Annotated in this window: 93 protein-coding genes and 1 pseudogene (2 of these 94 only partly in view); 52 read left to right on the plus strand and 42 right to left on the minus strand. The window is 54.9% G+C overall.

Features of this window, described 5'->3' with window-relative positions; genetic code table 11:
• Window positions 1-3,113: the 3' portion of a tetratricopeptide repeat protein gene (locus FF011L_RS10710; RefSeq protein ID WP_145351669.1), read on the plus strand. 349 nt of this gene lie to the left of the window's left edge; only the last 3,113 of its 3,462 coding nucleotides appear in the window; the start codon falls outside the window, past its left edge; the stop codon is at window positions 3,111-3,113.
• 448 nt (window positions 3,114-3,561) lie between these two features.
• On the opposite strand, the gene ccoS is transcribed toward FF011L_RS10710, so the two are convergent.
• From ccoS to FF011L_RS10735, 5 genes are all read right to left on the minus strand, one after another.
• Window positions 3,562-3,735, minus strand: a complete 174-nt coding sequence (gene ccoS, locus FF011L_RS10715; RefSeq protein ID WP_145351670.1) for a cbb3-type cytochrome oxidase assembly protein CcoS — start codon at window positions 3,733-3,735, stop codon at window positions 3,562-3,564.
• A 6-nt stretch (window positions 3,736-3,741) separates the two neighbouring features.
• Window positions 3,742-6,297 carry a heavy metal translocating P-type ATPase gene (locus tag FF011L_RS10720; RefSeq protein ID WP_246109856.1) on the minus strand — a complete coding sequence of 852 codons (2,556 nt, stop codon included), beginning with the start codon at window positions 6,295-6,297 and terminating at the stop codon, window positions 3,742-3,744.
• The gene (locus tag FF011L_RS10725) at window positions 6,294-7,130 is read right to left on the minus strand and encodes a sulfite exporter TauE/SafE family protein (protein WP_145351671.1); all 837 of its coding nucleotides are present in this window, start codon (window positions 7,128-7,130) and stop codon (window positions 6,294-6,296) included. The genes FF011L_RS10720 and FF011L_RS10725 overlap by 4 nt, the downstream gene beginning before the upstream one ends.
• A gap of 33 nt (window positions 7,131-7,163) precedes the next feature.
• Window positions 7,164-7,712, minus strand: a complete 549-nt coding sequence (locus tag FF011L_RS10730; protein ID WP_145351672.1) for a FixH family protein — start codon at window positions 7,710-7,712, stop codon at window positions 7,164-7,166.
• 491 nt (window positions 7,713-8,203) lie between these two features.
• Window positions 8,204-9,544: a hypothetical protein gene (locus FF011L_RS10735; RefSeq protein WP_218933128.1), complete on the minus strand. Its 1,341-nt coding sequence runs from the start codon at window positions 9,542-9,544 to the stop codon at window positions 8,204-8,206.
• Window positions 9,545-9,808: 264 nt separating this feature from the next.
• Between FF011L_RS10735 and FF011L_RS10740 the strand changes: the two genes are divergently transcribed.
• From FF011L_RS10740 to FF011L_RS10750, 3 genes are read left to right on the plus strand one after another with little or no spacing between them, the layout of a single operon-like run.
• A complete protein-coding gene (locus tag FF011L_RS10740) occupies window positions 9,809-10,246 on the plus strand; it encodes an RrF2 family transcriptional regulator (protein WP_145351673.1) in 438 nt (145 codons plus the stop codon).
• A 51-nt stretch (window positions 10,247-10,297) separates the two neighbouring features.
• Complete coding sequence (locus FF011L_RS10745) at window positions 10,298-10,882, plus strand: hypothetical protein (RefSeq protein WP_145351674.1); 585 nt, start codon at window positions 10,298-10,300, stop codon at window positions 10,880-10,882.
• 39 nt (window positions 10,883-10,921) lie between these two features.
• On the plus strand, window positions 10,922-12,424 hold the full coding sequence (locus tag FF011L_RS10750; protein WP_145351675.1) for a hypothetical protein: 1,503 nt from the start codon (window positions 10,922-10,924) through the stop codon (window positions 12,422-12,424).
• A gap of 765 nt (window positions 12,425-13,189) precedes the next feature.
• Here FF011L_RS10750 and FF011L_RS10755 read toward each other — a convergent pair.
• A complete protein-coding gene (locus FF011L_RS10755; protein WP_246109857.1) occupies window positions 13,190-14,704 on the minus strand; it encodes a Gfo/Idh/MocA family protein in 1,515 nt (504 codons plus the stop codon).
• A gap of 139 nt (window positions 14,705-14,843) precedes the next feature.
• Between FF011L_RS10755 and acpS the strand changes: the two genes are divergently transcribed.
• Window positions 14,844-15,248 (plus strand): holo-ACP synthase, encoded by a 405-nt coding sequence (acpS, locus tag FF011L_RS10760; RefSeq protein WP_145351677.1) that lies wholly within the window; start codon window positions 14,844-14,846, stop codon window positions 15,246-15,248.
• 119 nt (window positions 15,249-15,367) lie between these two features.
• Entirely contained in the window at window positions 15,368-16,141 is a 774-nt protein-coding gene (locus tag FF011L_RS10765) for a DUF6690 family protein (protein ID WP_145351678.1), read from the plus strand.
• A 256-nt stretch (window positions 16,142-16,397) separates the two neighbouring features.
• Here the strand turns inward: FF011L_RS10765 and FF011L_RS10770 are convergent, their stop codons facing one another.
• Together FF011L_RS10770 and arfB are read right to left on the minus strand one after the other, a co-directional pair.
• Window positions 16,398-17,345, minus strand: a complete 948-nt coding sequence (locus tag FF011L_RS10770) for a protein-tyrosine phosphatase family protein (RefSeq protein WP_145351679.1) — start codon at window positions 17,343-17,345, stop codon at window positions 16,398-16,400.
• Window positions 17,346-17,374: 29 nt separating this feature from the next.
• Window positions 17,375-17,800, minus strand: coding sequence for an alternative ribosome rescue aminoacyl-tRNA hydrolase ArfB (gene arfB, locus FF011L_RS10775; protein WP_246109858.1), 426 nt, complete (start codon window positions 17,798-17,800; stop codon window positions 17,375-17,377).
• A gap of 22 nt (window positions 17,801-17,822) precedes the next feature.
• Here arfB and FF011L_RS10780 point away from each other — a divergent pair, with 22 nt between their 5' ends.
• A complete protein-coding gene (locus FF011L_RS10780) occupies window positions 17,823-19,211 on the plus strand; it encodes an outer membrane protein assembly factor BamB family protein (protein ID WP_246109859.1) in 1,389 nt (462 codons plus the stop codon).
• A 32-nt stretch (window positions 19,212-19,243) separates the two neighbouring features.
• Here the strand turns inward: FF011L_RS10780 and FF011L_RS10785 are convergent, their stop codons facing one another.
• The 3 genes from FF011L_RS10785 to FF011L_RS10795 form a co-directional block, all read right to left on the minus strand.
• Window positions 19,244-20,917, minus strand: coding sequence for a hypothetical protein (locus FF011L_RS10785; protein WP_145351682.1), 1,674 nt, complete (start codon window positions 20,915-20,917; stop codon window positions 19,244-19,246).
• Window positions 20,918-20,979: 62 nt separating this feature from the next.
• Window positions 20,980-21,855 (minus strand): HisA/HisF-related TIM barrel protein, encoded by an 876-nt coding sequence (locus FF011L_RS10790; RefSeq protein ID WP_145351683.1) that lies wholly within the window; start codon window positions 21,853-21,855, stop codon window positions 20,980-20,982.
• Window positions 21,762-22,304, minus strand: coding sequence for a DUF2617 family protein (locus tag FF011L_RS10795; protein ID WP_246109860.1), 543 nt, complete (start codon window positions 22,302-22,304; stop codon window positions 21,762-21,764). Before FF011L_RS10795 ends, FF011L_RS10790 begins: the two co-directional genes overlap by 94 nt.
• A 451-nt stretch (window positions 22,305-22,755) precedes the next feature.
• On the opposite strand from FF011L_RS10795, the gene FF011L_RS10800 reads away from it, so the two are divergent.
• Complete coding sequence (locus FF011L_RS10800) at window positions 22,756-23,301, plus strand: hypothetical protein (protein WP_145351684.1); 546 nt, start codon at window positions 22,756-22,758, stop codon at window positions 23,299-23,301.
• Here the strand turns inward: FF011L_RS10800 and FF011L_RS10805 are convergent.
• A complete protein-coding gene (locus FF011L_RS10805) occupies window positions 23,295-25,010 on the minus strand; it encodes an NADPH-dependent assimilatory sulfite reductase hemoprotein subunit (protein ID WP_145351685.1) in 1,716 nt (571 codons plus the stop codon). The two genes, FF011L_RS10800 and FF011L_RS10805, sit on opposite strands and share 7 nt — an antisense overlap.
• 402 nt (window positions 25,011-25,412) lie before the next feature.
• A complete protein-coding gene (locus FF011L_RS10810; protein WP_218933131.1) occupies window positions 25,413-25,991 on the minus strand; it encodes a hypothetical protein in 579 nt (192 codons plus the stop codon).
• Window positions 25,992-26,322: 331 nt separating this feature from the next.
• Between FF011L_RS10810 and FF011L_RS10815 the strand changes: the two genes are divergently transcribed.
• On the plus strand, window positions 26,323-27,681 hold the full coding sequence (locus tag FF011L_RS10815; protein ID WP_145351687.1) for a PQQ-binding-like beta-propeller repeat protein: 1,359 nt from the start codon (window positions 26,323-26,325) through the stop codon (window positions 27,679-27,681).
• On the opposite strand, the gene FF011L_RS10820 is transcribed toward FF011L_RS10815, so the two are convergent.
• The 4 genes from FF011L_RS10820 to FF011L_RS10835 form a co-directional block, all read right to left on the minus strand.
• Window positions 27,630-30,002 (minus strand): efflux RND transporter permease subunit, encoded by a 2,373-nt coding sequence (locus tag FF011L_RS10820; protein WP_145351688.1) that lies wholly within the window; start codon window positions 30,000-30,002, stop codon window positions 27,630-27,632. The genes FF011L_RS10815 and FF011L_RS10820 overlap by 52 nt on opposite strands.
• Window positions 29,999-32,095, minus strand: a complete 2,097-nt coding sequence (locus tag FF011L_RS10825; protein ID WP_218933132.1) for a redoxin domain-containing protein — start codon at window positions 32,093-32,095, stop codon at window positions 29,999-30,001. The genes FF011L_RS10820 and FF011L_RS10825 overlap by 4 nt, the downstream gene beginning before the upstream one ends.
• Before the next feature lie 13 nt (window positions 32,096-32,108).
• Window positions 32,109-32,657: a DUF4339 domain-containing protein gene (locus tag FF011L_RS26260; RefSeq protein ID WP_218933133.1), complete on the minus strand. Its 549-nt coding sequence runs from the start codon at window positions 32,655-32,657 to the stop codon at window positions 32,109-32,111.
• 447 nt (window positions 32,658-33,104) lie between these two features.
• A complete protein-coding gene (locus tag FF011L_RS10835) occupies window positions 33,105-34,142 on the minus strand; it encodes a cytochrome c (RefSeq protein WP_246109861.1) in 1,038 nt (345 codons plus the stop codon).
• A gap of 164 nt (window positions 34,143-34,306) precedes the next feature.
• Between FF011L_RS10835 and nagB the strand changes: the two genes are divergently transcribed.
• From nagB to FF011L_RS10860, 5 genes are all read left to right on the plus strand, one after another.
• A complete protein-coding gene (gene nagB / locus FF011L_RS10840) occupies window positions 34,307-35,086 on the plus strand; it encodes a glucosamine-6-phosphate deaminase (RefSeq protein WP_145351691.1) in 780 nt (259 codons plus the stop codon).
• Window positions 35,087-35,129: 43 nt separating this feature from the next.
• The gene (locus tag FF011L_RS10845) at window positions 35,130-36,113 is read left to right on the plus strand and encodes a rhomboid family intramembrane serine protease (protein ID WP_218933134.1); all 984 of its coding nucleotides are present in this window, start codon (window positions 35,130-35,132) and stop codon (window positions 36,111-36,113) included.
• Window positions 36,110-37,510 (plus strand): MATE family efflux transporter, encoded by a 1,401-nt coding sequence (locus FF011L_RS10850; protein WP_246109862.1) that lies wholly within the window; start codon window positions 36,110-36,112, stop codon window positions 37,508-37,510. The genes FF011L_RS10845 and FF011L_RS10850 overlap by 4 nt, the downstream gene beginning before the upstream one ends.
• Window positions 37,511-37,540: 30 nt before the next feature.
• The gene (locus FF011L_RS10855) at window positions 37,541-38,839 is read left to right on the plus strand and encodes an amidohydrolase family protein (RefSeq protein ID WP_145351693.1); all 1,299 of its coding nucleotides are present in this window, start codon (window positions 37,541-37,543) and stop codon (window positions 38,837-38,839) included.
• 205 nt (window positions 38,840-39,044) lie between these two features.
• Complete coding sequence (locus FF011L_RS10860; protein WP_218933135.1) at window positions 39,045-39,923, plus strand: carbohydrate kinase family protein; 879 nt, start codon at window positions 39,045-39,047, stop codon at window positions 39,921-39,923.
• Window positions 39,924-40,370: 447 nt separating this feature from the next.
• Here FF011L_RS10860 and FF011L_RS10865 read toward each other — a convergent pair whose 3' ends face one another.
• Together FF011L_RS10865 and FF011L_RS10870 are read right to left on the minus strand one after the other, a co-directional pair.
• Window positions 40,371-41,660, minus strand: a complete 1,290-nt coding sequence (locus tag FF011L_RS10865; protein ID WP_145351695.1) for a PQQ-binding-like beta-propeller repeat protein — start codon at window positions 41,658-41,660, stop codon at window positions 40,371-40,373.
• Between the two features lie 566 nt (window positions 41,661-42,226).
• Window positions 42,227-43,573, minus strand: a complete 1,347-nt coding sequence (locus FF011L_RS10870; protein WP_246109863.1) for an integron integrase — start codon at window positions 43,571-43,573, stop codon at window positions 42,227-42,229.
• A 427-nt stretch (window positions 43,574-44,000) separates the two neighbouring features.
• Between FF011L_RS10870 and FF011L_RS10875 the strand changes: the two genes are divergently transcribed.
• From FF011L_RS10875 to FF011L_RS10895, 5 genes are all read left to right on the plus strand, one after another.
• Window positions 44,001-45,233 carry an IS91 family transposase gene (locus FF011L_RS10875; protein WP_246109864.1) on the plus strand — a complete coding sequence of 411 codons (1,233 nt, stop codon included), beginning with the start codon at window positions 44,001-44,003 and terminating at the stop codon, window positions 45,231-45,233.
• Between the two features lie 322 nt (window positions 45,234-45,555).
• Complete coding sequence (locus tag FF011L_RS10880) at window positions 45,556-46,788, plus strand: IS91 family transposase (RefSeq protein ID WP_246109865.1); 1,233 nt, start codon at window positions 45,556-45,558, stop codon at window positions 46,786-46,788.
• A 663-nt stretch (window positions 46,789-47,451) separates the two neighbouring features.
• The gene (locus FF011L_RS10885) at window positions 47,452-47,883 is read left to right on the plus strand and encodes a hypothetical protein (protein WP_145351696.1); all 432 of its coding nucleotides are present in this window, start codon (window positions 47,452-47,454) and stop codon (window positions 47,881-47,883) included.
• Between the two features lie 100 nt (window positions 47,884-47,983).
• Complete coding sequence (locus FF011L_RS10890) at window positions 47,984-48,424, plus strand: hypothetical protein (protein ID WP_145351697.1); 441 nt, start codon at window positions 47,984-47,986, stop codon at window positions 48,422-48,424.
• 115 nt (window positions 48,425-48,539) lie between these two features.
• Window positions 48,540-49,007 carry a hypothetical protein gene (locus tag FF011L_RS10895; protein ID WP_145351698.1) on the plus strand — a complete coding sequence of 156 codons (468 nt, stop codon included), beginning with the start codon at window positions 48,540-48,542 and terminating at the stop codon, window positions 49,005-49,007.
• Window positions 49,008-49,068: 61 nt separating this feature from the next.
• Here the strand turns inward: FF011L_RS10895 and ltrA are convergent, their stop codons facing one another.
• The gene (gene ltrA, locus FF011L_RS10900; protein ID WP_218933136.1) at window positions 49,069-50,508 is read right to left on the minus strand and encodes a group II intron reverse transcriptase/maturase; all 1,440 of its coding nucleotides are present in this window, start codon (window positions 50,506-50,508) and stop codon (window positions 49,069-49,071) included.
• A 613-nt stretch (window positions 50,509-51,121) separates the two neighbouring features.
• Between ltrA and FF011L_RS10905 the strand changes: the two genes are divergently transcribed.
• From FF011L_RS10905 to FF011L_RS10940, 10 genes and pseudogenes are all read left to right on the plus strand, one after another.
• A complete protein-coding gene (locus FF011L_RS10905; RefSeq protein WP_145351699.1) occupies window positions 51,122-51,604 on the plus strand; it encodes a hypothetical protein in 483 nt (160 codons plus the stop codon).
• A 371-nt stretch (window positions 51,605-51,975) separates the two neighbouring features.
• Window positions 51,976-52,197 carry an addiction module protein gene (locus tag FF011L_RS10910; protein WP_145351700.1) on the plus strand — a complete coding sequence of 74 codons (222 nt, stop codon included), beginning with the start codon at window positions 51,976-51,978 and terminating at the stop codon, window positions 52,195-52,197.
• The gene (locus FF011L_RS10915) at window positions 52,197-52,493 is read left to right on the plus strand and encodes a type II toxin-antitoxin system RelE/ParE family toxin (protein WP_145351701.1); all 297 of its coding nucleotides are present in this window, start codon (window positions 52,197-52,199) and stop codon (window positions 52,491-52,493) included. Before FF011L_RS10910 ends, FF011L_RS10915 begins: the two co-directional genes overlap by 1 nt.
• Before the next feature lie 2,045 nt (window positions 52,494-54,538).
• Entirely contained in the window at window positions 54,539-55,090 is a 552-nt protein-coding gene (locus FF011L_RS10920) for a hypothetical protein (protein WP_145351702.1), read from the plus strand.
• A 153-nt stretch (window positions 55,091-55,243) separates the two neighbouring features.
• Entirely contained in the window at window positions 55,244-55,732 is a 489-nt protein-coding gene (locus FF011L_RS10925) for a four helix bundle protein (RefSeq protein ID WP_145351703.1), read from the plus strand.
• Window positions 55,733-55,852: 120 nt separating this feature from the next.
• Window positions 55,853-56,347, plus strand: coding sequence for a four helix bundle protein (locus FF011L_RS10930; protein ID WP_145351704.1), 495 nt, complete (start codon window positions 55,853-55,855; stop codon window positions 56,345-56,347).
• Between the two features lie 113 nt (window positions 56,348-56,460).
• Window positions 56,461-56,583, plus strand: a complete 123-nt coding sequence (locus FF011L_RS27010) for a hypothetical protein (RefSeq protein ID WP_261342562.1) — start codon at window positions 56,461-56,463, stop codon at window positions 56,581-56,583.
• A 3-nt stretch (window positions 56,584-56,586) separates the two neighbouring features.
• Window positions 56,587-56,649, plus strand: a pseudogene (locus tag FF011L_RS27325) (four helix bundle protein); the annotation flags it as partial.
• Window positions 56,650-56,805: 156 nt separating this feature from the next.
• Window positions 56,806-56,958, plus strand: a complete 153-nt coding sequence (locus FF011L_RS26825) for a hypothetical protein (RefSeq protein ID WP_246109969.1) — start codon at window positions 56,806-56,808, stop codon at window positions 56,956-56,958.
• A gap of 951 nt (window positions 56,959-57,909) precedes the next feature.
• On the plus strand, window positions 57,910-58,656 hold the full coding sequence (locus FF011L_RS10940) for an alpha/beta hydrolase family esterase (protein ID WP_145351705.1): 747 nt from the start codon (window positions 57,910-57,912) through the stop codon (window positions 58,654-58,656).
• Between the two features lie 517 nt (window positions 58,657-59,173).
• On the opposite strand, the gene FF011L_RS10945 is transcribed toward FF011L_RS10940, so the two are convergent.
• Complete coding sequence (locus FF011L_RS10945; RefSeq protein ID WP_145351706.1) at window positions 59,174-59,434, minus strand: hypothetical protein; 261 nt, start codon at window positions 59,432-59,434, stop codon at window positions 59,174-59,176.
• 1,025 nt (window positions 59,435-60,459) lie between these two features.
• On the opposite strand from FF011L_RS10945, the gene FF011L_RS10950 reads away from it, so the two are divergent.
• Both FF011L_RS10950 and FF011L_RS10955 read left to right on the plus strand, forming a co-directional pair.
• Complete coding sequence (locus FF011L_RS10950) at window positions 60,460-60,987, plus strand: hypothetical protein (protein WP_145351707.1); 528 nt, start codon at window positions 60,460-60,462, stop codon at window positions 60,985-60,987.
• A 135-nt stretch (window positions 60,988-61,122) separates the two neighbouring features.
• A complete protein-coding gene (locus FF011L_RS10955) occupies window positions 61,123-61,608 on the plus strand; it encodes a hypothetical protein (RefSeq protein ID WP_218933137.1) in 486 nt (161 codons plus the stop codon).
• A gap of 439 nt (window positions 61,609-62,047) precedes the next feature.
• Here FF011L_RS10955 and FF011L_RS10960 read toward each other — a convergent pair whose 3' ends face one another.
• The 5 genes from FF011L_RS10960 to FF011L_RS10980 form a co-directional block, all read right to left on the minus strand.
• Window positions 62,048-62,482, minus strand: coding sequence for a hypothetical protein (locus FF011L_RS10960; protein WP_145351709.1), 435 nt, complete (start codon window positions 62,480-62,482; stop codon window positions 62,048-62,050).
• Window positions 62,479-63,930 (minus strand): helix-turn-helix domain-containing protein, encoded by a 1,452-nt coding sequence (locus FF011L_RS10965; protein ID WP_145351710.1) that lies wholly within the window; start codon window positions 63,928-63,930, stop codon window positions 62,479-62,481. The genes FF011L_RS10960 and FF011L_RS10965 overlap by 4 nt, the downstream gene beginning before the upstream one ends.
• A 21-nt stretch (window positions 63,931-63,951) precedes the next feature.
• Window positions 63,952-64,257, minus strand: a complete 306-nt coding sequence (locus FF011L_RS10970) for a calmodulin-binding protein (protein WP_315851709.1) — start codon at window positions 64,255-64,257, stop codon at window positions 63,952-63,954.
• A 221-nt stretch (window positions 64,258-64,478) separates the two neighbouring features.
• Window positions 64,479-65,705, minus strand: coding sequence for a serine hydrolase domain-containing protein (locus tag FF011L_RS10975; protein WP_145351712.1), 1,227 nt, complete (start codon window positions 65,703-65,705; stop codon window positions 64,479-64,481).
• A gap of 130 nt (window positions 65,706-65,835) precedes the next feature.
• Window positions 65,836-67,032, minus strand: a complete 1,197-nt coding sequence (locus tag FF011L_RS10980) for a glycosyltransferase family 4 protein (protein WP_145351713.1) — start codon at window positions 67,030-67,032, stop codon at window positions 65,836-65,838.
• 105 nt (window positions 67,033-67,137) lie between these two features.
• On the opposite strand from FF011L_RS10980, the gene FF011L_RS10985 reads away from it, so the two are divergent.
• Window positions 67,138-67,590: a hypothetical protein gene (locus tag FF011L_RS10985; protein ID WP_145351714.1), complete on the plus strand. Its 453-nt coding sequence runs from the start codon at window positions 67,138-67,140 to the stop codon at window positions 67,588-67,590.
• Window positions 67,591-67,925: 335 nt separating this feature from the next.
• Here the strand turns inward: FF011L_RS10985 and FF011L_RS10995 are convergent, their stop codons facing one another.
• A complete protein-coding gene (locus FF011L_RS10995; protein ID WP_145351716.1) occupies window positions 67,926-69,599 on the minus strand; it encodes a pyridoxal phosphate-dependent decarboxylase family protein in 1,674 nt (557 codons plus the stop codon).
• A gap of 22 nt (window positions 69,600-69,621) precedes the next feature.
• Window positions 69,622-71,256 carry an L-aspartate oxidase gene (gene nadB, locus FF011L_RS11000; RefSeq protein ID WP_145351717.1) on the minus strand — a complete coding sequence of 545 codons (1,635 nt, stop codon included), beginning with the start codon at window positions 71,254-71,256 and terminating at the stop codon, window positions 69,622-69,624.
• 324 nt (window positions 71,257-71,580) lie between these two features.
• Between nadB and pssA the strand changes: the two genes are divergently transcribed.
• The 3 genes from pssA to FF011L_RS11015 all read left to right on the plus strand — a co-directional run bounded on the left by pssA (window position 71,581) and on the right by FF011L_RS11015 (window position 74,906).
• Entirely contained in the window at window positions 71,581-72,480 is a 900-nt protein-coding gene (pssA, locus tag FF011L_RS11005) for a CDP-diacylglycerol--serine O-phosphatidyltransferase (protein ID WP_246109866.1), read from the plus strand.
• A 193-nt stretch (window positions 72,481-72,673) separates the two neighbouring features.
• Window positions 72,674-73,366, plus strand: a complete 693-nt coding sequence (locus tag FF011L_RS11010) for a class I SAM-dependent methyltransferase (RefSeq protein WP_145351718.1) — start codon at window positions 72,674-72,676, stop codon at window positions 73,364-73,366.
• 127 nt (window positions 73,367-73,493) lie between these two features.
• Complete coding sequence (locus tag FF011L_RS11015) at window positions 73,494-74,906, plus strand: UTP--glucose-1-phosphate uridylyltransferase (RefSeq protein ID WP_145351719.1); 1,413 nt, start codon at window positions 73,494-73,496, stop codon at window positions 74,904-74,906.
• 34 nt (window positions 74,907-74,940) lie between these two features.
• Here FF011L_RS11015 and FF011L_RS11020 read toward each other — a convergent pair whose 3' ends face one another.
• The 6 genes from FF011L_RS11020 to eno all read right to left on the minus strand — a co-directional run bounded on the left by FF011L_RS11020 (window position 74,941) and on the right by eno (window position 80,827).
• Entirely contained in the window at window positions 74,941-75,135 is a 195-nt protein-coding gene (locus FF011L_RS11020; RefSeq protein WP_145351720.1) for a hypothetical protein, read from the minus strand.
• Between the two features lie 112 nt (window positions 75,136-75,247).
• Window positions 75,248-76,828: an IS1182 family transposase gene (locus tag FF011L_RS11025; protein ID WP_145351721.1), complete on the minus strand. Its 1,581-nt coding sequence runs from the start codon at window positions 76,826-76,828 to the stop codon at window positions 75,248-75,250.
• A 407-nt stretch (window positions 76,829-77,235) separates the two neighbouring features.
• Complete coding sequence (locus FF011L_RS11030) at window positions 77,236-78,246, minus strand: DNA polymerase III subunit (RefSeq protein WP_145351722.1); 1,011 nt, start codon at window positions 78,244-78,246, stop codon at window positions 77,236-77,238.
• Window positions 78,247-78,252: 6 nt separating this feature from the next.
• Entirely contained in the window at window positions 78,253-78,867 is a 615-nt protein-coding gene (gene tmk, locus FF011L_RS11035; RefSeq protein ID WP_145351723.1) for a dTMP kinase, read from the minus strand.
• Between the two features lie 11 nt (window positions 78,868-78,878).
• On the minus strand, window positions 78,879-79,466 hold the full coding sequence (locus FF011L_RS11040; protein ID WP_145351724.1) for a hypothetical protein: 588 nt from the start codon (window positions 79,464-79,466) through the stop codon (window positions 78,879-78,881).
• 83 nt (window positions 79,467-79,549) lie between these two features.
• On the minus strand, window positions 79,550-80,827 hold the full coding sequence (eno, locus tag FF011L_RS11045) for a phosphopyruvate hydratase (RefSeq protein WP_145351725.1): 1,278 nt from the start codon (window positions 80,825-80,827) through the stop codon (window positions 79,550-79,552).
• 279 nt (window positions 80,828-81,106) lie between these two features.
• Between eno and FF011L_RS11050 the strand changes: the two genes are divergently transcribed.
• The 4 genes from FF011L_RS11050 to polA all read left to right on the plus strand — a co-directional run bounded on the left by FF011L_RS11050 (window position 81,107) and on the right by polA (window position 88,273).
• Window positions 81,107-82,570 carry a GGDEF domain-containing protein gene (locus FF011L_RS11050; protein WP_145351726.1) on the plus strand — a complete coding sequence of 488 codons (1,464 nt, stop codon included), beginning with the start codon at window positions 81,107-81,109 and terminating at the stop codon, window positions 82,568-82,570.
• A gap of 586 nt (window positions 82,571-83,156) precedes the next feature.
• Complete coding sequence (locus tag FF011L_RS11055; RefSeq protein WP_145351727.1) at window positions 83,157-84,620, plus strand: Gfo/Idh/MocA family protein; 1,464 nt, start codon at window positions 83,157-83,159, stop codon at window positions 84,618-84,620.
• A 196-nt stretch (window positions 84,621-84,816) separates the two neighbouring features.
• Window positions 84,817-85,044, plus strand: coding sequence for a hypothetical protein (locus FF011L_RS11060; RefSeq protein WP_145351728.1), 228 nt, complete (start codon window positions 84,817-84,819; stop codon window positions 85,042-85,044).
• Between the two features lie 403 nt (window positions 85,045-85,447).
• Complete coding sequence (gene polA / locus FF011L_RS11065) at window positions 85,448-88,273, plus strand: DNA polymerase I (protein WP_145351729.1); 2,826 nt, start codon at window positions 85,448-85,450, stop codon at window positions 88,271-88,273.
• 667 nt (window positions 88,274-88,940) lie between these two features.
• On the opposite strand, the gene FF011L_RS11070 is transcribed toward polA, so the two are convergent.
• Window positions 88,941-89,636 (minus strand): spermidine synthase, encoded by a 696-nt coding sequence (locus tag FF011L_RS11070; RefSeq protein ID WP_145351730.1) that lies wholly within the window; start codon window positions 89,634-89,636, stop codon window positions 88,941-88,943.
• Between the two features lie 335 nt (window positions 89,637-89,971).
• Here FF011L_RS11070 and FF011L_RS11075 point away from each other — a divergent pair, with 335 nt between their 5' ends.
• The 6 genes from FF011L_RS11075 to FF011L_RS11100 all read left to right on the plus strand — a co-directional run bounded on the left by FF011L_RS11075 (window position 89,972) and on the right by FF011L_RS11100 (window position 96,217).
• The gene (locus tag FF011L_RS11075) at window positions 89,972-92,152 is read left to right on the plus strand and encodes a glycosyl hydrolase family 32 (protein WP_145351731.1); all 2,181 of its coding nucleotides are present in this window, start codon (window positions 89,972-89,974) and stop codon (window positions 92,150-92,152) included.
• A gap of 549 nt (window positions 92,153-92,701) precedes the next feature.
• Window positions 92,702-93,562, plus strand: coding sequence for a prenyltransferase/squalene oxidase repeat-containing protein (locus FF011L_RS11080; RefSeq protein WP_218933138.1), 861 nt, complete (start codon window positions 92,702-92,704; stop codon window positions 93,560-93,562).
• Between the two features lie 487 nt (window positions 93,563-94,049).
• A complete protein-coding gene (locus FF011L_RS11085; RefSeq protein ID WP_145351733.1) occupies window positions 94,050-94,505 on the plus strand; it encodes a hypothetical protein in 456 nt (151 codons plus the stop codon).
• A 128-nt stretch (window positions 94,506-94,633) separates the two neighbouring features.
• Window positions 94,634-95,080 (plus strand): hypothetical protein, encoded by a 447-nt coding sequence (locus tag FF011L_RS11090; RefSeq protein ID WP_145351734.1) that lies wholly within the window; start codon window positions 94,634-94,636, stop codon window positions 95,078-95,080.
• Between the two features lie 388 nt (window positions 95,081-95,468).
• A complete protein-coding gene (locus FF011L_RS11095) occupies window positions 95,469-95,828 on the plus strand; it encodes a hypothetical protein (RefSeq protein WP_145351735.1) in 360 nt (119 codons plus the stop codon).
• Between the two features lie 143 nt (window positions 95,829-95,971).
• Window positions 95,972-96,217 (plus strand): hypothetical protein, encoded by a 246-nt coding sequence (locus FF011L_RS11100; protein ID WP_145351736.1) that lies wholly within the window; start codon window positions 95,972-95,974, stop codon window positions 96,215-96,217.
• A 177-nt stretch (window positions 96,218-96,394) separates the two neighbouring features.
• On the opposite strand, the gene FF011L_RS11105 is transcribed toward FF011L_RS11100, so the two are convergent.
• Window positions 96,395-97,687 (minus strand): exo-beta-N-acetylmuramidase NamZ family protein, encoded by a 1,293-nt coding sequence (locus FF011L_RS11105; protein WP_246109867.1) that lies wholly within the window; start codon window positions 97,685-97,687, stop codon window positions 96,395-96,397.
• A 26-nt stretch (window positions 97,688-97,713) separates the two neighbouring features.
• Window positions 97,714-99,228 (minus strand): sodium:solute symporter, encoded by a 1,515-nt coding sequence (locus FF011L_RS11110; RefSeq protein WP_246109868.1) that lies wholly within the window; start codon window positions 99,226-99,228, stop codon window positions 97,714-97,716.
• Window positions 99,229-99,380: 152 nt separating this feature from the next.
• On the opposite strand from FF011L_RS11110, the gene murQ reads away from it, so the two are divergent.
• Window positions 99,381-100,313, plus strand: coding sequence for an N-acetylmuramic acid 6-phosphate etherase (gene murQ / locus FF011L_RS11115; protein ID WP_145351737.1), 933 nt, complete (start codon window positions 99,381-99,383; stop codon window positions 100,311-100,313).
• A complete protein-coding gene (locus FF011L_RS11120; protein ID WP_145351738.1) occupies window positions 100,310-101,287 on the plus strand; it encodes an N-acetylglucosamine kinase in 978 nt (325 codons plus the stop codon). The genes murQ and FF011L_RS11120 overlap by 4 nt, the downstream gene beginning before the upstream one ends.
• Window positions 101,288-101,410: 123 nt before the next feature.
• On the opposite strand, the gene FF011L_RS11125 is transcribed toward FF011L_RS11120, so the two are convergent.
• On the minus strand, window positions 101,411-101,791 hold the full coding sequence (locus FF011L_RS11125) for a translation initiation factor (protein ID WP_145351739.1): 381 nt from the start codon (window positions 101,789-101,791) through the stop codon (window positions 101,411-101,413).
• A gap of 214 nt (window positions 101,792-102,005) precedes the next feature.
• Here FF011L_RS11125 and FF011L_RS11130 point away from each other — a divergent pair, with 214 nt between their 5' ends.
• From FF011L_RS11130 to FF011L_RS11145, 4 genes are all read left to right on the plus strand, one after another.
• Window positions 102,006-104,954 (plus strand): PVC-type heme-binding CxxCH protein, encoded by a 2,949-nt coding sequence (locus FF011L_RS11130; protein ID WP_218933139.1) that lies wholly within the window; start codon window positions 102,006-102,008, stop codon window positions 104,952-104,954.
• 35 nt (window positions 104,955-104,989) lie between these two features.
• Window positions 104,990-106,333, plus strand: a complete 1,344-nt coding sequence (locus FF011L_RS11135) for a DUF3748 domain-containing protein (RefSeq protein ID WP_246109869.1) — start codon at window positions 104,990-104,992, stop codon at window positions 106,331-106,333.
• Between the two features lie 151 nt (window positions 106,334-106,484).
• Entirely contained in the window at window positions 106,485-107,438 is a 954-nt protein-coding gene (locus FF011L_RS11140; RefSeq protein WP_218933140.1) for a YybH family protein, read from the plus strand.
• 492 nt (window positions 107,439-107,930) lie between these two features.
• A complete protein-coding gene (locus FF011L_RS11145; RefSeq protein ID WP_145351743.1) occupies window positions 107,931-109,382 on the plus strand; it encodes a mu-protocadherin- cell-suface protein in 1,452 nt (483 codons plus the stop codon).
• Between the two features lie 151 nt (window positions 109,383-109,533).
• On the opposite strand, the gene FF011L_RS11150 is transcribed toward FF011L_RS11145, so the two are convergent.
• Complete coding sequence (locus FF011L_RS11150) at window positions 109,534-109,914, minus strand: hypothetical protein (RefSeq protein WP_145351744.1); 381 nt, start codon at window positions 109,912-109,914, stop codon at window positions 109,534-109,536.
• Window positions 109,915-110,800: 886 nt separating this feature from the next.
• Between FF011L_RS11150 and FF011L_RS11155 the strand changes: the two genes are divergently transcribed.
• Entirely contained in the window at window positions 110,801-112,282 is a 1,482-nt protein-coding gene (locus FF011L_RS11155) for a DUF1501 domain-containing protein (RefSeq protein WP_145351745.1), read from the plus strand.
• Window positions 112,283-112,290: 8 nt separating this feature from the next.
• Here FF011L_RS11155 and FF011L_RS11160 read toward each other — a convergent pair whose 3' ends face one another.
• The 3 genes in view from FF011L_RS11160 to FF011L_RS11170 are tightly spaced (each overlapping or abutting the next) and all read right to left on the minus strand, a layout consistent with a single transcriptional unit that may run on beyond the window.
• On the minus strand, window positions 112,291-113,910 hold the full coding sequence (locus FF011L_RS11160) for a hypothetical protein (protein ID WP_145351746.1): 1,620 nt from the start codon (window positions 113,908-113,910) through the stop codon (window positions 112,291-112,293).
• Entirely contained in the window at window positions 113,907-114,860 is a 954-nt protein-coding gene (locus tag FF011L_RS11165) for an ABC transporter ATP-binding protein (RefSeq protein ID WP_145351747.1), read from the minus strand. The genes FF011L_RS11160 and FF011L_RS11165 overlap by 4 nt, the downstream gene beginning before the upstream one ends.
• Window positions 114,857-115,343, minus strand: the 3' end of a protein-coding gene (locus FF011L_RS11170) for a hypothetical protein (protein WP_145351748.1). Its footprint extends 1,805 nt past the window's final position; the window shows 487 of its 2,292 coding nt (coding positions 1,806-2,292); the start codon falls outside the window, past its right edge; its stop codon occupies window positions 114,857-114,859. Before FF011L_RS11170 ends, FF011L_RS11165 begins: the two co-directional genes overlap by 4 nt.

Here is a 115,343-nt window from a genome sequence, read left to right on the forward strand (position 1 = left end):
TCAGCACAGACATGTTTTTGGAAGCGGTCCGCCAAAGCGAGCATAGCGGCGGCAACCTGTCGATGGCGAACCGGATTCAAATTAGGCATTGGCTGAACTTGTATCAGCCGCAACCGGATGTCGCACCGCTTTCACGCATCCTGCAATTTCATCTTTCCGAGGAGGGGAGATTGGCTTCGGTCGATCTGCTTTTTTACAGCGATGAAAATCAAGCGGAATCCCATCAGTGGTTCTTGGTGAAAGAATCCAATCAATGGCGTTTGTACGATTGGCAAAGACTTGAATACGGTCGCCGGTTGTCCGATGAGTACGCTTCGTATGCGCTGGGAACGGCCCCGGTTTCTGATGGATACGACGAGATGTTGATCAAATTGGTCGATCTGGAAGAGGAATCACGGCAAGGGGTGACTCCCCAGTTGATCGACAAGCTACGTCGCTTGGAAAGGAAGCCGATGTTGGCGGCCGATCGTTCGATTGGGATGCTGCGAATTGCCTATCAGTGGTTGGCTTGGGGCGAAAGCAAAGAAGCGATACGTCTGCTCAAATCGATTCCGGACCCTCAGCAACGATGGGGCGTTTACCCGGTTCTAGCGATGTCCTATTTGGGAGTCGACGAAATAGACAAAGCGCTTGCCACTGCGAAGTTGGCAGCGCAACAGGCTCCGCATCATCCGAATGTTTATTGGTTGTATTCGGAAATCTACGATCGCATGGATCGCCCTGATGAATCGGCCGAAGCCGCCATCAAAGCGTTGGATATTTGTCCGCAGGATGGAGGTTTGTTCCAGACCTTGTTAGCGCAGGATCGTGATCAAGATATCCCTCGCCTGTTGACGTTTGCGATCGATAATCCGTCCGAGGATTATTGGACTCAGCTGCTGAACCAAGCTTCCTACTCAAGGGAGTGGGGGCTGGCGCTTGTCGAGGCAATGTCCGCTCGGGATGACCTTCCCGTTGGGCTGGAGCACTTGGCGAAAGGTAATGTCGCTTGGGCCGATGAAGACTATCGATTGGCCGGAGACGAATTTTTTCAGGCAACGGAGACGGTTGTCTTACCGGAACTACTTGCGATCGCAAACAATGACCATCTGCTTGCTCGCGTCGAATCGGAAGACTACCAGCAGTTGTTCGCGGAATCGAAAGACCGGGGGGAAATGGCCAAGCGGCTGCTGGAATGGTGCCTTGATGGAGAATTTTACAGTGACTCGTTACCTCTGATCGCCGCGCTCCAGGGGATTCCGGAGACCCAGGATCCGTGGGTTCGGGGACTGAAGGGGTGGGCCTTTCATGCGGCTGGTCAGTTCGAACCGGCGGTCGCAGAACTGACCGCATTTGCCGACTGGGCCAACGCCGACGGCAGCCTGTCCGAAGAGGATGCATGGTATGCCGCAAGCAGCGATTATTACTTAGCGGATAGCTTTTTAAATTTGCAGCGTCCCCTTGAAGTTATCGAACGTTGGCCCAATGACAAGAATCGACACCAGCAGATCGGCGATCATTTAGTAAAGGTGTACGACCTCCGGCAACTACAGGATTTTGTCACTCAAGTTGACGAGGATAGTGTGACGTCTGTGCGACTGCAGGAAATTCGGATCGAAGCCGAAATTGCGATGCGAATGGCAGACCCCGAGGCCTGTCGCGTGGCACATGCTAAAGCACTGAACCTAGCGAGCATTGTCTTTGATGACGAAGACTCTTACGAACTTGCGTCGATGGTGCGTGGGCATGCTCGCGATTTGATTTGGTTGCAAGATTATTCGGACACCAGGATTCTGCAACGTTATCTGAAAACACCGTTTGTGAAGCCGTTTCTGAATCAGCTTGTCTGGCAGGGTGGCGACGTACTTGATTTGAAGGCGTTGATTTACGTTCCCCAGCTATCCAGACAGGTTCCTGTGGTTGAATGGAATGAAGTTCAAGGGGAAGTTGATTTCGAATTGGGAAAGTACTTTGACGCGATCGGTGATTACGACCAAGCGGCGAAGTTGTTTCAGGCAGGTTTGAAACACGTTGACGATAGTAGTGAGTGGCTGCGTGAACAGCGTTTGCTCGCTTTGTTAGGCGTGCAGATCCGCCGTCAGGATTACGATTCCATCGCCGTGATACTAGAAGAACTGAATCAAGATTTTGACTATTCCATCGAATCTGAATTGGTCGCCGCGATGTTGCAGGGAGAGGGCAAGAAAGTCCTCCAACAAATCGAACAAGCCGATGAGGATTCGCAGTTAGCGATTCTTGATTGGCTGTCGGATGATGAAGCGACGGCGGCAATGGCTCAAGCGATCGATCAACCATGGATGCTTGATTTGATCGGTAAATACCCGCTGCGTGTGATCCGGAAAAGTACCGATGCAAATCTACAATTGATTTGTGAAGAACGGGCCAAAATCGATCAGGAGTGGTTGGACAATCGGTTAGCCAAGGCCCTGGGGGAATCCTATGTGTTAAAAGAATTTCCCGCGGTCGATAACCGTGAAGATTCGAAGAGCTGGTTGCTGGAGACTCCATCGGGGAAGCGAATGGTTTTTCGCGTTCGTCCGGCAGAGTATCAATCCAGAAGCCTGCCTGACTCGCTGCAAATCGCTTTGTATGGACCGGTCCAAGTGTTGATGGTTTCGGTGATCGACGTACAACCCAACGCGGCACAGCGAGTGTTCGATGTTTGTTCGATTCTGGCGGAAGCGGAAAAAGATGTCTTCGTATGCAGGGATGTCGGTAGAAGCCTGATGTGGGCGGCTCCGAACCTGCCACAGCAACTAGCCTGGAAGGGACGGGTTCCTGTCGGTCCGATGGTGATGCAAAACCCGCTTTTAGAAGACGTGTCAGATGTGGATGTTGAAAGTGGAATCGATTGGATCGATGTCGATAAGTGGAAAGAAAAACTAAATCAATCCGGAGGCTCGCTGCCCGTGGTCCTGCAGGTCGGTAGGGGAGCCGGAGAAGAATTGGTGTCTGCCGATTTGATCGGAGTCGATCCGCGTGACGAGTCTTTGCTGGTCCGACCACGGCAGGCTAGTTTGTTGGTTCCCTGGATCCAGCCAGCAGGAACGTACCGAACCGGGGTTGGCTTTGTCGCAGTGCCGCCAGAGGAGGATGACGCCAAGGCCAATTGAATTCGCTATCGAAAGAGAAGCGGTCGCAGCCCTTCCTAGCGGAACGGCGCAAGCCGTCCGGCCACTGTCCTGGAATTCCGCGCGTCCTTGCCGGTCGGCTCGCGCCGATCCGCTAACAAAACGCCCACCGGTCGCAGTCCTTCCTAGCGGAACGGCGCAAGCCGTCCGGCCACTGTCCTGGAAACCGCGCGTCCTTGCCGGTCGGCTCGCGCCGATCCGCTAACAAAACGCCTACCGGTCGCAGTCCTTTCTAGCGGAACGGCGCAAGCCGTCCGGCCACTGTCCTGGAATCCCGCGCGTCCTTGCCGGTCGGCTCGCGCCGATCCGCTAACAATACGCCCACCGGTCGCAGTCCTTCTTAGCGGAACGGCGCAAGCCGTCCGGCCACTGTCCTGGAATTCCGCGCGTCCTTGCCGGTCGGCTCGCGCCGATCCGCTAACAATACGGCTTACTTGTCTTTTGTCTGCTTTTTTTCGACGCTTGGTTTGTCGTCGATTAGCATGCGCACGGCCGGTGTGTCCATGTCGTCATACTGCCCGCTGCGGATACAGCGAATGCATGCGACCATTCCGGCGGCACCTAGGAAGATGGCGATCGGCAACGCGATATATAAAACACTCATTGGAGCCTAAGGGGATCGGAAAGTCGGCCATGCGAGGGTCAACGAAAGGACGCTGATGGAACTGAGGGGCATCAACACGGCGGCCAGCAAGGGGCTGATCCAACCGGCCAACGCAAATCCAACTGCGAATAAATTATAGGAGAGCGAAACCGCAAAAGTGGTCCGGATCAGTTTTGAAGTCGCCGAGGATCCGCGGATCAATTCAACGATACTTGTCAAACGCCCCGACGCTATAAAGATCGGAGCCGCCTGCAGACTTACCTCCGCTCCACCCCGTACGGCGATCCCGACATCGGCCGCAGCTAACGCCGCGGCATCATTGGCTCCGTCACCGATCATCACGGTGATCATCGACTGCGGTTGGCGAACACGTTCCAATTTGTCCGCTGGCAACAGGCCGCCATGGGCAAGTTCCAGCGGGATTCCAATCTGTTGGGCTACCGCCGCGACGATCGCCGGATGGTCGCCAGAAAGGATCCCTACCTGCCATCCCCTTCGCTGTAAGGTCGCGACGGTTTCGGCCGCTTGCTGACGTAAAGGATCGGACAGTCCCAGCACCGTGGTGGCGACTCCGTCGACTGCGATCACGATCGGAGTTGCGGCGATTTGCAGTGAGGCGTCGACGGCGGCCAATATTTCGGCTGAGCAAACGATTCCTTTGGAGGTTAGGAAGGGAATATTTCCGACAACGATTTGCCTCCCTTCACAGACCCCTTGGACTCCGCCCGTTTCCACGACCAGCAATTCGGCGTCGTCCGGAGGCGTCAATCCCTGCAACAAACACTCTCGCTCGATCGCCGACGCAATCGGGTGGGAGCAATCGCGTTCGACGGCGGCCGCATCACTCAATGCCGTTTCAGGACCGTACAAAACTTGGGCTCGCGAACGCCCTTCGGTCAACGTGCCCGTTTTATCGAACCAGAGGATTCCTTTGGAAGCTAACAACTGCAGGGACGCGCCATCGCGGATCAATATTTTTCGCTTTGCGGCGCGACCTAAAGAAACGGCAATCGCCAGCGGCGTCGCCAAAGCGAGTGCACAGGGGCAGGCGACGATTAACAATGCCGTCGCATGACCTGCGGCCAATCCCCAGCCTTCACCTGACCAGATCACCAGCGCCGCGATCGCCAGCAGCGTGACGATGACCACAAACCAGCCTCCGATCGCGTCGGCCAACTGCACGATCGGCGTCCGTTCGGCCATCGCCGATTCGACCGATTGCATGACGCGGCCGATGCGACTTTCACTGCCGACCGCTCGTACCGTAACATCGATTGAGCGTGACAGATTCAGCGTGCCCGCCGAAACTTCGTCTCCGGTCTGGGCCGCAACGGGTTGGCTTTCGCCGGTTAGGAGAGAGCGGTCGAGGGTCGTGTTGCCGGCCGCGATGATTCCGTCCGCCGGCAGGCTTTCTCCCGCGGCGACTCGGATTTGGTCATCTGGCCGGAGCGTGTCGACAAGCACCCAGTCGGTCGTGTTGTCCGCAGCGATTCGATTAGCGTGAGCGGGAGTGATTCTTAGCAGTAAGTCAACGGCTTTTGCGGCTCGGTGCTGTTGGTGGAACTGGATCCATCGCCCGACCAGAAGAAAGAAGACGAGGACGGCAAGCGAATCAAAATAAACATCACCGCGCCCGCTGATTGCATTGACGGTTCCGGTGACCGTTCCCACGCTTAGGCCAAGCGCGACCGGCAAATCCATGTGCGGCGTCCAGGTTCGCAGTGCCGCGAAGGCTCCGCGAAAAAAGGTACGTCCGGGCACGGCTACCGCGATCAATCCCAGTCCCGTTCCCATCAAACGCAGCAATAAGCGGTGTTCTGCAGCGACGCCACTTGCGTCCCCCGCGTACAGGGCGACGGCGATCCACATCGCATTCGCTGCGCAGAACCCGGCGATCGCGATCTGAGTCAATAAACGTCGATTCTCTTTGCGGAAATGTGCGTCGGGTTGTTTGGTGATCGGAGCCAGTTCGTAACCCAAACGATGAAGCAGGCGGGCGATCCCACTGAGCGAACAGGTAGCGGGATCGAACATCACGCGAAGGGTGTGGTCACCTAAATGCACCCGAGCGGTGTTCCAGCCCTCGGTCTGTTGTGCAGCATTTTCGATCAGCCATGCACAGGCGGCACAGTGCAGGCCATGGACCGCCAATTGAGCCGACTGCAGGCCGTCGGACTGTTGCTTGGGGGTGGATAGGCCAAGGAATTCGGGATCATCGAAGGAGTCAAAGCGGCCTTTGTCGGTCGCTTCGGGCATCCGATTGCGTTCCCCATTTGCTTGATCGCGGAGGTCGTAATAACTGTCCAGTCCCCAGCCTTGAATCAATTCATAGGCCCCACGGCAACCGTTGCAGCAAAACAATGGATGCGGAGGGTTCTCGCCAACGTACGGAGTCGGCAAGTCGCAGTGGGTGCAGGGAGCTTCTCGGCTGACCTTCGACGGCGTGCGCGAATCACTTTTGGATTCCGGCGCACTTTTGTCCGGTGTTGCGGAATCAGGGACCATGTTTTGGGGCTGCTGCGGATTCGCGAGATCAGAAGAATCCCGGAGACGCTTATTCACGATGGCTCCGTTTCGATCGACAGGTCTTCGCAGCAGGGAAGGGGAGCATCACCCACGGTTCGCACACGCTGCAGTAAGGCAGCGGGATCGGACTCGCCATCCAATCGATCGGACTGCACCGTATTCTGAAACGCCGTCAATGACTGAAGGTTCGCAAACCCGCGTCCGCTGGTGGTGAAACAGCCGGTCAAGATCAACAACAAAGAAGCTGCGATAGGGACCAAGCGAGTAAAACGCCTAGCAAGTACCTGGGTTCCCGCGACCAATCCAACCAGTGCAGGAACGCTTCCTAGCCAGAATGCGGCCATCACTAAACCCCCGGTAACGGGACTGCCTGTTCCCGCTGCAAACAGGGCGAACATGTACAGCCATCCGCATGGCAGCAGTGTTGTCAACAAACCCGTCACGACGGCGCGGAGCGGAATTGGCAATTGAAAGATGTAGGGACGCAGACGAACCAGCAATCCGCCAATTTTGGAGGCGGGAGGGCTGTGGCCATCGGTCGGCATTGGAGGAGGGACCAGCAACGCACGCAATTTGAAGACTCCCAGCACAATCATCACGCCGCCGACTGTTCGAGCCGCGGCAATTTGAAAACCGACCGCGTCGCCCGTCCAATCGACGAAACTGCCGATCGCTCCGGCAGCGAACCCAACTAGCGTATAGGTCAAAAGCCGTCCGAAATGGTAGAGGCTTGTCGATGCGAAAACGGTCTTCCGTGGCTGGCGCTCTCCGGCTCCGCTCGCCCAAATCGCCAAGGGGCCGCACATGCCAACGCAGTGCATGCTCCCTAAGACGCTGGCGGTTAAGACGGCGGCGAGCAAAATCCACATCGGTAGTCGTCCACGGTTAAAGGAGAGGCGGGCTTATTGGACATTCATCGTGGAAGAGACCGCCATCGGTTCCGGGGCTCCGTCGATGGTCAATTCGAACTGCCAGATCCCGGTTTCTCGCATCGGTTCCAACGCAAGGTAATGTCCCTCGCCAACTCCCCGTAACTGAACCGGTAAGCGCCCGTTAGCGTCGCGGTGACGGAAAAAATGGCCTTCGATCTGGAGGTCATCAACCGGATTCTTCTGGGCATCATGAACCCACAATTCAAGGGCCCGCATCCCTTGGCCATCGGCGATTTCTGCGGGCTGCAGCTTCACCGTCCAGCCCAATCGCTCGGCCGCGGAACGTTCTTGTTGGGTTTCGTCCCAGTGGAGGGAGGCTTGATAGTAATCGGGAATTACCGAGATCAACGACCGAGTCTTCGATAGGTAAATAGCCGAACCGCCGGTGATGACGGGAATACACATCAGCATCACGATAAAACTGACCCAGAAACGCCTCGCTTTCCGTTCTTCAGCTGGGCTTGCTTTCTCGCGTGGTCCAGCCGAAGCCGGATCGGAAGAAGCCGATGAAGGAGGCATTTGGGATTCCCATGGTCACAAGGTGGATTGCCAAGTCATGCTTCCATTGTCGACTGGCAGACGACGGTTGCCAAGTCGCAGAACGGCAAAATCACTGCGGCATAATGCTGCGCTGCATCTACTTTCTTAGCGGAACGGCGCGAGCCGTCCGGCAATCGCATCGAAAGCAGAGTGAATTTGCCGGTCGGCTTGTGTTAATCCGCTGGGAGATTCGTCTGCAGATGGTATCTACTTTCTTAGCGGAACGGCGCGAGCCGTCCGGCAATCGCATTGAAAGCAGAAGGAATTTGCCGGTCGGCTTGTGTTAATCCGCTGGGAGATCCGTCTGCAGGTGGTATTGGACGCGAGCCGTTTCGCCCGATCGACGCCTTCTGTGTGAAGGGCGGGCAGCTTGCGCCGTTCCGCTAAGAAAGAAAAGGCCGGACGGCTTGCGCCGTTCCGCTAAGCTGGTGGGAGAAGGTGCGATGGCGCTTCCTGTCGCAGCGGCTTGGTTAGTTCCGTTCGGCGAAATCGGCGTGTGTGGCGACCAGTATTTCTAGAATCGCTTTCCGGTCGTCCGCCGATAGGTGTGCGAATGCTTCTTCGGGCTCGGTCGCGGTCAAGACTTCTTGAATCCGACTTACCGCCCGCTGATGGACCTCGGGAGGCAATTCCCGGAACGCGGGAGAGTAAATCAAGAAACTGCAGGGGTAGCGGAACAGCCTTGTCTTCAAATCCAAGTCACGCAGGCTGCGCCCACTTGGATCGGTTGGTCCTCGCTTGGCAAATTCGCTCGCGAAGGTGCTGGTTCCCGTGACCGGGGACTCCAGGCCAAATTCATCGCAAAGCAATAGTTGCTGCACAAGTTTTTCGACCGCTTTGGTCATTCGTCGCTGAGCGCTTTCACTGATATGGTCAGGATCGCGTTCCAGCAGAGCGTTCATGGTGTACGACTGATGAAGTGCTTCACGGGTTTCAAAGTTGGCAAACGTCAACGCATTGTGAACCTGCGTTTGATGTTCCAAGACCATCAGGGCTACGATATCGCTATGGGGGCTTGGGTAGGGATCGGTGTCGACCAAGCCTTCAAGGGTGGTCCGGTTCGCACCCGATTCGTAATCCATCGCTTCGTCATCCGACGTCGTGACGTTTCCCATGTGCCGCATCTGCCCGTGTTCGCCTGTCACATACCATCCGCCCCAGCGTTCGATAAACGGGCTGGCGTGATCGGTCGTAAAAGTTCCACGGCTGAAGATGGGATGACCACTGTTATCCGAATAGACGCTCCGGATCAAATAGCCAGGAACGCCTTGCGTTCGATTGGTTGCATGGCAAGTCAAACACTGTCCGCGGTCGCGAAGGAGGCGAGGTGTATCGCTTGAACGCTGCCGAATGGTGTAAAAGATCGCTCCCTGTTGCGGGTCCGTTACCGCTATCTCTAAGGCGTCGCCTCGGTGACAATAACCAACGTAGACGTTGTCGTTGAAGTAAATGGCTCGTGGGGTTCCCGGTGCAATTCGGTGCAACTGCAGGGAGGTTTTGGAGAAAACTAAGACCTGGGAATCAAGCGGAATGTCCAACGCCTTTAAAACCGCCGGTAGGTAGCCGAACTTGGGATCGTATTCCAGTTCAACCTCTCCAGCAGAAATTTGCTTTCCTAGTACGGAGACCTCATCGGAGACCGGGGCATTGATGTAATCGATTGGGGGCCGTTCGTAGGAGGCTGACTGGGCATGCAGGTCGTTGGAGGTCAAACCATGGGCCACCAAGCCACAGAACAGCCCGCCGATCGCGAAACAGGCCCTTAAGGACCACAGGAATCCTTCGTCGGTGTTTAAAATCATGCGAACCATGGGGACTCCTTGGAGAGTGGGACGGTTTTTCAATCGGAAACGCAAAATTCGACCTCGTACCCCGGTCGTTTTTAGATTCCGCATGTTAAACTCGGTGGGAGCGTCGTTGGACGTCTTGGTGAATTGTACACAATGATGTGCATAATAGAAATGGTTTGGTTGGTTTTAGGGAAAATCGCCCATCGAAGGGGTTCGCGGGGGGATGGGCAGCGGTTTGGCGGGGGGCATTTTGGGGAATTGAAACAAGTTTTATCGAGAGTGAGCATGCTATCGAAGACAGCTGAGTACGCGCTTCGTGCGGTCACGGTCTTGGCCACCGTTCAGGGGCGTCCGGTGTCGGCCGATAAAGTCGCCGAACAGACCAAGATTCCGCGACGATATCTTCATAAAGTATTACAGGATTTGACGGCGGCCGGATTGATGAGTTCCCGCCCGGGTCCGGGCGGAGGTTATGAGTTGGTCGGGAAACCGGAAACGCTAACGATCCTGGACGTGGTCAACGCGGTCGATCCGATTGCACGGATTACAAGCTGCCCGCTGGGGTTAACTTCACATACCTCACTTTGTCCGCTCCATCGCGAACTGGACAAGGCGTATGCCTCGGTGGAGAATGCTCTTCGGAAAGTCACCCTTGCTGACGTTGTTTTGTCGACGGATCCGATTGTTCCGTTGTGTGACATTCCGGCGATCCGTCCTAAGTAACCTTGCCGCAGCCCTGAATTTCTTGAATTCTGTCCTGAACTGGAGAATCCCATGTTACGAATGCCTGCCAGCCGTTTTGGCTTTGTTTTGACCGCTTTGCTCACGTTTGGTTTTGTTGGAGCAGGAATTCCAGCAGCTTTTTCCGCCGACGCAGTGGCTGACGAGAAAGGGACCGAAATCACGATCGCCTCGGGTGCCAAAATGATGGCTCCTGCGACTTGGAAAGTGGTTCGCCCCAAGATTTCGATCATTCAGAATGAATTCGCCGCACCCGGTGCCGAACCAGAGCAGACGGCTCGAGTCACGATGATGGCCGCATCTGGGTCGGTTCAAGCGAATGTGGATCGCTGGAAAGGCCAGTTTCAACTAGCTGCCAAAGACGGGTTCAAAGAAGAACAGAAGACGATCGAAGGACATACCCTGCACTTGGTCGATTTGCAGGGTACGTTTAACGAACGAATGGGAGGTCCATTTGCGGGCGGACGAGTGGTTCACCGCGAAAACTACGCGATGGCGGGAGCGATTTTGATCGATCCCAACGGCGGCAAGTTTTTTATCAAAATGACCGGTCCCGTCGAGGCTGTTAAAGCCAACCGCAAAGCGTTCGGTGAAATGCTGGACGGGCTGAAAAAGTAGTCGCTTTCGCCAACAGAACCCCCGGGAATCCCGTTACCTATGAATATTCAGAGCTTCCTTGAGCATCACGGCGTCTTGCGAAACCCTTTCGCCGAAGAAGACGCTCAGACCGATCCGGTGTTCAAGGAGCACTGCATTGTCAGTGCCTACCATCCTGTTTGGGATAAGGTTTACGGTGATCCTACCGAACCGGCTACGGCGATCGTATTTGGGCCCAAAGGTTCGGGCAAAACGGCCATGCGGTTGCAAATTGACCGCCACCTCGCGGCCTATAACGTGGAGCATCCGACGAAGCGAATCAACGTCATTCGCTACGATGACTTCAATCCCTTCCTGGATCATTTTCGCGAACGCCTAAGTCGGCGTTCGGCGAAAAAGCCCGAGCGGGTTTTGGAAGCTTGGCGGTTGTGGGACCACATGGACGCAATCCTTTGCATCGGGACCACCCAGTTGGTCGATCGGGCTTTGGAAAAAACGGGTGAAGAGGAAGAGGGCCCGCTGCCGGTGATCGCCAGCCGAGTCGACGATCGGGATTTGGCCAAACTGGACCGAACGACGGCGCGTGATCTGTTGCTGCTGGCCTGTTGTTACGACCAATCGACCAGTTCATCGTTCACCGGACGTTGGGAACAGTTCCGCCGCAAGCTTGGCTATTCCAATTGGGGCGTGCAATGGGATTTGTGGCTTGCGATCGGCTGGGCCGTTTTGATGTTGATGCTGACCGGTTATCTGTTTCGCACCGAAAAGATCGAATGGGATACGGCTGCCTGGATTTTTGCTGGGCTGTGTTGTTTGGGATGTTTTCCGTACGCACGTCGGTGGTTTCGTTGCCAACGATTGGCGATGGGAATCCATCGCCACATGCGCGTCGGCAAACGTGAAATTGGTTCGCTACGAAAAGTCCTCTTGCAATTCCCTGCGAAAGAGCTTGCCAGCCAACCGCTGCCAAGATTCAGTCGTACCGATGATCGTTTTGAATTGCTGACCAAGTTGCAGCTTGCCGGCAAGAAGCTTGGTTTCTCCGGAACGATCGTGATGTTAGACCGAGTCGATGAGCCTCACATGACCGGCGGAAAACCGGAATTGATGCGGCGTTTTGTCTGGCCATTGCTAGACAATAAATTGTTAAAACATCCCGGCCTGGGGTTAAAGCTGATGCTCCCTCAAGAATTGCATCGCGACATCGAGCGGGAGAGTACCGAATTCCACGAGCGGGCTCGACTGGATAAACAGAACGTGATCCCCGCCTTCGCATGGACCGGAGAATCGCTGTACGACTTGGCGAGAGCAAGGATGAGCGCCTGTGCAGCCGAGGGACGAACACCGGAACCGAAGGATCTGTTCTCCGAGCAGATTGGGTACACTCGACTGTTGGCCGTGTTCCAGTCCTTAAGAGTTCCTCGCCACCTCTTTCGCTTTCTGTATCGCGTGCTGGTGGAACACTGCAACAAGTACAGCGACGCCGAACCAAACTTTCAAATCGACTCACAAACCTTTGAATCGGTATTGGCCGTTTATCTTCGAGACCTAGAACCGAAGTAGTGAAATAACCCGCCGAGTATCTTCCGGCGGCTTGGGACGTGCGATTTAAAAATGAAGTAAGTCTGGCTCCCCTCGCCCCTAAGCGAGCTCTTTGTTGCGGAAGAAATCTCTGCTAGCTCATTGCGTGATCTCTGCCTCTTTCTTTGATTTAGTGGAGCTCGCTTGGGGGAGAGGGGGAGATTTCCAGGCGGCGATTTTGCAGCGAAGACGCATTGAACGCCTTGGATTTTGAGCGATTATGCCACGCCTTGTCCAACGCTGTCGGCCCCTCTCCCCCAGCCCCTCTCCCCCAAAACAAGCCTTTGAATCGACCTTAATTGATTTAGCTGGCGAACCGTTGATCCAGTATCAAACCTGTTTTAAGTGAGCTTGTTTTGAGGGCGAGGGGAGCCAGACTTACTTCATTTATAAATCGCACATCCCTTGCCGCTTGCTGTAGTAAAGTGAAGCCTCATATCTCTCGGTGGTTTGCCGCTTGGTGCTAAATCGATGCTGCGATGGAGGCGGTGCGGCGCCGGGTTGGTTGGATGGTGATTTGAGTGGCGTTGAAGCACCGCGCGGGGGATGTTGCTGCAGTCGATTACGAGCACCGCTTCGCTGAGTACGAGTACGAGTACGAGTACGATTGCGATTGCGACTGCCGCTTTGCTGGGCACGTGTATCGCTTCGCCGAAAGGGGCGAGTGGGGGGCGCAGCAAAAACGCCCGACGATTTGGGTCGTCGGGCGTTCTTGATTTTCAATCGATTCGCTGTGGTGCGAGTCGTTTAGACTTTGTCGCCGGTTGGGCAGACGAATCCTTCACGGTACTCACGAGTCAGCATCTTGTTTGCTTCGTCGTTGTTGGTGAAGCGTTCGGCTTCGGGGTCAAACTTCAGAAGTGGCCCAAGCGATAGAGGCGACCCGTTGGTGTCGACTCCGTTGTCTTTCAGGTGCTGCATGGTCCGAGCCAGCGTTGCCTGGTTGTCGTCCAAACTTGGGATTTTCGCAACCGCTTCGCTGATTTGATCTGCGGATGCCTTGTTCTTCTCTCCTAGGTAGTAGGAGATGTTCCCAAGATGGCTGACGCCTGCGGACAAATGTCCGGTCATTGCGTCGGCATTCAGGACGTCGGTATCGCGCCGGTTGCAGGCGTCGACAAAGTTGCCGAAGTGATCGCCTCCGCCTTTGAATTCCTTGATCACGTTCATGTCTTTGTCGTAAGCGATGCAGTGCGAATAAGTTTTTTGCACCACATAACCATCGGTCCCGTAAAACACGACTCCGATTTTATTTCCCTTGGTACTGCCGAACAATTTGTTCAGTTCTTCATCGGCCGAGTTGTCGACGCTTAAACCACGGGTTTCGAATACGAGGCATTTGTCGCCGTAATCGTAGATCGATACTTCGGTGTTGGCGGTGTCGCCCGCATCGATGTAAGTCGGGTCCTTGCGTTCGGCTCGGTACCCGAGACGTCCACCGTAGGAAATAATCTGTTCTGGATGGCGATCAACGCCTAGACCCCAGCGTGCGATATCGGTTTGGTGAGGTCCTTGGTTTCCGAGGTCACCGTTGCCGTAGTGGCGTTGCCAGTGCCAGTCATAGTGGAAACGCTGGCGAGTAACCTTCGGGTCGGTGATCGTCGCAGGACCGGTCCAAAGTGCGAAATCGATTCCTTCGGGAATTGGGTAATCGCCTAGGGGTCCGATTGATTTGCGGCGTTTGTAGCACAGACCGCGAGCTAGTTTGACTTCACCAATATTGCCTTCAGCAATGAACTTGACCGCTTCTTGAACCGCGGCACTACTGCGCGACTGGGTGCCGACTTGGCAGATTCGCTTGTATTTTTTGGCTGCTTCGACCAGGGCGCGGCCTTCGGCAATATTGTGGCAAATCGGTTTTTCGATGTAGCAGTCTTTGCCCGCTTGCATCGCCCATACGCCACAGAGTGCGTGCCAGTGGTTTGGAGTCGCGGTGCTGATCGCGTCGACCGAGGCGTCGTCAAAGACGCGTCGCATGTCGGTGACGATTTCAGGACGTTTGCCCTGTTCTTTTTCGATTTGGCCGGCACGTTGCGATGCCGCTTTGGGATCGATATCGACGACGTGGGTGATCCGGGTCTTGTCGTTTCCCAAGAAAGCCGAAACGTGACTTCCGCCTCGCCCACCAGCGCCAATGATCGCCACATTCATGGTTTCATTTGCTGATTGAGCCAACGAGGGGCGTACGGCGGCTGCGGAAGCGGCGGCAACGGTTGTTGCCGCCACGAAATGACGTCGGTTCAGTTTAGGGCGTTGAGGCATTGAGGCGGGCTCCATGATCAGATACTAGTAAAATACGGTACGTTATCGCGTTAGGTAGTTTAACACAGTCCGCACGCGATCGTGTACATTTACTCGGTTAATCTGCAAACTGCAACCTATTTTAGGAGCCATTTGAACGATGACGATCCATCGATTGGGGACGCACATCGTGGAGTGTGCTCGAATCGCAAACATGATTGCCCAGCACGGCGAATTATTCTTGGAACGTGTCTACTCGATTGGCGAAATTGAGTACTGCGGCCAACAGGGATCTCCGCACCATCTTTACGCTGCTCGCTGGGCAGCAAAAGAAGCCGTCCTGAAGGTTTTGATGACTCGAAAAACGGCCGGCATCCGCTGGACCGAATTGGAGGTCGTGGTCGATTCCGATGGGGAACCTCGTGTCGTCCTTTCGGGGCGAGCCAAAAAAATGGCCGAGGAAATCGGTATCGACGAAATTCTTCTGACGATCGCACATTGTCGGACCTACGCCACGGCAACCGCCATCTCGCTGCTAGAGGATCCGTCCAGCTACGCCGATTAGTCGGCTTTCGGCAGTCATAACGAGAGAAGGGGCAGCGGGATTTCTTGCAATCTGGAGGAGGTCAGGGTGTCGATGATGATCGATACCTCCCCTTTTCTTTTGAATACAAGGATGCTGTCATGGCTCGACGCCTGACTGCCGCGATGGTCGCGGCGGCCGCGATTGGTGGCCCTTATGTCGCCACGGAAACCGAGATCGGTAAGAACGTTTCAGGAAGTGTTAGTGCGATGGTGCGGACCGCATCGAGTACCAACGCGAACCGAACGGACAACTTTTCGGATACCTCCACGGCCGGACCCTACCACGCGCACTATCAAACGGAATCCTTATGGGACCAGCGGCTGGGGCCGCGGACCCGTGAGGCGATGTTGGGCAGCAATCCGCTCCAGCCTTCCCTTGTCGGAGGCCCGGTGCATGATCTTCGCGACGTGTTGCGATTTGATATTACGCCCAACTGGATCTCCGGTCACTTCGCTCGGGTGACAACCGTTTTAGCGGATTTGCAGTTAGACGGGCTGCGCGTGCCGCTGGTCACAGGGACCGATGCGACCGACCTCGCAGGGACGATCACCTACTATTTTGATCACTCCGGTCAAATGCAACGAGTGAATGTGCAGGGATTTGTCGGCGACCCTGCGGATATCACTCAATTGATGCAGCAGTACTATCATATGTCGCCCGAACCGACGTTGGATGCGGGAGTCTTTACAGTGCGTTGGAACGGTATGGCGACCGGCCTGCTAAAGCTGACGCGGGCTCCCGTTATGTACAGCGATGCGACCCATCAACGCTACACGGTATTCCTCGAATTGAACCAACCGAATTTGGCGTACGGTCTAAGCCCAGCGGCACAGCAGATTGTCCGTGCCGACCGTTACACCGGCCGTTGGTAGTGAACGCATGCTTTGGGTGGACTCTGTGTAAGCAGAGCCCAGCCGATTCGAGGACGCTGTACGGAGTGGCCGCTTCGGACGATCGGGCGTGATAACAAACGGGCGTGGTAACAAACGGGCGTAAACGATTCGGCGGCGTGCGAAGTGACGGCCGTCGCACGCCCGGGACACGAGTATCCCGGAAAACACTGGGCTGTTCATGTTTGAGCAGCTGCCAGGGTCCTGGCGGGATCGTCGCATCCGCCCATCCTGAACGTTACCGATGAACCTTGTGGCAGTCGACGCAAGCTTCTTGCAGCTGCAATATCAGCCGATCCGCCTTAACCGATTCATTTTTTCGTAGGGCGGTCATCAAGCTTTGCGAAAGTTCTTGTGACGTTTGCAATCCTTGCTTCAAACTGGTCGGGGCGTCGTTTGGTAACAGCCGCTGCGCTTCCGTAAAGCCTTCCCAAAGCTGCAGGGCTTCGTGCTTTGCAACAAGATCGGGGTTGTCCTTGGGGTGTTTCCAGTCAGCGTTCTGGCAGGCCTTTAGGTTGTCCCATGTGCGATCGATCTGAGCCATCCAAGCGGCGGTGCTTGTCACTTGGGCGATTTCAACCAGTTGTGGTAACTCTTGATCGGCTGCGGGGCGACGATAGTCACGAACCGCTTTCCAAAGACCTGTGTAGTTGGGACTGGTGCCGGCCGAACGGAGATTCGCTTCGGCTTGCGGACGATCGATCTTTCCGGCTCCCATGCAGAGGACGGCGGCGGCTGCGGGGCCTCGATGTTTGCCGTGATGGCAGTGCACGTAGACCGTTCCTTGGACCTCTTTGGCGATCCGAAAAAACGATAGGTTCGCATCCGGATCGATACCGTCGTATCCGATGGGGACATGGAGGTAACGCATGCCGTAATGCTTCGCCAGTTCGACATTGGGGCGTGCTCCATCGACACTGACAATCGTTCGGATTCCTCGGGCCTGGAGCGCAGCAAAGTCGTCGGCGGTGGTTGGCTGGGCGCCAGAGAAAACTTGTTCGGTCCACTGCAGCCAGTGGGGCAGGGGAGTCGCTTCGCGCGAAGAGGGCTGCGGCGTTGCGCTCGCCGCGGAGGAGGGCGATTCAGTAGAAGAGGTTGGGGGGTGGGCCACGATTGGAGACGTACCCAGTAAGAAGACAAGGCAGCCGGTGGCGAGCGTGCGGTGAATGATTTTCGTGAATGTCATGTTCAAAGTGATAGCCCTGTCGTTTGGGGTCAATCCATTCCTGGGCGTCCCCGCAAACGCTTTTTGTCGGATTGTCGTTTTTTGGAATCGAGTCGTCGTTTTTTGCTGCCCAGCGTCGGTTTGGTTTTTCGACGTGCTTTCTGTGGGACCGCAACCTGTAGAAGCATCTGCTGCAATTTATCGCAGCAATCCTGTAAATTACGAGGCGCATCACGATAACGATCGCTTTGCAGTACGATCTCGCCATGAATTGTGACACGTGTTCCGAACGCGGTCAAAAAACGATCGCGCCAGCCATCGGGAATCAGGGGTTGGTCGCGAACCTGCCAGCGAAGCGTTACCTTTGAATTTACCTTATTTACGTTCTGCCCCCCTGGCCCGCTACTACGCGCATACGAAACCTCTAACTGAGACGCAGGAATGGTTAAACGACGATTGATAACCAGGTTTTCCACGAATGGATCCTTTTCGCGAGCAATGCGGACGACAGCGAGCGTTCGCCTAGGGGGCTGCATCCTAATGGTTTGTCTGTTGGTTGACAGACCGGGGTGGGGCCAAGCGGGTTCGCAGCCAAATCGTGCGGAGCCACAAAATAAGGTCAGCGATTCCGATTGGCCGCAATTCTTAGGCCCTCATGGTAATGGTCATTCGGATGCGACCGGGATTCGTACCGATTGGTCCGACGGAAATCTAAAAACATTATGGCACCAGCCGCTGGGAACCGGATACGGGATCGGAAGCGAAGCGGACGGAAAGTATTACCAATTCGATCGTGAGGCCGATCAGGAGCGGTTGCGCTGTTTTGATGCGGCCAGCGGTAAATTGATTTGGAGCGAAAGTCAGCCGGTCGTCTACCGCGATATGTACGGCTACAACAACGGGCCACGCAGCAGTCCGGTCATCGCTGACGGATCGGTCTTTACGTTCGGGGTCGCTGGGCAGTTGACATGTCGCGACGAACAGTCCGGTGCGGTTTCCTGGACGGTCGATACCAATAAAAAGTACGGCGTCATTCAGAACTTTTTTGGAGTCAGTTGTTCGCCGATCGTCTTTGAGGACTCGGTGATTGTCATGGTGGGGGGCAGTCCGCCTGAAGATCAACAGATTGCGATGGGAGCGCTTGATCGCGTTTCACCAAACGGATCGGCGATCGTTGCCTTCGATGTCAAAACGGGGGAAGAAAAGTGGCGCGCGGGAAATTACCTGGCCAGCTACAGCACGCCGCTTGTTGTCGAACTGCAGGGAGAGCAAGTTCTGCTTGCGTTTGTCCGCGAAGGGTTGCTGGCGATCGATCCAAGCACTGGCAACAACCGTTGGTTCCACCCCTGGCGTTCGCCTCGTCTGGAAAGCGTCAATGCCGCCCTCCCCGTGGTCAAAGGGAATCAGATTTTGATTTCCGAATGTTATGACATCGGATCGGTTTTTCTAAACGCGACTACCGACGAAGCGGAAGTGGTATGGGCCGACAACCCTCGCAGCCGCGACAAGAATTTTCGTGCACACTGGTCCACGCCGGTCGTGATCGATGGGGCGCTGTATGGTTGCAGCGGAAGAAACGCGCCCGATAGCGATTTTCGCTGTATCGATTTCGAAACCGGAACGGTCCACTGGGTGGATCGTCGCCGGACTCGGAGCTCTGTTTTAGCGATCGACGGCCATCTGGTCGTATTAGACGAAGGGGGCCGAATGCAACTGGTGAAGGCCAATCGCGAAGCGTTAGAAGTGGTGACGGAGATCGATCTGGGGATCGGTGCCCCGGACCGCCCCGCCCTACAGCCACCCTGCTGGGCGGCTCCGATTTATGCCAACGGCAGGTTGTACGTCCGCGGCCGAGACAACGTGATCTGCCTGCAGTTGGGCAAATAAGCCCAATGTTCTATGGAGCGGGGCTCAATGTTTTACTGGCCTGGGAACTGACCAAAGCCAGAAGTGAATTCACCACCGGGAAACCCTGCAGGTCCTTTTACTTCGGGACCTTCATCCTCTTGGGGAGCAGGTGCGCCTAGGTGAGTTGCCAGTTTCGCGATCTCTTTGCTGCGGTATTCCAACATTGCAGCGAAAGTTTTGCGAGTGATTAACTGGCTGTCGTTTACATCTTCTAGTGCACTGGTCAGCATTTCGTTCAGTTGTTCAAGGGTCATATCGTTTTGGTTTGCCAAAACGGTCGACAGCCCTTGAGGGGTGCGACTGGGATCCATGGTCTTCGATCCGGAAACGCCGTAACGGACCGACTGGAGCGCGTGGATCAGGCGCCGGCGGGAAGCCAGGATCTCAGGCGGCTGAAGGTTTCTAGCGCCGCCGAATCCTCCCATCCCCATACCCATTTCCATGCCGCCCATTCCCATTCCCATTCCCATATCCATCTCTCCGGGCCCCTCCATTCGCATGTCCATTCCTCCGCCACCTTCCATTCCGCCCATTCCCATTTCCATGCCCATATCCATTCCGCCGGGCATCCCACCAGGCATTCCGCCGCGGGTTGCATTTGGCATGACGGGACGCGGCTGTTTGGCTGCGGGAGGCAACGGGTCCATTGCCAGTAGGCGATCGGCTTCGGATTGAAAGACCGAAGCGACGTTAGCGGTCCAAGCTTTTGCGACGTCCTGTGGAGCCTGTACTTTGTCCAGTGCCGCCAAGCGTGGCAACCGAGCGGTCGCGTAGAGCGAAATAATGTCGGGAGCGTCGGGCGATGTCGACAATTTGACAAAGGCTGCGGTGATTTGTTCACTTAATTCGGGTGTGTAGAGGGCACTCAAAATGTCGAGTGCATACCGCTGCAAGAACGCGTGACCTTCGGGAGTCCGGTTCGCGGGAACCGGTGCATTTGCCAATTCCAGCATCATATTGGCGATCCCCGTACGCGCTGGAGCAGAAAGTCCTGCCAATCCATAACGAGTCCATCGATGCAGCCCAATCAAAGCGGCTGCGCGAACTCCGTCGGGAACCTTTTCGGATCGGTAAAGCTGAACCAGTGGAGAAAGCGTTCCACCGGATGGTTTCGGGGGACGTGTTCCGGCAGCCGGTGTATCGCTCAGCGAACCGAGCAACAGGGTCGCGTTGATGCGAACGCCAGGATGATAATTTCCGTTGGCCAGAGCCAGCGCTTTGTTGGTGGACCAAGAAACGATCGCACGGGCAACATCGTTAGCACCGGACGATTGGGCGCGTCGGAGGTCCTTCAAAATGTCTTCGTTGTACGCAGGCAGATTGGCCAGTTCGCCCGGCTGAGTCATTTTGGCGAACAGGTACTGATTGTAGTAGGCACTAAAAACGTTCCACTGTGGCCAGGAACCCGGGCTGGCATCTCGTCGCCCAGGGGCTTCCTTTCTGGCTTGCTCCATCGCGCGGATGCTGGTCGGCGAGGTGAGTGCTTCAGGAATCTTATCAACAGTGAATCCTACCGCTTGTCCCCAAACCGATGCCGAAAAGAAAATCGCGGAGAGGAAAATCAATACGGCGAATCCTGCACCCCACAATCGGCGTTCCAGCGACTTGGCGCATAGATCGGCGACGGCGGATCGCGGGTTTTGATCAAAGGTAGGTTGATCAAAAGAGCGTCGGGGTTGAGGCATCAGTGCACACCGTGTGGAAAAGGAACAGAGAAGATCCAACCCCATTATCCCAGAGTTTCCCGCTACGTCAACTTTCTCTTGGAATCGCCAGTAACGATTAAGCGGGCCGATTCAGGGCGATGGAGGGCCGATCCGACCAGGACGGCGTCGCAGCCCGATCGAATTAGCTGGTTCAGGTCTTCTAGGGAACGGATTCCCCCGCCAGAATAGAGCCGAATCGAGGGAAAACGCTGCCGCATCTGCTGACAAAGGGATCCACACGCCGGTCCCGAACCGGTTCCCACCACGGCTATATCTAGCAGTAGAAAAGAGTCGAATCCGGTCGCGATCAGTTGTTCGACCCAAGGGAACAGGCTGGGTGGATCGGACTGCGAAACCGCGGTTCGTATCGATCCATCAAAAAAATCGATCCCAAACGTCATTTTTGTCTCGTTTAAGGCAGCTCGGATCCAGGGTGGTGGGGATAGATCGGAATGGCTGTCACGGAACGTTTCCGAGGCGACGATCCAGTCGACGACGTGATCCGGATCGTCCAGCTGCGGATGTTTTTTTTGCCAATCACGCTGGTCAACGATGCCCGCGTCCAACCATAAAGGGACGCCTAAATCCAGCAAAGGTTGCAGCGTTGTCGTCTGTAGAGGGCCCCCTTGAATCGCATCCAGGTCGGCTACATACAGCCCCTGGATGCCTTGTTGAATGTAGCGTTTCGCAAGCTCAAGCGGGGCAGGGTGGGTCACCAAATTATTGGGAAGGGGCCTGTATGAGGCCCGTTTGCCCGCTACCGCGTGGACGGCCTGTCCATGTTTGATGTCGAGGACGGCGAGAATTGGTGGGGTCGGAGAATTCAAGCGTCTGGTAGCGAAAAGACGCTTTCGATTTTTACGATCGCGTAATCGTCGGGGAACGTGTGGATCGCCTGGACCGACATCGAACGGCAACGGGTGTCGACATGGATATAGCTGAGTGCCCCCAACGCCATTCTTCCGCTTGAATCAAATCGGTGCAGCAAGCCTTCGGTCGGGCCATTGCCAAGCTGTTGTTGGAAGGACCAGAACATATCGGCGCCAACCGGTTCCAACTGGAAGCGAGTGCTGTAACGGACTCCGCCGTGACATTGAATCCGTTCGCTGTGCGTCCCTTTTAATTGTTTTCTAAAAAGCTGTCGCTTGGTCGGCAGCGGTTGATTCGCTGATGATGCGACTTCACAAATCGTCAAACCAGCGGCGCGCCACGTGATCACATGACCGCAATTGGTGATGTCGATCTTTGCCTCGTAGGCGGTCCGCTCGATTCGCCGAGTCTTATGCAGATGGTAGAGCTCTGGGTGCATCGTACGTCCGAAGACCTGGAAGGCTAATTCTGCAACTTTGGGGCGAACCGTTAACACGCGTCTGTCCTCGGAAAGAAATGTCGAATGACTGCCGAGCACCTGAGTGACTCAGGCGTCGTGCCTAGATTATACGCGTTGTCGGTTGCCGGAATGAAGAGCGGTTCCAACGGAATATAAATGATAATTTTATCCCCGATCCAACCTTGACTTTTGATCGGCAGTACTTACCGCTCCGCAGGCTGCTAAATTAAAGAGTACCAATGCCGGTTGTCGGAAAGGGACGTGCGGCTGGTAACTTCATTCGCTATCGATGCCGCGGCCACACACTTAAGTAAACGGATGATTCCGCCGATAACCGGGCGTCTCATGCGGATTCAATTGTGTGAATGGGCGCACCGTGACTTTATTTAATCGCTAGGTGAGTATGCAATTTCAATGCACGTCGTGTGGCCGGCAATTGGAGATCCCCGCCGAAGCTGCCAACCGTTCCATTCGCTGCCCAGCTTGCATGGCGGTGATAAGCGCCGGAGTTATCGATCCAGCGGGCGGCAATGATGCCGCTGGTCCCTTGTCGCCCGAGCATCCGCCAACAGTCGATCCACTGGCCGTGCCTGCGAACCCCTATACCGCGCCAATCCCTTCGCCTGATTTTGGCACCTATCAAACTCCGATCGGAGTCGGAGGGAATTACACAGGCGGGCGTACCGATCCGGTGTTGTATATCCTGCCCGGGGTTCTGATGATGTGCATGGCGGGGATAGCCCTACTGATGAATGGCCTTGGTTTGATAGGCACCATGCTGAACGCTCCACAGCTTGACGCAGGCGACCTGGTGGCGGCGCTAGTCTGGCTGGGGCCGGGAGCGGCTGTCAACGGTTTCATCCTGATCGGCGGGATCCAAATGATTCGCCGCCGATCGTTGGTTTTATGTCGGATCGCCAGCATCTTGGCGGTCATTCCCTACTTCGGAATTTGTTGTGTTGGCAACGTACCGTTTGGGATCTGGGCCTGTGTGATGGTCTTCTCCGACAACGCAACTCGCGATTTTCAGTAATCCGCGTCTGCAAGTCGTTCCAGTTCATCGCGTCCGACGCGATCACAAAAACCGCCCAACGTTTCGTTCTCTTGGCGATTGGCTTTGAACGCGGTAAAGATCTTTACCAGTTCGGTAGGCACATCGGCGGTCAGAACTTTTTCTTTGTATGCGAAGTTCAGTCGCGTTCCAAGCAACGCACCACCGACAAAGACCCGGTAGCGATCTTTGGTCTGGCCGACCAAAGCGATGTCCGAGTTGTAGGGACGTGCACACCCGTTGGGGCAACCGGTCATCCGGATCGTGAACTTTTCCTGGTCCAGGCCAAGCTTGGCTAGTGGGGCTTCGATTTTGTCCATGATTCCAGGAAGCGCTCGTTCGCTTTCGGTAACCGAAAGGCCACAGGTTGGCAGTCCAACGCAGGCCATCGACCAACGTCGAACGGTGCTGGTTTCTTCGGTCAAAGGAACGCCGTGATCTTTCAGAATCTGCAACAAGCGATCTCGCTGCGCTTCATTGATGTCGCAGAAGATGATGCTTTGGTGAGCCGTCAAGCGAATGGCCGGATCGAATTCGGCAATGATCGCCCGGAAGGCTGCTTTCAGTTGCGTGTTTTCGTTGTCGTACAAACGTCCGTTTTCGACGTTTAATCCATACGACCAAAGACCGTCCCCTTGTTCTTGCCAACCCATGTGATCGTCAAAACCATGGACTTCGTCTTCGGTGCAGTCCTCCAACGCTTCGCCGTAATACTCTTCGACCTTGGCTCGGAATTTTTCGATTCCCCAGTTGGCGATCAAGTATTTCATACGAGCAATTTTGCGGTCTTCGCGATTTCCAAAATCACGCTGAACCATCAGCACAGCCTTGGCAACATCGATGGCCTGTTCCGGACGGACAAACGCCATTCGTTTGGCCAAAGCCGGGAACGTTTTGGCAGCCGAAGGGGTGACTCCCATGCCTCCGCCAACGGTGACGTTGTAGCCGATGATCTTGCCTTCGCGGACAACCGCCAAGAATCCGAGGTCATTGGCATACAGGTCGATGCAGTTGTCTTCAGGAAGGGCGATTCCGACCTTGAATTTACGCGGTAGGTACCGCGTGCCGTAAAGAGGTTCCTCTTCAGCCGGCGTCACGGTTCCGCCTTCAAGCGTCGTTTCACCGGTTTCCAGATCGGTAATCCACAGTTCGTGATAACCCTTGGTGCGTGGCGCCAGGGCGACCATGATGTCGTGCGACAGCTGCTGGATTTCTTCGTGAACCGTGCCAACTCGTTTGCAAGGGCAGCACATCACGTTTCGGTTGACGTCGCCGCACGCAGCCAGCGTCGATAGGTTGATCTTATTGATTCGATTGATCGCTTCGCGCAAATCCTCTTTTAGGATCCCGTGCAATTGCAACGTTTGACGCGTCGTGATTTTGAGGGTTGAATTGCCCAGCGAGTCGCACAGGTCCAGTTGTGCGGCCAGTTGAGAAGCGGTCATCCGCCCACCCGCGATCCGGCAGCGGACCATGCAGGAGTAGGCCTTATCCAGACCCGCTTTTTTCCGTTCCGTTCGGAGGTCGCGGTCATCTTGCTGGTAGGTGCCGTGAAACTTCAGCAGCTGCAAGGTGTCTTTATGGAACGATGCTGTTGATTCTTGAAGCTCTTCTCCGATGGTCCCACGGAGGGCCCGGCTTTCTTCCTTAATCTTTTCAACGCCGGTTAATTTTTCGGTATCGTTGGCCATGAATGGTATTTCGTCTGGTTTGTAGGGACATTCGTGAGTGACAGATAATATCGCGCGGCGCCAGAACCGACCATGCCGGTTTGCACACTATCGCCTCGCGGGTTCCTGCAGCCCTCGCCGATCGAATGTCCGGCTCGGGGGAGGAACGTGGCTAATGGAGGGGGCGGCGATGCCGTGAATGCCCCATTGCCGGTTAGTGATTGTTGCCTTTCGCCCTGCGAAAGAACGCCCCATAAAGCTAGTTTTGCAGGGGAAATGCGGATCGATTCGTGGCGTTTTGCCGGTCTATCCAAGCTCTGGCAAGCGTGGCGACGTGATGGTCGTCGCTACCGTCGCCTGACGGCGTTCCGCGGAACGTGCAATTCGCTCGTTTTGCTTCCGGTAATTCGCAATAACCCAAGGTTAGGACGTCGAATTCGCCCAGGATCGGGTGCCCGTTTGCGAACGATCGACCGCTTTTGAGGGCAGTCGAGTTTCCCGGCCGGGGGTTTCTACGACCGATTTATTCGCAACGTCAACACATTGATTCATCGTGCCCGGTTCAAGTGGTTCAGCCGCAAGGGCCTCCGCAGCCGCCGATCTGTCCGCAAATAATTTACGTCGAGCCCCTTTGCGACGTTGGTGGTCGCGCCAGGCAAAAAAGACCAGTGCCACCAAGTAGACTCCGCAGAATGCGACAATTCCCCACAGCAGGACAATCGTGAATCGGTTCACCACGTCACCGTTTAAAAGGCGTGTCGACTGATAAACCAAACGCAGGCCGCCGGCGGTAAGGCCAATCGCAGCGACCAATCCTGCCACCAACATCCACGCTTTGCGGCGGTGCGGGTTTAAAGAGACGATTCCGCAAAAAACGAGAGGAATCCCCAGCATCATTGGGAAAAATGCGGTCGCCAGTTTCTCTGTCGTGCCGACCATGCCGTAAACGGTGAGGCTACAAAGCGCAAGTCCGAAGATAACCGAGAGCTGTGGCATACCCATTCGCATCCGTTTTGCAGCTATTTTGGCGGTAAGGTGAAAGGCGGGGCCGTTAAAACGACAAAAACATTGTGACACTCGAGACCAATTTGTGCGAGCCGAAATCGACTATTTTGATCGTTTGACGATATATCGGCTCCTTGATTTCCCTTGTCTTGCTGATTGTGCTGTTTAGGGGAGCGTTTCATCTTGCCTTGTCGCAAGGCAAATTGCTGGAAATCGTCGGAACATGCACCGGTAACGCGACTTCGGCTACCGTTGTTGTTTATCATACCTACAGCGAAATCACCTGGTACTCCTTCGTTTCCTTCCATTGTTCGCAAAGCCTGTCTCCATGCTTCCGATAATCCAGCGAGCCTTTCTACCTGGACTCGTTCAACGTGCCAGTTTGTCAGCGGCGGTTGCACTTCTGATGCTGACGATTGCCGGACGGGAATTCCCTGTCCAGGCGGTTCAAGCGACCGAGCCGGTTTTCACGCCGGATTCGCTTGACCACTCCGCCCGTTGGCCTCAGTTTCGTGGCGCGTGCGACAATATTGCCGACCCGGACGTAACGACTGAACTACCGCTTGAATGGTCCGAAACCAAAAACGTGCTGTGGAAACTGGAAACAAAAGAGAAGGGGTGGTCCTCACCGGTCGTCTGGGACGGGCGTGCTTGGTTCACCGAAGCGACTGCGGACGGGACCGAAATGTTTGCCATTTGTGTGGATCTGGATACAGGATCGGTCGTCTGGCGGCGGAAAATTTTTCAAAACGAAGCGGACGAAGTTCGCGAAATTCACCTGATGAACGGCTACGCGTCGCCGACGCCCGTGGTGGATGGCAACCGCGTTTGGGTGACCTTTGGTAGTTACGGGACCGCTTGTTTGGCGGCCGATTCTGGTGAGTCGATTTGGGAGCGACGCGATCTTCCCTGCAACCACTTCCGAGGCCCAGGCAGTTCGCCGTTGCTGAAAGATGGGCGTTTATATCTGCATTACGACGGCTTTGATTTTCAGTATGTCGTCGCGTTCGATGCGCTCACTGGCAAGACGCTTTGGAAAAGCGACCGCGATGTCGAATACGGCACGGACAATGGCGACCATATGAAAGCCTATTGCACGCCTCTGCTGATTCAGGTGGACGGCAAAGAACAATTGATCAGTCCAACCAGTAAAGCGGTTCTCGCCTACGACCCCATCACTGGTGAAGAAATTTGGCGAGTGCGGTTCAAAGAATTTTCGGCGACGGCGCAACCTCTGTTTGATGGGGAAACGCTCTATATCAACACGGGCTTCGGGAAGGCTCAGTTGATTGCGATCGATCCAACGGGCAAGGGGGACGTAACCAAAACCCATCAGGTTTGGGTCCAACCCAAAGGGGTCGGTTCCAAGCCAACGCCTTTGCTGTACGAAGGACGCATCTACAACATTCACGATTCGGGTATCGCCACCTGCATGGATGCAAAAGACGGCAGCGTGATTTGGACCGAGCGTCTAAGAGGCAAATTTTCAGCCTCACCGCTGCTGGCAGCCGGCCGCTTGTACTGGTTTGATCACGATGGAACGGGCTATGTCACGAAGCCAGGGGATAAGTTCGAACTGTTGGCTGAAAACAAATTGGACGACGGTTGCATGGCATCGCCCGTTCCCGTTGGTAACTATTTGCTCGTTCGCACACGATCGGCGTTGTATCTTTTGGGAGAGAAATAACTGAGGATTGCGGGCAGCAGGAGGACGTCGGCGAAGAGTGCGGCCAACAACGTCAGGCATCCCATCACACCAAATAACCGTGCATCACGAGCATCGCCGACGACTGCGGTCAGCATCCCTGCCACCAAAACCAACGTTGTCATTAGCAACGCGGAACCAACGCCGGTGAAGGCTCGTTCGATAACCGCTTGATGGTCGCCTCCGCGTCGCTGCTCAAGCTGGTAGCGCGTCAAGAAATGGATGCTGTCGTCGACAGCAATTCCCAAGCAAATGGTAAAGACACAGACCGTTACCAATTCAAGATGCTGGCCGAAAATGAAGAGGATCGCTCCGGTTGCAACCAGTGGAAACAGGTTCGGGATGATCGAAATCAGACCGATACGGATCGAGCGGTAAACAAGCGTCAAAACAAGCCAGATGACGATGCTGGCGGTCCCCAAACTGTTGGCCAAATCATTGACGATTTGATAGACGTTGCGCCATCGCCGTGGCGCGTTACCTGTCAGTTCAAACTGCAGCATTGGGTACTGTTGCTGCAGGCTGGCTAGAGTCGATTCGATGTTCGTGAAAGCACCGCTATAAGCGGCGATGCCTCTGTCTTGGACTCGGAAACTGGTCGCTGCAAATGCTTCATTAGGGCGATAGAACGCTCGTTTGATCGATGGCGGAAGCAGCGTCAACAACGTCATCCGTTCGGCCGCGGGCCCGTCTCCGGGGAGCGCGGCCAAAACCTGTGGCAGGCCCAGCGGATTCCCAAGCAATGGTTCGCTTTGAAGGACGGCATCGATTTCCTGCAACGCGGGCAATAGCTCGTCGGGCGTTTCCGGCCCTTGCCAGCGGACTTCGATGTTTCCAAATTCCAATCCGCCAAGGGAACGGTCTAGGTGTCGCATGCCTATCGCCGCTTCGCCCGAATCGCTCAGCCCGCTATAGCGTTTTTCATCCGGTTGAAGCTGCAAAGTTAACAGCCCCAGTCCTGCGGTCGCGAAAATCGCAAAAGCGGTAATCGCTCGGTCGTGGCGAAGAACATACCGCACCAATGGGCTTAAATAACGTATTTGGCCGTCGATTGGCCCGGCACCAATCCCGATGTGCAGTCTGCGTCCCAGCGGCGATCGACATCCCAGCGGAGTCATGGTTAGTACGCTGACCAACGTCAGGCCGACGCCAAGTACACAGCACCACCCAAATTCTCGCACGATTTCATGATGCGCCCAGCCAAGCGAAACAAAACCGATCGCGGTAGTCAAACTGGTCAGCACGCACGCCAACCCAACATGAGCCACCCCTTGTCGTGTCGCTTCGCTTGTCGTTCGACCTTGGGATTTGCGCGTGCGGATTTCCACCATCAGGTGGACTGCATCGGTTAACCCGACCAAGCTGATCAAAACGGGCACGATAATGTCGTTGAACGGATTGTTTTGCAAATCAAAGAAATGCAGGAACCCCATCGTCCAAAAAACGCCCATCGCTGGCGCTGTGGCGACGATGACGACCGCTGATAATCCTCGAAATAGAATTAGGGCGGCGATCAACATGATCGCGTACCCAATGATTTGGTACTGCTGGGCGTTCTTGACGTGGTTGGAAGCCATCATCAAGTGTAGGGGGACACGGCCGGTGACCAGGACGTTTGCCTGGACCGATTTGAATTCTGCAATCGCATGTTCTGCACATTCGCGTAGATCTGAAGTGACGGCTGCGTCGGTGCTAACGTGAAACCAGTCAATCCGTATCTGCATGACGATCGTGTTGCCGTCGGCGGAAATGAATTGTCCAACGGCCAGTGGATTGTCCAGGATCGCTTTGGCAGCGGTGGTCAGCCGTCGTTGCGATGCATGCGGACCCGGCAGCAAAGTTCCCGACAAACCAAAAAGGTTGAAATTGGGAACATTGTCCAGCCAGAGTACGCTTTCGACCTGCGGTAATTGTTCCAGGTCGTGGGCAACGCGCCGCAGTGCAGCAAGCCCTTCGGGCGTGAAGAAATCTTCGGTTTCGACGACCAGCAAACATTCTCCGCCGCCGAACTCAAAGGCCTCTGTGTTCGTGACATCAGGTTCCGTGCGATTTGAATTCACGGAAGGTTGGCGGTTGGAAACCAAACGAACGGAAGGCGCCCCGAAAGGACTGACCGATGCCGGGGTGGGGTGAAAGAGGTCGGTGACCAATGTTGGCTGGGTGTATCCCACGATGGCAAGGGCCGACAGCAACAGCATGACGGCCAGCTGCAAACCGGGGCGGTCGGCCCAGGCTAATAGCAAGCGTTCGCTGATAGGTGTTTTCGGTTCGCCTTGCTTCTCTTCCGGTTCGGCTTCACTCATCGCCGCGCCGCCGCGGCTTGTTCAATCTCGTTTTGGTCAAGGCGATCATCATCATTCAGGTCGAATTTTCGGAATCCGAAACGTTGAAAGGCCAGCGGCGTTTCTTCGGGGACGACGATACCGTCTCCGTTGCCATCAAATTTTTTCAGGAAATCGAACGTTGCTTGCTTCGTCTGTTTTTGCTGGAGTGCCTGTTGTTGCATCGCCTGAGCGTCGGGTGGAGGGTTTGATCGGCGCCGCGATGCACGGGGCGCGATCGGAGTGGCGATGTCCAGGTAGGCGAGCGACATTTCTTCCCATGTCTGGTCTCCCCAGGTGACGTATTCGTCGGGAGCGGGATTGTTCGGATTTCCGGCTGAATTATCGAACTGGACACTCATTTCCAAGCGTTCGATTTCGTCTAATTGGAGAGGGGAAACGAATTGGTAGGTATGTTGCCAATTGAAGTCGTATTCGGGAACCGATAACAGCGTCTGATTTTCGTTTGATTTTGTCTGCACATCCATGCGAAACGATCGACCGCGTAGGTGCATGTGAGGCGTCACCGACAGCAGTTCGCTGCCGGGCGAGAATCCGCTAAGTTGCATCGGTACTTCGAACGCAGGATTTCGAGGGGGAATTTCAAATTCATGATCGATGACCAATCGAGTCGAAACCTGATATTCAACCTCTTGGTCCGACGCATACCAGACTCCCATTTTCGATAGGTCCGTCGTCGCGGTTCCGTTGGGGGTATAGTGCATTTGGAACACTAGTTTGGAACCCGCTTGCACGCGACGTGCGTAGCCGGAAGGTAGTTTTCGGGTTCGTTGTCCAGGGACATATCCGCCCAACCAACCGACTCCTGACATCCCCGATCCATCCGGCGGCCGTACAAACACGATCGCATGGTGGACCACCGTCGAATCGCCTGGAATGACCTGAGCCGCGGTCACCCAGCGGTCGGTGGTCCAGCCCGGATCGACAACAAAATATTGGTATTCGATCACGCCATCGGCGGGAACCGAAAACGGGCGGGAACGCATTTCCCACTGTTCGTCAGGAAGCGATGTCAGGTGCCAAGGGGCAGCCGAAGCAGCTTGCTCGCGAATCGGCTGGTTGGATTGTTCGTTTTCAGAGGAATGGTTGGAAGCGTCTTGAGCGATATCGGCGTCGTTGCGAATTCCTTCCGGCATTCCCGCTTCGATCCAGTCAGCGATGATTTGCCGATCGGCATCGGGGACGCGGCGAGCCCCTACGAATTCGCCGAAGCGGGGATCCGCATGCCATGGGGGCATCCGTCCGTTTTCAATCACTTCTAGCGTCATATCGGCCCAGCCGGCTACCTCGTCATAATCGATCAACGCCATCGGACCGATCTCGCCCTCGCGGTGGCATTCGACGCAGTGCTTGTTTAGCAGCGGAGCAACGTCGGTCCAGTACGTCGGTCCCTTTCCGTCCGTTGATCGATGGCGGTCGCTGCGGTGGTACGTGATCAGGCAACCAACCCCTTCGGTTTCGGGAACGGCGATCGGCTGCCCCATGTCCAACGCGACCAATGCGTCGTGTAGTTCATGCTTGGTTGGTTTGGCACGCCGAAGGCCCGGTTCGTACTGATCATCGATTCGTCCTTGGTAAACGACGTTTAGGTCACCACTAAGGACAAACACTTGAGGCGTCCTGACCGCACCGAACAGTTTTGCCAAACGCTGATCGACATCCTTGATCAGTGGGAAGAGGATCTTGGTTTCTTGTTGGTAAGCTTGGATTTCTGCCGGGGAGTCCTGGCGATTGCTGTCGACGCCAAGAAACTGAAAACCGGAATCTTCAAATTGGTCTGCCAACCGTTGCAACCGTGGTGCGTAAAGTCTTGCGAGTGGGCATTCGGTTCCAAGAAAGCAAAGCACAATCGGTCGGTTCGGCTGCCATTCAATCGGATCGCCGTTGACGGTCCGCGCGGGAAACGATTCCAGAGTGACCGAAGGGCTGGCAGGATTGCTGACTGGGCCTAGGTCAGGCGGTGCAGCGACGACTGGCGATCGGCGATTGGGAACGGCCGATAGCGACAAAGCGATGACGACCAATGCGGTCCAAGATTTAGTCCAGCAGTTCATGAAATCCATTTGCCTATGACGAACTGTATATGGCGATGACCAATGCCCCGATCAGTAACAAACAGATTGCAAGCATCAGGCTGATCAGTTTGATTCGTTTCTGTTTGCGTTTACTTCGTATGACGCCCGGTTGGTTGTCTCCTTGGAACTCCGCCGTTGGTTCGTTCACAACGATACGCGTCGGCGGGACCGCAACCACCGGGGCCGCTGGGATGCCAGGAATGTTCGCGGGAGGGATCGGCGGAGTCGCGACGCTTAGTTCAGGCAACACCTCTTCCGCCGACCGCCACTGAGCCCAGCCATCGCGCCAGAGCAAGGAGCTGGAACCAACGCGGCCCTGTTCGATCCACTCGCACAGGAGGTCTCCTCCAGCGGGCCCATACTGACCACCGGAACTGGGGCGAACATACCAGATTGCGTCAGGAGCCGAATCCAATTGAGCAAATCGACGTGCGACGGACGTCGCTGTTTCTTGTGTCGGAGCGGGTACCGGATCGATGGTGTTTGAAGATTCGTCGGAGGCGGCGGCTGGTTCCGGAAAGGATGGGGCTTCAGCCGGCAAATCGGGTTGCTCGGGCGTTGGTGGCTCGGCAGGATCCGTACTCGGAGGCGCGTTCGTGCTCGGAGAAGTGCTTGTATTCGGAGACGTGCTCGTGCTCGTGCTCGTGCTCGGATTAGGATTAGGATTAGGATTAGGATTAGGATTAGGATTAGGATTAGGATTAGGATTAGGATTAGGATTAGGATTAGGATTAGGATTAGGATTAGGATTAGCTGCGACTTTGGCAGCCGCTGGTTGGTTGGCGGCCGGTTTGGTTTTGGGGGTCGCAGCTGCGCGGTTCTCCTCGGTTTCCAGAGGTAATGACCACTCGGAATCTTCCAAGGGGATTCGCATACGCACCCCGCACTTGGGGCACTTACCGCGCTTCCCAGCGAGTTCCGATTTGATATTCAGTCGCTTATGACAAGCGTGGCAGGCGAAACGAACTCCCATCGGTCTGATTTGGTCCTAGCGGTATTGGTCGTGGCATGCGGTGCAGGATTGGCTAACAGCCCCGACGGCTGCACGAACCGCCGCTGCATCGTTCTTTTCAAGCCCCGTGCGGATGCTTAGTGCGGATTTGACCATTTCTTGGGCTAGTTTTTGGTATTCCTCGTCTTCGGCGTCTGCCAAGCCTTCACGAGTCATCACGTTACCCACCATCGCGATCAATTCTGCATTCTTACGCAATTTGTCTTTGTTTTCGGTGACCGATTTTGCGTCATTCGAGTTCGGTTGCAGCTCATCATAAAGGGCTCGGTCAAGAAACTCCATAAGAGGCGTTCGGTCAACGATCATCGACCAATCATTTTCCGGTTCCGCTTCGCGGCTGTTCAGTCCGCTCCCGCCAACAAGGTCTTGGAGATCGGTTTTGCGGAGTTTTGCTTCGTTGTAGACCTGCACGGAACCTGCCTTGCAGTTAAACGCGGTGCGGGCCATTAAATCACGGGCTGCTGCGCTTTCGTCTTTCCAGCGGACCTCGCCGTCGTATTCGGCAATGACGGCGAAAAGCGTAGCCAGCATCGACAGATCATTTCGGGCGTCCTGATACCCTCCGCTCTTAAAAGGGCCTGGCGAGGTAATCACTGCATCGAAACGGAGCTTTGTTGATTTGATCTCGTCTTCTAACGAAACGGCACTAATTAGCTTTTCCCAGCCCTGCCCCGATTCGTCGTCTTGGCCCGCTGGTTTGTCCGCACTGTTGGCTGCGGCGGTCGCTTTGGCAATGGCCGCCCCCCGTAGTTCGGGCGCACTGGGCCGCGTTGGCTGGACGGCAGAAGAAAGATCCGAATAGAAAACGCTATCCAAGCGGGCGTTGTCAAAAGAGGGAGGCCTCGCCCGCTTTTCACCCGCTAACAACGGAATTCCGGCGAAAAGGACCAATAAGCACGTCGCTCCTTGCCAGATTCCTTTTGCTTGACCACCCGCCGATTTGGATTTCGGTCGCCTGGGAGATTGGATTTGCATACGCACCTGTCCTGCTGCGGTTACTTTTACTTTATACACCTGGAAATGTTCCTCCTTCTATTCTAACCGACCTGGATGCGAATATTAAGCTTGATTCTGCGAACGTAGGATCGTGATCGTCGGGCGTTCCAGCGACGTTAGGAATCGTTTACCCTAGACGCGTCGGTTTTGGACCTTTCACGGTAAAGAAGTGAGTATTAAGCGTGCGTGTTGTCATTCTGGAAGATTCGGTTGTTGCCAGTCGGTGGGCGGCAAATTTCATCGCTGAGCAGATTCGTCGTAAGCCGACTTCGGTTTTGGGGTTAGCTACCGGCGGAACCCCCGTTCGGTGCTACGATCAACTCATCCAGTTCCACAAGAACGATCAGTTGGATTTTTCGCAAATCCAAACGTTCAACTTGGATGAATACCTAGGTCTGCCCCCCGAGGACAGCAACAGTTACCGCCGGTTCATGCAAGAGAATTTTTTCGATCACGTCAACGTGGTCCCTGCTAGAACGCATGTGCCGGATGGGATGGCTAAAGACATCGATTCGCATTGCCAAGAATATGAACGTCGGATCAAAGAGAGTGGCGGGATCGATTTGCAGTTGCTGGGAATCGGTAGCGACGGACATATCGCGTTCAACGAACCGGGATCGTCATTGGCCAGTCGGACTCGTCTGAAATCTTTGGCCATGGAAACCGTGCAGGATAACGCCCGCTTCTTTGGCAGCGAGGAGAAAGTTCCCCGGTTGGCGATCACGATGGGTGTCGGCACGATCATGGAATCTCGCCAGTGTTTGCTGTTGGCAACCGGCGCGAACAAGGCGACCGCCGTCCGTGAAGCGATCGAAGGTCCGGTCACCGCAAAGGTCACCGCGTCGGCGTTGCAAATGCATCCCGCCACCATCGCGGTGTTGGATGAAGCGGCCGCTGCGGAATTGGAATATGCCGATTACTACCGCGAAGCCGAAGTGTTGCGATTAACACTCGCTTCTTAGGATTGTGCTTTAAACGAATTCAAAGCCACTGACGGATGGAATGATGCGGAAATTTGGGACCCTTGCTAATCAAGAATTGGCACAGAAGTTGACAGACTATTTGCTGATTCAGCAGATCGTTGTATCCGCAGAAGAATCGAGTCAGGGGACTTGGGATATGTGGGTGCGCGACGAAGACAAACTTCCTATCGCTCGCGGCGTGATGGATCGTTTTCTCAGCGACCCCAATGCGGCAGAATTTCAACAGGCAAGTCAACAAGCGAAACAGATTCGCAAACTGCAGGCGGCCGAAGCACAGCGAAGAGCGAAACTGGTGCGTAAAATGCCTCAGGGGGCGGGACCTGGTATGTTCCTCAGTCGTCCCATCCCGGTAACCATCGGCGTGATCGTGATCGCGATCATCGCGTCTTTGTTAACCAAGTTCGGGGAAATACGCGGTGGACTGGCCTATCGAATTGTCGATGGGAATGTGGTCGTCCAGGACGAACCTTTTGGGCTGAAACTGTATCGAGCGATGATGATGGTCGATCCGCTTGACTATCGGTACACCGATAACAAAGACCCGCTTGCTGAAATTCGCAAAGGACAGGTCTGGCGCCTGATCACTCCGATCTTCTTGCACGGCAGTATCATGCACTTGGCGTTTAATATGCTGGCCATGTATTCGTTGGGGGGGATTATCGAACGCTTGCATGGTTCGTGGGTGCTGCTGTTGCTGACGTTGGGGACCGGCGCGATAGCCTCGTTGGTGCAGGCGTTTACTCCGGCGGCCTTGGGTGGGTCTCCCATTGCATTGGGAGCGTCTGGAGCCATTTTTGGATTGTTCGGGTACCTTTGGGTGCGCCCGATGCTGGAACCGATGTTTCCGATCCGCATCCCGCAGTCGAGTGTCGTCATGATCATGGGCTGGATGTTTTTGTGCATGACTCCGATTATTCCAAACGTCGCCAATGCGGCTCACGTTGGCGGGTTACTTGCAGGGATCGCCGTGGTGCCACTGGCGATTAAATTCTGGCCCGTCCGGTGAATCGCATCCGTGCTTGGTTCCTCGGTCCCGCAGGTGTTTACCAGGTCCTTCGGCTCGCCCTGCCTTTGATTATCAGTACCGGGACCTTGTCCTTGGTCTTGTTTATTGATCGTACTTTGCTGCTGCGGTACGAGGGGGCGGCGATGAGTGCGGCGATGGCCGCAGGGAATCTGTACTGGACTCTGGTCTGTCTTCCTTTTGGATTGGTGTCGATGACCGGCGCCTTTGTTGCCCAGTACGTCGGCAGCAATCAACGGCACCAAGTTGGCAAGCTCCTTTGGCAGTCGATCTGGTTTGCGTTGGCAACCGTCCCGCTGTTCATCGCCCTTGCGATCTTTACCCCCTGGTTTTTTGAAGTCACGGGACAGCCGCCCGAACTGTTGCGTTTGGAAACGATCTACATGCGGATCCTTTTGATTGGAGCGGTGGGGTCGGTGATTGAAATGGCGCTCAGTGGTTTTTTCAGCGGCATCGAAAAAACTCAGACGGTCATGTGGGTCAGCATCCTTTCTGCAATCCTGAATATCGTTCTGGATGTGGTTCTAATCTTTGGTTGGGGGCCGGTTCCTGAAATGGGAATCGTCGGGGCGGGGATCGCCAGTGCCATCTCGTTTTGGTTTAAAGCGATCCTGTTTGCGGGGCTGATTTGGTTTCAGGCGGATGACAAAATCTACGCATTCCGCAGCGGTTGCGTGCTGGATCTGCCTCGGCTGGGACGTTTGCTCTATTACGGGCTACCCGCTGGATTGCAGTTTGTGGTCGAAGGGGGCGGGTTCACTCTGATCGTGCTGAAGATAGGAGCGCTGGGGGATATTTCGCTTCGAGCCACCACGATGGCGGTTAATTTCAACATGATCGCGTTCATTCCGCTGATCGGATTGTCGGTCGCTACCTCCGTCTTGGTCGGCAGACATTTGACCGAATCCGGGCCGGCGTTGGCTCAGCGAGCCGTCGCAAGTGCGCTGTCGATCGCGGTGCTTTATTCAGCGACGTGGGCCAGTTGTTACCTCCTGTTTCCCGATCAGTTGCTGCTGCTGTATCGCTTGCTGGAAATGGATTCCGATTCCGAAGCCGCAATAAAATTGGCGCGTGGACTGCTGGGCTTTGTTGCCATGTACGTCCTCTTTGATGCGATTCAGTTAATCCTTGCCGGTGCCTTGCGTGGCGCAGGTGACACCTGGTTCGTTTTGGTCGGCACCGGAATCTGTTCGCTTTCGGCGATCCTGTTGGGGTCCTATTTCCAGCCCGAAAGTGGGCTGCTGAATTGGTGGTGGTGGGTGATTACCGGCTGGGTTTGGATGTTGGCAATGGTCATGATCCTCCGCTTCTTGCAGGGACGTTGGCGGTCGATGGATATGGTCGGCAAAAACGATCCGATTCCGCCGGTGGAACTGTAATCCTCGTACGGCATAGCCTCTTTGAAGAAAGTGGATGTTGCAATTGTGAATGCGTTTGAATCCCTCACCGGTTGTTTCAGTGCTCGCTGGATTTTGCCGATGATGGCTCCGCTATTAAAAGAGGGCTGGATCCGCGTCGAAGCAGGCCGAATCGTGGAACGGGCATCTGGAAATCGACCTGACGATTGCCGGGATTTAGGGGACTGTGCACTGATTCCCGGTTTGGTCAATTGTCACACCCATCTTGAATTTTCCGATTTTGAAAAACCGCTGGGGCGCCCGGGAATCGAATTGGCTGACTGGATAGGCGAGGTTGTGCGGTCGCGGCAGCAAGCGAATGTGCAATCGGCGACGCCTGATTCATCCATGCCCGATTCACCCACGCCCGCTTCGCCCACGCCTGAATCACCCACCTCAATCGTGTTGCGGCGGCAGCAATCGATCGCTGCCGGGCTGCGGGAATCGTATGCGGGAGGAGTCCGTTTGGTGGGCGAAATTGTCACTTTTCCGTGGCTGACTGAATTGCCGGAAGAGCCGATTCCTGAGGTGATCGGGTTTGCGGAGACGTTGGGATTGTCGCCTGAAAGGTCGGCCGCCACTTTGCAGGCAGCCGTTGAATGGTTTGATTCGGAGGACCGTCCGATCGCTGAAGGGATCAGTCCGCATGCGCCTTATTCGACTCAGCTTAATCTGGTTACCACGGCTGCGATGTATTCGCTTTTTCGTCAGATCCCGCTTGCCATGCATCTTGCTGAAAGTCCCGCAGAACGCGAATTGCTTGAATCGGGGACCGGCCCCTTTCGCGAAGCCTTGGAAAGGTTGGGCGTCTGGCGGGAAGGGCTTTTTCCGCAACCAAAGGGGATTTTGGGGCTGCTGGAAATCATCGCCACCGCCTCCCGTTTTTTGTTGATTCACGGCAATGATTTGAACGCGAAAGAAATCGCGTTCCTCGCGGATCAAGATCATGGAAGCGTGGTCTATTGCCCTCGAACCCATGCCTATTTTCAGCATGCCGTGCACCCATTGCCAGCTTTGCTAGAGGCCGGCGTACGCGTCGGATTGGGGACCGATTCAAGAGCCAGTAATCCGGATCTGCGGCTATGGTCGGAAATTCAGTCGGTCCATAAAACCTTCCCGCAGGTGCCGCCCGAAACGATTTTGCGAATGGCTACACAGTGGGGGGCCGAAGCACTTGGGAGGCAGGATTGCGGGCGGCTGACGGACGGTGCAAAGCCAGGAATCTTGCGGGTGGACGTTTCTGCGGCGACGGAGCCGGAACTCTGGGGGAAACTGCTGGACGCACCGGAACCCCGTTGGCTTATTTCTTGACGGGGGCATTCTGGACCGTTCGCTTTGATACAATGGACGGATGAGCTCTGGCACGGAGATTGCTCCAACTTTGTGGTGAACAATCGTATTCGGTGGGATCGATCGACCAGGTCTTTCCTATTCTTGATTTCAGTTGCAACTGCAAGCCGTGGATGCCCGCGGTAAGAGCGACACCTACTTGCCTATTCTGTGGAAAATAACAGCCGTGAAATCTTTGCACACCTTTGTTGGTCTCGGGGAAGTTCTTTGGGACGTTTTTCCAACAGGTCCGCGATTTGGAGGGGCTCCCGCCAATTTTTGTTGCAGTGTGGCAAGCCTGCTGAATGATCAGGCGGAGGTTTGGATGGTCAGTGCCGTTGGCGACGATGACCTGGGCGAACGAGCCATCCGATCATTGCAAGAGAACGGCGTCGGCACGAAGTACATGCAGGTGGCACCTCAGGCGACCGGCAGAGTCGATATTGAGCTGGATGATTCGGGCATCGCCACCTACGAATTTGCCGAGGATTCTGCGTGGGATCACCTTCGCTGGAATCCAGATCTTCAGCGGCTGGCCAGTCGTACCGATGCGGTTTGTTTTGGCACATTGGGGCAGCGGAACGAAGCGACGAAACAAGTCATCCGTCGATTTCTTGCGGGGGTTCCTGAAACGGCATTAAAAGTCTTTGACATCAATTTGCGGCCTCCGTTTTTTAGTGACGAAGTCATCGAGCATTCGTTGCAGCTGTGCAACGTCCTTAAATTGAACGATTCGGAACTCCCGGTTTTACGGAAGCAGTACCAGCTTCCCGATTCTGCAGAGCAAGCGATTCGGACGTTGGCCGACCGATTTGATCTGAGCTGTGTCGTCTATACCTGCGGTGCTGACGGGGCCGCCTGCTTGCGAGACGATCGGTACACAACGGTTTCCAGTGAACCGGTAGAGGTTATCGATACGGTGGGGGCCGGAGACGCATTTACCGCCGCATTTGTCGCCGGGTTACTTGCAAACACAGGCACCGAAGCATTGCTCCGAAAAGCAAGTCGAGTCGCCGCCTATGTGTGCTCGCAACCAGGAGCCACCCCAAAGGGAATTCTACTGTAGCGAAACGATGGGACAATCATCAATTAAAAGTAGGCCGGATCAAAGAGCGACAGCGATACCGCTCCGACGCTCATTTTCGCAGTAAAAGTAGGCCGGATCAAAGAGCGACAGCGATACCGCTCCGGCGCTCACTAACCACCCCACGACAACGAGTCCCACTTCGCAGTAAAAGTAGGCCGGATCAAAGAGCGACAGCGATACCGCTCCGGCGCTCACTAACTTCGCCGTAAAAGTAGGCCGGATCAAAGAGCGACAGCGATGCCGCTCCGGCGCTCACTAACCAACCCACCGAAGCCCGAATCGTCCGCGATTGCTCTTCGGTCCAACTTGCTCGCGGCATGAACTTTTAAACACGCGGATTTGTCTCCGACGTCCTTCCTGCAGGCGGTCGACCGAACAGGCAGCCTGGAGGGGCTTTGAATGGTTTCATGCTGGCGGCGTTATGGCTTACAACTGGTAAGCCATGATCTTGTCATTTTCTCGCAGGTACAGCTTGCCATTAGAAATGACCGGATGCGCCCAGCTTTTGCCCTCTTGAAATTCAGGCATGAACGAATCGACGACGTCGTATTTCTCCGGATTGGCTTTGATCAAGATCACGTGTCCGCTTTCACGGCGAAGGACGAAATGCCCATCCGCATAAATCATGCTTGTTTCGCCTTTCCCTTCGGCTCGTTCTGGGCCCCAGGCGATTTCGCCGTCTCGGACATTCAAGCAGATCGGTAACCCGTTGCCATTGCCATGCCCGCAGTAAATGTAGCCATCGTGGTAAGTCATCCCACCATGCTTATTCTGGAATTCGCGGCCGTCCAACCAGTAGACTTCTTCGGTCTTAAACTGGTCTGCTCCATCTTTTCCATCTTTGAGCAATTTCAGCAACGCGGCTCCGGTGTTGTATCCGGTGCTGGTAAAGACGTAATCGCCTGCAACCAGCGGCGTTGGGATATTGGCCGTCGTGTTGGCGACTCGATCGTACTGCCACAGCAGTTTTCCCGTTTCCGCATGGATGCCGACTAGGCCGGGGCCGATCAGTTGGACGTATTGACGGATTCCGCCGGCGTTCGAAATCACTACCGATGAGTAGCCCGCACCATCGTTGGTTTTTTTAGCTGAGCTCTCTCGATCCAGTTCGCTTCCTTCACAGGCCCAGATCGACTCGCCCGTTTTCTTGTTCAGGGCGACGACCAGTCCTCCTGCGCCACCCGGAGTGCAGATCACTTTATCGCCATCGACCAGCGGTGATTCACTGAATCCCCAGCCGCTCATCATTTTGCCGTTCCAGTCAGAGAATGGGCGGCTCCAAACTTCCTTGCCATCGGCGGCTTGCAGGCAGACGATACGTCCATCGCTGGGGACGACATACAGTAAATCTCCGTCGACCGTTGGCGTGCTGCGGCTGCCGTCGTAACCATGTTTGGGAGGTTTGTCGGTGACCGAGGTTTTCCAAACGCGTTTACCACTTTCGGTGTCGAAGCAGGTTACAGCTTGCCCGTCATCGAAATTCCCGGTGGTGTAAAGGTGTTTGCCGACCACGCTAACTCCCGCGTAGCCACTACCGGCTCCGGATTCCATCCAGACCAGCGGAGGCCCTGCGTCGGTCCAGGTTTTAAAGAGTCCCGTTTCATTGGAACGATTGGATCGCTCAGGGCCTCGCCATTGCGACCAGTCTTCTGCGGTGGCAAGTCCTGAAAATGCGATACAACAGCAGGCAATGCCAAATGATCGAACAAAGGTCATGAGAAATCCTAAGAGGGCAATGGAGAGTTCTCGGGTACAGCACCCGCTCCGAAAATTATACCAATTCCGTTAGCCGATGCTGCGCAGGCCGTCGACTTAGTGATTGTCGCCTTTTGTTCCGAGAAAGAACGCTCCCTTAAAGCTATTTTCGCGGGGGCGTGAAACCAATAAGTGACGGTTTCGGAGCAGGTTGCTGATGTGCGGCAAGGCTTCAAAGATCCCTCGCTGACGCAGCGGGCTGGGATTCCGGGAGCTTAACGTCCCCTGTTTGTTTTCGCCGGGGGGGAGCCCAGAAACGGAACTGTTTCGGCAGCCTGCAGGTTCAAAGCGTCGGCGCAGGGGGGGGCCAGAGTGAGCGGGACGGAAGCGATCCGGTGCGATTCGGAGCCAGACTTTCGTCATGTATAAATTTCAGGTTTCGAGTGAAGGTCGTCAATCCTCCTCCGTTTCCGAATGCCGATGCGATCGGGGAGGGGCACAGCAGGCATGCGTTGTTTTGAAATAGGGACACGCTGACGCGATCTTTTTAGGATCGGGAAAAGCTGGTTTGATGTCGGCGAGCGTGCTTAGGCTCGCGCGATCACCCGGAGGTTTGCTCTCCTTTCGGTTGCCAATCGGTCCAGCGGGCTGACAATTTCCAGTCGCTTCGGATCGGGGACGTGCGTGTAGATCTCCGTTGTCTTGACATCGCTGTGCCCCAGTAGACGTTGGATTTTGCGAATGTCCGTTCCGCTATGCAGCAAGTGCGTGGCGAAACAATGGCGAAAAGTGTGGCTGGTCACATGTTTTAGGATCCCCGCGGATTCCACCGCGTGACGTAGGTGCCTCGGAAACGTGTCGGAGTGCAGATGGTGGCGGTGCATGTGACCTGTTCGAGGATCGCGTGCCATGCGCTGCGACACGAATAGATATTGCCAACGCAGTTGCCTGTGTGCGGACGGATACTTTGTTGCTAACGCATGCGGCAGCCATACCGACGCAACCCCTTCAGCTAGATCGTGTTCGTGCAGGACTCGTCTGGAATTGACCCAGCGCTTTAGCGGTTCCAGTAATTCCTGGGGCATCGGGACGATACGGCTTTTACCTCCCTTGGATTGATGGATTTCGATCAAGCGGTTTTCGAAATCCAGATCTTTCAAACGCAGACGCAAGACTTCGCTGATTCGCATCCCGCACCCATACAGCAATTGAGCGATGGCTAGGTGGACACCGGCAAGTCCCTCCAGCACGCGATCCACTTCTGGTGGGCTTAGAACGGTCGGTATTTGTTTTCCTTTATTCGCACGGATCGCTTCGATTTGCCCCATTTCTCGCTTCAGCACCAGGGTGAAGAATTTTAGCAAAGCGTGGAACGCTCCGTTCTGCGTGGACGGAGCGACATTGCCATCGACGGCAAGGTCCGTCAGATGGGCTTCAACATCGGCGGAGGTAATGCGTTTAAAGTCGGCCAAGCACGTCAGCCCGCGTTCGTGCATAAACGTCTTCAGCTTGGCGACATAGGAGCGTTCGGTATTCAGGGCCAGTCCGTCCTTGCGAACGGCTCGTCGAAATGCTTGGATCGCGTCGGGCTCATTGGGATTGATCTTCCCGACAGCCTCTTCGATCGAATCGTAGCCCCCATCGCGAGCCCGCTCGATCTGAATGATTTCTACCATTTTCGACTGCAATGGTTTGAGGTCATCCGCCGATTGTTGCTGGACTCGTCGGCGGTAGAAGATTAGGCCATCGATGATTCTCATCCTTTTCCAAGCCGGTACCGACGCATCCCGCTTTGTCCGCAAGAAAGAAATCACGTCATCCGCCGTAAAACTCCAGTTCGGTTGGTCCTGGCGACGATGGAAGCGAGCAAGCTGTTGGTACCAGGTACAAGCCCATTTCAGATCCGTTTTCTCCCTAGCCGACTTCGTAAACATCTCCACGACATCGCCCTCGCAGTAGCCGAATTTCGACAATCAGCGGAAGAGGCCCACGCCATTGCCGACGCTTGAACAAGAAAACCAGCAAGAAATCCATTCCGCTGCTCGTACGTTCAGCATAGAGGATAGGAACGTGTGTCCACCAGTCCTCCTGGTTTTTATGGATTGACCAGAAAAGGGGGGGCTAAAACTTGCTACGAGCGAGTCAAGCGGGCATAATCAGGCCTCGGCGGCAGTCACAAGCAGTGAGAACAAGTAAGCAACCGACGAGAATAAGTCACTTCAAGAAGACTTATTCTCACCGCCAAACCCAGAACAACACCCTAAAACCACATATTCTCACCCGGTACGTCCGGTAAGAAACATAGTTGCACTGGCCTAACGGGGTTTTTCTTCGGGCGTTTATTTGATTGACGGATTCGTGATGGCAGTCACACTTCAATCGATATTCCAGCAGCACTTCGACGCTTTTGCTGAGAGGCATCGTCTCTCACGCGACATGTTTCGTGCGGCTTGGGCGGTACGCCACTGCCGGACCCGTGAGCTCGGTGGCCACGTCAACAGCTGCCCTGACGGTCACTTCCACCAGATCGCGTACAACTCGTGCCGGCACCGCAGTTGTCCGCAGTGCGGTTGGCTGCCCAAAGAGCAATGGCTCGCCGGTTGGCGGACGCGGTTGCTTCCCTGTCCCCATCATCACATCATCTTCACCGTCCCTCATTCGCTGAACGATCTCTGGCGATTTAACAAGGCCGCATTCGCCGACACGTTGTTTGCCGCTGCCTCGCAGACGCTGAGCGAACTGCTCGGTGACGTTAAGTTCCTCGGCGGCCGTGTTGGCGTTCTGGCGGCCCTGCACACGTGGAACCAGGAGCTGAAATCGCACGTCCACTTGCACACGATCGTGACGGCCGGTGGTCTCGATGGCGACGGACAATGGCGGAAGCCCGTGAAAAAGTGCTTGTTGCCGCGGAAGGTGTTGATGATCAAGTTTCGGGGTAAGTTCAAGGCGATGCTCCGCGAGAAGCTTCGGCAGGGACGGATGAAGCTGCCGCCTGGCATGACTGGCGATGCTTTCGAACGTTTACTGAGGGAACTGACTGCGGTTCCCTGGAACGTTAAGGTCTTCGACGCCTATCGAAACGGTGTCAGTGTGGCGACGTATCTGGCTCGCTACATCAAAGGGGGACCGATCGGGAATTCACGCTTACTCTCGCTGAAGAACGGACGTGTTGTGTTCCGGTATCGCTTGCCGCATCGTCGCGGAGGGGATGGGAAGAGGCAGGCCAAGATGGACCTTCCGGTCGATACGTTTATCGGTCGCTGGCTGCAGCATGTGCCGCCGAGGCGTTTTCAGACGGTGCGTGGCTATGGGCTGTACTGCGGAAATCAGCACTCGCGTTGGGAGTGTGCCGCCGAAACGCTGGGTGTTCGTGTTGACGTTAACGCCGGAGACGATTTGTCGGTTGAGGAGATTCGCGATTGGCAGGATTGGTGCGAAGCGGCAGGGATGAGCGATGTGTGTCGTTGTCCGAAGTGCAATAAGCGGTTGGTCAGTCATCACGAATTCGCGTCGGGTCGCGGACCGCCGGTGGGAGCTTTGCCGTATCGCCAGAGCGTCAAGCAAGGCAATGTTGCAGGAGGCATGATTGCATGAGCGAGCAACGGATAGCGTATGTCACCGACGTCACCGAAGGTGCGGGATCGCCTCACCGGAAGGCTGTCGGAGGCAAGTGTCACGCTCCCCGAATTCACTGTACATCGCTGAAGCGGCCTGGTAAAATCCTAAGCTTACGATCTGCAGTGGCAAGCCATCGTCCATAGCAATGGCCCGGCCAGAGCAACCAAGACGTTGCACCAGACTTCGGCGTCAGGCGTTTTTGTAAGCCAATGTCCATCCGCCGAAGCAGGTGAACTTAAACGTTGCACTGGCCTAACGGGGTTTTTCTTCGGGCGTTTATTTGATTGACGGATTCGTGATGGCAGTCACACTTCAATCGATATTCCAGCAGCACTTCGACGCTTTTGCTGAGAGGCATCGTCTCTCACGCGACATGTTTCGTGCGGCTTGGGCGGTACGCCACTGCCGGACCCGTGAGCTCGGTGGCCACGTCAACAGCTGCCCTGACGGTCACTTCCACCAGATCGCGTACAACTCGTGCCGGCACCGCAGTTGTCCGCAGTGCGGTTGGCTGCCCAAAGAGCAATGGCTCGCCGGTTGGCGGACGCGGTTGCTTCCCTGTCCCCATCATCACATCATCTTCACCGTCCCTCATTCGCTGAACGATCTCTGGCGATTTAACAAGGCCGCATTCGCCGACACGTTGTTTGCCGCTGCCTCGCAGACGCTGAGCGAACTGCTCGGTGACGTTAAGTTCCTCGGCGGCCGTGTTGGCGTTCTGGCGGCCCTGCACACGTGGAACCAGGAGCTGAAATCGCACGTCCACTTGCACACGATCGTGACGGCCGGTGGTCTCGATGGCGACGGACAATGGCGGAAGCCCGTGAAAAAGTGCTTGTTGCCGCGGAAGGTGTTGATGATCAAGTTTCGGGGTAAGTTCAAGGCGATGCTCCGCGAGAAGCTTCGGCAGGGACGGATGAAGCTGCCGCCTGGCATGACTGGCGATGCTTTCGAACGTTTACTGAGGGAACTGACTGCGGTTCCCTGGAACGTTAAGGTCTTCGACGCCTATCGAAACGGTGTCAGTGTGGCGACGTATCTGGCTCGCTACATCAAAGGGGGACCGATCGGGAATTCACGCTTACTCTCGCTGAAGAACGGACGTGTTGTGTTCCGGTATCGCTTGCCGCATCGTCGCGGAGGGGATGGGAAGAGGCAGGCCAAGATGGACCTTCCGGTCGATACGTTTATCGGTCGCTGGCTGCAGCATGTGCCGCCGAGGCGTTTTCAGACGGTGCGTGGCTATGGGCTGTACTGCGGAAATCAGCACTCGCGTTGGGAGTGTGCCGCCGAAGCGCTGGGTGTTCGTGTTGACGTTAACGCCGGAGACGATTTGTCGGTTGAGGAGATTCGCGATTGGCAGGATTGGTGCGAAGCGGCAGGGATGAGCGATGTGTGTCGTTGTCCGAAGTGCAATAAGCGGTTGGTCAGTCATCACGAATTCGCGTCGGGTCGCGGACCGCCGGTGGGAGCTTTGCCGTATCGCCAGAGCGTCAAGCAAGGCAATGTTGCAGGAGGCATGATTGCATGAGCGAGCAACGGATAGCGTATGTCACCGACGTCACCGAAGGTGCGGGATCGCCTCACCGGAAGGCTGTCGGAGGCAAGTGTCACGCTCCCCGAATTCACTGTACATCGCTGAAGCGGCCTGGTAAAATCCTAAGCTTACGATCTGCAGTGGCAAGCCATCGTCCATAGCAATGGCCCGGCCAGAGCAACCAAGACGTTGCACCAGACTTCGGCGTCAGACGTTTTTGTAAGCCAATGTCCATCCGCCGAAGCAGGTGAACTTAAACGTTGAACTTAAACGTTCTGCTGTCGAACCGACCGCATCTGTTCGGTCAATGCCCATGCCCGGATGCTCGCAGTCAACGTTCCGGTACGTCGCCAATACTCGAACCCAACGCCCGGCGATTCTGTCGATGCGCTTTCGATGCCAATGCCCAAAGTGGCTGACGTTGCTCGGTCGATAGCCAATGCTGTCTCTGCCTGTCGATGCGCGACGATAGTTGCTCGGCCCTGCACTGGTCAGGTACAATCGGCTGGTGACTCGGCCGGGTTGGCAAATCCAAGGTTTGCACCCCAACCCGCGTCGCAGAACCAAACAATTCACACCGAGCGGCGAAGTCTGGTGTTTCGAAGTTGAAAATCTCTCGTCGCCGCCGGGTGATTGTCGCCGTTACCCGACTGTAGAATGCGCCACGCGAACGTGCAGCAACGCTTAACGCCAAATGACATCGGATGCCTGCTCACAGTGTTCGGCATTGCTGCGTCCGTCCCACTCGCGATCGTCGGACGCCATTTTCTGCAGACAGCAACCGAGAACACTGCGACAAACCTGATCGTGGGATGGACGCTCCTTTCGATCTACGCTTTCTTTGCGATCTTAAATTTCTACCTTTCCGCTATCCGTCCTTGGCTACATTCGCGTAGCGGTGCGACGGATTACAAGCATGTCTCCGGGACACCAATCGTTCACACCATTTTTCTGGCACTTGCCATCTTCGCTTTGCCACCGAGTCTTATGGCTGGTATCCTGATGCTTGTACTACTCGCTCTCGATACGGGTGCTGCTCATTGGGCCGCCCTGGCATTTGCACGCGAATTCTTGCCAAAACGCGGGTAACCAAACGATTCAACCGAGCGGCGAAGTCGGGCGTTTTGAAGTGGTTGGTCTTCCGTCGCCGCCGGCTGATCGTCAACGTTCTGCCATTTAGAGTCGGAGATTGAAACTGCAAGCTGCAACGAAACGAGATCTCTCAATCGCCGGCGCTGGGATTCTTGCAACGACATTTTTCGTCTCGTCGGATGGCGGCGGTCAAAATCCATTCTACGTGTTGCTCTGGATGTTGTTACTGGCGCTCGTTGCCGGCGTTGTCTCATTCATCATGGCGCGATTGATACCGACACTTCCACTGGCTGTCACCGCGACCGCGATCATCACGGATTTGCTTTTTCTCATCTATTTCATGTGCAGTGTCGCGTTTCGGGGCCATGCTGATCCGCATCTCGCAGAGGCATACTTGCTCATCCCAATTGTGTTTACGATTGTGACCGCACCACTCGTAGGACTCTCATCGTTAGGAATCGGTCGGATTGCAAACCGCTATTTCTACGCTCGGGCGGATGGTGACGATTCCGTAGACACGAGGACTCTAACGCAATGAAGGCAGAACAATCGGATGCACGACGAGTCGCCGAGTCGTGATTTTTGAAGTGGAGGATCGCTCGCGGCGACCGCGTGATCCGTGCCGTTATTCCCTCAAAGCCATGGAGTCGACAATGATCCGAACCAGCTACGCCTTGTTGCTCGCCATCACCATGTTGATCGGCGTTCCAATGTTGTCCGCGGAGGATGGCTCAAAGAAATCTACGTCTGGCATTGTGGCACTTGCAGATCTTGGGCTGGGCCACGATGGGAAAGAAGTCACGATGATATTCAAGATCACTGACACTCAACTCATCGCCGGTGAGCGTGAAGGTGCGTTCCCACACGTGAAGCTGCACTACGATGGCATGAAGAAGCCTCCGTATTTGGGCGTCTACGCGAAAGGTGAACTCGCAGATGCGCTCCACCGTTTTGCATGTGTCGCACCGGACGACAGATTCGTTGGCCGATCCATCAAGGCATCAGGGAAGATTAAGATATACAAGGACTTTCCGAAGGGCGAAGATAAGACTCCAGTTTACCTTCTCGACCTGCGAGACTGGAAGAAGTTCCAGATCCTGCCAGAGGCCGAAGGGGAATAAATCGGGTAAGGGGCACCGTTCCCGGTGCCCCTCCCCACACCACGTAGCGTGCGGGTCCGCACTACGCGGTTCGACGAAGCGGAGCAAGCTGGGCCCACAGAGTCTTCAAGCTGAGTAAGCCTTCCTCTTGGAGCCATTTGTTGGTCAGTCCAACGTTACTGGCGATGGTTTTAGCCATTCGCCAGTGACCCTTGCGGCTGCGTGCGTGACGGATCGCTTGACGGCGAGGAACTCCCAATCGAATCAACATTTCCCGTCGACGTTTCGGTCGTTTCCACTGTTTCCAGTAGCACATCCGAATGCGGCGACGGATCCACTGGTCGAGTTTATCGAACAGCTTCAGTTGCGACGCGATCCCGAAGTAACCCATCCAGCCGCGAACGTATCGTCGCAGCTCGCCCAGTCGGCGGTCCATCGAGATCCCGCGGCTTCTGCCGGTGATCTCGCGGACACGCTGTTTGAAGCGAAGGATGGACTTAACAGCCACGTTGATGTTCGCTCGCGAATTCGGGAACGAGAACCCTAGGAACTCGAACTCCGTGCAAGCCAACACGCGGCTCTTCTCCTCATTGACTACCAAGCGAAGTTTCTTCGCTACGTAACGTCCGACCGACCTCATGATCCGCTCGGCCGCCCGGGGCGACTTCGCGAAGACCGCAAAATCATCCGCATAGCGAACGAACGGGAGCCCGCGACGTTCCAGTTCTTTGTCCAGATCATCAAGCAGGATGTTGCTTAATATCGGGCTCAGTGGACCGCCTTGCGGGGTTCCTAGATCGGTCGGTTGCAGCACACCTTCGACCATCACACCGGCTCGCAAGTAGCGTCCGATCAATTGCAGTAGCCGCTTGTCGCGAACTCGACGAGCCACACGCGACATCAAGACATCGTGTTGGACTCGATCGAAAAACTTCGATAAATCGAAGTCTGCTACGAAGCGGTAGCCGCGCCGGACCGTCCGGCGTACTTGCTTGGCGGCTCCGTGAGCCGAGCGTTTAGGCCGAAACCCGTGGCTCGAATCGCTAAATTGCGGATCGAACACAGGCGTGAGAATCTGGACGATGGCCTGTTGAATCAAGCGGTCGACGATGTTTGGAATACCAAGCAAACGCTTGCCGCCATCGGGCTTGTCGATGGTCTTGCGTCGCACCGGGTCGGGGCGATACGTGCCATCGAGCAGCTGTTGCCGGATCGACTGCCAACGAGGACGAAACCAGTCCGGGAATTCCGCGATCGTAATCCCATCGGGGCCAGGGGCTCCGCGGTTTCGCTTCACGTTCTTCCAAGCGGCTTCGAAATTGGCGTCGGCGACCACGTGCTGCATCAGCGACTCTGGTGAGTTGCTCAAGGCTGGCTGCTCGACCCGCGTCGCAGCGGTATCTCCCGGTCGGGATGGTGAACCGGTGGTCTCGGTGCCGACGTTGTCTGGAAAATACAGATCAACTTGCACCAAGGGGTTCCCTCGCCGTGAGTGGGCCGATGGCTCCTCCTTGTTCTTCATCGTTCGGTCCTTCCTGTTTCCGTTGGGATCGGAAATTCAGTACTATGACCTCTGCTGAGTTCTGCACCGCCCACGGTGGCTTTCGCCGCCGCGTTCCGCGGTTTCGGGCAAGCCCTACTCGTCGGAGCGTCGCCTGGCCTCGACCAGACTGTGCAGAGTTCCCCGGATAAGAGCGTGATGTATCGCTGCACAAGCTCGCCATTTACCTGAACGGTCGATTGGGGACGGCTTCGCACGGATGGGCGTGCTCGCCTGACCGAACCGGCCTTGTATGACGTTTCTGTTCGTAGCCTCGCAGCTTTGACGAGACCGTGTCCGGGTGGCGACAAACAAACCCGGCGTTTACGCACACGGTCGCAGGCTTCCTCTCCACGGTCGGTCGCCCTTCCGCAGTTGCCCTCGTCTAGTACTTCCCTTTCGTGGTCGATCATTTGGTATACTGACACCTGAAAGTTTCCAATCTCGTACAGGGGACTTGCACCCCAAAACGATCACGCCCATGCCGGGCGTACCCATGCAATTCACCAGAGCGGCGGATCTGGCGTTTAGAAGTTGAGAATCACTCATCGCCGCCAGGTGATTGCCGACGTTACCCGCATGAGAGTCGCTAAACGTGGCCGAAGAAAACAAGACGCAGCTTGATGTCGCACGGGATGCTCTTGACGACCTTCACGACGGTGCGGACCGCGATACCATTCTTGCCGTCGTCCATCGGTCTCTCACAGTCGACCGAGACATTCGGTCAGCGGAGATGGTGGTCGACGCACGCTCATCTCAGGCTGCAACACATCGACAATCATGGTGGTCCGAGTGGATGGGGTGCTTGATTCCGTTGCTGTTGGTTCCGGCGCTCTTCATGGCAATGCCGTTGCTCTTCTCGCTCGGCGAGCGAATCGTTTCTCGCCCAGCACGGACTACTGCGACCGGAACAATCGAGCGCATGGAGTACACTGACGGCACTGCCGGAGATGATCTGGTAGGATTAGAATGTCGGGTTACCTCGTACCATCTTCTAATTGAACTTTCAGACGGCCATACGTTGGTAATTCCGAACGATGCCTATCGCACACTTGAGCTGAACGATCGGTCGAAATAGCGGGTAACCAAGCCGTGCACCTGAGGACGGCTTGCGCGGTTTCACGAATGGAAAATCAATCGTCCGTCCCAGGTGACGGCCAACGTTACCCGACTGAAATGACGCCTCTATGATCCGCCCTAGTTCCCCTAACCGCAGCGAGCCCGGCACCGCAGCAAGTGATAGCAAGCCACGGCGCTGCCCTGATTGCAACGGCACCGGCATTGGTCGTGATTTGCCTCATCGATACACAAACGGCGGGCATAACGGTCGCGATTTCCCGACATGCAAATGGCGAATGCTTCCTTCACATCAGCGAAACGCCGCCCAGACAAGATTGCAACCTCGACTCAGCATTCTCCCCTTGGTAGAATGGATGCGGAGGACAAACAATGAACGTTGATCAGACTATTTTAGACCTATCCACGCTTCCGATCAGTGATCGACTTCGCGTCGTACATGCAATCTGGGATTCGCTACCTGACGATGTGGACCTATCAGCGACCCCAGAGCAGCAGGCAGAACTTGATCGCCGACTGGCTGCCCATCGCTCCGACCCCAGTACGGCCATCTCACACGATGAACTGATGCGACGCGTCCAAAGTCGTCGCTAGTGTGGCACCTGTCTTATCGCCCGGAAGTCGAGGATGATGTTGCGGATGCCGTCATTTGGTACGACAACAAGCGCTCAGGGCTGGGCGATGAGTTGCTGTTCGAATATTTAGCGGCGATACAACGCATCCGTGACAATCCGCGTTCGTTCGCTATTGCGGCCAATGGACTTCGGCCATGCCGCCTTAAACGGTTTTCGTACATCATACACTTTGATGTGGATGGCGACGATATCTTGGTGGTTGCCTTGATGGGCGGTGGTCGTAATGATTCAGCATTCACTCTCCGAAACGGGTAACCATGTCGTGCAGCGGAGTACGGCATTAGGCGTCTAGAAGTTGAAAATCGATCGGCCGTACCTGCTGACGATCGTCGTTATCCGATGGAGCATCAGACTTGCCGCGACTGAGGCGACGCCCAAGAAGAGAATTCCGCTGAGCGGCATGGAACTCACATCCCTTGAAAAAAGCATCGTGCGATGGTTTCTTAGGAATTGCGAAGATACTGACATACAACGGCAGCTACCACACATAGTTCTCCGCAAACGAGATTACACAGGCGTTGGGTTCTTTCTTCATTTCTCGTTGCCATCCGACGTGGTGGAGGCTTCTGACTCCGCTGGTGACTCAACTCCAATCCCCGGACCAGAGATCGTAAGCCCACAGCTAGATTCAGGTGCCAGTACTGTCGTGTTCTTAACTGACGGGCGTATTGACTGCATAGAAATCTTTGCGTACGGAAACCACTTCCCCGAGAATCTTACTGACTACACACTAGTTTGAACCCAAAAATCGGATAACAAAAAAATGCAAGTGCGGACTGGCAAGGTCTGCTTGACTAGCGGGTGTGAACCCCGCCTGGGTAAACGCTAGCCACGTGCCCAGTATCGAGTGTTGCAGCGGCTGTATAAGACCTTTGGTCGAAGTCGCCGCTTCCGCGTGCACCTAAAGTTAGTGAGGATGGAGCGATCGTAGGTGGCCCTGCGACGTTGAATGGAATTAGCCCCGAAATTTGGTAACTGTTGGATCTTGCCCAAGGTTTGTTCACGTCTGAAGGCAATATCGTTTGCAGTATTAGTGGCAAGCTGCAAGGGAAGACCCGGGGTCGGCGGCCCATTCGCACTACACATTAAGTCAAGCAGGCAACCAGTGAGACCCTGATGTTCTTGGAAGATTCATGAAGCCCAATCATGATCGACCGAGTATGTCTTAGGAGTGGAATAAGCGACGAAGACAAATGACATTCAGGGAGTCGGATGACCGAATAGTACTGCAGAAGCTTGATTGCCAATCAAGTGGAATGAAGCTGGGTAATGCAGGTGAAGGGAAGGCGGTCAGGATTTCACGCGATGCCGTTTGGGCACCGACCGTACTCAGTGACGGACTCTCGGTGATACCCCGGTTGTATCGCAGTTTTGATTTTGAGATGGGAGTTCAGTAGCACACGACGTTGTTTCGTCCACGCGTAAGCCTCCGCGTGGCTTCGAGGCAATCGAATGTGACCTGCCTGTCTTCGAGAACGATACCAGGTGAAGTCTGGGAGCCGGATGCTAGAAAGTGGCACGTCCGGATCTGAGAGGGGCCGGAGGTCAGTGCGGCGAAGTTGGGGGTTTGGAACACCGCATCGAGAAATCGGTGGTAAACGGTGAACTAAAGCACTAACCTAAACCAAAGAGACCCCGGTCTACTCGCCCGGAGCACTCATTTACGCGCCAACTGAAATCAAAGTCTTACGTTCGTGCCCGGTTACGGCGGACGTTGTGCTATGAGCTTTGGCTTGTCGCCTGCTAGGGAACCCTAATTGGAGAGAATCATGTCCACTGTGCACCCTTCGATACAGTCCGCAAAACCACCGATCACTGGGCTAGGTTTTCGCAACCTCATCGCGTGCGTCTGTGTTACTGGTGCATATACTTTCGCGGTGTTGAGCGGCACTTTGTTTCTGTTGCCATCGGTATACGTCGTTCTTGCATTGCTTGCAGTTGCTGCGGTAGTTGCTGCAAGTGTTGCGAATGGACCACTTCTTCAAGTTTGTCGCCGAGAGTCTCGGAAACTGCTGCCAGTAATTGTCGTCGTTGTCTCGGCCTGCATTTCCATTGCCTCGTCTGTTTGCGTCGGTGCGGTATCCTACAATTTCGTGCACTAACGGCTTAGTGATGCACGTACCCGAGGGCATAACAACGACGGTGCACCCGAGTGGCCGAGTCTGGGTGTTTGAAATGGAGCGTCACTCGCGGCCACCGGGTGACCGCGGACGTTATCGCACATGAAAACAATGCGTTCCTACAGCCTTCGTGCTTTGCTTTGCTCTGTCACGGTTTTTGCATTGTTGTGTGCGCTAGCGGTGTCCATGTACAGGAATTACAGTGATCAAGCCGAGTTAGATGTTCTTCGTGCCGAAGTGGGGTCCCTGAACGTCGATGACCCACAAATGGTGCATGTCCGGTACGTTGCCACGAAGGACAAGTATTCGTGGAAATGGCGACTTTACGTCCCAAAAAACACGCACGTCGAAGCTGGCGTAGAACTGGACTCAAAGTACCGTGAAGACGGCGAGCCCAAAGGTGGCATCTCTAGGATTGTGTCGTCCGCCCCAAATGGGGTGGTGATTTCCGTTTCCGTATCACCGACAATTGACGACGTCTCCACCGTGACTCTCCGGCTAGGGGATGAAATCCTTGGCACCTACGGTACGAACCTTGATCCGATAGAGTGGCTTCCACTTGACGGCAACCGATATATTGCGGCAGAGGCTTCCACTCAACAATCCGTGCGCGGCGTCCCGATCCGGCTGCTCACCCGCAAAATACCTGGCAGCTGGAAGGGGGGAGGGCACCCAATGGCCGGGAAAGACATGGGGTTAGTTGTCTGGATTGTTCCGCGCAAAGAGCGATAACCATCATATCCCCCGAAGCACGCGATTGGGGTGTTTTGACAATGGCACATCAACTTCGCGTGCTCGGTGGTGTGTGTCGTTCTGGCACGCAGCGCGCATCGTGCTCGTGCTCAGTGAAACGGTGCTCGTGCTCGTAATCGAAATGGTGCTTTGATGAACGATCCAATCTTCGACCACGATCGGCTCGATGTTTATTGTCTCTCGATCGAATACGTTGCTGATGCATTTGACGTTTGCAAATCGCTCAGCGGATTGCATCGTCACGCCCGCGACCAATGGCTTTGCGCCGCCCAGTCGATTCCGCTGAATATCGCCGAGGGCAACGGCAAACGAAGCTTGAAGGATCGTGCTCGAATTTTCGACATAGCTCGCGGTTCGTCGTTTGAATGCGCGGCGATTCAAGATGTCTTGGTCGCGACTGGTGGGGTGAACGCCTCAACGAGTCGCGATTTGAAGTCCAAGCTCAAGCGAATCGTGGCAATGTTGACCCGGATGGCCATGAAGTTTGACGGCGTCAACGAACCTTCGGTAGACTATGCCGTGGCGATCGATTACGAGCACCGCGATGCTGAGCACGAGCACGAGCACGAAAGCGGGGCAGAACCAAGCCGTGCGCCCGAGGACGGCTTGCGCGGTTTCTGAAGTGGAAAGTATTCCGTCCGTGCTCCGTGATGTCCGCCGTTCTGGCACGAAGCGCGCATCGTGCATCGTGCTCGTGCTCAGTGAAACGGTGCTCGTGCTCGTAATCGAAATGGGGCTTTGATGAACGATCCAGTCTTCGACCACGATCGGCTCGATGTTTATCGTCTCTCGATCGAATACGTTGCTGATGCATTTGACGTTTGCAAATCGCTCAGCGGATTGCATCGTCATGCCCGCGACCAATGGCTTCGCGCCGCCCAGTCGATTCCGCTGAATATCGCCGAGGGCAACGGCAAACGAAGCTTGAAGGATCGTGCTCGATTTTTCGACATAGCTCGCGGTTCGTCGTTTGAATGCGCGGCGATTCAAGATGTATTGTTCGCGCCTGGTGGGGTGAACGACTCAACGAGTCGCGACTTAAAGTCCAAGCTCAAGCGAATCGTAGCAATGTTGATCCGGATGGCCATGAAGTTTGACGGCGTCCAAGAACGTTCGGTAGACTATGCCGTGGCGGTCGATTACGAGCACGAGCACCGCGATGCTGAGCACGAGCACGAGCACGAAAGCGGGGCAGAACCAAGCCGTGCGCCCGAGGACGGCTTGCGCGGTTTCTGAAGTGGAAAGTATTCCGTCCGTGCTCCGTGATGTCCGCCGTTCTGGCACGAAGCGCGCATCGTGCTCGTGCTCAGTGAAACGGTGCTCGTGCTCGTAATCGAAATGGTGCTTTGATGAACGATCCAAACTTCGACTACGATCGGCTCGATGTTTATCGTCTCTCGATCGAATACGTTGCTGATGCATTTGACGTTTGCAAATCGCTCAGCGGATTGCATCGTCACGCCCGCGACTAATGGCTTCGCGCCGCCCAGTCGATTCCGCTGAATATCGCCGAGGGCAACGGCAAACGAAGCTTGTAGGATCGTGCTCGATTTTTCGACATAGCTCGCGGTTCGTCGTTCGAATGCGCGACAATTCAAGATGTCTTGGTCGCGACTGGTGGGGTGAACGACTCAACGAGTCGCGACTTAAAGTCCAAGCTCAAGCGAATCGTGGCAATGTTGCCCCGGATGGCCATGAAATTTGACGGCGTCAAAGAACCTTCGGTAGACTATGCCGTGGCGATCGATTACGAGCACGAGCACCGCGATGCTGAGCACGAGCACGAGCACGAAAGCGGGACAGAACCATGCCGTGAACGTGCGGACTGGCAAGGTCTGCTTGACTAGCGGGTGTGAACCCCGCCTGGGTAAACGCTAGCCACGTGCCCAGTATCGAGAGTTGCAGCGGTTGTATAAGGCCTTCGGTCGAAGTCGCCGCTTCCGCGTACATCAAAAGGTAGTGAGGGTGAAGCGATCATCGGTGGCCCTGCGACGTTGAATGGATTTTGGATTTGCTCCGAAATTTGGTAACTGTGGGATTCTGCCCGAGGTTTGTGAATACCTGGAGGCAACATCTTTTGCAGCATTGATGGCAAGCTGTAAGAGAAGACCCGGGGGCAGCGGCCCATTCGCACTACACATTAAGTCAAGCAGGCAGCCAGTGAGCCCCTGATGCTCTTGGACGGCCCATGAAACCCAATCATGATCGACCGAGTATGTCTTAGGAGTGGAATAAGCGACGAAGACAAATGACATTCGGGGAGTCGGATGACCGAATAGTACCGCAGAAGCTTGATTGCCAATCAAGTGGAATGAAGCTGGGTAATACTGGTGAAGGGAAGGCGGTCAGGATTTCACGCGATGCCGTTTGGGCACCGACCGTACTCAGTGACGGACTCTCGGTGATCCCCCTGTTGCATTGCAGTTTCGCTTTTGGAATAGGAGTTCAGTAGTACACGACGTTGTTTCGTCCACGCGTAAGGCTCCGCGTGGCATCGAGGCAATCGAATGTGACCTGCCTGTCTCTGAGAGTGATGCCAGGTGAAGACTGGGAGCCGGATGCTAGAAAGTGGTACGTCCAGATCTTAGAGGGGCCGGAGGTCAATGCGGCGAAGTTGGAGTTTTGGAGCACGACGATCGAGAAATCGGTGGCAAACGGTGAGCTCAAACACTAACCTAAACCAAAGAGACCTCGGTCTACTCGCCCGGAGCGGCGGCAGCGCGTTTCGTAACGCTAAGCTTTACACTCGCCGTCCGGTGACGGCTGCCGTTCTGCCAATGAGGATGCTCTAGCGACTTGTGAAACGTTTTCTCATTGGGCTACTCTCCCTCGTTTCAATTGCCGTTTTAGCGTGGTGGCTTCTTCACAAGAGACCACTCAATGCTGACGTTCAAGTCCGTGAACTTACCGTGGACGGCAGCGTTCGCACCTATCGCATCGTGGTTCCGTACAACTTGGTTTCGCCTGCCCCGGTTTTATTTGCTTTTCATGGTATTGGCGATTCTACCGATTCGATGGCCCAATACTCCCAACTTGATCGTCTTGCGGCGGGCAACGGATTCATTCTCGTATATCCCGCTGCATTAAATTCGATGTGGTCAACCATCAACATCGATCCAGCCGACCTCGATGCTAACCCGGATGTTCGGTTCTTCGATGACTTGTATGCTCAGTTAGCTTCCGAACACAGCATCGCCTCCGATCGCATCTACCTTGCCGGAATGCCAAACGGTGGCTCGTTTGTTCATATCTTGGCCACTGCTAGGCCGAAAATGATTGCCGCGTTCGTCGCGCACTCGGGATTGCGACCGCGAGAACTTGGCGATTGTGACCATTCAATTCCGATGGTGCTATTGGCCGGTGCCAACGATTCGGTTGCACCGATCATGAATTTCAATGCTGATCGATATCGCTCCGCTGGATGCACCGTCGATTATATTGAGATCCCAAGACTGGCGCATGAATGGTCGGCACGGCATAATCGGGTGATATGGCGATTCCTTTCCGCCCACGACCGGGATAGCACGGAAGAGGCAGAACCATAATTTGCATAGGAGAACGGGAGTCGTGTTTAATGGTCTGCTTGCAAGTCTTTTCCCGTCCCCCGTGAATTCCAACGTTATGCCAGCAAGATGTTGCACCCACTAACACAGATTGGCAAATGGCTTGCGGTGCTTGTCATCGGCCTTGTTTGTATTTCTTCTCTGACGTTCAGTTCGGTAGGCTCCGGTACTGGCACTGGATTCTTTTCCCACTGGTTTGGCGCCTCTTTTCGCGTTTGGCCGGAATCTGTTGGTGACGCGTCCGGTACACTTCGTGTTGAGGGAAACGTCGAGCCAGTGTTTCTTCTGTGGGGACACGTTTGTCCCGCCTACAAAGCAGTGGAGCTTGAGTGGGAGATGTTTCATGTCGCTGAACATAAGGGGGGAGCCACTCTCGATCTCGAGCAAATGACAGTTGTGGCTGGTGACAAAACGACTGCCATCGATGAGGATTCCCTTTCAGCGTTACTTGGTTTTTCCACTGCAAATCCCCGTGATGCCGAGCATGTAGCAACGCTTCTCAAATTTCTACGTTCGGCGAATGACGGAACGCTTCCACCGCCAAGCCACCATGGACACGAATTGCCAGAGCCGCTTCCGGGACGCATGCAGCATTTCGCTTCTGGCGCAAGCATTCCTCCTCTTCAACTTCTTTGGATGATCGCTTGGCTAATGAGTGGGCTTTGGATTTTGTTTCGACGTCGACGTATTGTGCCGGCGGAACCAAGTCGGGCATAACAAAGCCGAGCACGCCGAACACGCGGTCCGGCGTATTTGACATGGAACATCTCTCGCGCGTACCCGCTGACGACCAACGTTCTTGCGGCCCAGCGTTCTCTTGCAACTTTCGTGATAGCCTAGGGCTCTTCCGTGATAGCGTAGGGCTGTTGCGCAGGCATTGATCATTTTCGGTTTAGAGCAACCTGGCGCATCCATTCGCGAAATTGGCGTTATTAGCGGGCAATGTTGCACGCATGTTTTTGCCCGCGAATAACGCTAATCTGCGCGAATGATAGGGATCGTGATTCGCTGTCGACCTTGATGCTTGTTGTCGCTACTGCACGACGCGGTGTCGATTCTTGTTGATCGGCTCCGTTTTGCCCAGTATGTTAAGGGCATGCCATATCAATGCGACTGGCGAATTGTTCGATGTGCATTAAGTCCATCGCGAGAACAACGTGGTGCACTTGAGGACTGGCAAGCTCGGCTTGGTTAGCGGGTGTGAATCCCGCCTGGGGAAATGCTAGCCTAAGCCAAACGGAACGCGGTCTGCTCGCCCGGAGCGGCGAGTCCGGCGGGAATTGAAATCAACGCGTTACGACACCATCCGGTTATGCCAAACGTTCTTCGCTCTCACTTAGGCTGTTCCCGAGAGTCATCTACTTTTGATCTTCCTGCCCCCATTTTCCTGCTATTTGCTCGGCAGGAGTTGGCAAGAAGATGGGGGCAAGAAAATTCCAATCGTGTTTGAATTGTGGAATGAGTGCTGCGCGGTCGATTGTTGCTCGGCCTCTCTTCCACCAGTATGTTAAGGTCTGCGGATCCAGGCCGACTGGCGAATGGTTCGATGTGCATTACGTCCATGATAAGAACCACGTGGTGGATGCGAGCGGCGGTAACGCTTTTTCGTGACCTCTGAATTCTCGGTCGCCGCCATGTGACGACCAACGTTACCCGGACATCAGGAAGCTCGGGTGCAATGCGAAGCGGTTTTCCTGTTCTTTGCGGCAATTGGCTGATCAGAACCTGTTAACGCTGCACCGAGAGTAGGACTACTGTTTCAATAATTCCAGAGAGGGATCGGAAATGCTGTTCCAAAAAAAACGTATCTTGATAGCGTGTGCCGTTGCCGTGATTTGGGGAGGCTGGGCGGTATGGGCTAATGTTCCTCACTTTTATGATATTCAAGTGGCGCGAGCCAAACTTGCCTCGGTTATGCCCAATGCAACGCTTGAACCTGCTAGCGCGGGATTTCCTTTTGCATACATGCGTTACGAATACTCTCAAAACGGAGCCCTTCTTCCGTACGATTTTGCGCCGTCAGCGGCGTTGCCAAATATTTTGTTTTGCCTAACCGGAATCACGGGCGCGTTGCTACTCGTGTTTCGGATTCGTCGGTTGTCGATCGGTCTTGTAGGGCTGTTTTGCGTGGTGGGTGCTCCTGCCGTTTTACTCTACGTTTTGTTAAACGGGCCTCATTCAGATGTTGTTAGTTATCTCTATCTGACACCGGTTGCTTTGCTGCTCGCTTGTCTGGCCACCGACGGGTGGCGTACGGAAGCTGGCAGGACCACGGAACCTACCGAAGTTCCGGTGGCTGGCCCCGTTTGTTAACTTGATCCGTCGCGTGAACACGGTCTCGAAGCACGCGCGAAACCATCGGATGCATTCGAGCATGCTGTTTGGTTATGGTAATGTTGTCTGCGCGTGCCTTCTGATTCGTAACGTTCGGTTGAATTGGAGACTGCAGTGATGTGCCAACCATTTGTGTTTATCGTCGCACTGTTTATTTGCGTAGCAGCATTTGCGGATGATACGTTTACCTCTCCCCAAACGATCGTAAGCGCGGAGATCACTCCGGTTCCCAATCGTGACGGCTTGATCTTTACGGGAGCACAGCTCTCTTTTAGCACGGTGCATTCCCCTTACCATGTCGAGTCTCAACGGGGGCGACCTGACTTGGCGAATCGGATCCAAGACGTCACGATCCTCGAGTCGAAGATTGTACGTTTCGGCGTAAATCAACTGAAATTTTGTTCTGTTGCTGGTACGGAACTTGAGATCGAGGAAGTCAAGACGCGTCTGAAGGAGAATCCGCTGGCCTTGTTGCTGCCATTCGGCGCTTCCATTCATCCGCAATTAGTTGCTGCGTTGGATCCCAAGACCATCGTTGTGATTCGTGCTGATCGTAAGGCCAATCCGCAACGCCTTGTACCTCGGCCCGGCAACGAATAAGCATGAATTGCATTGGGGGGTGGGGGCTCGTTTTTCCGGCGGTTCCGGACAACTGTCTGATGCTAGTGAGCTTGGGCGCTGTGGTAACGAAATGTTAGGCTTCGCTTTCATCGTGAAATTTTGGTTTCACCCGTCGCATTTTTTGCGATCGATTCGGCCTTTTGGGTACAGAATCATCCTTGTCTGTCGCCCGCTGGGCTTTTTATTTTTGCGATACCCGCTCCGGCGGCTTACGCCGCCGGCAAGTATTTGCCGCCCTCTGGGCTAGACAATAAGTCAACACAAGCCGCTTTGAAGCAGGCTAAATTACTGCTGATCCGGCCGGACGGCTCGCGCCGTTCCGCTAGGAAGACAGGCCGGACGGCTTGCGCCGTTCCGCTAAGAAGATAGGCCGGACGGCTTACGCCGCTGGAGAAGAACGGCGATCGGTGAGTATTTTTCACTTTCTGATTGCGGTGCCTTGCCAGAAACGTTGGATCCGCGGGACTTCCCGTGGCAGGGACTCAGGGCGATCGAGCAATAGAAGGCCCCATTCCGATAATTGGATTCGCGTCGAGTTCGGGAACCGCGGATCAATTGCCACTAGGTGCAGCAAATTTGCTGGGGGCGCGTTTTGGACGATTGATTGAAGGATTCTTAATTGGGATTGCAGATCGGCCGGCGATTCCAGAGACCAAAGGGTGACGGCTGGGGATTGGTGTCGCAGACGGGCGGCAACCTGAAATGCGGGTAGCGAGTAAATGATCAGTTCATCTTCGGGCTCTGCCAAGGTTGCTGCCGCGAACCGACGTACCTGGGTCAGCCAGCGGTTCGATGCGGACGGATGATGATCCGTGTCTTGTTCCGACTGTGCGACAAACCAATGGCACTTCATGATTCCGGAGCCTCTTCGAATTCTTGAAGACGCCGGAGCAAACGCCCGCGGCTGATTCCAAGATTTCTGGCGGCCTCGGCGCGATTCCCGTCGGCTTGATCGATCGCCTTGAGGATCAGTTGCCGCTCCATTTTCTGCAGGCTTTCGTCCAGGTGCAGAAGCCGTGATTGTGGGTTGGACGGATCGGGCGGGCGGTAGCTGCGGATCGCAAGCGGGAGGTGTTCTAGAAGGATCGCCGGACCTTGGCAGTTTCGAATCGCGTGCCGAACGGTTTCCTCAAGTTCTTGGAAGTTTCTGGGCCAGGGATAGATCAGGATCGCCTCCATCGCTTCCCGATTGAATCGTTCGGCTCGGCCTTCTCCTTGCGATCGCCTGCGCTGCAGGATGGCCGTTGCGATCAGTGGCAGGTCTGCAGCTCGGTCGGCTAGCGATTCGACTTCGATTTGAAAGACGCCCAGCTTTGCTGCCAAAGATGGGGTCAGCTGGTTTTCTGCTTGCAGCTGTGGAAAAGATTTCCGGCTAAGGGCCGCAATGAATAGTCGCTCGGCAAATAGATCGCATATCTGATCGAACCGCGACTGAGCCACCAAGGGCATTTGTTCTAGATCCCTCAGTACGACGGTAGCGACCGACGAGGGGGATTCTCTCAGGCGATCGGTCATCGGAGCGAGTGTCGCTTCTAGCAGCTCCGCATCCATCAACCCGCCGTCAACGACGATTAAGGGGCTGTCCAGGTCGGCGCGGCGTTGAACATCCGAATCTGGTTTGGAATGGTTGCCAAGCTTTTGCAGCCGATGTTGCCGGATCGCACGCACCATCGATTCGCTTCCGCATCCGGAAGGACCGACAAACAGCAGGTGTTCGTAAGATGCACTGGCCAGCAGCAGTTGTCGCTGCAGCCGTCCGGCACTGGGGGAAGTCCCGAGTGTGATCGGTAGCTGGGAGAATGGCGGCAATTTTTGTCGCCACGTTTTTAGTTCGTTTTCCAGCTGGATGGCAAGCTGTTGATCGGCTTGCTGAGAACCGGGGAGCGGGTGTCCGGCAATCGCCAGAACTTGGGTGGCATGTTCATCGAGCGCGATAAACAAGACGTCCTGAGCTGGTCGTTTTTGACCTTTGGAAATGGGGGTCACCCTGCTGTGAGCCTGACCATTTTCCAGTAACCCAAGCGGGGCCGCAAGCTGAGTCGCAAGGCCGCTGCGTTGGGTGGCAGAGAGTCCCGCTTCGGCAGTGGAAGGGGAAGGGGAAGGGGAAGGTATTTCGCCATCGTGCGACAGGGTTGTCGCACAGCCAAGCAGGTCTTCGGGATCGACGCCAAGCCAGGTTTGGCAGGCTGCCGAAAGATAAGCCAACCGGCCCTCCGCATCGATCAACCAAGTCGGTCGGTCGATACGGTCTAGCACCCGCGCCAGTGGGCGGATGCTTGTTCCTTTTTTTCGCTCAGACATAGGGATCCCGTAGAACGGACCCTAAAAGACGTCCGTGATAAAGTGCGATCCAAAGTGGTAACGTCGATTCGATGGGTACGCGTTGTGCCATTTTTTGTTGTAAACCGGAATCCGCATTTCTGCTGGATAGCGATGATACATGCTATCACTGCTCTGGTAGTATTCTTGGCCGTAGAAATTCTGTGGATAGTATACGTACGGGTAGTGATAGAAGCGATTCCAGTCGCGAGAGCTGGCATCGCCACCCCACGAGCGGCCGTAGGCACGTTGGTCAGCATCGGCTTCGGCGGATAATCCCGCACCCAAGCCCACCAATATGGCCAGCATCAATAGTGTTCGACGGAACATGAGCGGATCCCCCTGAATCTGCTGAAAGAATTGTTCGATTTGCGATCGGCGTCAACATGCTTGATAGACGATGACATGCCGGTCTGATCGGATCTATCGGCAAATCAATCACAATCGGTCCAGCAAATACCAGCGGAAAAACGGGAACCCCCGCGAACGGTCGCTTGAAGCGACTGCAGAAACGGGACTCAGATACCGTTTCAGGCGGCGAAACGGACTTCCGCTGGATTGGACTGGATGCACTCATAACACGCTTCGCGAACGGCTCGTTCACGCGGGTCATCGAACAAACAGAATCCCATTTTGTTTGTCAGGTAGGCGTATCCCAAATCGATTGCAGGGTCGGCCATTCCAAAAGAACCGCCGGCGCCTGGGCATCCAAAAGCAGCGGGGGATCGTCCAAACTGCAAGCCTTCGCTGGGACGCGAGAAACCCATCGTGTAACGGGTGTCAAGCTTGAGGATCATGTCCTGTGGTCCGCCGATTGGTGAGATGGCTGGCGCGACCAGTTCTTGGAACGTGGTGTTCTGAAGTCCTAGCTCGGTGCCACCGCCTGCCAAGACGGAGTAAATTTTGGCGACCGCCGCAGCGGTTCCGATCCCGTTGGCGGAAGGGATTTCAAGTTTTCGGAATTCAGGGTCTCCGAGAACCGCAGGGTTCTGAGCCTTCAGCACTCGGATCGATTTTGCCACCAACGACCATGGCCAGGCTCCGGACAGAACCATCCTAGCCGGCAGCGATCGCAGGTGAGCAAGCAGTTCGGTCCGATGGAAACCTTCGATGGTGCTAAGCCGGTTTGTGTCGACGTGCTCGGGGACGCCAATGTAGAATTCGACGCCCAGCGGAGTCGCGATTTCTTCTTCAAAGAATTGTCCTAGGCTACGTCCCTGTGGGTCGGTTCGCCGTAGCAATTCGTTCTGGTACCAGCCGAGAGTGAGTGTGTGGTAACCATGTCGTAATCCTGGCTGCCAGAGAGGGGCTTGCTTGGCGAGGATTTTTGCCAATCCGTCCAGGTCGGCGATTTGATCGGTTTCCAAACGACGGTTGGTCGCGACCAATCCGGCTTGATGTGACAGCAGCTGACGGACGGTGATCCCTCGCTTACCGGCTTGGGCAAATTCGGGCCAGTATTCCGCTACCGGGGCATCCAGTTCGAAATAGTTTCGGCTGTGGGCGATCGCCATCGCAGCGGCGGCCATTCCCTTGGTTACCGAAAACGATAGGGAAAGGGTGTCGTCGGTCCATGGGGTCTGTTGACGCTGGCAACGGTAGCCGCCTGTCAGGTCAATCACTTTTTCGCCACGGTGAAAAATCGTGCAGGCAGCGCCGACCTCACCACGTTCGATAAAGTTGCGTTCAAATTCCTCTTTCACCCGCTCGAAACCGGGGGCAACGTAACCAGCAACAAAGTTCGGCGACATGTCCATGCGAGACTGCCCAGAGATACTAGATTGCCGAGAGATGGAAGTGCGGTGGAAGAATACCTTGTGCACGGTGCCGGCCTTCTGGATTAGAGGTTTTTGGCGATGCTACGAAGAGGCCTTCAAAATCGCAAGTTCAATTTTTGCGGTCTCCATGCGACGCCGAGTAGAGGACTTCCTCATAGCGATCGACCATCGCTGGCCAGCCGTAGCGTTTTACAACGTTTCGAGCGGCATTCCCCAGTTCCTGACGTTTGTCGGGAGCCTTCATTAATTGTGCGAGACCTTCGGAAAATGTCTCGGCGTTGACCAGCATGCCATCCACTCCATCCTGGATGATTTCACGCGGTCCGGTGGGGCAATCGATAGCAATCGCGGGGAGCCCCGCGGACATCGCCTCTAGCAATGCCGACGGAAACCCTTCGTAGCGACTTGGCAATGCAAAAACGTCCGCTTGTTGGTAAAGCGGTTCGATGGGGCGTTGCCATCCAGGCATCCGGATGCGGTGGCGATGGGGGCTGTCTGAATAAAGGTTTTCTAGTTCGATTCGATCAGGCCCTTCTCCGGCGATGACCAAGTCCCATTCTGGATTCGATTCCGCATGTTGCAGAAAGGCTTTGATTAAACGGTCGAATCCTTTTTGATCGACCAAGCGTCCGACGCCAAGGATCGTTCGTCGCTTTGTCGATCCGGGGGGTGTGGAAGTTTCCCCAGGGCTGGATTCTTTACTGACGGCGGGGATAGCGTCGATCGCCGAAGGGATGACTTCGATAGGGTGCCGGTTCCAGGATTGCATGCTTTCGGCATTGCGTTCGGTTAGGGCGATTAGTCTTGCCGCCGAGCGATAGCTCCAGCGGCGCATGGTTTCCCAAACCGTCCCTAATTTTTGTTCTTTGGGATCGTTCCGTTCGGCGGCGACCACCGGGATCGATAGCGGTTTGGCGGCGATCAGCGTCAGGATGTTCATGCGATCGCAAAAACTGAGCACGACATCGGGTTGCTGTGCTGCGATTGCACTGCGGAGGGCCGTGATTCGTCGCCGTGTATTGCGGATGGCATCAAGGGGCGAGGTGCTGACCCGCATCAGCCGGAGGCAATTCCGTTCGACTCGGGGGTCGACAAGGTGCCGATCCGCAGACCCATCATCCAGAGTCAGTAGGCAAACTTGGTGGTTTCGGTCCGCCAGGTGGCCCGTTAAACCCGCCATAACCCGTTCTGCCCCCCCGCCAGCCAAGGAGTGGATCGTGCAACAGATCTTGAGAGGACCGTTATAATCGTTACGATCGGTATCAGAACCTACCGATTTGTGGTGCGGCAACGATTGAATGGGCATTGGAACGAGACTAGGGTAAAAATTGTCCGCGAAATTTTGACAATCGCGAAAACGTTAAAACGTCTATTGTAACTCCCCGCTCCCGCCTCCTGCGAGATCAACATCATGAAGTCGCTTTGCATGACCGCTCTATTTGCCTTGGCTGCCACCGCGGTGTGCGGTTCGTCCGCCGAAGCTGGTAGTCCCGCGCCGTATTCGTATGGCAACCTGGGTTTCTTTAACCCGTACACGTTCCCTTCCAATGGAAATGTTCGCACTCCGCCGTACTTTTCGGTACATCCGCCCGTTTATTATTCCACGCGGCATGCTCGTCCTTATGGGATGAGCCCTTTCGCTGCACCGCCAATGGTGATGCCAGCAGAAAATTATCGTGGTCGCCAGGATGCGCAGTTCACTCCGCGTTCCTTGCCAAACCCATTCTGCACCGTTTCGCCTGTCGTCGAGCCTGTCGAGGATTCGGAAGTGATTCCAGTGAACGCGGTCGATCATCCGGACTTCGTCATCGGCGACATTCAATCGAACCCGTTTGCCGGCACTCAACGCGTTGCAGGTCGGTAGGTTTTCACGGCTGTTTGGACGCTAGCTTGCGGTTGCCGGGAAGGGTTTTTGGGAACTGGAACTGGGGCTAGCTGTTTGGCTGGGGAGACAAGGAGACATGGAGACAAGGAGACAAGGAGACATGGAGACATGGAGACATGGAGACATGGAGACATGGAGACATGGAGACATGGAGACATGGAGACATGGAGACATGGAGACATGGAGACATGGAGACATGGAGACATGGAGACATGGAGAGGGTTTGCTCTTTGTGGTTTTTTTCCTTGTTGTTGACGCTGTTGGAACCTTGCTTCTTTGGAGTTGATCGTTGCGGATGGGATTTCTTGATTGATTTATGTGGCGATGGCTTGCCTTGCCTGGTCGATTGAGTTGACTAAAGTTTCGATCGATCGTGAATCCGAGAAGGGGCTCATGATGTAGGATTTTAGGGCGACGATCGGTTCTCCATTTTCCGACTCTCTGTAGCAGTCGGTCATGCTTAGAATCGTTCCTTCGCCTTGCAGTGCATTGCTTCGCAGCTGATGGAAAATTTGTCGGTTGTATTCATTGTGTTTGCGGAGCACTGCCGTGTGATTGCGGTTGTTCCGTTCCTGAATTTCCGTTTCTGTCTTTTCAATTCCATCCGGGTAGACGCGGAATAGAGTTACCGGTCCATGGTTCTGCCGGTTCACCACGACGATCGAGGGATGTGTTGAAAGCTGGTCACGGAGGTCGGCGGCGACCGTGACTAAGTGACCTAGTAAACATCTCAATCCTGTCTTGCCTAGCAAGCGAAGGCTGCCGATCGCGGACATCGGGCCACTTCCCGATCGCGAGGTTTCCAGCGTAAATCGGCCCGGGTTGTAATCGCCCGTCTGGAACAGATAGGGACTTAATGTTGCGTCGCGGGAAATTCGTTGTAGGTCTTTGCGTTCTTTGGTGAATATCGCACTGGAAACGTACGATGCGAATCCTGTCTTGTGGTAGTCGACGCCGATTGAATCGGCTTGTCCTAGGTGCCGCACGCGGTGGTTGGTCTGTGTCAGCGCGTCTAGAGTTTTTTCGGGAAAACCGAGAGGGTTCGTTTCAAAGTCGTAATCTGCAAACACCGACCACGCCCATCCGATTACGGCATCGGCATGTAAATGCGGGAGGTAAGGCAAATGGAACCGCTTCGCAACTTGATCACGAACCTTGCGAATTTCCTCGAGAGGATCGATTCCAAACGCGTCGGTGGTTCCCATCGTTGCAATGATGGCTGCGACCTTTTGACCTTTGCCCAGGACGTCGCAGAGCGTCTGTTGCAATGCGTCCAGTCGCATCGAATGTTCGCTGGTTGAAGGGATTGCAATCACTTGCTCCAGCCCTAGACCAAGCCAACTGGCGGCAGTTTTTGTCGCGTAGTGAGCTCGATCGGAACAGAGGACAACCGGACGATCGGTGATCCCGTGTTGTGCCGTCCCTGGGCACGATTTTTCAATCCCGATACGGATGGCATACAGCAGCGTTCCGGTCCCACCGAACGTGAACACGCCGTCAGATTGTTCGGGGTCATATCCCATCAAAGCGGCGGTCATGCTGATCACCTCCGCTTCTGCTAGGGCAACGCCTTGGCTCCCTTCTTCGCTGCACAGATTGGGATTATGGATTGTGGTCAGCAGCGTCCCAAGGATCGCGGGGATCGAGGGTGGGGGAATCACATTGGACTGAGTCTGGGGATGGCCCCAGAGGAACATCCCGGAAAGGTAGTTGACGAGGACTTCGAAAACTTCTGGGATTGTGCTGGAATCTTCAGGCATCCGGGCGGCGGAAGCATGCGAGAAATCACCTTGCGTACGGTCTCCTAAAGTCGGGCGATCCGACTTCATGGATTCGATTCGGGTGAGTGCACCGATGATCTCTGACGCAAGCCAACGATCGTGGGTTGGGCTGGCAATCGGTTGCGGAAACGACCGACGAAGATGGACTAGGTGGTCGTGGTACTTGGCGCTGTCGGGATTCAAATTCGTTTGCGTCGATTCGTCCATTGGGAGCGGCAACCGAGATCGCTCACGGGACTCGCGTTGAAATCTGGGGGTGCCCCCCGCCGCTATCGATCTGGATGGATAAGTGTCTTCGCCAGTTTTCATCATCCGGGGCGGGGAAGTCCATCCGGTAATGGACTCCACGCGATTCTTCGCGAGCAAGAGCGGCGGTTGCCATGATTCGCGAAGTTTGCAGCATGTTCTGCGTTTCCCAGCCCTCTTCCGTTTGGAATTGCTGAGGCATGACATAGGCGAAGAATGAATCGATCATGGTGATCGCTTCACGTAGGTCTTCTCCGGTCCGCTGGACTCCGACAAATCGTCCCATCAAGCTTTTTAGTGATGCCTGGATATCGCTTAAGTCCAAAGCCTGAGAGGGCTGGTTTCTCGGTGAGCTTTCAATCGGTAGGGCTTCCAGCGAATTTGGCATTTCTGCGGCAGCTCGAGCAGCCCCTTCGCCGGCATGAGCTCCGTAGACCAACGCTTCTAGTAGGCTGTTGCTTGCCAACCGGTTCGCGCCATGCAGTCCGCTGCTGGTGATCTCGCCAGCGGCCCACAATCCTGGCAGGCTGGTGCGACCGGCGCGATCGACGGTCACTCCGCCGACCATGTAGTGAGCTCCCGGACGGACTGGAATTCGATCGGTAGCGATGTCCAGGCCAAATTCAGCACAGGTTTTTGCGATTCCTGGAAATCGATTTTTTACCTGAGCGCCATCGAGGTGGGACATGTCCAGGTAGACACAGTTGTGTTTTGTTTTACCCATTTGGCGGAGGATCGATTGGCTGACGATATCGCGCGGCGCTAGTTCCTTGCGTTCGTCATATTCGGCCATGAACCGATGCCCATTAATATCAACCAGATGAGCTCCCTCACCTCGGATCGCTTCGGTGATCAGGGACCGTGAGGATCCGGCTAGGTAGAGTACCGTTGGATGGAATTGGATAAATTCCATATCCCGGAGCTCCACCCCGGCACGGTAGGCTAGGGAGAAACCGTCTCCCGTTGCGACAGGGGGATTCGTCGATTCGCGAAAGACCTGCCCAGCACCACCGGTGCAAAGGATTGTCTGCTTGGCCCATACCAGTGTTGGCGGCCCTTCGTTGCGGGAAATTACGGCACCGCGGCAACGGCCATCGTGTGTTAGTAGGTCAAGGGTAAAAGCTTGTTCCCAGATTTCGCTATGCGAGCTATCGCGTGTGTGCTGTTCCATCGCCCGCATCACTTCGCGGCCGGTCGCGTCGCCATGGGCATGGACAATTCTTTGATGGCTATGTCCGCCTTCGCGCCCGAGGGCAAGGCCGTTTAGGCCTTTGTCGAATTTGGTTCCCCAGGAAATCAATTCTTCGATTCTCCGTGGCCCTTCACGGATCACCATTTCGACGACATCCGCATCGCACAGATTGGCACCTGCGATCATCGTATCGGAGACATGGCTGGCGAAATCGTCTTCAGGCCCGAGAACTCCGGCAATCCCGCCCTGGGCGTAATTACTGTTGGATTCGCGAATTTTGTCTTTGGTTACTAGCAGGACGCGCTGGTGAGGGTTCGCCGCATTCGCCGCGCGCAATCCGGCTAATCCGCTCCCGATAACCAAAATGTCGACAAAGTGGTGAGGAACGTGCTTCGGGTGAAAGGGAACCAAATAGCGCGGCGTCATGGGCAGTTGATAATAGGAGATGCTGTTCAAATAAGCAGTTGGATCGAAGAAAAGTATAGCGACCCGGCCTTCGGCTAGGTTCTCCGCGGGCCAATTGAGCGGAATCTAGTGCGAATTCGGTTCAGTCTGTAACGAACAGGACTCCTTGTTTGACAAAAAACGTTTGGAGGATCTTGGCAAACCGGTGGCGTACCGGTCATTCTGGCGTAATATCCTTTGTACCCGCTCCCAGCGTATTCGACTCTTTGCCTATAATGATTGTTTTACTGGCGGAGTCCATGAAAGGGGATTGGCATCCAATGCGATCGACCCGAAAGAAACCACGTGAGTGAACTGAAACGACGAATTTGGCCCCGACGCCGCGGATTGGGCAGTCGGAGAAGATCCCCGCGACTGATGCTGGCGGTTCTGCCGACCATGTTGACGCTTGGTAATGGCGTTTGCGGGATGGCCTCCATCGCGGTGGCCGTCAGTGTGAATCTGCCATGGGAAATCGAGCAAAAGTTGTTTGTGGCGGGGATCCTGATTTTTGTCGGGATGATTTTCGATGCCTTGGATGGCTCGGCTGCCCGGATGACCAATCAATCCAGCCAGTTTGGTGCCGAACTGGATAGTTTGTGCGATGCGATCACCTTTGGTGCCGCACCGGCGGTGATTCTTTGGCGGTATAGCGCTTTGTTGCCAAACCGCTTGACCTGGGCGATTGGAGTCGTGTTCACGCTTTGTGTGCTGATGCGGCTGGCAAGATTTAATGTCGAAACCGAAGAAGACGATGCGCATGATGGTTTTGAAGGTTTGCCAAGTCCTGCGGCGGCCGGAACCATCGCAGCTTTCGTGATTTCCATTCCCCATTTGGCATCTCTGACTTCTCCCGAATATCCGGAACGAGTCCAATCTATTGCTTCGATCGCTTTGACGGTCTTTCAGTACCTGATTCCGTTGGTTGCGCTCGGATTGGCCTACCTGATGGTTTCTCGGTTCCATTACCCTCACCTCGTGCAACAATGGTTGCGGGGGCGTAAGGCACCGCACCAAATCGGCAAAGCCCTTTTTGCGATCGGGGGGATTTTCCTGTTTAATGAACTGGCGTTGCCGCTGGCACTTTGCTGGTACGCGTTTAGTTTCCCGCTGAAGCACCTGCTGGTAAAAGCCGGCTGGTTGAAGGCTTCGGAACTTTCGCATGCTCTGCAGGCCGAGGAACCGCCGGCAGCTTCGGGCAATTAGGCGCCCTCGATATCAAGGATTGGAGTCTCCAACGAATATCTGAGAACGGACAGCACGCACGACAATTGTCAGCGGTTCGCAAATGTTCTAAAAAGTTGGAGGCTTTTAACTGAGACAATGGTACCGCTAGGACCGGAATAGCGACGGTGGGGTTGCTTGGTTCTGAGGAATTTTGACACCTATGAAGACAACGATGGACGGAAGTCAAAATTCTGCGCAAGAATATTCGGTGCCGAATGGCCACCCGAAGGGGAAACTGGTCAGGAAGGCGAACCCTGAAAGAAGTCATTTCTACAGCAAGTTCACGCCCGCTTACGAGGCGGTCTGGCCGTTGCTTCTGCAGAAACGCATTCTGCGATCGATCGAGAAACTGCACATTCCCGCGAGGGCAAAGGTTCTAGAAGTTGGGATAGGGACAGGGATTTCGATGTCCGCGTATCCCCAGCACGCGGAAGTTGTCGGAATCGATCTTTCCAATGGGATGCTGGACCAGGCACGGCAAAAAATCGAACGAGAAGGCTGGAAGCATATCCATGTGGAAGCGATGAACGCGGAAGAATTGACTTTTCCCGATCAAACGTTCGATTTCATCACCACGTTTCATGTCCTGAGTGTCGTGGCGAACCCGTTAAAAATGATGTCCGAGGTGACTCGAGTTCTAAAGCCTGGCGGCAAGGTGCTGATCATCAATCATTTGCGGAGCGAAACGCCATGGTTGGCCAAAGTGATCGACCAGGCAGACCCTTTAACGCGGCATTTAGGTTGGAGAACCAAAGTAGGTGTAGAGGATGTCGTGGGGGACCTGCCGTTGGACATCCGAGTGCAGCGAAAATCTTCGCCTCTTTCCCTATTTACGATTTTGCAGGCGACGAAACGCCAAGGTTAGAAATCGTATCGCGACGCGTTCCACACTTCATCGGGAGGTGTTGAACGATGAGGGGGTTACGCTTTACCCTATTACACACCGATTTGTCTCTTGCTTCTTTTGTTTCCACTTAGGCCGTTTGTCGATCATGTCCGCATCGAGTACCGACGTTTTTCAGAGTCTACAGAATCGCCTGAAGCCCTATTCTCAGTCGCATCTGCTGCAGTTTTGGGAGCAGCTTTCGGCGTCCGAAAAGGAATCGCTGCAGGCTCAGATCGAGGCAATCGATTTCGCGGAGCTTTCGCAGTTGGTCGCCGATCAAACGGAGGGAATCGATTTCGGTGCGTTGGCGGCTCGAAGTGAAACGCCACCTGCTGTGAACGCGGATGGGACCGGCGCGTCGTGGTCAACCGAGCAGGCGATTAAGCTGGGCGAGCAGGCCATCGCCGCTGGCGAAGTGGCTGCGATCATCGTTGCGGGAGGGCAGGGGACGCGTCTGGGGTTTGACCTCCCCAAGGGAATGTACCCGCTGGGACCGCTTTCCAATCGGACCTTGTTTCAGATCTTTGCCGACCGTCTGTTGGCAATCGGAGACGCATACGGCGTTTCAATTCCGCTGTACCTGATGACCAGCCCCGCAACCCACGAAGCGACGGTGGAGTACTGGGAAACGAATCAGTGGTTGGGCCTCTCGCCAGATGATGTCCATGTCTTTTGCCAGGGAACGATGCCTGCGGTCGACGCACAGTCCGGGAATGTTCTGCTTGCTTCCCCAGGCGAAATTGCCCTCAGTCCTGATGGACATGGTGGGACGGTCGCCGCATTGAAAAAATCGGGTTGCTTAGAGGACGCGAAGCGTCGTGGTGTTCGGTACCTAAGTTATGGACAAGTCGATAATCCGCTTGTCGATTTGTGCGAACCAAAATTGATCGGCCATCACATCGCGGCCGAGAGCGAGTTAACGACTCAGGTTGTCCGGAAGCGATATCCACTTGAAAAAGTGGGGAACGTGGTTCTGGCAGATGGCCGAGTTCAAATCATCGAATACAGTGATCTGCCAGAATCGGCAGCCGTGCAAACCAATGACGCGGGCGAGTTGAAATTATGGGCGGGAAGTATCGCCGTCCATGTGTTTGATATTCCGTTTCTAGATCGAGTCAGTGATCAAGCGGACGCGCTCCCATTTCATCGGGCGAATAAGAAGGTTCCCCATCTTGATACTAGCGGCAATTTGATTGAACCGGGCGAGCCAAACGCAACGAAGTTTGAACGTTTCATTTTTGATCTGCTGCCGCAAGCCAAGAATGCGTTTGTCGTTGAAGGGTTACCTGAAGACATTTTTGCGCCAGTAAAGAATGCCGATGGAGCTCCCGCCGACACGCCGGACCTGGCCAAGCAAGCGATCTGCAGGCAAGCGATCCGCGATCTAGCGGCGGCTGGCATCGAAGTCGCAGAAGGGGTGCAGGTCGAGATCAACCCAAGGTTCGCAATGAACCCAAACTCGCTTCGCAATCAGTTGCCTGGAATCAAGACGGTTACAAGCGATACCTATTTCGCATAGTGGCAAAAGAATCGAGCCGTCCTCCGATGTCGGTTTAACAGGCACGCATACGAGAGCGATTTTGGGGCCGTCGTTTTGCGAGCTGTGGTTTTAGTGGTTGTCGCCTTTCGCTCGGGGGGGATTTATAGGTGACGATTTCAACCTTGCCCATCCGAGTCGAGTGCAGTGGTTTTAGCCCAGCGGGCGGCAGATACTTGCCGTTGGCGTAACGGGCTGTTGATTTATTCATGTCGAATGGAGTTTCTGACAGCCTTCCCCCTTTCCCCCACGTTCGCTGACTGCGCAGCGATTCTAGGGAGAGAGCGACGCGGGTTGGAAGAATGACGGACGGGAAAAATGGGCTACGATGCCGGACACGCCAGCGGCGGATCGGGGTTGCTTTGGATGAGTGCCATCAAGAGGTCTAGGTTCAACGCGGTGGTCAGCCAATGCCATTGCTGACGCACCTTGGAGCGACCTCGCACCGAGAATTGACGGATCCCGAGGTGTTGCTTGATCACTGCGAAAGGACGCTCACCCGGATGACGGCGGCGAGCATATTTTTCCTGTGATGACTCCTCGGCCATCTTTTCGGCATGCTCGATCCGATCGGCTTCGTGCTCTGTGTGACGAATCTTGCGGCGGCCAGTTTTTGCGTCGACGCATTGTTCCAACAACAGGCAACCGCTGCACGACGGGGCGTCGGATTGGTAGTGGTGCCGAATCACTTGGCGGCCGTTTTCGGTTTCCGTCGTCTGACCAGTACGAGATAAAACTTCGCCCTGCGGACAGCGATAGAGATCCTCTGCGGGCACGAACACGAACGCTTCTTTGTCTAACTTGACAACTTTCTTGCCCCCCACGCGAACCGTCCTAGTGGGCAATTTGTCGTGCTCTTCGTTCGGCACCGGTTGGCTCAAGTCCTCGCGAATTGCTGGGTTATCTTGAGCCTTGTTTAAGCTGATCGGTGAGAACAAGTTCACGCCTCGCTCTTTGCAGCCGACGATATTCTCTCCGCTGCTCATTAAGCCATCAGCAAGCACCTCATCGATCGGAGCTGGGAGACCGAACCTTTCCTGCACCGCGTCGATCGACTGAAGCATGTCACGGTCTTCATGGTGCCCGAAGACGACGTCGGCATCGACCACGATCCCGCTGTCAATATCGACCGTGGCGGTGGGCGTGTAATTGGGAGCAAAGCCGCCCTCTTTGTTCGGAGCGACTCGGCTTTGTGGATCGGTAATGGGCAGCCGGGCTGGCTCTTTAAGTCCTCGAGCTTTGATCTCATCGAGTTCAGCGACCGCCGCGTCGACCTTTGCCTTGCGGGCAGCGATGTCCCGAAGCGACTCAGGCAAACGACCTCGGCACCGCTCGCCATACATTTCTGTCTGCTGGGCGTCGGTTTGACGAGCCTGTTCTTCAGCCTTGTCATAGAGTTCAGCAAGTTCTTGCTGTTGCTGCCGCAGTCGTTCGGGGGTGCGAGTTCCAGTGCGTCGATTATTCGCTCGCATTCGGGTCCCATCAAAGCCTAGGGCAGCCAGCGGCAGGTGCCCCATTTGCCGAGCGATCAGGACGATCTGAGTGAAGAGATCTTTGAGCGGCTCTTGATTGTCAACGCGAAAGTTGCAGATCGTGGTGTGATCGAGATTGGTGCCGTGAGCGAGCCAACGAAAATCCAAGCGCACAGTGATCGCTTCTTCGAGGTCTCGGGAGGAATGAGTGCGACGGAGGATCCCGTAGAGAATGACCGAAGCGACGATTCGGGGATGGATCGGCGGCCGCCCTCTCTGCAGTTTGTAACGCCGGGTCCAGGGACTCCAATTGATTCGGCCGAGTAAGTCGTCGAGCAACCGTACGCTATGATCGCGCGGGATGGCTTCATCAAGACGCTCAGGAAAAAGGATCGCCTGCTGCCGGTCCAGTGGTCGTTTCGCAAAACCCATAGAATGCTCGAAAAGAGAAGCCAAAAGTCTATCGCAAAACGCCAAAATCACTAAGTGGAAAAGAGAATAAATCAACAGCCCGGTAAGCCAACGGAAACCTAGTTTGCTTGCGCATGAAAGCCCAGCGGGCGACAGACAAAGGTGGTTCTGTCGCCCGCTGGGCTTTCCTTTTCGCGATACCCACTCCGGCGGCTTGCGCCGCCGGCAAGTATCTGCCGCCCTCCGGGCTACGTGTTCACTCGGCCCTATGTAGACTCGTCAACTGCTGTAAACCCTTCATTCATAAATTTTACGTCCCCCGCGAAAGTAGCTTTGGGAGGCGTTCTTTTGCGGAGCGAAAGGCGACAATCGCTGTCTGGTTTGCAACCAACGTTTTGCTGTATCCGCTCGGTTGCCACCGCTTCCTACTACAAGGTTCCTGGAAGGTTGGTGCCTCTTTGGATATCGACGGCCCAGGTTTCGATGAGGGTGGCTTGGTTTGCGTTGCGTTCGATTTCGTTTAGGGCATCTAGCGAGCGATTTAGGCGGTACAGGATCCTATCGGTTGGCTGTTCGTTGGCGGCTCCTGCGCGTAGGGCCCGACGGAAAAACTGCACGGCAACTCCGAAGACTTCTCGCAGTCGCGTTCGTCGTGCGGGAGCGTCCTTGCCGGCTTCGTCGACGTAGGTCGAAACGCTCCGAGCTAGGCGGATGCCATCGATTGGGTGTCGCTCGAGCGACGTTTTCAGCCCCGACTGAAAGGTTCCTGAATCGGGTTGCAACAAAGCGACGGCTTGATGAATGTCGCCTCCGGCCAAAGCGATCGCATGTTCCGCTTCCGCGACGTTTTCTACCGTGACCCCGTGTATTTTCAGCAATTGCAATGCATCTTCGCCTCGGGGTGTTGCGAAGCGAATGGTCCGGCAACGCGAGCGAATGGTTGGCAATTGCCTTTGGGGGCTGGTTCCAATCAGAATTAGAACTGCCGCAGCTGGCGGTTCTTCCAGCGTCTTCAGCATGCTGTTTGCGGATTCGATGCTGAGAAAATCAGCGTCTTGAATGATCCCAACTCGGCGACGTCCGCGGAAAGGACGCAGGTAGATGTCATGGCAGAGTCCTGACTGCATCCGCGCATCGCGTGGGCCAATCAAAAGTTCCACCGGAATCATCGCTCGATCTGCCGGTTTGGCAACCTGCAATAAATCGGGGTGGGTTTCGGCTTCGACCTGTGCACACCCTTCGCAGACTCCGCACGGATTAAAGTCGGCAGCGGAGTGATTTTCACACAGCAGGGTCTTGGCCAGAAGTTTCGCAAACGTCCGCTTGCCGACACCTGCAGGGCCAACGAATAAGAAAGCGCCCCCCAGCCGTTTTTTAGCAATGGCTGTGATAAACCACTCACGTTGCTGTTGGTGTCCAAGTAGTTGGGTCCAGTCCATCCTGCCTTATTCCTTTGCCATAGTGCGTTTCAAGGATTGAACCGCTTCGATGATATCGTTGTGCATCGCCTGAATCGACTGGGTGGCATCCACGATGACGTGATGGGGCCCGCTGCGTGAGAGTTGGCTAAGGAAAGCTTGCCGAACCTTTTCCAGGTATTCCACGCCGCGAGATTCCATGCGGTCCGCCGGTCCCTTTAGTCGCGTGATCGCGAGTTCGGCAGGCAGGTCCAGCAGAATGGTCAAGTCGGGCTGTAGCCCATCGGTGGCAAGTTGTCCTAGGTCCCATAATCGCTCGACCGATTCATTCCCGCCGACGCTCTGGTAGACAACGTTTGCCAACAGGAATCGGTCACTTAATACGGTCGCTTGATTCTCGAGAGCGGGGCGAATGCGTTCTTCCACCAATTGGCTGCGGGCCGCCATATAGAGGAGCGCTTCGGTCCTTCGATGCATTTCTAGATCGGAATCGAGCAGTAATCCGCGGATCGCTTCGCCAGGGGCCGTGCTGCCAGGGTCGCGCACCGAGACGACCGGTCCGGACGGGAGAAGCCAATCCTTCAGTAAACCGATCTGAGTCGATTTGCCTCCGCCATCGATGCCATCCAGGGTGATAAACATACGAATGGTCCTTAGAAGTCGCGATAGGATTTGGTCAGATCGGTATGCGGTGAAAAACCATCCGGGCCACCGATGACAGGAAGGTGGGTGTAGTCGACCACAAGCCAGCGGTCGTCTCTTTTCTGAAACCGGAGAATCAAGCGGCGTGAGACCTCTTGTTCTCCGAAGGCGCCGCTGCGGGCGCGGACCGTCACGTTTGCCGTGATATCCACTTGAGCTTCGAGGGGGACTGCGTTTTGGTTAAATACCAGCGACCGAATCTGTCCGACTTGGGCGCGTTTGAATTCGTAGTTCGACATTTCGGATGTCGCCAGCCTCCGGATCTCTTCCAGTTCGGGAGCGATCACTGCGGCGACTTTGTCCGCATCATTTTGCTCCACCGCGAGGGCGGTCTCGTAGACCAGAGCCGTGATTCGCTCACGGTCGGTTTCCCAGTTAGCGGCGATCCAAAAGCCGAGCGGAATCAGAACAAAAAAAAGGGCTCCGGCCAGCAACGCTGCTCGTTTACCTGACTGCAGCCAACCGTACAGGCAACCAACCCCAAGCACTGCCAACACAATCGCTAACAAAACGGGCTGCTCTGCTAACAATTTGGTCATGGCGGATCCTGAGGTTGGTATTGTGCCATCGCCGGCAGGAAGTGGTTGTCAAAACCTGCGGGCGGTCTGGTTTCGGGTACCGGCTACTTGGTTGGGAAGAGTGGCCCAGCGTAGCGTGCACCGTTCCCCAGTTCTTCTTCGATGCGAAGCAACTGGTTGTACTTTGCCATCCGGTCGCTGCGGCTTGCTGAACCGGTTTTGATCTGACCGGTCGAAAGTGCCACGGCTAGGTCGGCGATCGTCGAATCTTCCGTTTCACCGCTTCGGTGGCTGCTGATGCTGGTGTAGTTATTGCGTCCAGCCAATTGAATCGCGTCGATCGTTTCGGAAAGGGTTCCGATTTGATTGACCTTGATCAGGATGCTGTTGGCAATTCCTTCATCGATGCCTCGTTGCAGGCGTTCGACGTTGGTGACAAACAGGTCGTCCCCAACAAGTTGGACTTTATCACCCAGTTTCTGAGTCAGTTTCTTCCAGCTGTCCCAGTCGTCTTCTGCACATCCATCTTCGATGCTGCAGATGGGGTATTTCGCACACCAGTCAGCGAGGAAATCGACCATTTCATCGCCTGACAGGTCTTTGCCATCGATTTTGTAGGTCCCTTTTTCGCTGTTGTAGAATTCGGTCGAGGCCACGTCCAACGCGATCGAGACTTGTTCGCCGGGCTTGTAGCCAGCGTTTTCGATTGCGGTCAGGATCAGGTCCAACGCTTCCTGGTTGCTACCAAGGTCGGGTGCGAACCCACCTTCGTCGCCGACAGCGGTGTTCAAGCCTTTGTCCGACAGAACCTTTTTCAGGTTGTGGAAGATTTCCGTTCCGGCACGCAAAGCATCGCTAAAGCGTTCGAAACCGAGAGGCATTACCATGAATTCTTGGACATCGACCGAATTGTCGGCGTGTTCACCACCGTTGACGATGTTCATCATCGGGGCGGGCAGCAGATGGGCACCGACGCCACCCATGTAGCGGTAGAGCGGTTGTTGGGTGTAGTTGGCGGCGGCGCGTGCGGTTGCCAGCGAGACACCTAGGATGGCATTTGCCCCCAGTTTCTTTTTGTTTGGCGTTCCATCTAGTTCTATCATCGCCAGGTCAACACCCCGTTGGTCAAGGGCGTCATACCCTTGCAGGGCGTTGGCAATCACGTCATTGACGTTACCGATTGCCGTCAGGACTCCCTTGCCCATGTAGACGCTTTTGTCTCCGTCGCGAAGTTCCCATGCTTCGTGGGCTCCGGTGCTCGCACCGCTAGGGACTGCGGCTCGTCCAAAGCTGCCGTCGATTAGGGCGACTTCGCATTCAATGGTCGGGTTGCCGCGGCTATCAAGGATTTGGCGGGCGTGGATCGATTCAATAAGGCTCATGGCTTTTCCGTTGGTTTCACACTCAATAGACACAATAGGGCCCCGCTGCGGGACCGGCTGCTGGAGTATTTTGACGGAAGGGGCAGGGCATGGCTAGGGCATCCGAAGCCGTCTTAGCGTTCCTCAGCCCTAGAATCGCTAAAACGCTAATCTTCGCTGGTTGCCGAACAGCCGATTTTCTCAAAACTTCATTGACTCCGGAATCCACCGGCCTACATACACACAGGAAAAAGCTCCGTAGTCCAGTAAGTTTTTAAGTTAGCGAATCAAGGATTTCCTGTGTTTGAATTTTTCGTCGCCCTCAGTTGTGGATTTGGTGGCCTGCTTGCAGGCTGCTACTTGCGAGGAATCACTCACCATTCGGCCGCGGATACGGTCGAAGCGGAGCCAGGGGCCGAACTGGACGGCGCGGCGAAAATTGCTCAGGACCAAAGCAAACTGAAGCGGGTCGCTGAACAATTACGCCAGGTTTCGATGCGGGTCGCCGCGGATGTCGATGAACATCAGTCAAAAGTCCAGCATGCAAGTCGGGTTCTGTCGGGAAATCAAAACCTGCTCGACTCCGATACGATCCTGGAGGCGGTCAACCAGCTGGTTCGTGCCAATGAAGAAATGCAAATTCGGTTGAACATGGCCCAGGAGCGGATTCAGAAACAAGCTTCGCAAATTCAATCGGCCGAAGCCAAGGCCGCGACCGACGCGCTGACTAAGCTCCACAACCGCCGCGCCTTTGATGCCTACATCGAAAAATGTCAGAGCAACGGTTCGATCGAGAATTGTGTGTTGATGATCCTGGATGTCGATAAATTTAAATCCTTCAATGACAACCATGGCCATCTTGCCGGTGACGAAGTGCTGCGACGCGTTTCCACAATCTTGAGTGTTCGGCTTTCGGACGTTGCCTTTGTGGCCCGCTACGGTGGCGAAGAATTCGCCGCGGTCTTCACCGGAAAGAGTTACGAGGAATGCCAGAAGATCGCAGAGGAGACGCGATGTCTGATCGGTACGCGGTCCATTCACTTTGAGGGACAGGACTTGGCCGTGCGAGCGTCGATGGGGCTAGCTAAGTGGAATCCTGGCGAAGAAAGAAATGGCTGGATCAAACGGGCCGATTCGGCGTTGTACCATTCCAAGCAGACCGGTCGCGATCGAGGGCACTGGATGGATGGCAATAAACCTCGCCCCATCGGTCAATTGAAAACCGAGCCCGCTAGCGAAAATTCACAGCGGTTGTCGGTTTCACTGAAAACAAAAGAGCAAGCCATTGTCAGTACGGAAGGGGCTCCAAATGCGGTTACCAGAATCCCTGCAGAACCGAAAATGCGGGAAATGTTCAGTGAACTAAAGGCTCGACTGCAGCACGTCAGCGTGGACCTTTTTGTGATCCTTATCAGTTGCGATCAAGAGCCCACCAAGGCTGCCAATCATCCTCATATCCTTCGTGTGACAAGAGCGACTGTGCGTTCTTTGGACCATGTTGGGAAATCGGCAAACGGAGACTTGATGGTCTATATGCCAAGTGCAGATGTGCGGGGCGCTATCGATCGTGCAGATCGAATCTGCCAAGGTATCTTTAGCGCGACTCAGTCCAGTTCAGGATCCCCGATCACTGTAAGCATTGGGATCACTTGGGTTCCCGACAATGAGTCGTTTGATGAAATCCGCAGTCAAGCTGAGAAGGCGGTTACCAAGGCGAGACAGGCTGGTGGGAATCAAGTGGTTGTTCAAGGTTGCCCAGCTTAACGGCGGAGGTTTTTGGGGGTCGTAACGCCAAAAAAACTTTCGTCCGTCAGGTACCCGGATTACTGGGAATGCGGCCTGCTCTTTCCAAAAAAACGGAATATCTTGCAAAGCCGTCTTGACCTGAAATTCAATGTCCGCGTATGTTCCCCTCATCGCCGGTGAGGCAAGCCCAAGCGGCTTAACTCTGCTGGCGATGTGCTTATGGTAAGCGGTCTCGCATGGGTGCTTTGGCGCTGCGGACACGATTAACAATGGCAACGCACACGGACGTGTTGTTGGCATCAATCGGCGACACTTATAAGCATTCCGCTCGACGACGGAGGGTTGCAAGGATGCAACTTGATATCGTCGAAACGAAAAACCACCGGCTCCCGGATTTTCAGCACGTCGTCCTCCGCCCCCCTGGGACACGTACTATCCGGGGGCTTTTTTTATGCGCTGACAGTTTCGGCTATAATCTTGCCAACAGGCTCGCAGTAGCGGTCGCTTGTCCAGCCATATTCTATCTGAAGGAAGGATTCCGGCTGCCGTTTCCCTTCTGCCTTCAGTAAAACTTGCCTTTGACTTTTTTACCGGAGCTTTCCCGATGTCCACCGTCCGTTCTGATCGCCGTAACTTTATTCGTACCACTGCCGCGGGGATGGCCGTTGTCGGCGCGTTGCCCGCGACTCGTGCCATTGCTGCCAATGAGGAACTTCGTGTCGCAGTGGTCGGTGCAGGAGGGCGTGGGACCGGCGTTGCTGCCGCGTTTGCCGCGACCCCCGGTGTCCGTCTGGTGATGGTCGCCGATCCCGATTCCGGGCGGGCTAATAAATTGGCTGCGAAGCATGACGCGGTCCCTGTTGCCGACATGCGGAAAGTATTTGATTCCGACGATGTCGATGCGGTCGTGATCACCACCTGTAATCATTGGCACTGCTTGGCAGCTATCTGGGCCTTGCAGGCTGGCAAGCATGTCTACGTTGAAAAACCTCTTTCCCATACTCAGTGGGAAGGGCGTCAGCTTGTCGAGGCGGCTCGCAAGTCTGGGTTGGTGTGCACGATCGGAACGCAACAGCGAAGCGATCCGATGCAAGCCGAAGCGAAGCAGTTTTTACATCAGGACAAAGGGTTGGGGAAAATCGAGTACGTCCAGGCGAATCGACTTGGCCGGCGCGAAGCGATTGGCCGCCGTGCGACCCCGCTGACACCCCCCGCAGAAGTCGACTACAACCTCTGGCTTGGACCGGCTGCAGAACAGGCGATGTACCGAGATAATCTCCATTACGATTGGCACTGGGATTTTAATACGGGAAGTGGCGAAATGGGCAATTGGGGTGTCCACATCCTGGATGATATCCGCAACGTCGCCTATCAAGATTCTGTCAGTACCCCCAGCCGAATCGTGGCGGCTGGCGGACGCGTCGCCTGGAACGACGGTGGGAATACCCCGAACGTCCATTACGCCGTGTTAGAAACCGATTCATTCCCGACCCTGATGGCACTTAGTAATCTTGCCGATCAGCCCGACGGAAAGGGGAGCTGGAATTGCCCCATCCATCCGCGAGTCAAAAACCCTGGAAGCGGCTATGTCGTCGTGTGTGAAGGAGGCTATTACTGTGGTCAGCGGCAGGCCGGCAAAGCCTACGACAAGGATGGGAAAGTGATTCGGACGTTCAAGGGAGGGAACATCGTCCCTCTGCATGTTAAGAACTTTGTTGAATCGGTCTTGGCGAGGGATCCCTCGAACCTAAACGTGTCGATTGAAGAGGGGCACAACAGTACCGGGTGGTGCAACCTAGCGAATGTCGCTTTCCAGGTAGGGCGTTCGTACGATTCCGGAGCTTTGGCAAATGCGAGCGACGTCGCTGGCTGGTCTCGCTTAGTCGAGCAGATGGAATCCCAGCTGAAACCGTTTGGTGTGAACGCCGATAGCCTGTCGGCGTCGGCAGTGCTGACGCATGATCCGAAGACCGAGCGTTTTGTTGGCAACGGTTCCGAAGCTGCAAATGCAATGCTGAAAAGAACTTATCGCAAAGGATTTGAAGTCCCTGAAATCGTTTCGGCATAATCGGAATATTTCTCCAATTCGGCTTAAGGCGGACCATCGACACATCCGATAGGTTCGTAGACGGGATCCTCCTGCACGTGTGTAGGAGTGGGGTCGCATGGATGCGATGCTTGATTTTATCCCTTGGCAACGAGTCGTTAAAAGCGTATTTGCTTTGTTGCCCCACGACTCACAGCACAGATGGATGAGCAATAACATGAGTTCAAGTCGTCTCAAGGTTTTTAAACCAGGAAATGAAAAATCCCGCCGTACTGAACCCGAGATTAATCTGACGGTTGCCCAAATCGTTCCGCTGTTGGTGGATGCCTACCAAACCGATCGAGTTTGGCTAAACGATTTCGGTGACGAGCCCGTACGCGTGACGTCGGATTTGTACGAAATTTTGCTGGCTTATCAGCAGATGCGACGCAGCGACGCCGCCTAGTTGCCGTGGTCGTTACTGGGGCATTACGGGCTATGATCGTTTGCGTTCCTAAGCCCTTCCGCGGCGATCGGTCCAGCCTTTGCGACGGCTGGGCCCTCTAAGTCGTTCGCAAAAGGTCCTGGCATTTCGGGTCAAAGAACCGATTTTATCCGACGCGAGTGCCGCTTGGCTTTCCTGGGGCTTTTGCGTCTGGGCCTTTCGCGTCTGGAGCTCCGCATTCTTTTTCACAGCCAAGCGTGCAGTCTGCGGACGCGTGCCTTTCTTGAAACTGCCTGCGCAGTTTATCCATTTTGCGTTCTTGCCGAATTCAGCGTTCCTTATCGGGTCGGTCGCTGAATCGCATTCGCTTGCTTACAATGCTCGTCTTTGCCAGTTTGTGCGACTCCAGCATTGTTAGTGACGGATGACTGAAGATTTACTGGGGTTTCCCCGCAACGAACCCGATTTGCTTGATTCGCAGCCACGCTTGTTTTTGCTTGACGGCATGGCGTTGGTCTACCGAGCCCACTTCGCACTCATTCGCAGCCCGCGAAGAAATTCTGCAGGGCTTTGCACGTCCGCCGTTTTTGGGATGACCAACACGGTTATGGACATCCTGAAAAAGGAGCGACCGACGCACATCGCCGTAGCCTTTGATACGAGCGAACCGACCGAGCGTCACCGTATGTTCCCTGCCTATAAGGCACAACGTGATGCCATGCCGGAGGAGATTGCACTCCAGTTGCCGATCATCGATCGACTGTTCTCTGCGTTGAAAATCGAATCGCTGCGCAACCCGGGTTACGAAGCGGACGACATTATTGGCACGCTGGCAACCGAAGCGGCCAAGCAACAAGTTGAAACCTGGATGGTGACCCCCGACAAGGATTACGACCAGTTGGTGGGGGAACATGTTTCGATCTTTAGGCCCGGAAGAAAGGGATCGGATTTTGAACGAATCGGAGTCCCTGAAGTTCTTCAAAAATGGGGAATTGAACGGGTCGATCAAGTGATTGATGTGCTTGGGTTGATGGGGGATGCGAGCGATAACATTCCCGGCGTTCCCGGCATCGGTCCGAAAACCGCTCAGAAGTTGATTCAGCAATTTGGATCGATCGAATCCCTGTTGGACAATGCAGACCAACTGAAAGGGAAGCAGCGTGAACGAGTCGAAGAAAATCGCGAACTTGCGTTGCAGTCGAAACAGTTGGTGACGATTCAGTTGGACGTTCCACAAGACGTCAGTATCGAATCGCTTCGTTGGGACGGCCCGGACGAAGCCGCCTTGCAGTCGCTGTTCATGGAATTGGAATTCGACACGCTGGGGAAGAAATATTTCGGAGCGAAATTCTCTTCGGCGGCCAACCGTTCGGCAAACTTGCGAACGCAACGCGTCAAGGAAATCCAAACATCGCTGTTCGATGAACCGGTAACCGAGAAAACGATCGTTGATGTTCCCCACAATTATCAAATCGTTGAATCGTTCGAAGACCAAGATGCATTGATTGAAAAGTTGCAGGCGCAGCCGGCGTTTGCATTTGATACGGAAACAACCGGTTTGGATCCCCGCACCGCGGACCCGCTGGGGTTGGCTTTTTCTTTTGCCAGCCATGAAGCGTATTACGTCGTCTGCCCCGATGACCCGCAAGCTGCAAAAGATGTTTTGAAACGATTTGAAGTGGTTCTAAACGATCCAAAAATCAAGAAGATCGGGCACAACCTGAAGTACGATCTCTCGTTGCTGAAGTGGCAAGGGATTTCGTATTGCGGCCCGCTCTTCGACACCATGCTTGCCCATACGGTCAAGGAACCGGAAATGCGGCATGGCTTGGATGAATTGGCGAGGATTTACTTGGGGTATCAACCGATTCCCACCAGCGACCTGCTTGGCCCGAAAGGGAAAGAGCAGCGGACGATGCGTGATGTGCCGCAGGAAAAGGTCGTTGAATATGCCTGTGAAGATGCCGACGTCACCTGGCAGGTGGCTCAGATTCTAGAAAAAGAGCTGGATGGGGCGGAACTGACGCGGCTGTGTGAAGACGTTGAATTCCCGTTGGTGTCGGTGCTGATCGACATGGAGTTTGAAGGGATTCGATTGGATACGGATGCCCTGGCAGCGTACTCGGATGAATTGAGTATCGAAATCGAACAACTGCGGAGCGAAATTTTTGCTGCAGCAGGTCATGAATTCAATATTGATTCCCCTAAGCAAATGGGAGTCGTACTGTTTGACGAAATGCAGCTAGAAGCCAACCCAAAAAAGACGGCTACCGGGCAGTACTCGACAAGAGAATCGGAGCTTGAGCGGTTGTCGGCTAGACATCCGATCATCGCGAATATTTTGGAGTATCGCAACGCTGTCAAACTGAAATCCGTTTACGTCGATCAACTGCCCACCCATGTCGATCCACGCACCAAACGGATTCATACGCACTATTCGCAGTCGTGGACGGCGACCGGACGAATGCAATCCAATGACCCCAACCTGCAGACCATCCCCATTCGCAAGGCGCGCGGCCGGGGGATTCGAGCAGCCTTTATCGCAAGAGATGATTCGCATCGATTGCTCTCAGCGGATTACTCGCAAATTGAACTTCGAGTCATGGCAGAGCTGAGCCAAGATGAAGCGATGCTTGAGGCTTTTCGGGAACAGATCGACATCCATACCGCAACGGCCGCCAAGGTCTATAAAGTCGACTTGGAAGACGTGACGCGTGAAATGCGCGACAAAGCGAAAACGGTCAACTTTGGCATCATCTATGGGATTTCAGCGTTTGGGTTGCAGCAACGATTGAACATCCCTCGAGACGAAGCGAAGCAGTTGATCGACAACTACTTTGAAAAGTATCCGGGCGTACAACGGTACATCGATGAGACGATTGCGTTTGCCAAAGAGCACGGGTACGTCCAGACGCTGACTGGCCGGCGACGTTATTTGCGAGACATCGATTCCCGCAATCGAGGGTTGGCGTCGGCAGCAGAACGCTTGGCAATGAACAGTCCAATTCAGGGTACCGCTGCGGACATGTTGAAACTGGCGCTTATCAAAGTTCATCAAGAACTACAGGATCGCAAGCTGGAAACCAAGATGTTGTTATCGGTCCATGACGAAATCGTGTTCGATATGCCGCTAGAGGAAGAGGCGACCGTGATCCCCGTCATCGAAGAAGCGATGCGAAACGCGCTTCCCATGTCGGTCCCAATCGTCGTCGAAGTCGGAATGGGAACCAACTGGCTGGAAGCGCACTAAAGGCGATTCGAACACACGCTCAATCTGACCGGAAGTTGCCAGTTTAATTTTCCCGAGGCAAGCTGACGTATCGATTCCCGTTATTGGCGGGCAAATAGGCGCATGGTATTTTTGCCCGCGAATCACGCTAATCTACGCGAATGAAGGTATCCGTGATGGGCGTTCGATTCCAACACGATCCCAATCAAGCCATTCATTTTTCGCTCAGGTAACCTGGCGCATCGATTCGCGAAATTCGCGTTATTAGCGGGCAAATTTGTGCATGGTGTTGTTGCCCGCGAATGACGCTAATCTACGCGAATAAAAGGACTGGTGATGCGCGGTCGATGCCAACACGATCCCAAGCAAGCCATTCGGTTTGTCCGAGGCAACCTGGCGCAACTATTCGCGAAATTCGCGTTATTAGCGGGCAAATATGCGCATGGTATTTTGCCCGCGAATCACGCTAATCTACGCGAATGAAAGTACCCGTGATGCGCGTTCGATTCCAAGACGATCCCAATCAAGCCATTCATTTTTCGCTCAGGTAACCTGGCGCATCGATTCGCGTTATTCGCGGGCAAATTTGTGCATGGTGTTTTTGCCCGCGAATGACGCTAATCTACGCGAATGAAAGGTCCCGTGATGCGGGGGCGATTTGCACATGAGGGAAATTTTAATCCGTTTTTTATTTGACGCCGAAGAATAGCCAATCGGTTTGTTCGTGATTGACCAGGGCGTTGAATGTTCGGATTGGTTCTACGTAAACGGAGTCGAACGATTGCTTTAATGCTTCGGAGAAAGGGCTGCTTTCATCGTAGGACCAGACGGCCAGGACGCCGCCGTCGGTTAAGTGTGCTTTGGCTTTGGCTAGGCCCTTCGCTGTATAAAATTCATGTTCGTCTTCGTCCAGTTGATCGCTTGGAGAATGATCGACGTCGATAACGATTAAATCGAATTCTTCCTTGGGATCGCTCTGCAGTCGTTGATAGATGTCGCCGGGGGTAAGTCGCAGGTGTGGGACGGCGTTCAATTCCTTTGATAAGGGAATCAGCCCTTCACGCAGCCAGTCAAGGACCTGCGGCAAATATTCGACAACCTCGACCGATGCAACGTTCGCATGTTGCAACAGTTCCCAGGCGGTGTATCCAAGACCGAAGCCGCCGACCAACGCTTTTAGGTTGCTGCCGCCGTGGATCTCGATGGAGCGATTCGAAATCGCTCGTTCCGAATCGGTGTTGTAACTGCTCATCAGGAATTCGTGGTTTAGGGTCACTTCCGTGACCACGGTCCCTGGGTCTGACAACAGTTCGCGGCGACGAAGACATAGCGGCCCCAGCTTTGTTTCTTCGTATGCCAAGATTTCCAAGTTAGGTCGGCTCATAAGATCGATTCCTTGACATCTGGATAGAAGCTGACAATGGATTCAGCAATACCGTCAACAGACGTATCGATGGCGGGCAGAATTCGCGTTCAGCCTAGCAGAATCGTTCAGTGAGAACTTGATTCTTTATGGTCTTGGCGGAACTGGATTGGGGTTGTTCCGATTCGTTCATGAAATAAGGTGGCGAGGTACTGTGCGACGGATTTGTCCGGAGCGACGGCGATACAATCTACACGCACAGCGTTCTTCGCAGGTCTGTCGACCGCGGGGGACGTTTCGGGTTGAGTAGACTGTTTTCTGGTTAAATCTCCTTGTTTCATGCCGCCGATAATTCAATGCGACAAAATTTTAATTGTGTGGTTCATCTGATGTCGATCGTTCGCTGTGCGATGTTTTTCCTAATCGGTAGTGGGTGCTTGATACTTGCTGTGCCGCCCGCTGCCTATGCGAATGATGCGGCGTTGGAAGAATCGCCCGCGTTGGCTTTCTTTTCCGCGGTTGAAACCGATTCGTTTCGTCCCGGTAAAAGAATCTTTACGGATCGACCCTACACCTGTCCCGATATTCCCGAGGAACTGAAAGAGCTGATTTTCATCCGAACGGAGATTAATGGCTATCAGTTTGAATGTCTACGCGCAGGTGTTGTTTACGCGCTCACTCCAGCGGCCAGCCGCGAAAAGGCTGCTAGTCAAGAAGGCTATTTGTTAGAGCATGGATTTGAGCAGATTGACGACAACGAATTTCAGCTGTTTGGAAAGAATGCTATCGACAGGGTGACTGTGTATCGCAAGTCGTTGGCAGTGGGAGACCAGCTGGCGGTTGGTAAATGGGCAGTCTTGTTAGTTCCTCGCGGAAGTAAAATCACCCAGTGGAAGCCGCGTCCTTGGCAGGAAAATGATGGGGAGTTGTTGTACAACGGCATCCGCCTGCCTCGCGTCTGGCCGCCAGCAAATCTGGGTGGGCAAGGGGACGATCCCCTGCCGGTTCCCTATCTGGATTACCCGCCGGCCGAATTACCGATTGATATTGGCCGTCAGTTGTTCGTCGATGATTTTCTGATCGATAGCACGACATTGCAGCGGACCTGGCACAAGGCCGTCAAATATGAGGGCAATCCCGTATTAAAACCTGAGACCGAACTTGAATTGGGAACGAATAGCGGTCACGCTCCCATGGCGGCTCCGTTTAGTGGCGGCGTTTGGTATGACCCGACCGATCAGCTTTATAAAATGTGGTACTGTGCTGGCTGGTTTGACGGGACTGCCTATGCGGTCAGCGACGATGGGATTTCTTGGCGGCGACCCGTGTTGGATGTTCAGCCAGGGACCAATCGTGTTATCCCACCGAGCGGACAACGTGACTCGGCGGCGGTGGTTCTTGATCCTTTTGCGAAGGGACAAGAACCACGTTTTAAGATGCTTGTCTGGGGGCGACCGCAGGGAGGCAAATTGTTCACATCCGCCGACGGGATCGGATGGAGCGATCCTGTGGCGACCGGTCCAATGGGCGACCGGAGCACCATTTTCTTTAACCCGTTTAGAAAGAAGTGGGTTTATAGCATCCGCTCTTCATGGCAAGCCCGGAGTCGCAACTACAGTGAGCATGAGGACTTTCTAGAAGGTGCTGCGGTTTCGAAACAAGTGAAATGGATGCGAGCAGATAACCTTGATCTTCCCGATACCCATTGGTTTTATGCTTTTCCGGATCGCGACCAGAAACCGCTCGACCCTCAATTGTACAACCTGGATGCGGTTGCCTATGAGTCTCTGATGCTTGGTGCATTTGAAATTTACCAAGGGCCTCCAAATTCGGACTGCGCGAAAGAAGGGGTACCGAAACTGACGGAGATTCACCTTGGTTTCAGCCGTGATGGATTTCATTGGCACCGGCCGACAGATCGTACGCCCTTTATCCCCGCCAGTCGGAAAGAAGGCAGTTGGGATCGTGGGTATTTGCAATCGAACGCCGCTGTTTGCGTGGTCGTGGGCGACGAATTGTGGTTTTACTATACAGGGTTTGCTGGAGATTCAGCACGTAAGGGACGTGAAGCCCGGGACAACGGGATGTATGCAAATGCCTCGACGGGGATCGCCAAGTTGCGGCGAGACGGGTTCGCCAGTATGGATGCAGGGACCGACGGCGGAACACTGACCACAAAACAGGTTACGTTCAGCGGGAACCGGTTGTTTGTCAACGTTGATTGTCCTGAGGGGCGTCTTCGTGTCGATGTGCTGGATAAAAATGGCAAACCGATAGAAGGATTCTCCGCAGCGAATTGCCGTCCTCTGTCTGTCGACAGCACCTTGTCGGAAGTGACTTGGGAAGGAACCAAGGATCTATCCCGTTTGGCTGGCAGACCGGTCCGCTTCCGCTTTCATCTTCAGGACGGGCAGCTGTATTCCTTTTGGGTTTCCTCTGACGAAGATGGAGCCAGCAACGGATACGTCGCCGGTGGAGGACCAGGATTTGAGGGAGGTGTCAACGCCGGTGCAGATAGAAATGTGAGTGAACGTTGATTACCGCATCAGATGGTTGTGGGGATTTTGACTATCCCGAGGATCCTATTTCGGATGGGTATGTCCGTTAACCCGCACGGCTCTTAACCATCGTGACTTTGCGCGAATTGCCCACCAACCATAGCTGGGGAATAAGGAGATCTTATTGCCGTTTTGTGCAGGATCTTGGTCCGTTCGATGCGTTCCGTTTGATCTTCGAAACGCTTTGTTTTCGGAGTAATGTTGGGGGCAATCGTCAGGCGATTCGATTTGCTGGTGGCCGATGGGCTTGGTATGATTTGTCAACGTTGATCGAATAGGTCGGCGAGCACGCGTTTCGAATGCGGCGAACCTTCGGCTATGAGGCTGTCCTACGACGACGGTCGATCGATCCACGAGGATTTCATGAGGTCAGCTCTTTTCATATTGGTCTTTGTCGGCACTGTGCAGACTAGTTTTGCTGTGGATGCCGAGACGGCAGTACGTCGCGGGCTCAACCGCGTGCAACTTGCTGCGGTTAACTGGCATTCGAACGAAGACTGCTTTTCCTGTCATCATCACACGCTTCCTATGTTGGTGTCTGTGGAAGCTGACGCCGTTGGGCTGGCGTTGGATAGGGACTGGATGGAGGAACAGGCGGACGCGACTCATGCTTATTTCGAACCACGCATCGACGACATGAATGTTGGGGCACACGTTCCCGGTGGTGCTGCCACGGTTGGTTACGGACTTTGGGCGTTGAGCTTGGACAAACGTCCCCCCGACGCGACAACTATGGCGATGGTCAGCTATCTGCTGCAGATTCAAGGCGTTGCACGACTGAAAGACCGTCAAGGCGAAGAAAACAGAAAAGTGAGCCACGGACGTTGGATTGCATCGTGCCGCCGAGCGCCCATGCAAGCCTCGGTGGTCGCCGACACGGTGTTGGCGCTGATGGGGATCGAGCGTTACGCTTCGCAGGAACAGCGGGCCCGTGCGGCAAAAGCTCGTGCCGACGCCGACAGATGGTTAGATAGTGTTCCCCTTACGAGTCAGCAAGATCGCCTTTGGCGGCTATGGGGACTGCATCACCTTGGCGGGGAAGAAACGTCGAAAGCACGGGTTCTAAAAGCGGTTTTGGCGGCGCAAAACAAAGATGGTGGTTGGGGCGAGACAAGTGAACTTCTGAGCGACACCTTTTCTACAGGGCAAACGATTTTCATGTTGTGCGACACTGGCACGGCGCTCGACGATCCAGCAATCACCAGCGGGCGGGACTTTTTGCTGCGGACTCAACAGACTGACGGATCATGGAAATTTGTGAGTCACGCAATACCCGCGCAGCAATTCTTCGACAATGGTGACCCGCACGGTAAAAATCAGTTTATCTCTGTTGCCGCCACTGCATGGGCGACCTCTGCTCTTATCCAGTTGATGCCACAGCCCGAATGACAAGCGCTGGAAACAGATGCCAAGGGAACCAGAGTATTGAATGGAGGATCGATTCAGTGGAGGACGCTCGCTCCTGGCTTAGATGCGGCTCTCCCAGGTGCTGAGAAATGGATGTTGCATCCTGTAGATCTGTGGCTATTCAGGAAAGCCAACTCTTTCCCAAAAAATAGTGAGTGAGAGGCCATGCTTTTCCATCTTATTGGCCGGCGCGTCGGGGAGGCCGGCTGATCCTGGCGGGATTGCGGATTCGCCGATCGTTGCTCGGCCCCCAACAGACCGGTATGTTGGTTGTGGGCAAGATCGAATCGCTTGACGCGTCTTTTGTCACTTCAAGGAGCCTTTGTGAGAACAATGGCTTGGGCTGGAGATTGGGCGTGAAGCAGATCGACCGTTTGCAAATCCTTCTCTCAATCGATAGAAATTTTGCTGTGTTGCGACTCGTTCAACCTCTTCTGGTACTCTTCGCTATCTGCACTGGAACCCTGGCATGAATGCTCAAACCGACGTCATACAGAAACAAAAACGAAGCTGGATATCTGCGATTTTGATTTCGGTTGTTCACTTACTAGCCTTCGGGATGCTCTACCTTGTACTTGTCCAGATAAATCAGTCGTTTCAGGAATACTACCGTTCTGCGGAAATCAACCTGACTCCCGAGTTTGGCAAGATCGCGATCATGTCGGATACCATTGCCGCATTCACGCTGCTCGTTTTGTTTGCGATAGCTGTGGATATCTTTGTCGTTTTTAATCTCGCCTCAAAGCGTAGCAGGTGGACTTCGGGCTATTCGCATGCTGTATTGATTTGCATGGGCTTCGCTGGATTTTACTGGACTGCAAATAGTATTGGGCCAATGATTTCTAGCTTACCCGTAGTCGGCGACGTACCTGCCGCGGTTGCCGTGGACCCAGCTATCGACCAGGTTCTGAGCGATGAATCATGACATGGAGCGGAATACGATCCACTTCTGCGCCAGTGCCCTTCCTGACCTCGCACGCTTGTTGAAATTGATCCGTAGAAAGGAAACTTTGTTCCATGCGATCTGAGAATGGCTCTTCTGAGTCTTTGAACGTGGCTATAACCAAACAGCATCACCTTCGTTTTGGCGTGGCGTTTTATATTACCGCGGCCGTCGTTGCGATCGGCTCACTGGTTCTTTGTGCTCAGGCAGACCCTTTCTACGCGGGGCTTTCTTTCTTGCCGTTTTCGTTTGGACCGCTTGTGATCACCGCAGCGCTCTGCGTTGCCCTCCGTACGTTTTACGCGCAGCTCGTTCTGGCGATGAGTTCATTGGTGTATGCTGTCTGGTTCAGCTACGTCTTCGCACACACGTTTTATATTAATCCTGATCCGCAGTCGCCCATCGCTTTTGTTTTTTTGGGCATCTATGCTTCGCCGGTTCTAGCTGCTTTTTGGTTGGGCGCGATCCTCGTCTATTGCCTGACGAAAACGAAATCCGTGGACGAAAGATCGACCGACGAATCGATCCTTGAGATCCGCGAAATCAAACCTTCCTGAAATAGAGGCGTTGCTTGCCATATCTGGCAAGCTCCGGTTGCACTGCATTGGTTATCGTCTGTAGACCGGCGGAAATTTGGAAACTAGGAAATTTTGGAAGCTAGGCAGAAACGGATTGCGAAGTTTGTTTCTATTCGAATCGATGGGACTCTCTGCCAGATTCTCTGCTGTTGAACACGCTGCGCTGACGGTGGATGTGCTTTCAGGTAAAAAGGATTTCGGATTTCAGCTTTCGACAAAATCATTTGAATACTTGGTCGCAGAATTGATTAGATCGGTTCCGACCTAGCGTGTCGTACCAAGCGTCGACGGCGACATCCAAACAGGCATAGGGTCGCACTTTGCCTGCTGTCAAAGAGGAATCACCAACGAATCGCAGGCTAGAACTTTGATAAATCCCTATCGCCCAACAGATGGAATTGCGACAGCCCGTGGTCGATCGTTGGGGGGTTTTCGCCGAGTGTTGGCCGGATTACTGCTGCTGTGTGGAGCGATGATTGGATTGAGTGCGCTCGTGCGGTTCAGCCAATACGGTGGCTTCGCCACTTTGGGAACGATGTCGGCGAGAGAATGTGCGATCGCCGGGCTTTGGCTGGCCACCCATCTCGTTGCTATTTTAAGCACGCTAATTGTCGCCTCTGGTATTTTGGTCCGAAGCAAACGATTGGTCTTGTTTGGCTTTTTTGCGTTCGGAGCCGTCTGTCTGTTTGCATGGAGTTGGCCGATGGATTTTCTTTGGTTCGGCTGACTCAGAAATGGTCTGCGTTGAACTCTAACGCCTGCAACGATCTTCGGAATATTTTCAATGACTTCAATGATTTCAAGGCTTCACGATGGGGGACATCTCTTGCGCCATGCTTGGCATCGCATTCGAGGTACAAGGCAATGCTGATGGTGGCCATTTTGTACTTGGGAATTATGTTTGTGTATGTCCCTTGGAACGAACGTCAGCGGCGACGCCGCCTGGAGAAACGGCGTGAGCGGTACGAGCGTTTGATGGCGTTGGGCGATGAAGAGGATCCCCTAGCGACGGTTCCTTCGGCTTCAAGTCCGCTCAGGTCGTCGACGCCAAAGGCTCGGCCCAAACCAGCGGATTCAGGGAATCCTTACCAGCCGCCCGATGATCAGGCGGAGTAACCGGGGCGATAGGGGGTGTGGTTTTTATCGGAAGCGGAGCGAAAGGCGGCAATTGCTAAATCGACTGCCCGGACGGCGATGGGGATTGTCCAACCAATCGATTTTTTGGGGAAATAGATTTCGATCGCTGTGGTCCAAATAAGCACGGGGCTTTTTAAAGCACGTGCGGGTGCGATGTTATCCTTCTTGGGGATAGATCAAAAATGCTTTTCGTCGTTGGATGAATTTTTCTAGGCCGTCCCAGTATCCGGCTTGTAGATCGTCGACACTTTTCCCCGCGATAATTCCGTCGTAGGTTGCTTTGTGATTTAGCAATCGGTTTAGCGATTTCGTTTCCCATTCTGTGGGGTAGTGGCGACGGAGATGGACGGCAACGGTCAGCCCGGTGCGTAAAGAATCGAATTGACTTTGATCGGTCACGATGATGCGTACGCCGCCGCAAATCTGAGCGGCATACTTGCTGGACTGGGGAGTAAACTGAAGGGGGACGAATCGCACTCCTGGTAATCCTTCCAGGTTCAATCCTGCTGCAAAGGTCAATGGTTGAAGCCAAGGGGCTCCGATGATTTCAAACGGCGTGTCCGTGCCGCGTCCGACCGAAACGTTGGTTGTTTCGATCAGTCCGATTCCCGGGTAGAGGAGGGCCTGTGTCAAGTTCCGCATGTTCGGAGAAGGATTGATCCACAGAAGACCTGTGCTGTCATACATTTCGTCTCGCTGCCAGCTTTCAACGGGGACGACGGTTAAGTCCAGGTCCAGATTCAAATCTTGTTTCAACATTTGGGCTAATTCGCCGACGGTCATCCCATGGCGGACCGGGATCGGATGGAAGCCGACAAAGGATTCGCTCCCCGCGTCCAGGATCGGACCTTGGACGCTGATTCCGTTGATTGGATTCGGGCGATCCAAGACGACAAATCGGATCTCCTGTTCGGCGGCCGCTTGCATCGCCAAACCCATCGTGGAGACATAGGTATAGAACCGGGCTCCGATGTCTTGGATATCAAAAACCAACGTATCGACATTTTGAAGGCTGTCAGGTGTTGGCTTGCGGGTTTTTCCGTACAAGCTGAAAATTGGTAACCCGGTTGTCGAATCCTGTTGATCATCGATCCGAGCTTGATCGAGGATTCCAGCAAATCCATGTTCGGGGCTGAAGAGGGCGGTCAGATCGACTTCGGGGGCATCCTGCAAGATTTTTACCAAACTTTCACCGCGACGATTTACGCCCGTGTGATTGGTGATCAATCCGACACGTTGTCCCTTTAGTTGGACAAAACGGTCGCGTTGCAAAATATCCAGTCCCGTTAGGAGGGTGGAGGTAGGTGTTTCCAAGGGAGGGACTTGAGCGGACGCGGGTTCAGCCGGTTTGACTGTTTCTTGGCAAGTGGCGACCGTCGTTCCCATCCATAGCAGTAACACCGACACGGCGGTGCGTCCAGCCATTCGCGAGAAGCAGGAGGATTGCATTTCTATAATGGGAGAGTGCCAAAAAGTCATGTGGATCGACTTTCAGCCGCCGTTTGAGGCGGCTTTGCGGAAGGGGAGAAAAACAGGTTGCTTGACCAGCCAATGAAATAAGTGAAAAGGGCGCCCAGGGGAGCAAACCAAGTCCATGCCAAGGTGGTTCCAAATTTCGCGTAAACCAATATGACAAATCCACCCAGCATGCCGAGAAAAGCCGCACGCCGATCGATTCCGTTTCCCCACACGCCAAGTAAAAAGACGCCGACCAAGATTCCGGCGGCAAATCCGGCAATCGCTAACGCATCTCCGATGACACTTTTGGAGAGTGCACTGGCGCCCAAGCCAATCGCAATCTGAAGCACTCCGAAGGCGATCGTGAAAGCTCGGCTGGCTGTCACCATTTTTTCCGGCCGGACGGTGGTACCTTTGTAGGTATGCCATGGTGCATAGAGATCGTTCACTGCGGCACTTGCAGAGGAGTTTAATGAACTGGAAAGCGTTGACATTGCCGCAGCAAAGACGGCGGCCAAAGTCAAACCGATAAGTCCCGTGGGGAGGTATTCGACAATGTAAGAAGCAAGGACTTCGTCGGCATGTTCGAAGGTTCGCGGGTCGACTTGGGTGTAAAAGCAGGCAAGGGCGACGCCCAGCAGGAGGAACAATGCGAACTGCCCAAATGCGGCGAATCCGCTGAGGATCAATGCGCGCCGAGCGGCACGTTCGTTCCTCGCGCAGAGAAATCGTTGAACCATCATTTGGTCTGTGCCATGGGTTCCAAAACTAAGGACGGCTCCACCCAATAAACCTGCGATCAGAGTGTAGGGTTCGCTCCAGAACGAGAAGTTGTCGGTCGATCGTATCCGCAGGTCGAACAAGTGCCAGCGTCCTGTTTCGTGTCCGAACTCCCAAAGTCCGGCCCAGCCTGTTGGGAGTGCTTGGACCAGCAAGTACAGGGCGATCAGCCCGCCGGAGACATAGACAACCAACTGAATACAATCGCTCCAGACAACCGCTTTCATGCCTCCGAAAAAGGTATAGAGGATTGTCAGTAAACCGATCAGAACGATGCACCAATGCAATTCGATCCCGATTGCTTTTTCCAACGCGATCCCTGCCAGGAACAGTCTTAGCCCATCCCCAAGATTTCGTGTTACCAAAAACAAAAGCGAGGCGAATGTTTTGACGCCCCCCCCGAACTGTTTGTGGAGGACTTCATAGGCGGTATATAGATGCCCTTGGAAATATTGAGGCAACAAGATTACGGCGACCAACATTCTGCCCAGCACGAATCCAAACGCCAGCTGAAGAAATCGCATATCGCCGCCAGCGGCATATGCAATTCCAGGAACGCTTAGGAAAGTGGCGGTGCTGGTTTCGGTGGCAACAATCGAACCCAAAATGGCCCACCAAGGTAGGTCTCTGCCACCTAAGAGGTAGCCATCAAGGTCTTTTTTCCCCCGGCCGATCCACATGCCAAATAGGACAACCGCGATCAAGTAGACACATACGATCCCGGTATCGACTGGTTGGATTGCAAAATTCACGTGGGGCTGCAGTTCGAGAAGTCGAGGTTACTATAAAGAGCTGTGAACAACGAACCGTTCACAACAGTGAAGCGGGCTGAATCACCCAACCGTCCTGCCGTCAAAAAACTGTGCCCATCATTGCTTTGCGGCTTCTGCATTGTGCTTGAAAGATGAATGACCAACAACTGCCTAGTGGAAAACCGCTCACGACCGAATCGCGAAATCCGGCTTCCGCAAAAATTGATCAGTGTGGCGCAGCTGAAATTGTGCAGTTGATGAACCGGGAAGATGCGAAGATCGCCGGAGCCATCGAGAAAGAAGGAGAGGCGATCGCGGCAGCAATGGAAGCGATCGCGAAACGCTTTGGGCGTGGCGGCCGTTTGATCTACATGGGCGCCGGAACGTCGGGACGACTGGGAGTCCTTGATGCGAGTGAGTGCCCGCCAACTTTTAATACGCCTCCGGAAATGGTCGTCGGATTGATCGCTGGCGGACCGACCGCTTTAACCAAGGCGATCGAAGGCGCGGAAGACCATCCCGAACAGGGGAGGGCGGATTTGGAATCGATTGGGCTGACTGCCGACGATGCCGTCGTTGGGATTGCAACCAGCGGTTCCACGCCGTACGTGGTGGGTGGGCTTCAGTATGCAGTAGAAGTGGGCGCCCTGCCGATTGGATTCGCCTGTAACGAAAACAATGCGTTATCCCAGCATGCTCAGTTGATGATCACGCCAATTGTTGGCCCGGAGGTGATTAGTGGCTCGACACGTTTAAAGGCGGGGACCGCCACCAAGCTGGTGCTGAACATGTTGACCACAGGCGCCATGGTGTTGCTGGGAAAAACTTACGGAAACTTAATGGTCGATTTGCGTGCAAGTAATGTAAAACTACTTGCCCGGTCTAAAAGAATCGTGGCCGATCTGACCGATCTCTCTTTGGAGGCTGCGAGCGAACTGTTGGAAGCTTGCAATGGTGAAGTCAAAACGGCGATTGTTGCCCATGTGCGGCAACTGAACGCCGACGATGCTCGTAGTCGTCTGGCCTCTGTGAAGGGGCACCTGCGGGCTGCATTAAATGAAGAGAACGTGGAGCCGCTGCGGTGAATGAGTCCCAACAATACGTGCTTGGTGTCGATGGTGGTGGATCTAAAACCGTTGCCTGGTTGGTCGAGCGATCGATGATTCCACCGTTCCCCGATTCGCAAAGCCCGGATTCGCAGGGAGCCGATCCCTTGGTCCCGTTGGGGATAGGGCGTGCGGCCGGATCGAATGTGCGAACGGTTGGGATGGAAGCGGCCACTCAGCACCTGCGGCAGGCGGTCGAAGCAGCGTTTGCCGATGCTGGAATCGAACCAAGGACGGTCGCCGCCGCTTGTTTTGGGTTGGCCGGAGCGGAGCATGCGGACGCCCAAATCCCTTTCCAGGACTGGGCCGAACAGGAACAGATTGCATATAAGACGATCATCACCAATGATGCCGAACCCATTTTGCATGCCGAGGTCGAAGACGGATATGGGATCGCGTTGATTGCCGGGACCGGATCGTTTTCGCTGGGAGAAAACGCTTACGACCGTGTACGTAATGGCGGATGGGGGCCGCTGTTTGGGGACGAGGGGAGTGGCTATGCAATCGCACTGGATGGACTGCGTGCGGCAACGCGGTTCGCGGATGGGCGAGGCCCAAAAACAAAATTGCTGGCGGCATTCTTAGAGCGACTGGAGCTTGACGAAGTTTCCGATTTGGTCGGCGCGATGTACCGTTCGTCGATGGATCGCCGGCAAATCGCGGAACTCGGAGAAGTCGTCTTCATGATGGCTCCTGAAGATCGAGTCGCCGAAGGCATTCTACAGAGGGCGGCCGTTGAATTGGCTTTGTTGGTGCACAAGGTTGCCAATCAATTGGAAGACACCGAACATGAATTACCCGTCTTGCTAACCGGAGGGGTTTTAATCAATCACCCAGCGTTTCAAGAGCGTCTTGTCCAGACACTGAAGCAGACCGGCTGGCAAGGTAGTCGCGTCTACCCGGTTCCCAATCCGGTCGCGGGCGCCGTACGTATTGCGGCGAAAAATTGTTGATTTCGTCGAAGCTAAAAAATGCCAGGTTTCGGCAAACGTCAATGCGCTACGGCGGCGTCAGCCAACGTTCGATCGGTAGCAAATCGCAGTCTTTGCATGTAGCTCCCACGCAGGAAACGGAGGCTACTTTACGCGGTAGCCTAGCCCACGCAGGGCCTGCCGGACGTTTTCCATGTGGTCGCCTTGAAGTTCCACAAGATCTTCGTTGGCCTTGACCGTCCCACCAGTACCACAGGTTGCCTGCAATTTGGAAAGCAACTCAGAAAGATCGTTCGCTTTCGCGGTCAATCCCGAAACGACGGTCACCCGGCGTTTGCCTTTACGGACTTCCGTGCGCACTTGAGCCGTCTGCTCGGATGGGGCAAGACGGTTGGCTGCGATTTGTCGCTTCTTTTCGAAAGCCGCTTTGGTTTCCGGCGTACACTGACATTCCGACTCCTTTTGACCGCAAATCTCGCATTCGGGAGGGATGTCGAACGGGGTGCCGGCGAATAGTCGAGTCATGGTGGGGGGAGGTTCCGAAAAAGGGCTGCCGTGCGGTTTGGCTGAGAATGCTCGTCCCGGGGCGGGGGCCCTGCGATGAGAGACAAAACGGGCTTCAAGGCAATGATTTGTCCCGTGCCCAGGGCGATGGCTTGACGTATAATGTTAACCCTTCCCTTGGGCGTCTCCTAGGGCAAGTCCACCCTACTGATGTCCCGACGGTATGAGAATTTTGATGAATCGAAAAGCGTTTAGGGTCGTCTTCGCCGTTTGTGTCACGCTGATGTCTAGTGGTTGGGGAGACGATTTTCCTAAGGTCTACGACAGTCCATCGGAAGCCGGATTGTCACCGCTGGATGCTGCGACCGCCGCGGATTCAATGGAGTTGCCCCCCGGTTTTTCAGCGACGGTGTTTGCCGCCGAACCGGAGGTGCGGAACCCTATCGCGATGGCATGGGATCAAGCAGGGCGGATGTGGGTTGCAGAGAATTACACGTACTCCGATCGCACGCAGCGGTTCGATCTAAACCTTCGCGACCGCGTCGTGGTGTTTCGCGATACCGATCAGGATGGCCATGCCGATGAGCGGCACGTGTTTCTTGATACCGTCCAAAGGTTAACCAGTGTGGAAGTTGGCCGGGGCGGGGTTTGGCTGCTCGCCCCACCCCAGTTGCTGTTTGTTCCCGATGCCGATGGGGATGCAAAGCCGGACGGCCCAGCGGTCGTCAAACTGGACGGTTTTACGGTGGCGAAATCCAATTATCATAACTTCGCAAATGGACTTCGCTGGGGTCCGGATGGTTGGCTGTATGGACGCAGCGGGCATTCATGCCCCGGTGAACTTGGGATCCCCGGGACTCCCGATTCCGAGCGTGTTCCGATCAAAGGAGGGATCTGGCGATTCCACCCTGAACGAAACGTGGTTGAAGTGCTTTGCCATGGGACTGTGAATCCTTGGGGCCATGACTGGGATCGTGATGGTGAATTGTTTTTTATCAACACCGTCATTGGCCACCTGTGGCACATGATGCCAGGGGCTCACTTTAAAGAGTCATTTGGTGAGAGCAGTAATCCAATGGTCTATGAAAGATTGGACATGATCGCTGACCACTACCATTTCGATACCAACGGAAGTTGGACGGCAAGTCGCGATGGAAAGGCGAATGATCTAGGAGGAGGTCATGCTCATATCGGGATGATGATTTATCAGGGGACGCAGTGGCCGGTCAAATATCACAACAAATTATTCACGGTGAACATGCACGGTTTGCGAGTGAACGTTGAACGCTTAGAACGTCAGGGGGCAGGGTATGTCGGACGACACGAACCGGATTTCTTGATTTCTAAGGACCCCTTCTTCAGAGGCCTCGATATTCGGACCGGGCCTGACGGGCATGCCTATGTCATCGATTGGAGTGATACAGGAGAGTGCCATGATTCCACCGGCGTTCACCGAACCAGTGGGCGGATTTTTCGACTGGCATACAGCTCGCCGCTGAATTCTTCGCAGGCCACGGCAGTCCGCAAGACGACCTTGCCATTTGCAAAACCGACATGCATGGCTGGCCCCGGCGAACTTCCCAAGTTATGGAAGAGTTTTCAGGCTGGGAATACGACGGCGCTGACGCTTCGACAGAAACTGCACGATCCCGATGAACATGTCCGGGCTTGGGCGATTCGCTTGCTAACGGATGCGTGGCCATTGGATACGCTGGACGGACCGATGCCGTCTGCCGTCTACCCAGCAGCCCCCGAAACGTCACGGGATTTGATTGCGGTTAGTAAAGAGGATTCTTCGGGGCTGGTGTTGTTAACCCTGGCATCGACTTTACAGCGAATCCCCGTTCAGCAGCGGCCCGCGTTGGCGGAAGGGTTAATCGTTCGAGAAGACTACCGTGACGATCGCGATCTACCTTCGATGGTTTGGTTTGGGTTGTCGCCGGTGGTTCAATCAAATCCGGGGTCGTTAATCCCTTTGGTCCAGCGGAGTCGGTGGCCTTCATTGACCGGTTGGATCGCCAGAGCGATCGCTGACCAGCACGCAGCGGACGCCGACCAGTCCGTGTTAAATGAGTTGTTGGTGGCTGGCCAATCCGTTTCGCGGGATCACCAGTTGGCAATCCTGGCAGGAATGCAGAAGGCATTTGAAGGGGAACGAAAGATAACGGCACCTGCGGACTGGAATGCTTTTGCTGGTTCGATTCCCACCGGTTTCGGTGAGGAAACGATTCGTCAGATGGGTAGTCTGTTTGGCGATGGAAGGGCGATGGAACAGATTCGCCAGGTCGTGCTAGATAAGAAGCGATCGATCGCCGTGCGTCAGAGGGCTCTCCAGCATTTAATTGAGGCTCGCCCGAATGACCTTCGCGAAATCTGCGAATCCTTGTTGGATGTTCGCGTTTTGAACAAGACGGCGCTGCGTGGTTTGGCTCTGTACAACGATCCGAAAGTCGGAGCGTTGTTGATTCGTAAGTATCAACGGTTCCAGCCCGAGGATCGCCAATCGGTTTTAGAAGTGTTGGTGTCGCGGCCAGCATTTGCAGAATCGCTTCTTAAAGCTTTGGGAAAAGATAAATCCTCGATCTCGGCAGCGGACATTCGACCGCAGTACGCCCGGCAAATTAAAAGCTTGAACATTCCAGCGTTGACGTCCGAATTGTCCAAGGTCTGGGGGGACGTCCGTGAAACGTCGGCCGAACGGCAGCAGCAGATGCTCTCTTTAAAAAAAGACGTAACGCCAACGGAGCTTCAGCAAGCCGATCTTTCGGCAGGTCGAGCCCTTTTTAAGGCGACCTGTACCCAGTGCCATCGGCTGTATGGCGAGGGCGAGTCGATTGGTCCGGACCTGACCGGTGCACAACGGACGAATTTGGACTATCTGCTTGAGCATATTGTCGACCCAAGTGCCGTCGTTGGAAAAGAGTTTCGGATGTCGGTTGTTCTAACGGTCGATGGACGGGTTCTGAATGGATTGATTGTTTCGGAAGACAAACAGTCGCTGGTGCTTCAGACTCCGAATCAACGCATGGTTCTTCCTCAGTCTGAAATCGAATCGGTTAGTCAGACTTCGAAATCCTCGATGCCCGATGGCTTGTTGGACCGAATGTCCAAGACGGAGGTGCGCGATTTGTTTGCGTACTTGATGCACTCGGGGCAGGTTGCACTGCCCGCAACCCAAAATTAAGTCTCCGTCACACCGGCCGCATGGGTTTGAATTTTATGGATATCCGTTCTGGACCAATGTCTGTTCGCCAGTTGACTACGGCTGGTCAGAATCATCTTCTGACCAACACCGGCGTTTGGTCCAAAGATGGGGAATGGATCTTTTATGATGTGCGAAGCGATGCGGCGGGCAGCCAATTTGATAGTGCAAGAATTGAACGCGTCCATGTGAAATCGGAAATTACAGAGACCGTCTATCAGTCCCAGCACGGGGCGTTTGTGGGAGTCGTTAGTTGTTCCCCGGTAGAGGACCGAGTGGTTTTTATCCATGGTCCGGAATTTCCAACGGCCGACTGGAGTTACGCGGCTTGGCATCGTCGAGGCGTTCTGCTGGATCTGGCGAAGGTCGGATGCGTGACCAATTTGGACGGGCGTGATCTTGTTCCGCCATTCACGCAAGGGGCTCTTCGCGGCGGGACGCATCTGCATGCTTTTAGTGGGGATGGTCAGTGGGTCAGTTTCACCTATGAAGATCATTTATTGGCGACGGCTAACGATCGTAAAAGTGAGCCCAACCGGCGGAATGTCGGGGTGACCATTCTTGGGATGCCTGTTTCAGTTCCCGGTCGCCATGAACGGAATCACAGTGGAAGCGGCTTCAGTGTCTTGGTCAGCAAAACGGTGGCAAGTCCAGATCCGGGGAGCGACCAAATTGGACGAGCCTATAGTGACGCGTGGATCGGACGAGACGGCTATGTGAGGCACGATGGTGTCCGCCAATCAAAAGCGATCGCGATGTTAGGCGACGTTTGCTCGGAAAATGGAAATCCGGTTGCTGAGCTGTTTGTGCTGGATATCCCCGATTCTCTTGTCAGCTTGGCAGAGCAGACTCCGATGGCCGGGGCAGGAGAGATGCCGTTCACCCCACAAGGTATCGCGCAGCGTCGGTTGACCTTCACGACCAACCGGCCGTTCCCCGGATTGGGGCCCGTTAGGCATTGGCCAAGGAGCAATCCTGAGGGAGGTCAGATCGCATTCTTGATGCGCGACGATCAGGGCATTGCTCAATTGTGGCTGATCGCTCCGACCGGGGCGGGGTTGCGACAGTTGACGCACAACCCATTCCCGGTGCAGTCGGCATTCTCATTTCGCAGCGACGGGCGAGCGATTGCCTGCATCGCGGGTGGTAGCCTGTGTGAAGTGGATGTTCAGAGCGGACAGACGACGCGTTTGACCAAGGTTGCCGAAGGAAAAACAGCCCTGCGAGGCGAGGCGGTGGTTTACAGCCCCGATGGGAAACAGATCGCATTTGTCCAGCCGGTCAGCGATCCGATGCACGGGGGCAACGAGGGGCCGTTTTTTAACCAAATCTTCCTTTCTCCCTCGGTTTTTGCAGGTTGACGTGGGCCATTATTAATTGGCTCTTCGGCGTGGTAATGCTATAGTTACCAGCGGGTGGGTAGGTCTATTGGCTTGGCCTGTGACGTTCGCTGCCAACCCGGGGCGCTTGCGGGGAAGGGCACTTTTCCGCTTCTTTTCTTCTAATACGACCGTGGAGTCTCCAACTGTGAAAACCGTTTTCTATTTACTGCTACCGCTCCTAAGCGTTTGTATTGTGACGCAGCGGGCCGCGGCGGACGAAGGAGATGTCCGGCAAGCGATTCAAGCTTATGTCGATGCGTTCAATCAAAAGGATCTTGCCGCGGTTTCCAATGCTTGGACGGAGGATGCAGTCCATGTGGACAGCAGTACCGGCGAAACGACGGAGGGACGTTCTGCGATTGTCAGCGACATTGCGGAGGTTTTTAAGAATCAACCTGAAACAAGACTATCGGGTAGTATTGATTCGGTCGAAATGTTGACCGCTGAAGTCGCCGAAGTCGAAGGCGAAACACGCGTAGGACCACCGGGCGAAGCTCCGTACGTGTTTGCGTTTTCGGCGGTTCTGATCGAAAAAGATGGCCTGTGGCAAATCAAAACGGTCGAGGAATCGATCCCCGAGCAGGTTGGTTCCGCGGGTGAAGCCTTGCAGGAACTGGAATGGTTGGTCGGCAGCTGGGTAGACCAAGGAGAACAAGAGCGTGTTGCAACCACCGTGCGATGGACCGAAAACGGTAACTTTTTAACCCGTTCATTTGTGGTCAGTGATGATCAAGAAACCATCATGAAAGGGACTCAAGTCATCGGTTGGGATGCGCGATCTGGAGAGATTCGGTCTTGGACTTTTAATTCCGATGGATCTTTTGGAACGGGAGTCTGGAAAAAGAAGGGGGCCGATTGGTATGTCCAGTCGTCTCAAAATTTGGCAAATGGGCAGGCCGCCATCGGGACTTTTGTTATTTCGCAAGAGGACCCGAATTCAATGTCACTGCAGTTGATCGGGCACGAAATCGACGGGGCTCCGCAACCGACGGGGCAGGCCGTCATCGCGGTGCGAATCGAGAATAGCGATCCCGTCCTGGACGCCAGCAGCGGGAACGTTCCGCCAGCGGTGGTTGAGCCGTAGCGTTCCTTGTCAGATGCCCGTTTCCTGACGATGGAAATGGGGCTCCCCCTCCATTTTATTCCGCAATGTCGAGCCAATACGATGACTCAAAGTTTCAAAATATTATTTCTAACGCTGCTCTGTGCAGCCCTTCCTGCCTCCGATGCATTTGCACGTGGTGGTTTTAAGGGGGGAGGTGGAGGCGGAGCACGCGGTGGTGGGCATTCGATGCCCTCAAGACCCGCAGCTCGGCCGGCAGCTCGGCCGACACCTCGACCGGCAGTCCGTCCCAGTGCACCGTCGCTCGGAGGAGGCCGTCCAAATGTCAGCCGGCCGCCGGTCAGCCGGCCACCCGTAAGCCGCCCGCCGGTGAGCCGTCCACCGGTTAGTAGACCTGATGTGAGCAGACCTCCAGCAAGTCAATTGCCCGGTAGCCGTCCGGGCGGAAATTTGTCCCCTTCCACTCGTCCAAGTCAGCCAAGCCTAGGGAACGGGAACCGTCCGGGAAATACGTTGCCCAGTCGCCCAAGTGTTGGTGATCGTCCGAACGCGGGCAATCGTCCGAACGCGGGCAATCGTCCGAACGTTGGTGATCGTCCGAACGTTGGTGATCGTCCGAACGTTGGTAATCGGCCGGGGGCGAACTTGCCCAATCGTCCTGGAAGCAACTTGCCTGCTGCTGGGACTCGTCCAACTCCGGGAGGTGTCAGTGACTTTCTTGGGATGGATAAACCTTTGCGTCCATCGACCTTGCCAAGCAATACTCGTCCAGGCGCTGGAGACCGTCCGGGACCTGGAGACCGTCCAGGAACCGGAGACCGTCCAGGAAGCGGAGACCGTCCGGGACCTGGAGACCGTCCAGGAGCCGGAGATCGACCAGGACCTGGAGACCGTCCGAACTTTGGTGACGGAAATCGACCCAATATGGGAGATCGGGATCGGCCTGGCATCGGTAACGGAAATGGAAATGGCAACGGAAACCGAGTCAACATTGGCAACATCAATATTGGAAACAATACGGCTATTAGCCGACGTCCGTCTTGGGTGAACATCGACAACAACCGTATCACCGGAATCAATAATCGCTGGCGGGGGACATTAGGAGGTCTCAACAATTGGCCCGCCAGGCACCCGGCACGAATAGGGTATTGGAATGGCTGGGGGAACGGCGTCCGGCATGGATGGCATGGTTACCATCATCACCCCAATTGGTTTGGCCCTTCGTGGTGGAACAATCACCCACATCGTTGGTGTGGTTGGCACTACGGTTACCGTTTTAGCTATCATCCTTGGCGATATTGGTGGACCGTGCCGACTTACGCGGCTTGCACAAACTGGTTCCGTTGGTCCGCCCCCGCTACGGTTTGGGCTCAACCAATCTATTACGACTATGGCCAAGGTGGCAACGTTGTCTATCAAAACAACAACGTTTATATCGATGGAGAACCCGTTGCTTCCGCAAGTGATTTTGCAGAAAGTGCCGCGGTCCTAGCGACCGTACCGCCTCCGGAAGACGAAGCCAAAGCCGAGGAGGAGGAATGGTTGCCGTTAGGAACTTTCGCCGCAAGCAGCGACGAAAAAGATATTGAACCGACGAGGATCGTTCAATTGGCGGTCAATCGAGAGGGGATCGTTAGCGGCACTTTGTACAATTCGCAAACCGATAAAGCGGAATCGGTCCAAGGCCGCGTCGATCAGGATACTCAGCGAGTCGCTTTCCGAATTGGCGATAACGATAACGTTGTCATCGAAACCGGGCTGTACAACCTGACCCAGGAACAAGCTCCGTTGTTGGTCCATTTCGAAAATGACAAAGTCGAACGCTGGTTACTGGTACGGATGGAAGCACCTCCAGAGGATAGCGAGAACTCCGAGGGCGTGAGCGAAGGAACGGAGCAAGGCGATCCGAACACGGATGCGGCACCCGCGCGAAGTTCAGCGGAGCCCGTCAAAGCGGACGTATAGTCTGCAGCCCATGGGGTTAGAACTCCGCACCTATAAAGAGAGGCAGGCATGTCGGTTTCGTGAATGGAAACGGACACCCTGCCTCTTTTAATAAAAAAACCGCTTTTGCATGCGATGCGAAAAGCGGTTTGCGTAAGCGGCGATTCGCCTATCAGTCTTTTGCTTCTAGCGAATCAGCTTTTTCTTCGGCGTTGTCTTCAATCGCGTCCGCTTTCTCTTCGCCTTTTTCTTCTAAAGCGTCCGCTCTGGATTCACCGACTTCCTCGACGGCGTCTGCTTTCGCTTCAGCAGCATCGGTTTGGGCGGCTCCGGTAATCGTGCGTCCCGCATCGTCGCGAATGGCTTCGGCGGTATTCTGCGAATCATCGCGAATCGCCTCAGCACCCATTTGGGTTTGATCACGTACGTTGTCAGCGGTGGTATCGGCTTGCTCACGAACGTTATCCGCCTGAGTGTCGAACGCACTGTCATTGCATCCAACGCTAACTACGGCAACCAACGCGGCCAACACACCTGCAAATAGACTCTTCATCACAAACCTCACTTATATTGTTGGTGGAAATCGACGAACCGTTGTTCGCCTGCTTGCTTCACGAAGGTAGATACGAAAGCAAAGGCTGTGCCATTCGTTTGATATTTAGTTGCAGGTTTTGTTTCTCTAGTGATTTGCAGTGCTGGATTCGTTTTTAGGCCAGATCCCCGTGCCGCCGGCGAGCGAAACGTTGCGTGACAAGAAGCAAGATTGATCGGAGATCGATCAAGCAAAGCCGAATGCGGTCAGTGTGAAACCGATCAGGGCAACCAAACATAGTGGTAGGGCACGAACGTACGGCCTGTCGATGTGTTTGTGCAAAAGGGCCGGACGGCTTGCGCCGTTCCGCTAAGAAGGGCTGTGGGGCACAAAATCTTAGCGGCAGGGCGCGAGCCCTCCGGCCTGTCGATGTGTTTGTGCAAAAGGCCGGACGGCTTGCGCCGTTCCGCTAAGAAGGGCTGTGGGGCAACCAATCTTAGCGGCAGGGCGCGAGCCCTCCGGCCTGTCGACGTGTTTGTGCAAAAGGGCCGGACGGCTTGCGCCGTTCCGCTAAGAGGGGCTGTGGGGCACAAAATCTTAGCGGTAGGGCGCGAGCCCTCCGGCCTGTTGACGTGACTTGTGAAAAGGCCGGACGGCTTGCGCCGTTCCGCTAAGAAGGGCTGTGGGGCACAAAATCTTAGCGGCAGGGCGCGAGCCCTCCGGCCTGTCGATGTGTCTGTGCAAAAGGGCTGGACGGCCTGTCTTGTTTGGAGTTCCCGATTAATAGGTCGTCAAAGAATTCGTGTCCCTCCTTTTTTTGTGGCCTAGCTGTCGCTGTATAATGCGAGCGACTTTATCAAGTCGTTTTCGATCAGCCCTTAATGCCGATAGCCGATACGCTGTTTCTATGAATCTCGCAAACCAAGCTCACCAATCGTTCGTTGAATCTCAGACACGACGTCATTTTTTGAAGTCTTGTCCAACGGGGATGGGGGCGATGTGGTTGGGGACGCTTGCTGCTGAGGCTGGGGGATCTGAGTCGACGCCGATCGCGGATGACGAGATTCGTCTTCGCTCCCCGCAGGTCCCGGCGGCGATTGCGAAAGCGAAACGGGTCATCTATTTGCACATGGCTGGAGCTCCCAGCCAGCTGGAACTTTTTGATTACAAGCCGGTTTTGCAGGAGTTTGATGGGAAGGATTGCCCGGCGGAGTTTCTGCAAGGGAAACGGAGTGGGTATGGCCGCCGCGGCGCTAAGTTGCTTGGCTCGCAGTATTCCTTTGCCCAGCATGGCGATTCAGGGGCTTGGGTGAGTGATCGCTTGCCTAGGTTCTCCGAGGTGGTCGATTCGGTTTCGTTCATCCACTCGATGCAGACCGACCAAATGACTCATGCCCCTGCGCAGTTACGGCTTCACACCGGGAATGCTGATTTGGGGTTTCCGTCGATTGGGGCATGGATGACTTACGGTCTGGGGACCGAGAATCAGAACCTTCCTGGATACGTTGTTCTGGTATCCGGTGGCAAGGTTCCCAGTGCAGGGAAATCGGTTTGGAGCAATGGATTTCTTCCGGCTGACTATCAAGGCATTCAGTGTCGAATTAAAGCGGATCCGGTACTGTTTTTATCGGATCCGGAAGGGACGGCCCGTCCGCTGCGAAGCGAAATGATCGACACGATCAGCCAGATCAATCGGCAGACGTACGAACAAATCGGAGATCCCGCAACGGTCGCCCGTATCGGCCAGTTTGAGATGGCTTTTCGAATGCAGATGGCCGCAACCGAAGCGACCGACCTGTCGCAGGAGACGGCAGAAGTTCAGCAACTGTATGGAGCTGATCCGGGGAAAAAGTCGTTCGCCAACAATTGTTTGTTGGCGCGGCGGTTGGTCGAGCGAGGCGTGCGTTATGTGCAGTTGTTTGATGGGGGATGGGACTCTCATGGAGCGGATCCATCGGAAGCGATCAACGTTGGTTTTAAAAATATGTGCAATGAAATGGACCGGCCGATCGCGGCACTTTTGAAAGACCTGAAGCGAAGCGGCTTGTTGGACGAAACGTTGGTCGTCTGGGGCGGTGAATTCGGACGGTCACCCCTCCGTGACCCCCGTGGCAACACAGAACTGGGGTTGATGGGCCGTCACCACCAAGCCGATGCCTTTACGGTTTGGATGGCAGGCGGAGGCGTCAAAGGGGGAGTGCGTCATGGTGCGACGGATGAACTTGGGTTCTCCGTCACCGAAGATCCGACGCCGGTGCGAGACCTGCATGCGACGATGCTGCGATTGCTTGGTTTGGATCAGGACCCACTAGGTTTTCCGTTTGAAGGAGGAACCCACCGCCTGACCGGCGAGAAAACAGCCAACGTGATTGAACCGTTGTTGGCATAGTCGTTGGGTTACTCCGGTTCGACGGCAACCGCTGGAGAGGTCTTTTTCGTTGCCAGCTCTTTAATTCGAGCTGGAGTCAAAGTCCGGCGGTAATCAAATTCGCGGAAGAAGAGCAACAGGTTAACCGAGACACCGATCAGGCCAAGCAGGAACACTAACAGGGCTTGTTCCATTGCAATCCCGCCACTAAACGCTTCTTCATACGTCCAGAAAATGTTGCTGGTTTCGAGTATCCAGTAGTCGTTGCTAATAGCCCCTGTAGTGATAATCATTAGGATCGATGGGGCAATCGTTCCGGCAAACAGCAGGAATACTAGACTGATGATCGGTAGGATAAACGACCGTCCTAACCAGACGCTGGTGACCATTACCCACAACCGGAGGAAGCTGAGAAACAGCATCAAATGTCCGATGGTCATGATCGCCATGACGGGGGGATCGGTTGATGCGCGGAATGTGCTTTGAGTTGAGAACGGCGGCAGAAACGCGAACAAAGCGAGCACGGCAATTCCTGACCAAGCGGTGCAGAGAGTGAACATGTACCCGGTTCCGGGGCCAGGGCTTAGCCATAACAACATCGCGCGCCCCATAAATGTCTGAGGGAGATCGCGTTGCACACGTGGGCTCATCTCAGGAGATTCCGCCAGCATCAAGGTCCCCATGCATAGCCAATACCCGGCCAGGACCATCATGCCAAAATTGATCGGTTCCGAATCAACCATTCCGGTTGCCGAGTCCGAGGAAACGTAGAGGGTAACCAAGATGATGATAAAGACCCACGTGGCCTGCAGCCCTATCAGGCTCCAGCGGATCCCGGTCGAGCGGTTTTCCGTTACCGGAGCGATCCGAGCGGCGGCTGCTTTAACGAGGACGACCATGCAACCACTACCGACCAAGCCAAAAGCAAGAATCATTAGCCAGGCAAACGGTTCGGATCCCGCATCTTCCCCCAATATGCCTTCCAGGCAGACAGCCCCTACAATGAACTGGGTGATCACAATCACCCCTACCAACCCCAACATAAAGAGGGCTTGCCAAGCGCGATGAGACGCCATCGTTGAAAGCAATAACCCTAACGTTGTCAGGATAAGGGCGGTGAAAAAGATGACCAGGACCATCATCAGCATGGTCGGGAGGTTCACGCCTCGCAGCAAGTACGCGAAAGCCAAGCCGGGGACAACGGCTGCAAAGTAGATCATCATCTGGAGGATCGCACTATTTAGTTTGCCTAAGACGATCCTTAGCGACGACAGCTTTGTGATCGCCAGCATCTCAAACGTGCCGTCATCGATTTCGGCAGCCAGCGAGCGGTGGGCTACCAACGGCACCATCCCCAGCATTGGAATGGCCAGTACGAAATAGTAGCCGTAAAGCATCTCCATTCCAGAGGGGAGGTAATAGACGGCAGGGGCATTTAACATGATGCCCAGTACGGTCCATCCCCAGGTGCATGTCAAAAGGGTGAAAAACGTGATGATGAACTGCTTGCTTTTTAAAGCCTGACGTGCCTCTTTAATGAGGATAGGGTTCAACCATCCCGCGACACGGTCGCTGGTCCGATCGATCCAGCCCCACATTCCTTGGGCATCGCTCTCACGGGTCAACGGATGGGATTCGAATGGATTCATTGAACATGTCCTTCCGTGATTTGCAAGAAAACGTCTTCCAGGGATTCATCAAGCAGCGTGTACTGCAACACGTCCACGCGGGCTTCACACAAGGTGTGTAGGATCGCGACTTGTTGCGGGTCCCCCCCGATGATTTGAAACCGTAGAACGCCGTTGTCTCCCTCTAGTTGGTCGACCGCCGGATGGGCATCAAGCAACCGAAACGCCTCTTCTGTCGACCCGGTAATACGGACCAGCATGTTGCGAGTCTTTCTTAGTTTGCTACGGATTTCGTCTACGGTTCCGGTGGCTAATAAGCAGCCTTGTTCGATAATCCCAACGCGATCACACATCTCGGCTAGTTCTGTCAGGATATGGCTGCTGATCAGGATGGTTTTTCCATCGGCAGCCAGCGTCCGAATCATTTTTCGTAGTTCGATCCGGGCTCGAGGGTCGAGGCCTGCTGCTGGTTCATCCAGAATAAGAACGGCCGGATCATGGACGAGTGCTCGTCCCAGGCAGAGTCGTTGTTTCATCCCTTTGCTTAAACCGCGAATCGGTTTGTAAGCCAGTTTGTTCAAACCGGTGAAGTCCATCACCCACCGCAGCCGAGTCGTTCGCTCGCGGCCGATCAGTCCGTAAGAGCGAGCGAAGAAATCGAGGTATTCGGCACAGTTCGTATCGCCATAGGTTCCAAACGCATCGGGCATGAAACCGAGCGAGCCGCGGACGCGATCGGGATCATTTACCGAAGAGACGCCTTGGATAAAAGCGTCCCCGGCGCTCGGCAGTTCCAGCGTCGCCAGGATTCGCATGCTGGTCGTTTTGCCCGCTCCATTGGGACCGATGTAACCGAACACACCGCCGCGAGGAACCGCGAAAGAGATGTCGTTTACGGCGGTTGTTGAACCGTAGATTCGCGTCAGATTTTGGACTTCGATGGCAGGTCCGTTCCAAGCCGGAAGGATCATGGCAGCGGTCCCATCAAAATGTTCGTGCGATTTTGCCAGTCGACATTCTCGGCGCCCAGGAATTGCGGGTCCAAGTCGGTGCGGGCCGCAAAGAAATGCCCGTCCGGAAGACGGAGTAGCCAGGCACTCCATGTCTTTTCCAGTGCGGTGGCGCCGGACTGCCCGCGTGAGTATCGCCAAATAGGGGCGTCTGCTTGGGACTTGCTGGAGAGCGGATCGGATTCCAACATCGGTAGTGAGTAGTCCTTGTCAGCGATCGCTTTCAGTGAAACTGTGGCTCCGGCGGGAATCGGATCGATTGCCCGCCAAAGTTGTCCCCAGTTATCTTTCGCCGTGAAATGATGTAGATCAAATGGGAAGTGATTGGTGACTTCGAATGCCTTGGCATCGTTTTTCATCGTCAGCGTATCGGGAAGACGTCTTGGTTCGATTGCCAGCAGTTGGCTTTGCGATCGTGGTGGCAGGAAAATGCCGCGATAGCGT

The organism is Roseimaritima multifibrata, assembly GCF_007741495.1.
Taxonomy (GTDB): domain Bacteria; phylum Planctomycetota; class Planctomycetia; order Pirellulales; family Pirellulaceae; genus Roseimaritima; species Roseimaritima multifibrata.

Bases quoted from the DNA above. Each gene is read 5' to 3' on its own strand.
- FF011L_RS10870 (WP_246109863.1), bottom strand. From the start codon at position 43,573: ATGTTTACGAAGTCGGCTAGGGAGAAAACGGATCTGAAATGGGCTTGT.
- FF011L_RS10765 (WP_145351678.1), top strand. From the start codon at position 15,368: ATGGCTCGACGCCTGACTGCCGCGATGGTCGCGGCGGCCGCGATTGGT.
- FF011L_RS10725 (WP_145351671.1), bottom strand. From the start codon at position 7,130: ATGTGGATTTTGCTCGCCGCCGTCTTAACCGCCAGCGTCTTAGGGAGC.
- FF011L_RS10740 (WP_145351673.1), top strand. From the start codon at position 9,809: ATGCTATCGAAGACAGCTGAGTACGCGCTTCGTGCGGTCACGGTCTTG.
- murQ (WP_145351737.1), top strand. From the start codon at position 99,381: ATGAATGACCAACAACTGCCTAGTGGAAAACCGCTCACGACCGAATCG.
- FF011L_RS10960 (WP_145351709.1), bottom strand. From the start codon at position 62,482: ATGAAGTGCCATTGGTTTGTCGCACAGTCGGAACAAGACACGGATCAT.
- FF011L_RS11150 (WP_145351744.1), bottom strand. From the start codon at position 109,914: ATGAAGAGTCTATTTGCAGGTGTGTTGGCCGCGTTGGTTGCCGTAGTT.
- polA (WP_145351729.1), top strand. From the start codon at position 85,448: ATGACTGAAGATTTACTGGGGTTTCCCCGCAACGAACCCGATTTGCTT.
- FF011L_RS10970 (WP_315851709.1), bottom strand. From the start codon at position 64,257: ATGCTGGCCATATTGGTGGGCTTGGGTGCGGGATTATCCGCCGAAGCC.
- FF011L_RS11105 (WP_246109867.1), bottom strand. From the start codon at position 97,687: ATGCAATCCTCCTGCTTCTCGCGAATGGCTGGACGCACCGCCGTGTCG.
- FF011L_RS11160 (WP_145351746.1), bottom strand. From the start codon at position 113,910: ATGAATCCATTCGAATCCCATCCGTTGACCCGTGAGAGCGATGCCCAA.
- FF011L_RS11030 (WP_145351722.1), bottom strand. From the start codon at position 78,246: ATGGACTGGACCCAACTACTTGGACACCAACAGCAACGTGAGTGGTTT.
- FF011L_RS11025 (WP_145351721.1), bottom strand. From the start codon at position 76,828: ATGGGTTTTGCGAAACGACCACTGGACCGGCAGCAGGCGATCCTTTTT.
- FF011L_RS10845 (WP_218933134.1), top strand. From the start codon at position 35,130: ATGCGGAAATTTGGGACCCTTGCTAATCAAGAATTGGCACAGAAGTTG.
- FF011L_RS11060 (WP_145351728.1), top strand. From the start codon at position 84,817: ATGAGTTCAAGTCGTCTCAAGGTTTTTAAACCAGGAAATGAAAAATCC.
- FF011L_RS10735 (WP_218933128.1), bottom strand. From the start codon at position 9,544: ATGGTTCGCATGATTTTAAACACCGACGAAGGATTCCTGTGGTCCTTA.
- FF011L_RS10945 (WP_145351706.1), bottom strand. From the start codon at position 59,434: ATGTCAAATACGCCGGACCGCGTGTTCGGCGTGCTCGGCTTTGTTATG.
- FF011L_RS10770 (WP_145351679.1), bottom strand. From the start codon at position 17,345: ATGACATTCACGAAAATCATTCACCGCACGCTCGCCACCGGCTGCCTT.
- FF011L_RS10925 (WP_145351703.1), top strand. From the start codon at position 55,244: ATGAACGATCCAATCTTCGACCACGATCGGCTCGATGTTTATTGTCTC.
- FF011L_RS11055 (WP_145351727.1), top strand. From the start codon at position 83,157: ATGTCCACCGTCCGTTCTGATCGCCGTAACTTTATTCGTACCACTGCC.
- FF011L_RS10880 (WP_246109865.1), top strand. From the start codon at position 45,556: ATGGCAGTCACACTTCAATCGATATTCCAGCAGCACTTCGACGCTTTT.
- FF011L_RS10805 (WP_145351685.1), bottom strand. From the start codon at position 25,010: ATGGCCAACGATACCGAAAAATTAACCGGCGTTGAAAAGATTAAGGAA.
- FF011L_RS10985 (WP_145351714.1), top strand. From the start codon at position 67,138: ATGAAGTCGCTTTGCATGACCGCTCTATTTGCCTTGGCTGCCACCGCG.
- FF011L_RS10950 (WP_145351707.1), top strand. From the start codon at position 60,460: ATGCTGTTCCAAAAAAAACGTATCTTGATAGCGTGTGCCGTTGCCGTG.
- ltrA (WP_218933136.1), bottom strand. From the start codon at position 50,508: ATGAAGAACAAGGAGGAGCCATCGGCCCACTCACGGCGAGGGAACCCC.
- ccoS (WP_145351670.1), bottom strand. From the start codon at position 3,735: ATGAGTGTTTTATATATCGCGTTGCCGATCGCCATCTTCCTAGGTGCC.
- FF011L_RS10980 (WP_145351713.1), bottom strand. From the start codon at position 67,032: ATGCCCATTCAATCGTTGCCGCACCACAAATCGGTAGGTTCTGATACC.
- FF011L_RS11020 (WP_145351720.1), bottom strand. From the start codon at position 75,135: ATGAATAAATCAACAGCCCGTTACGCCAACGGCAAGTATCTGCCGCCC.
- FF011L_RS10750 (WP_145351675.1), top strand. From the start codon at position 10,922: ATGAATATTCAGAGCTTCCTTGAGCATCACGGCGTCTTGCGAAACCCT.
- FF011L_RS10875 (WP_246109864.1), top strand. From the start codon at position 44,001: ATGGCAGTCACACTTCAATCGATATTCCAGCAGCACTTCGACGCTTTT.
- FF011L_RS11040 (WP_145351724.1), bottom strand. From the start codon at position 79,466: ATGACCAAATTGTTAGCAGAGCAGCCCGTTTTGTTAGCGATTGTGTTG.
- FF011L_RS10800 (WP_145351684.1), top strand. From the start codon at position 22,756: ATGGCGGTGATAAGCGCCGGAGTTATCGATCCAGCGGGCGGCAATGAT.
- FF011L_RS11070 (WP_145351730.1), bottom strand. From the start codon at position 89,636: ATGAGCCGACCTAACTTGGAAATCTTGGCATACGAAGAAACAAAGCTG.
- FF011L_RS10930 (WP_145351704.1), top strand. From the start codon at position 55,853: ATGAACGATCCAGTCTTCGACCACGATCGGCTCGATGTTTATCGTCTC.
- FF011L_RS11085 (WP_145351733.1), top strand. From the start codon at position 94,050: ATGAATGCTCAAACCGACGTCATACAGAAACAAAAACGAAGCTGGATA.
- FF011L_RS10995 (WP_145351716.1), bottom strand. From the start codon at position 69,599: ATGGACGAATCGACGCAAACGAATTTGAATCCCGACAGCGCCAAGTAC.
- FF011L_RS10975 (WP_145351712.1), bottom strand. From the start codon at position 65,705: ATGGACATGTCGCCGAACTTTGTTGCTGGTTACGTTGCCCCCGGTTTC.
- FF011L_RS10825 (WP_218933132.1), bottom strand. From the start codon at position 32,095: ATGAACTGCTGGACTAAATCTTGGACCGCATTGGTCGTCATCGCTTTG.
- FF011L_RS11130 (WP_218933139.1), top strand. From the start codon at position 102,006: ATGAATCGAAAAGCGTTTAGGGTCGTCTTCGCCGTTTGTGTCACGCTG.
- FF011L_RS10910 (WP_145351700.1), top strand. From the start codon at position 51,976: ATGAACGTTGATCAGACTATTTTAGACCTATCCACGCTTCCGATCAGT.
- FF011L_RS26825 (WP_246109969.1), top strand. From the start codon at position 56,806: ATGAAATTTGACGGCGTCAAAGAACCTTCGGTAGACTATGCCGTGGCG.
- tmk (WP_145351723.1), bottom strand. From the start codon at position 78,867: ATGTTTATCACCCTGGATGGCATCGATGGCGGAGGCAAATCGACTCAG.
- FF011L_RS11125 (WP_145351739.1), bottom strand. From the start codon at position 101,791: ATGACTCGACTATTCGCCGGCACCCCGTTCGACATCCCTCCCGAATGC.
- FF011L_RS11075 (WP_145351731.1), top strand. From the start codon at position 89,972: ATGCGACAAAATTTTAATTGTGTGGTTCATCTGATGTCGATCGTTCGC.
- FF011L_RS11135 (WP_246109869.1), top strand. From the start codon at position 104,990: ATGGATATCCGTTCTGGACCAATGTCTGTTCGCCAGTTGACTACGGCT.
- FF011L_RS10755 (WP_246109857.1), bottom strand. From the start codon at position 14,704: ATGCCTCAACGCCCTAAACTGAACCGACGTCATTTCGTGGCGGCAACA.
- FF011L_RS10965 (WP_145351710.1), bottom strand. From the start codon at position 63,930: ATGTCTGAGCGAAAAAAAGGAACAAGCATCCGCCCACTGGCGCGGGTG.
- FF011L_RS10780 (WP_246109859.1), top strand. From the start codon at position 17,823: ATGCGGACGACAGCGAGCGTTCGCCTAGGGGGCTGCATCCTAATGGTT.
- FF011L_RS27010 (WP_261342562.1), top strand. From the start codon at position 56,461: ATGAACGATCCAAACTTCGACTACGATCGGCTCGATGTTTATCGTCTC.
- acpS (WP_145351677.1), top strand. From the start codon at position 14,844: ATGACGATCCATCGATTGGGGACGCACATCGTGGAGTGTGCTCGAATC.
- FF011L_RS11100 (WP_145351736.1), top strand. From the start codon at position 95,972: ATGGTGGCCATTTTGTACTTGGGAATTATGTTTGTGTATGTCCCTTGG.
- nadB (WP_145351717.1), bottom strand. From the start codon at position 71,256: ATGACGCCGCGCTATTTGGTTCCCTTTCACCCGAAGCACGTTCCTCAC.
- eno (WP_145351725.1), bottom strand. From the start codon at position 80,827: ATGAGCCTTATTGAATCGATCCACGCCCGCCAAATCCTTGATAGCCGC.
- FF011L_RS10820 (WP_145351688.1), bottom strand. From the start codon at position 30,002: ATGAGTGAAGCCGAACCGGAAGAGAAGCAAGGCGAACCGAAAACACCT.
- FF011L_RS10810 (WP_218933131.1), bottom strand. From the start codon at position 25,991: ATGGGTATGCCACAGCTCTCGGTTATCTTCGGACTTGCGCTTTGTAGC.
- FF011L_RS11165 (WP_145351747.1), bottom strand. From the start codon at position 114,860: ATGATCCTTCCGGCTTGGAACGGACCTGCCATCGAAGTCCAAAATCTG.
- FF011L_RS11155 (WP_145351745.1), top strand. From the start codon at position 110,801: ATGAATCTCGCAAACCAAGCTCACCAATCGTTCGTTGAATCTCAGACA.
- FF011L_RS10785 (WP_145351682.1), bottom strand. From the start codon at position 20,917: ATGCCTCAACCCCGACGCTCTTTTGATCAACCTACCTTTGATCAAAAC.
- FF011L_RS10895 (WP_145351698.1), top strand. From the start codon at position 48,540: ATGATCCGAACCAGCTACGCCTTGTTGCTCGCCATCACCATGTTGATC.
- FF011L_RS10815 (WP_145351687.1), top strand. From the start codon at position 26,323: ATGCTTCCGATAATCCAGCGAGCCTTTCTACCTGGACTCGTTCAACGT.
- FF011L_RS10730 (WP_145351672.1), bottom strand. From the start codon at position 7,712: ATGCCTCCTTCATCGGCTTCTTCCGATCCGGCTTCGGCTGGACCACGC.
- FF011L_RS11080 (WP_218933138.1), top strand. From the start codon at position 92,702: ATGTTGGTGTCTGTGGAAGCTGACGCCGTTGGGCTGGCGTTGGATAGG.
- FF011L_RS11010 (WP_145351718.1), top strand. From the start codon at position 72,674: ATGGACGGAAGTCAAAATTCTGCGCAAGAATATTCGGTGCCGAATGGC.
- FF011L_RS10865 (WP_145351695.1), bottom strand. From the start codon at position 41,660: ATGACCTTTGTTCGATCATTTGGCATTGCCTGCTGTTGTATCGCATTT.
- FF011L_RS10745 (WP_145351674.1), top strand. From the start codon at position 10,298: ATGTTACGAATGCCTGCCAGCCGTTTTGGCTTTGTTTTGACCGCTTTG.
- FF011L_RS11015 (WP_145351719.1), top strand. From the start codon at position 73,494: ATGTCCGCATCGAGTACCGACGTTTTTCAGAGTCTACAGAATCGCCTG.
- FF011L_RS10885 (WP_145351696.1), top strand. From the start codon at position 47,452: ATGCGCCACGCGAACGTGCAGCAACGCTTAACGCCAAATGACATCGGA.